Annotated in this window: 92 protein-coding genes and 1 pseudogene (1 of these 93 cut by a window edge); 46 read left to right on the forward strand and 47 right to left on the reverse strand. The window is 68.6% G+C overall.

Annotated elements, in window-relative coordinates:
• Together BM252_RS14710 and BM252_RS14715 are read right to left on the reverse strand one after the other, a co-directional pair.
• A protein-coding gene (locus tag BM252_RS14710; protein ID WP_093388421.1) for an AAA family ATPase crosses the window boundary here: on the reverse strand, positions 1-1,986 show its 5' portion. The gene continues 93 nt to the left of window position 1, outside the view; the window shows 1,986 of its 2,079 coding nt (coding positions 1-1,986); it begins with the start codon at positions 1,984-1,986; its stop codon lies off the left edge, out of view.
• A 220-nt stretch (positions 1,987-2,206) separates the two neighbouring features.
• Positions 2,207-4,303, reverse strand: a complete 2,097-nt coding sequence (locus BM252_RS14715; RefSeq protein WP_093388422.1) for an AsmA family protein — start codon at positions 4,301-4,303, stop codon at positions 2,207-2,209.
• A 419-nt stretch (positions 4,304-4,722) separates the two neighbouring features.
• Here BM252_RS14715 and BM252_RS14720 point away from each other — a divergent pair, with 419 nt between their 5' ends.
• From BM252_RS14720 to BM252_RS14750, 7 genes are all read left to right on the forward strand, one after another.
• Entirely contained in the window at positions 4,723-5,064 is a 342-nt protein-coding gene (locus BM252_RS14720) for a DUF4398 domain-containing protein (RefSeq protein WP_245774272.1), read from the forward strand.
• Positions 5,065-5,193: 129 nt separating this feature from the next.
• Positions 5,194-6,087 carry an OmpA family protein gene (locus BM252_RS14725; protein ID WP_245774263.1) on the forward strand — a complete coding sequence of 298 codons (894 nt, stop codon included), beginning with the start codon at positions 5,194-5,196 and terminating at the stop codon, positions 6,085-6,087.
• Positions 6,088-6,171: 84 nt separating this feature from the next.
• Complete coding sequence (locus tag BM252_RS14730; protein ID WP_093388424.1) at positions 6,172-6,708, forward strand: ferritin-like domain-containing protein; 537 nt, start codon at positions 6,172-6,174, stop codon at positions 6,706-6,708.
• A gap of 72 nt (positions 6,709-6,780) precedes the next feature.
• The gene (locus tag BM252_RS14735) at positions 6,781-7,083 is read left to right on the forward strand and encodes an ElaB/YgaM/YqjD family protein (protein WP_093388425.1); all 303 of its coding nucleotides are present in this window, start codon (positions 6,781-6,783) and stop codon (positions 7,081-7,083) included.
• Positions 7,084-7,089: 6 nt separating this feature from the next.
• Positions 7,090-7,491, forward strand: coding sequence for a phage holin family protein (locus BM252_RS14740; protein ID WP_425442319.1), 402 nt, complete (start codon positions 7,090-7,092; stop codon positions 7,489-7,491).
• Between the two features lie 15 nt (positions 7,492-7,506).
• Positions 7,507-7,896 (forward strand): hypothetical protein, encoded by a 390-nt coding sequence (locus tag BM252_RS14745; protein WP_093388427.1) that lies wholly within the window; start codon positions 7,507-7,509, stop codon positions 7,894-7,896.
• A 52-nt stretch (positions 7,897-7,948) separates the two neighbouring features.
• Complete coding sequence (locus tag BM252_RS14750; RefSeq protein ID WP_245774264.1) at positions 7,949-9,103, forward strand: patatin-like phospholipase family protein; 1,155 nt, start codon at positions 7,949-7,951, stop codon at positions 9,101-9,103.
• A 9-nt stretch (positions 9,104-9,112) separates the two neighbouring features.
• Here the strand turns inward: BM252_RS14750 and BM252_RS14755 are convergent, their stop codons facing one another.
• Positions 9,113-9,265, reverse strand: coding sequence for a DUF3309 domain-containing protein (locus BM252_RS14755; protein ID WP_093388428.1), 153 nt, complete (start codon positions 9,263-9,265; stop codon positions 9,113-9,115).
• Between the two features lie 57 nt (positions 9,266-9,322).
• Entirely contained in the window at positions 9,323-9,766 is a 444-nt protein-coding gene (locus BM252_RS14760; protein ID WP_093388429.1) for an outer membrane lipoprotein, read from the reverse strand.
• Positions 9,767-10,018: 252 nt separating this feature from the next.
• Here BM252_RS14760 and BM252_RS14765 point away from each other — a divergent pair, with 252 nt between their 5' ends.
• Positions 10,019-10,330 carry a BON domain-containing protein gene (locus tag BM252_RS14765; protein WP_093388430.1) on the forward strand — a complete coding sequence of 104 codons (312 nt, stop codon included), beginning with the start codon at positions 10,019-10,021 and terminating at the stop codon, positions 10,328-10,330.
• Positions 10,331-10,452: 122 nt separating this feature from the next.
• Positions 10,453-11,679: an AI-2E family transporter gene (locus BM252_RS14770; protein WP_093388431.1), complete on the forward strand. Its 1,227-nt coding sequence runs from the start codon at positions 10,453-10,455 to the stop codon at positions 11,677-11,679.
• 30 nt (positions 11,680-11,709) lie between these two features.
• Here the strand turns inward: BM252_RS14770 and BM252_RS14775 are convergent, their stop codons facing one another.
• The 6 genes from BM252_RS14775 to BM252_RS30160 form a co-directional block, all read right to left on the reverse strand.
• Positions 11,710-14,244, reverse strand: coding sequence for a response regulator (locus BM252_RS14775; protein ID WP_174900537.1), 2,535 nt, complete (start codon positions 14,242-14,244; stop codon positions 11,710-11,712).
• Between the two features lie 10 nt (positions 14,245-14,254).
• Positions 14,255-15,334 carry an ABC transporter substrate-binding protein gene (locus tag BM252_RS14780; protein ID WP_093388432.1) on the reverse strand — a complete coding sequence of 360 codons (1,080 nt, stop codon included), beginning with the start codon at positions 15,332-15,334 and terminating at the stop codon, positions 14,255-14,257.
• Positions 15,327-16,970, reverse strand: coding sequence for an ATP-binding response regulator (locus tag BM252_RS14785; protein WP_093388433.1), 1,644 nt, complete (start codon positions 16,968-16,970; stop codon positions 15,327-15,329). Before BM252_RS14785 ends, BM252_RS14780 begins: the two co-directional genes overlap by 8 nt.
• A gap of 155 nt (positions 16,971-17,125) precedes the next feature.
• Positions 17,126-18,049: a YihY/virulence factor BrkB family protein gene (locus BM252_RS14790; protein WP_174900542.1), complete on the reverse strand. Its 924-nt coding sequence runs from the start codon at positions 18,047-18,049 to the stop codon at positions 17,126-17,128.
• A 22-nt stretch (positions 18,050-18,071) separates the two neighbouring features.
• The gene (locus BM252_RS14795; RefSeq protein WP_093388435.1) at positions 18,072-19,109 is read right to left on the reverse strand and encodes an OmpA family protein; all 1,038 of its coding nucleotides are present in this window, start codon (positions 19,107-19,109) and stop codon (positions 18,072-18,074) included.
• The gene (locus BM252_RS30160; protein ID WP_174900538.1) at positions 19,106-19,540 is read right to left on the reverse strand and encodes a hypothetical protein; all 435 of its coding nucleotides are present in this window, start codon (positions 19,538-19,540) and stop codon (positions 19,106-19,108) included. Before BM252_RS30160 ends, BM252_RS14795 begins: the two co-directional genes overlap by 4 nt.
• On the opposite strand from BM252_RS30160, the gene BM252_RS14800 reads away from it, so the two are divergent.
• The 3 genes from BM252_RS14800 to BM252_RS14810 all read left to right on the forward strand — a co-directional run bounded on the left by BM252_RS14800 (position 19,535) and on the right by BM252_RS14810 (position 22,679).
• Positions 19,535-20,173: a winged helix-turn-helix domain-containing protein gene (locus BM252_RS14800; protein WP_313872696.1), complete on the forward strand. Its 639-nt coding sequence runs from the start codon at positions 19,535-19,537 to the stop codon at positions 20,171-20,173. The two genes, BM252_RS30160 and BM252_RS14800, sit on opposite strands and share 6 nt — an antisense overlap.
• Before the next feature lie 199 nt (positions 20,174-20,372).
• On the forward strand, positions 20,373-21,254 hold the full coding sequence (locus BM252_RS14805; RefSeq protein ID WP_093388512.1) for a M90 family metallopeptidase: 882 nt from the start codon (positions 20,373-20,375) through the stop codon (positions 21,252-21,254).
• Positions 21,255-21,383: 129 nt separating this feature from the next.
• The gene (locus tag BM252_RS14810; protein WP_093388436.1) at positions 21,384-22,679 is read left to right on the forward strand and encodes an ATP-binding protein; all 1,296 of its coding nucleotides are present in this window, start codon (positions 21,384-21,386) and stop codon (positions 22,677-22,679) included.
• Positions 22,680-22,756: 77 nt separating this feature from the next.
• Here the strand turns inward: BM252_RS14810 and BM252_RS14815 are convergent, their stop codons facing one another.
• Genes BM252_RS14815 through BM252_RS14840 form a run of 6 tightly spaced genes read right to left on the reverse strand, consistent with a single transcriptional unit; the run spans position 22,757 to position 29,845 of the window.
• Positions 22,757-23,287 carry a response regulator gene (locus BM252_RS14815; protein ID WP_093388437.1) on the reverse strand — a complete coding sequence of 177 codons (531 nt, stop codon included), beginning with the start codon at positions 23,285-23,287 and terminating at the stop codon, positions 22,757-22,759.
• Positions 23,284-24,639 carry a response regulator c-di-GMP phosphodiesterase, NosR family gene (nosR, locus tag BM252_RS14820; protein WP_093388438.1) on the reverse strand — a complete coding sequence of 452 codons (1,356 nt, stop codon included), beginning with the start codon at positions 24,637-24,639 and terminating at the stop codon, positions 23,284-23,286. Before nosR ends, BM252_RS14815 begins: the two co-directional genes overlap by 4 nt.
• Positions 24,636-26,108 (reverse strand): ATP-binding protein, encoded by a 1,473-nt coding sequence (locus tag BM252_RS14825; protein WP_093388439.1) that lies wholly within the window; start codon positions 26,106-26,108, stop codon positions 24,636-24,638. Before BM252_RS14825 ends, nosR begins: the two co-directional genes overlap by 4 nt.
• 13 nt (positions 26,109-26,121) lie before the next feature.
• Positions 26,122-26,967 (reverse strand): HDOD domain-containing protein, encoded by an 846-nt coding sequence (locus tag BM252_RS14830; RefSeq protein WP_093388440.1) that lies wholly within the window; start codon positions 26,965-26,967, stop codon positions 26,122-26,124.
• Positions 26,964-27,305 carry a hypothetical protein gene (locus tag BM252_RS14835; RefSeq protein WP_093388441.1) on the reverse strand — a complete coding sequence of 114 codons (342 nt, stop codon included), beginning with the start codon at positions 27,303-27,305 and terminating at the stop codon, positions 26,964-26,966. The genes BM252_RS14830 and BM252_RS14835 overlap by 4 nt, the downstream gene beginning before the upstream one ends.
• A complete protein-coding gene (locus BM252_RS14840) occupies positions 27,302-29,845 on the reverse strand; it encodes an EAL domain-containing protein (RefSeq protein WP_093388442.1) in 2,544 nt (847 codons plus the stop codon). The genes BM252_RS14835 and BM252_RS14840 overlap by 4 nt, the downstream gene beginning before the upstream one ends.
• Before the next feature lie 229 nt (positions 29,846-30,074).
• On the opposite strand from BM252_RS14840, the gene BM252_RS14845 reads away from it, so the two are divergent.
• Positions 30,075-30,434, forward strand: a complete 360-nt coding sequence (locus tag BM252_RS14845; RefSeq protein WP_093388443.1) for a hypothetical protein — start codon at positions 30,075-30,077, stop codon at positions 30,432-30,434.
• A 38-nt stretch (positions 30,435-30,472) separates the two neighbouring features.
• Here the strand turns inward: BM252_RS14845 and BM252_RS14850 are convergent, their stop codons facing one another.
• Complete coding sequence (locus tag BM252_RS14850; protein ID WP_093388444.1) at positions 30,473-31,330, reverse strand: universal stress protein; 858 nt, start codon at positions 31,328-31,330, stop codon at positions 30,473-30,475.
• Positions 31,331-31,501: 171 nt separating this feature from the next.
• On the opposite strand from BM252_RS14850, the gene phbB reads away from it, so the two are divergent.
• Positions 31,502-32,287, forward strand: a complete 786-nt coding sequence (gene phbB / locus BM252_RS14855) for an acetoacetyl-CoA reductase (RefSeq protein WP_093388445.1) — start codon at positions 31,502-31,504, stop codon at positions 32,285-32,287.
• A 15-nt stretch (positions 32,288-32,302) separates the two neighbouring features.
• On the opposite strand, the gene BM252_RS14860 is transcribed toward phbB, so the two are convergent.
• The 6 genes from BM252_RS14860 to BM252_RS14885 form a co-directional block, all read right to left on the reverse strand.
• Positions 32,303-32,677: a TraR/DksA family transcriptional regulator gene (locus BM252_RS14860; RefSeq protein ID WP_093388446.1), complete on the reverse strand. Its 375-nt coding sequence runs from the start codon at positions 32,675-32,677 to the stop codon at positions 32,303-32,305.
• Between the two features lie 124 nt (positions 32,678-32,801).
• A complete protein-coding gene (locus BM252_RS14865; RefSeq protein WP_093388447.1) occupies positions 32,802-33,290 on the reverse strand; it encodes a hypothetical protein in 489 nt (162 codons plus the stop codon).
• 15 nt (positions 33,291-33,305) lie between these two features.
• Positions 33,306-34,145, reverse strand: coding sequence for a hypothetical protein (locus BM252_RS14870; protein WP_174900539.1), 840 nt, complete (start codon positions 34,143-34,145; stop codon positions 33,306-33,308).
• A 155-nt stretch (positions 34,146-34,300) separates the two neighbouring features.
• Entirely contained in the window at positions 34,301-35,083 is a 783-nt protein-coding gene (otnI, locus tag BM252_RS14875; RefSeq protein ID WP_093388448.1) for a 2-oxo-tetronate isomerase, read from the reverse strand.
• 258 nt (positions 35,084-35,341) lie between these two features.
• Positions 35,342-36,733, reverse strand: a complete 1,392-nt coding sequence (locus BM252_RS14880) for a DEAD/DEAH box helicase (protein WP_093388449.1) — start codon at positions 36,731-36,733, stop codon at positions 35,342-35,344.
• Positions 36,734-36,925: 192 nt separating this feature from the next.
• On the reverse strand, positions 36,926-37,708 hold the full coding sequence (locus tag BM252_RS14885; RefSeq protein ID WP_093388450.1) for an inositol monophosphatase family protein: 783 nt from the start codon (positions 37,706-37,708) through the stop codon (positions 36,926-36,928).
• A 218-nt stretch (positions 37,709-37,926) separates the two neighbouring features.
• On the opposite strand from BM252_RS14885, the gene BM252_RS14890 reads away from it, so the two are divergent.
• Positions 37,927-38,709 (forward strand): RNA methyltransferase, encoded by a 783-nt coding sequence (locus tag BM252_RS14890; RefSeq protein WP_093388451.1) that lies wholly within the window; start codon positions 37,927-37,929, stop codon positions 38,707-38,709.
• A gap of 110 nt (positions 38,710-38,819) precedes the next feature.
• On the opposite strand, the gene BM252_RS14895 is transcribed toward BM252_RS14890, so the two are convergent.
• Positions 38,820-39,518 carry a DUF8198 family protein gene (locus BM252_RS14895; protein ID WP_093388452.1) on the reverse strand — a complete coding sequence of 233 codons (699 nt, stop codon included), beginning with the start codon at positions 39,516-39,518 and terminating at the stop codon, positions 38,820-38,822.
• Between the two features lie 110 nt (positions 39,519-39,628).
• On the opposite strand from BM252_RS14895, the gene BM252_RS14900 reads away from it, so the two are divergent.
• From BM252_RS14900 to BM252_RS14920, 5 genes are all read left to right on the forward strand, one after another.
• On the forward strand, positions 39,629-40,153 hold the full coding sequence (locus BM252_RS14900; RefSeq protein ID WP_093388453.1) for a hypothetical protein: 525 nt from the start codon (positions 39,629-39,631) through the stop codon (positions 40,151-40,153).
• Positions 40,154-40,292: 139 nt separating this feature from the next.
• Positions 40,293-41,987, forward strand: coding sequence for a GMC family oxidoreductase (locus BM252_RS14905; RefSeq protein WP_093388454.1), 1,695 nt, complete (start codon positions 40,293-40,295; stop codon positions 41,985-41,987).
• 37 nt (positions 41,988-42,024) lie between these two features.
• Positions 42,025-43,011 carry an esterase/lipase family protein gene (locus tag BM252_RS14910; protein ID WP_093388455.1) on the forward strand — a complete coding sequence of 329 codons (987 nt, stop codon included), beginning with the start codon at positions 42,025-42,027 and terminating at the stop codon, positions 43,009-43,011.
• 149 nt (positions 43,012-43,160) lie between these two features.
• Entirely contained in the window at positions 43,161-44,642 is a 1,482-nt protein-coding gene (locus BM252_RS14915) for a PAS domain-containing sensor histidine kinase (protein ID WP_093388456.1), read from the forward strand.
• Positions 44,643-44,722: 80 nt separating this feature from the next.
• On the forward strand, positions 44,723-48,346 hold the full coding sequence (locus BM252_RS14920; RefSeq protein WP_093388457.1) for an EAL domain-containing protein: 3,624 nt from the start codon (positions 44,723-44,725) through the stop codon (positions 48,344-48,346).
• A 329-nt stretch (positions 48,347-48,675) separates the two neighbouring features.
• On the opposite strand, the gene BM252_RS14925 is transcribed toward BM252_RS14920, so the two are convergent.
• Entirely contained in the window at positions 48,676-50,664 is a 1,989-nt protein-coding gene (locus tag BM252_RS14925; protein ID WP_093388458.1) for an SDR family oxidoreductase, read from the reverse strand.
• Positions 50,665-50,861: 197 nt separating this feature from the next.
• Here BM252_RS14925 and BM252_RS14930 point away from each other — a divergent pair, with 197 nt between their 5' ends.
• From BM252_RS14930 to BM252_RS14955, 6 genes are all read left to right on the forward strand, one after another.
• Complete coding sequence (locus BM252_RS14930) at positions 50,862-51,683, forward strand: phasin family protein (protein WP_093388459.1); 822 nt, start codon at positions 50,862-50,864, stop codon at positions 51,681-51,683.
• A 143-nt stretch (positions 51,684-51,826) separates the two neighbouring features.
• Positions 51,827-53,098, forward strand: a complete 1,272-nt coding sequence (locus BM252_RS14935; protein ID WP_093388460.1) for a patatin-like phospholipase family protein — start codon at positions 51,827-51,829, stop codon at positions 53,096-53,098.
• A gap of 70 nt (positions 53,099-53,168) precedes the next feature.
• The gene (locus BM252_RS14940; RefSeq protein ID WP_093388461.1) at positions 53,169-53,834 is read left to right on the forward strand and encodes a TetR/AcrR family transcriptional regulator; all 666 of its coding nucleotides are present in this window, start codon (positions 53,169-53,171) and stop codon (positions 53,832-53,834) included.
• Positions 53,835-53,855: 21 nt separating this feature from the next.
• On the forward strand, positions 53,856-54,629 hold the full coding sequence (locus BM252_RS14945) for a tetratricopeptide repeat protein (protein WP_093388462.1): 774 nt from the start codon (positions 53,856-53,858) through the stop codon (positions 54,627-54,629).
• Between the two features lie 4 nt (positions 54,630-54,633).
• Positions 54,634-55,182 carry an LOG family protein gene (locus BM252_RS14950; protein ID WP_245774265.1) on the forward strand — a complete coding sequence of 183 codons (549 nt, stop codon included), beginning with the start codon at positions 54,634-54,636 and terminating at the stop codon, positions 55,180-55,182.
• A 355-nt stretch (positions 55,183-55,537) separates the two neighbouring features.
• Positions 55,538-56,146: a PEP-CTERM sorting domain-containing protein gene (locus tag BM252_RS14955; protein ID WP_245774266.1), complete on the forward strand. Its 609-nt coding sequence runs from the start codon at positions 55,538-55,540 to the stop codon at positions 56,144-56,146.
• 88 nt (positions 56,147-56,234) lie between these two features.
• On the opposite strand, the gene BM252_RS14960 is transcribed toward BM252_RS14955, so the two are convergent.
• Complete coding sequence (locus BM252_RS14960) at positions 56,235-56,750, reverse strand: M48 family metallopeptidase (protein WP_093388464.1); 516 nt, start codon at positions 56,748-56,750, stop codon at positions 56,235-56,237.
• Positions 56,751-56,884: 134 nt separating this feature from the next.
• Here BM252_RS14960 and BM252_RS14965 point away from each other — a divergent pair, with 134 nt between their 5' ends.
• Positions 56,885-57,847 (forward strand): endonuclease, encoded by a 963-nt coding sequence (locus BM252_RS14965; RefSeq protein ID WP_174900540.1) that lies wholly within the window; start codon positions 56,885-56,887, stop codon positions 57,845-57,847.
• A 143-nt stretch (positions 57,848-57,990) separates the two neighbouring features.
• On the opposite strand, the gene BM252_RS14970 is transcribed toward BM252_RS14965, so the two are convergent.
• The 7 genes from BM252_RS14970 to BM252_RS15000 form a co-directional block, all read right to left on the reverse strand.
• Positions 57,991-58,245: a DUF2442 domain-containing protein gene (locus tag BM252_RS14970; protein ID WP_093388465.1), complete on the reverse strand. Its 255-nt coding sequence runs from the start codon at positions 58,243-58,245 to the stop codon at positions 57,991-57,993.
• 4 nt (positions 58,246-58,249) lie between these two features.
• Positions 58,250-58,723: a DUF4160 domain-containing protein gene (locus BM252_RS31990; RefSeq protein ID WP_281249354.1), complete on the reverse strand. Its 474-nt coding sequence runs from the start codon at positions 58,721-58,723 to the stop codon at positions 58,250-58,252.
• A 128-nt stretch (positions 58,724-58,851) separates the two neighbouring features.
• Positions 58,852-59,010, reverse strand: a complete 159-nt coding sequence (cydX, locus tag BM252_RS14980) for a cytochrome bd-I oxidase subunit CydX (RefSeq protein ID WP_093388467.1) — start codon at positions 59,008-59,010, stop codon at positions 58,852-58,854.
• 13 nt (positions 59,011-59,023) lie between these two features.
• Positions 59,024-60,166, reverse strand: a complete 1,143-nt coding sequence (gene cydB, locus BM252_RS14985) for a cytochrome d ubiquinol oxidase subunit II (RefSeq protein WP_093388468.1) — start codon at positions 60,164-60,166, stop codon at positions 59,024-59,026.
• Between the two features lie 9 nt (positions 60,167-60,175).
• A complete protein-coding gene (locus BM252_RS14990) occupies positions 60,176-61,756 on the reverse strand; it encodes a cytochrome ubiquinol oxidase subunit I (protein ID WP_093388514.1) in 1,581 nt (526 codons plus the stop codon).
• Complete coding sequence (cydP, locus tag BM252_RS14995) at positions 61,756-62,013, reverse strand: cytochrome oxidase putative small subunit CydP (RefSeq protein WP_093388469.1); 258 nt, start codon at positions 62,011-62,013, stop codon at positions 61,756-61,758. Before cydP ends, BM252_RS14990 begins: the two co-directional genes overlap by 1 nt.
• Before the next feature lies 1 nt (position 62,014).
• The gene (locus tag BM252_RS15000; protein WP_093388470.1) at positions 62,015-62,653 is read right to left on the reverse strand and encodes a GbsR/MarR family transcriptional regulator; all 639 of its coding nucleotides are present in this window, start codon (positions 62,651-62,653) and stop codon (positions 62,015-62,017) included.
• Between the two features lie 160 nt (positions 62,654-62,813).
• On the opposite strand from BM252_RS15000, the gene modA reads away from it, so the two are divergent.
• The 4 genes from modA to BM252_RS15020 all read left to right on the forward strand — a co-directional run bounded on the left by modA (position 62,814) and on the right by BM252_RS15020 (position 65,899).
• A complete protein-coding gene (modA, locus tag BM252_RS15005; protein ID WP_245774267.1) occupies positions 62,814-63,587 on the forward strand; it encodes a molybdate ABC transporter substrate-binding protein in 774 nt (257 codons plus the stop codon).
• 6 nt (positions 63,588-63,593) lie between these two features.
• Positions 63,594-64,313 (forward strand): molybdate ABC transporter permease subunit, encoded by a 720-nt coding sequence (modB, locus tag BM252_RS15010; protein ID WP_245774268.1) that lies wholly within the window; start codon positions 63,594-63,596, stop codon positions 64,311-64,313.
• 7 nt (positions 64,314-64,320) lie between these two features.
• A complete protein-coding gene (locus BM252_RS15015; protein WP_093388516.1) occupies positions 64,321-65,022 on the forward strand; it encodes an ATP-binding cassette domain-containing protein in 702 nt (233 codons plus the stop codon).
• Positions 65,023-65,131: 109 nt separating this feature from the next.
• A complete protein-coding gene (locus BM252_RS15020) occupies positions 65,132-65,899 on the forward strand; it encodes a TOBE domain-containing protein (RefSeq protein ID WP_245774273.1) in 768 nt (255 codons plus the stop codon).
• An 85-nt stretch (positions 65,900-65,984) separates the two neighbouring features.
• Here the strand turns inward: BM252_RS15020 and BM252_RS15025 are convergent, their stop codons facing one another.
• The gene (locus BM252_RS15025) at positions 65,985-66,584 is read right to left on the reverse strand and encodes an AraC family transcriptional regulator (protein WP_174900528.1); all 600 of its coding nucleotides are present in this window, start codon (positions 66,582-66,584) and stop codon (positions 65,985-65,987) included.
• Between BM252_RS15025 and BM252_RS15030 the strand changes: the two genes are divergently transcribed.
• Positions 66,568-67,014: an inositol monophosphatase family protein gene (locus BM252_RS15030; protein ID WP_245774269.1), complete on the forward strand. Its 447-nt coding sequence runs from the start codon at positions 66,568-66,570 to the stop codon at positions 67,012-67,014. The two genes, BM252_RS15025 and BM252_RS15030, sit on opposite strands and share 17 nt — an antisense overlap.
• A gap of 78 nt (positions 67,015-67,092) precedes the next feature.
• Here the strand turns inward: BM252_RS15030 and BM252_RS15035 are convergent, their stop codons facing one another.
• The 4 genes from BM252_RS15035 to BM252_RS15050 form a co-directional block, all read right to left on the reverse strand.
• On the reverse strand, positions 67,093-67,479 hold the full coding sequence (locus BM252_RS15035; RefSeq protein ID WP_093388474.1) for a KGG domain-containing protein: 387 nt from the start codon (positions 67,477-67,479) through the stop codon (positions 67,093-67,095).
• Positions 67,480-67,587: 108 nt separating this feature from the next.
• Complete coding sequence (locus BM252_RS15040) at positions 67,588-68,151, reverse strand: hemerythrin domain-containing protein (protein ID WP_093388475.1); 564 nt, start codon at positions 68,149-68,151, stop codon at positions 67,588-67,590.
• A 25-nt stretch (positions 68,152-68,176) separates the two neighbouring features.
• Positions 68,177-68,659, reverse strand: coding sequence for a hypothetical protein (locus BM252_RS15045; protein WP_139236509.1), 483 nt, complete (start codon positions 68,657-68,659; stop codon positions 68,177-68,179).
• 234 nt (positions 68,660-68,893) lie between these two features.
• Positions 68,894-69,925 (reverse strand): NADP-dependent oxidoreductase, encoded by a 1,032-nt coding sequence (locus BM252_RS15050; protein WP_093388477.1) that lies wholly within the window; start codon positions 69,923-69,925, stop codon positions 68,894-68,896.
• Between the two features lie 188 nt (positions 69,926-70,113).
• Here BM252_RS15050 and purU point away from each other — a divergent pair, with 188 nt between their 5' ends.
• The 5 genes from purU (at position 70,114) to BM252_RS15075 (ending at position 75,100) form a co-directional block, all read left to right on the forward strand.
• Complete coding sequence (gene purU, locus BM252_RS15055; protein WP_093388478.1) at positions 70,114-70,983, forward strand: formyltetrahydrofolate deformylase; 870 nt, start codon at positions 70,114-70,116, stop codon at positions 70,981-70,983.
• Positions 70,984-71,022: 39 nt separating this feature from the next.
• Complete coding sequence (locus BM252_RS15060; protein WP_093388479.1) at positions 71,023-71,565, forward strand: YaeQ family protein; 543 nt, start codon at positions 71,023-71,025, stop codon at positions 71,563-71,565.
• A 111-nt stretch (positions 71,566-71,676) separates the two neighbouring features.
• Positions 71,677-72,087, forward strand: coding sequence for a DUF2946 domain-containing protein (locus BM252_RS15065; RefSeq protein WP_093388480.1), 411 nt, complete (start codon positions 71,677-71,679; stop codon positions 72,085-72,087).
• A gap of 128 nt (positions 72,088-72,215) precedes the next feature.
• Positions 72,216-72,659 carry a copper chaperone PCu(A)C gene (locus BM252_RS15070; RefSeq protein WP_093388481.1) on the forward strand — a complete coding sequence of 148 codons (444 nt, stop codon included), beginning with the start codon at positions 72,216-72,218 and terminating at the stop codon, positions 72,657-72,659.
• A gap of 155 nt (positions 72,660-72,814) precedes the next feature.
• The gene (locus BM252_RS15075; protein WP_245774270.1) at positions 72,815-75,100 is read left to right on the forward strand and encodes a TonB-dependent receptor; all 2,286 of its coding nucleotides are present in this window, start codon (positions 72,815-72,817) and stop codon (positions 75,098-75,100) included.
• 186 nt (positions 75,101-75,286) lie between these two features.
• On the opposite strand, the gene BM252_RS15080 is transcribed toward BM252_RS15075, so the two are convergent.
• Entirely contained in the window at positions 75,287-76,582 is a 1,296-nt protein-coding gene (locus BM252_RS15080; RefSeq protein ID WP_093388482.1) for a Xaa-Pro dipeptidase, read from the reverse strand.
• Between the two features lie 180 nt (positions 76,583-76,762).
• Between BM252_RS15080 and BM252_RS31670 the strand changes: the two genes are divergently transcribed.
• Positions 76,763-77,797, forward strand: a complete 1,035-nt coding sequence (locus tag BM252_RS31670; protein ID WP_093388483.1) for an Rpn family recombination-promoting nuclease/putative transposase — start codon at positions 76,763-76,765, stop codon at positions 77,795-77,797.
• Between the two features lie 167 nt (positions 77,798-77,964).
• A complete protein-coding gene (locus tag BM252_RS15090) occupies positions 77,965-78,300 on the forward strand; it encodes a hypothetical protein (protein ID WP_093388484.1) in 336 nt (111 codons plus the stop codon).
• A gap of 197 nt (positions 78,301-78,497) precedes the next feature.
• Here BM252_RS15090 and BM252_RS15095 read toward each other — a convergent pair whose 3' ends face one another.
• Positions 78,498-79,286: a head GIN domain-containing protein gene (locus tag BM252_RS15095; protein ID WP_093388485.1), complete on the reverse strand. Its 789-nt coding sequence runs from the start codon at positions 79,284-79,286 to the stop codon at positions 78,498-78,500.
• 308 nt (positions 79,287-79,594) lie between these two features.
• Between BM252_RS15095 and BM252_RS15100 the strand changes: the two genes are divergently transcribed.
• Positions 79,595-80,227 carry a class I SAM-dependent rRNA methyltransferase gene (locus tag BM252_RS15100; RefSeq protein ID WP_093388486.1) on the forward strand — a complete coding sequence of 211 codons (633 nt, stop codon included), beginning with the start codon at positions 79,595-79,597 and terminating at the stop codon, positions 80,225-80,227.
• A gap of 22 nt (positions 80,228-80,249) precedes the next feature.
• Here BM252_RS15100 and BM252_RS15105 read toward each other — a convergent pair whose 3' ends face one another.
• The 4 genes from BM252_RS15105 to BM252_RS15120 all read right to left on the reverse strand — a co-directional run bounded on the left by BM252_RS15105 (position 80,250) and on the right by BM252_RS15120 (position 83,668).
• Positions 80,250-81,539 (reverse strand): c-type cytochrome, encoded by a 1,290-nt coding sequence (locus BM252_RS15105; RefSeq protein ID WP_093388487.1) that lies wholly within the window; start codon positions 81,537-81,539, stop codon positions 80,250-80,252.
• A gap of 18 nt (positions 81,540-81,557) precedes the next feature.
• Positions 81,558-82,274: a c-type cytochrome gene (locus BM252_RS15110; protein ID WP_093388488.1), complete on the reverse strand. Its 717-nt coding sequence runs from the start codon at positions 82,272-82,274 to the stop codon at positions 81,558-81,560.
• A 136-nt stretch (positions 82,275-82,410) separates the two neighbouring features.
• On the reverse strand, positions 82,411-83,145 hold the full coding sequence (locus BM252_RS15115; protein ID WP_342742513.1) for a 3'-5' exonuclease: 735 nt from the start codon (positions 83,143-83,145) through the stop codon (positions 82,411-82,413).
• A gap of 1 nt (position 83,146) precedes the next feature.
• Positions 83,147-83,668 (reverse strand): ProQ/FINO family protein, encoded by a 522-nt coding sequence (locus BM252_RS15120; RefSeq protein ID WP_093388489.1) that lies wholly within the window; start codon positions 83,666-83,668, stop codon positions 83,147-83,149.
• Between the two features lie 548 nt (positions 83,669-84,216).
• Between BM252_RS15120 and rpoD the strand changes: the two genes are divergently transcribed.
• On the forward strand, positions 84,217-86,751 hold the full coding sequence (rpoD, locus tag BM252_RS15125) for an RNA polymerase sigma factor RpoD (RefSeq protein WP_093388490.1): 2,535 nt from the start codon (positions 84,217-84,219) through the stop codon (positions 86,749-86,751).
• Positions 86,752-86,956: 205 nt separating this feature from the next.
• Entirely contained in the window at positions 86,957-87,157 is a 201-nt protein-coding gene (locus BM252_RS15130) for a hypothetical protein (protein WP_093388491.1), read from the forward strand.
• Positions 87,158-87,216: 59 nt separating this feature from the next.
• Here BM252_RS15130 and BM252_RS15135 read toward each other — a convergent pair whose 3' ends face one another.
• Positions 87,217-88,992 (reverse strand): PAS domain-containing sensor histidine kinase, encoded by a 1,776-nt coding sequence (locus tag BM252_RS15135; protein WP_093388492.1) that lies wholly within the window; start codon positions 88,990-88,992, stop codon positions 87,217-87,219.
• Positions 88,993-89,190: 198 nt separating this feature from the next.
• Positions 89,191-92,013, reverse strand: a complete 2,823-nt coding sequence (gene ppc / locus BM252_RS15140; RefSeq protein ID WP_093388493.1) for a phosphoenolpyruvate carboxylase — start codon at positions 92,011-92,013, stop codon at positions 89,191-89,193.
• 165 nt (positions 92,014-92,178) lie between these two features.
• On the opposite strand from ppc, the gene hemC reads away from it, so the two are divergent.
• The 4 genes from hemC to BM252_RS15160 are packed head-to-tail and all read left to right on the forward strand — an operon-like array spanning position 92,179 to position 96,386.
• A complete protein-coding gene (hemC, locus tag BM252_RS15145; protein ID WP_093388494.1) occupies positions 92,179-93,168 on the forward strand; it encodes a hydroxymethylbilane synthase in 990 nt (329 codons plus the stop codon).
• Positions 93,161-93,967 (forward strand): uroporphyrinogen-III synthase, encoded by an 807-nt coding sequence (locus tag BM252_RS15150; protein WP_093388495.1) that lies wholly within the window; start codon positions 93,161-93,163, stop codon positions 93,965-93,967. The genes hemC and BM252_RS15150 overlap by 8 nt, the downstream gene beginning before the upstream one ends.
• On the forward strand, positions 93,964-95,187 hold the full coding sequence (locus BM252_RS15155) for a uroporphyrinogen-III C-methyltransferase (RefSeq protein ID WP_093388496.1): 1,224 nt from the start codon (positions 93,964-93,966) through the stop codon (positions 95,185-95,187). Before BM252_RS15150 ends, BM252_RS15155 begins: the two co-directional genes overlap by 4 nt.
• Positions 95,188-95,189: 2 nt before the next feature.
• The gene (locus BM252_RS15160) at positions 95,190-96,386 is read left to right on the forward strand and encodes a heme biosynthesis protein HemY (RefSeq protein ID WP_093388497.1); all 1,197 of its coding nucleotides are present in this window, start codon (positions 95,190-95,192) and stop codon (positions 96,384-96,386) included.
• 90 nt (positions 96,387-96,476) lie between these two features.
• Here BM252_RS15160 and BM252_RS31050 read toward each other — a convergent pair.
• Positions 96,477-96,768, reverse strand: a pseudogene (locus tag BM252_RS31050) (IS4 family transposase); the annotation flags it as partial.

The raw sequence follows: 96,768 nt of genomic DNA on the forward strand, positions 1-96,768 counted from the left end.
CGGCTTGAATTTGTCCAGCACGGCCTTGGTTTCGCCGTACAGGCGCTCGCTCTGGGCTTCCATGATGCTGCGCGTTTCCTCGTCGACTTCGCGGCCGCCGTCTCGGCCGCCACGCCCAAGCGCACCGAAGTTCAGACGAGTCTTGCGGTACATGCCCATCTCACCGACGGCGTGGTGCAGCAGTTCCGTGACGCGGGTGATGTCGTTGTGCGCCCCATTGGTCGTGCCTTGCTCGCCAAAGAACAGTTCCTCGTTGGCCATGCCGCCCAGCAATACACGAACGTCGTGTTCGATGTCGCCCTTGGTCTTGAGCAGGTTGGCGCCCTGCTTGTGAAAGACGAAGCCCAATGCGTTGGTGCGCGCGTTGGCCTTGAGCGAAATCTTGATGGTCTTGATATCGGCCAGGAGCTGCTCCCAGTCGCCATTGGCCAGCTTGCGTTCGTGCTCGAAGTCCACCAGGAAGTGGCCCCATTCGTGCACGGCAATGATGCGGCGGTCACGCTCGCGTTCCTCGGTGGTATGGGAATTGACGTTGCCCACCAGTACGCGTTCGGCGGCCTGCATCAGGGTCTCGGCACCGATCATCTCGCCCGCCTGCACGGCGGTGATGCCGGCCTGGTTGACGATAGTCTCCAGGTCGGCCGGACTGCGGCCCTCGGTGACTGCCGCCAGGTGGCGCAGGTCCAGATCGGGCAGCACCTTGTCGGCGCGCCGTGCCAGATAGTGGCCGATGATGGCCAGCCGCTCTTCCCGGTTGGGCATGCGAAAGTCAACCTTCATTTGAAAGCGACGCAGCATCGCCTCGTCCATCTGCATGGTTTCGCTGTTGAAGTTGCTGGCCACGATCCAGATGATCTCGGCATCGTCCTTGCTTCGCACGCCATCGAGCACCGACAGAAGCGTGTTCGCCGTGTCATCGTCGAACTTGCGGCGCCCCCCGCGTTTCATGAAAAGATCCTGCGCCTCATCCAGAAAAACAATGCAGCGTCGGCGTCGCTTGGCCATGGCCAAGATGCGGCTGAGCGTATTCGAGCCACCGGCCACGTAGCCCGTTTCTAGATTGGCTGCCGAGTGGAACAGGATGGGAAGCTTCAGTTCCCTGGCCAGGTAGCTGGCCAGCTTGGTCTTGCCGGTCCCCGCCGGCCCGCTGAACATCACGTTGAAGGGCTTGTTGATGCCATACTCGGCATATGCCGCGCGGCGCTGATACTGATCCTTTATCTGCGCCACTTCGGCCTTGATGTCATCCATGCCCACGAGCTCGTCAATTGAGCCGAGCACCTGCGTCGGCTCGACGAACTTGAGCGACTTGAACTGGCCCTTGAACTGGACGTACAGGAAGGCCAGCAGGCCGAAGGTCAGCGCGGCCGACAGCACGCCGCTGACGCCGGCCTTCCAGCCGTCCTTCTCGGACTGCGGGCGAGCGTCGGCAAAGCGCAGGTCCAGGCGCGCCATCAATTCCTGGCCGCTGTCGCTGAGCTCGGCACGCGGAATAAAGGCAAGCTTGCCACTCCACGGCGCGGTGACTGCCTTGTCGGTGAATATCTTGGTCTCCATGTCGCTGGGATAATAGGCAAACTGCTTGCCTTGCGATTCGATCAGGATGATGCGCTCCGAAACGTTCCACATCAGTGGCGTGTAGATCACAGTGACGCGCTCGACCGGATTCGTTGCCAGGAAGCGCAACATCGAGCCTGTGCCGAACACCACAGGCAGCTGGTCGTTGAGCGTCCACACACCCTCGCCCGCCTCTGTGGTGACGCTCATGGTCTTGACCTGCTCGGCCACGGCGGCCTGTTTCTGTATGAGCGTGAACGAATAGATGCCGCTGGCAGGGATCAGGATAACGATGGCCAGCACCGCCAGCTTGACCAACACCGACTGAATCACGAACCAGTCCTGCAGGCGGCTGGCGACCTTCTTGATAGCGAGCCACAGGCCCGTGGCGGCGGGCGCCGTGTCGCCGGAATTCGATACATCCGACATGGCAATCTTTCGTGGCTGACGCTACGCGATGCGCCGGAACCGGAACACCTGATCTACGGTCGCGCTGGGCTGAGGCCTCTTGAGGTGGCAACGGGGGGAAGCGTTTGAAAGACACGTCAGCCAAGAGCATGAGTTTGACACAGGCATCAAGGTTCCGGACAATTTTCTGCTCATAAAACCATCTGGCGTTATGCGCGCTGCCGCACCGAGAGCATTCGAGCTAGCGCTTGCGCTGCGGCGCCGGGCGCTGGCCGGGCGGCGGCGCCACCGCCTTGCCGGCGGCGTCGGACAGCAGGCGGGCGCAGCCGCTCGGCCGGTCCGGTCCGCTGCTCAGCAGCGGCACCACGGCGGCCACCGGCGCCACCACGGCCAGCGCCAGCGCGCCGCCGGCGCGCAGCGCCAACACCCCCTTGTCGATGCTGAAGTCGGGCTGCTTGAAGGTGCCGTGCACGTAGATCGGCGCGCGCAGCGAGAACACGCGCAGGCCCCGGCTGTCCGGCTTGAGTGTCAAATCGAGCCGTTCGCTGGCCAGGTTGACGGTGCCGTTGACGGTGAGCAGGGAGTCCTCGGTGTCGAGCACGAAGCGGCGCGTGCGCATCAGGCCGCGTTCGACGCCGAACTCGCTGACCATGCAGTTGAGTTTGACCTGCTTGTCGCCGACCAGCTTGGCCAGCACCACGTTGCCGATGTTCAGGCCGAGCTCTTCGAGCAGCAGCTTGCTCACCGTGCCCTGGTTGACCACGCCCTTGACCTCGCCGCTGGCGCTGGCCAGCAGGCTCGCCACCGAGTTGCCGGTGGCCGACAGGGCGATGTCGGCGTTGATCTCGCCGACGCTGGCCTGCACGCCGTCGAGCGCCGGCAGCAGCTGCTTGAGCTGGATGTGGCTGGCGCTGGCCTTGAGTTCGGCGCGGATGGCGTCCGGACTGAGCTTGCCGCTGCCGTCGAGCTTGACCTCGGACTTGAACTTGCCGCCGGCCACGTCGAAGTTGAGCGGGCTCAGCGTCAGCACGCCGTCCTTCAGGTGCAGCACGGTGTTCAAGTTGTGGATCGGCAGCTCCTTGGCGCGCACGATGCGCTTGGCCTGGAAGCCGACGTCGGCGTCGAGCGAGGTCCAGCGCTCGGTTTTGAAGGTTTCCACCGGCAGCAGCTTGTCGCCCGGCTGCACCGCCGCCACGCCGCGCGCCTGCTTGCTGGCGTTGGAGTCGGCGCCGATCAGCGGGCCGAGGTCGGCGAACTGCAGCAGCGTCGAGCTGACCGCGCCGCTCAGGCGCGGCCGTGGCAGCCCGGTCGCGAAGACCAGCTTGCCGCCGATGTCGCTGGCGCCGACCTTGCCGGTGAATTTGTCGTAGGTCCAGCTGCTGCCGTCCTTGCCCAGGCTGCCGAGCAGGCGGCCCTCGGTGGCGAAGGCCGGCGTCTCCGGCAGCAGCACGCCGGTCAGCGGGTACAGCCGGGCCATGCTGGGGCCGGACAGCTTGAGGCGCAGGTCGAGCGCGGCCAGCTCGGTGGGCCGGGTCAGCGTGCCGACCACGGCGATGCGGCTGGCGCCGACGCTGATGTCGGCCGCCAGCGGGTAGGGCGTGGTCTGCTCCTGCAGCGAGAGCACGGCGCCGGCCTTGCCGCTGCCGCTCAGCGGCAGGCCGTTCCAGCGCCCGCGCAGGGTCCAGGCGACGCCGTAGGCCGGGTCGCTGATGGTGTCGACGGCGGCGCTGGCGTCGATCTTCTTCAGCGCGTCGACCAGTTGCACGGTGCCCTTGGTGAACACCACGCGGCGCAGGTCGAGGCGCCAGGGCGAGGGTTTGTCGGCCGGCTTGAAGGTCCAGTTGTTGCGGCCGTCGGCGTCGCGCCGCAACACCACGAAGGGGCGCTCGAAGCGCAGCACGGGGATGGCGATGCGTTGTCGCAGCAGCGGCAGCAGTTCGATGGCGAAGGACAGCTGGCCGACGCTGGCCATCTCGCCCGGCGCCAGCGGCACGGCGCGCACATCCTTGCTGCCGTCGGCGCTGGAGCTGAGCGCGTCGGGCGGCAGCGCCGCCGGATTGCCGAGGTGGACGTCGTTGGCCAGCAGGTGCGGCAGCGGCAGGTAGTCGCTCCAGCTGCGCTCCTGCGCCGAACGGCCTTGGCGCTGCCAGGTCAGCGCCAGCGCGCCACGGATCTCGAAGGGCCGGTCGATGGCCTCGCCGACCTTGGCGTTGAGCCAGGGGCGGGCCTGGTTCCAGTCGTAGTTGAGCAGCGCGACGACGGCGACGACGGGCAGGGCGAGCACGCTGGCGGCGACGCCGAGGGCGAGGCGGCTGCGGCGCAGCTGGGGCATGGGCATGGCATGGCCTTTCTTTGTGGAGGGCGGGGCGGCAGGATAGCGCGGGCGCGTCCCGAAGGCCAGCGCTTTTCACGCTGTAGCGGCGGCGCGCCGGCGACGATGTCGACGCCGGCCTTAGGCTCCAGTGTAGCGGCGCCGCGCCGGCGCCGCCGTGCGCTGGCGTACCGAGGGCGCAGCCGGCGGCGGCGACGCTTTCCGCGTCTGTGTGCGGCAGCGAACTGATGGCGGGTTGGCAAGCGCCTATAACGGTATCCATCGTATGCAATCCCGTCGATCAACCGTTCCACTTTGGGAGTACAAGAATGAGCCAGCCCACCATCGCCACCAATACCGCCACCACCACCACCGCCACCACCATCACCGCCACCACCATCACCCGCGCCCGTCCGGGCGCCAAGCTGTTGTGCGCCATCGCCGCCATGCTGGCGCTGGGCGCCTGCGCCAGCCAGAAGACGCCGGCCACGGCCGATGTCGCCGTGTCGCGCGCGGCGGTCGAGAACGCCACCAGCGCCGGCGCCGCCGAGCTGGCGCCGGCCGAGATGCAGTCGGCCCGCGACAAACTGATGCGCGCCAACCAGGCGCTCGCCGCCAAGGACTACGGCGTGGCGCGCGACCTGGCCAACCAGGCCTCGGTCGACGCCAAGCTGGCGCAGAGCAAGGCCAACTCGGCCAAGGCCAGCAACGCCGCCGACGAGCTGCAACAGAGCATCCGCGTGCTGCGCGAGGAGCTCGACCGCAACAGCAAGGTGCAGCAGCAATAAGGCCGTCGTGGCGCGGCCAGCGCCGCCGGCGGACATAAGCGGGGCTGATGCCGGCCCCAACCGAATAAGTTGCGCTTATGCGCCGACCCCGCAGCGGGCGGCGCGGCGCCAGCAACCAAGGAAACCATCATGAAAAAAGCCCACATCGTCCCCACCCTGATCGCCATGTCGGTCTTCGTCGCCGCCTGCAGCAGCGCGCCGACCACCACCAGCCTGCTGGACCAGACCCGCGGCGACTATATGGCGGTGCAAAGCAATCCGAACGTGGCGCGCCTGGCGCCGACCGAGTTCAAACAGGCCAGCGACGCGCTGGAGCAGGCCAACGCCGCCGCCGCCCGCAAGGACAGCCCGGAGGCGATCGACAAGCTAGCCTATCTGGCCAAGCAGAAGATCGCCACGGCGCGCGAGGTGGCCAAGCAGAAGGGCGCCGAGGCCGAGGTGGCCGACGCCGCCCGCCAGCGCGACCAGATCCGCCTCGACCAGCGCACCCAGGAGGCCGAGCAGGCGCGCCTGAGCGCCGAGCGGGCGCGCCAGCAGGCCGCCGCCGCCACCAGCCAGACGGCCGGCGCCGAGGCCGCCGCGCGCGACGCCCAGGCGCGCGCCGCCGCGCTGCAGGCCCAACTGGCCGACTTGCAGGCCAAGCAGACCGAACGCGGCCTGGTGGTGACCTTCGGCGACGTGCTGTTCAACGTCGACCAGGCCCAGCTCAGCGCCGAGGGCATGCGCACCGCGCGCAAGCTGGCCGACGTGCTGACGCAAAACCCCGACGGCAAGCTGCTGGTCGAGGGCTTCACCGACAGCACCGGCGGCGCCGCCCACAATCTGGAGCTGTCGCAGCGCCGCGCCGAATCGGTGCGCAACGCGCTGGCCGGCATGGGCGTGGGCGCCGAGCGCATCGCCACGCGTGGCTACGGCGAGGCCTATCCGGTGGCCGGCAACGACAGCGCCGGCAACCGCCAACTGAACCGCCGCGTCGAGATCGTGCTGTCGCAGAACGGCCAGCCGATCGCCACCCGCCGCTAATCGCGGCGCCGTCCATCTAGCACCGGCGGCCGCAGCGGCCGCCACTGCGTTTCACCCACCGTCGCACACACTGGAGAATCCATCATGGCTGAAGCATCCACTTCCACCCGGCCGGGCCTCGACACCGAGGCGATCCGCGCCGCCGCCCGCAACCTGCAGGACGGTCCCGTCACCGCCGGCTACCAGGGCGACCGCGGCGCCGTCATCGAGATGCTCAACGGCGCGCTGGCCACCGAGCTGGTCTGCGTGTTGCGCTACAAGCGGCACTATTTCACCGTCAGCGGGCGCGAGAACGGCGCCGTCAAGGCCGAGTTCCTGCAGCACGCCACGCAGGAGCAGGACCACGCCGACATGCTGGCCGAGCGTATCATCCAGTTGAACGGTAAACCGGATTTCAATCCGGCAACGTTGCCGGCACGTAGCCATGCCGAGTATGATGAGTCCGACGACGTACAATCGATGGTGCGGGCCAACCTGATCGCCGAGCGCGTGGCCATCGAATCCTACCGTCAGATGATCGAGCGGATCGGCGACACGGACCCGACGACCAAGCACTTGTTGATCCAGATCATGGCGGTCGAAGAGGAACACGCCGACGATATGCGCGACTTGCTTGAATAGCCGGACGTTTTGCAGTAGTGCCGCAGTACCGAGTACGGTTTTCACTTTCCCACTAAAAACAGGAGCTACATCATGCTGGAAAACAATATCTCTACCGTGAACAACGACGTGAAAACCCTGGTGAAGGACGCGCAGGCGCTGTTTACCGCCGCCACCGCGCTGACCGGCGAAAAGGCCGAGGAACTGCGCGGCCGCGGCATGCGCGCGCTCGACACGGCGCTGGCCAAGGCGCACGAGGCGCAGCAGAACGCGCTGGTGGCGTCGAAGGAAATGGCCAAGCAGGCCGACGTGTACGTCAAGGAAAACCCGTGGCGCTCGATCGCCGCCGCCGCCGGCATCGGCCTGCTGGTCGGCGTGATCCTGGGCCGCAAGTAATCCATCGTGGCGCACGCCGACGATATGGACAAGTCCGCCGCGCCCCATCCGGCCGGGCTGATCGCCTCGCTCGGCGCCATGACGCGCAACAGCCTCGGGCTGTTGCTGTCGCGGCTGGAGCTGGCCGCCCTCGAATTGTCCGAGGTGCGCAACAACCTGCTGCGGCTGGTGGTGGTGGCCGCGCTGGCGCTGATGGCCTGCTGGTTCTGCATCGCCTACGGCAGCGCCACCGTGGTCTACCTGGCCTGGGAGGCGATGGGATGGAAGATCCTGCTGGTGATGACGGCGCTGTTCGCCCTCGCCACGCTGGGCCTGGCGCTGTACGCGCGCTCGATCGTGCGCCAGGGCAAGTTGTCGCTGCCGGCGACGATGGCCGAGATCAAGGCCGACCGCGACATGTTGTTGTAACCGGGGAGTGACACCATGAGCAAAGAAGCCCAACAGGCGGCCCTGGCGGCCGCCAAGGCGCGTTTGATCGGCGAGGGCGAGCTGTACCGCATCGGCGTGGTGCACGCCAAGGCGCGCGTCGCCATGGCGCTGCGGCCGGAGGCGCTGCTGCACGGCGCCGTCGAGCATGCCGTCGGCCTGGCGCAGGCGCGTTTCGGCGCGCTGCTGCAGCCGGGCGGACCGGGCGGTGTGAACCTGAAGATGTTGATGCCGTACGCGCTGACGCTCGGTTCCTTCATCGTCCGCAAGCGCCTGTTCAAGCCGGCGCTGGGCGTCGGCCTGGCCGTCGCCGCCGGCGCGGCCTGGCTGCTGCGGCGCCAGCGCGCGCCCGAGCAGGCGGCCGACGACAACGACGTCGCCGACTAGACGACGCCCCCAACGCCGCCACCGCGCGGCGTTTTTTTCAGCAGGAGCCAATTTGTCCGAGAAGATCCACCCCCTCAATCCCGCCGGGCTGCGCGTGGTGCTGGTGCTGCAGGGCGGCGGCGCGCTGGGCGCCTACCAGGCCGGCGTCTACCACGCGCTGCACGAGCACGACCTGGTGCCCGACTGGATCGTCGGCACCTCGATCGGCGCCATCAACGCCGCCATCCTGGCCGGCAACCCGAAGCAGTCGCGGCTGCTCAAGCTGAAGGCGTTCTGGCAGCGCATCGCCCACGACGACCCGGTCGACATGGCCCGCATCCCCGACCAGCAGCGCCGCGCCAACATTTGGCTGCAGAGCTGGGACACCATCGTGCGCGGCGTGCCGGGCTTCTTCAAGCCGCGCCTGCTCAGCCTGTTCGGCATGGGCATGGCGGTGGCGCCCGAGCAGGCCAGCTTCTACGACACCAGCGAGCTGGGCGAAACGATCGAGGAGCTGGTCGACTTCGACTACCTGAACGCGCCGGGCGGCATGCGGCTGACCGTCAACGCCTTGCGCGTCAAGTGCGGCACGCTGAAGTGCTTCGACAGCAAGGAGGGCGCGCTGGGGGCCGACCACATCCGCGCCAGCGGCGCGCTGCCGCCGGGCTTTCCGGCGGTGCGCATAGACGGCGAGCTGTTCTGGGACGGCGGCCTGTATTCGAACACCCCGCTCGAGACGGTGCTGGACGACCCGTCGCACGTCGACACGCTGTGCTTCATGGTCGACCTGTGGAGCGCCGAGGGCGACGAGCCGACCACCCTCGACGAGGTGCAGACGCGGGCCAAGGACGTCACCTTCGCCTCGCGCTCGAAGCGCCACATCGAGGACTACGTGGCGACCCATAACATGCGCCACCGGCTGCGCCAGCTGTACGCCGCCTTGCCGGACTCGGCCAAGAGCGCGCAGAGCGCGCGCGAACTCGCCGAGCTGGGCAGCGGCACCACGTTGCACATCGTGCGCCTGCCCTACGCCGGGCGCGACTGGCACATGGCGGCCAAGGACATCAACTTCTCGCGCGGCTCGATCGAGTGGCGCTGGGACCAGGGCTACCAGGACGCGATGCGCGCCATCAAGGCGGCCGGCTGGCTGTCCTTCGTCACCGAGGACACGCCGCTGGTGGTGCACGAGCTGCCGCCGCACCAGGTGGCGGCGCCGGCGCCGGCCTGAGCCGGGCGGTTACAGCCTGCCGGTCAACAGCATGATCAGCAGGATCACGACGATCACGCCGGTGATGCCGCTCGGGCCGTAGCCCCAGCCGCGGCTGTGCGGCCAGGTCGGCAGGGCGCCGATCAGCGCCAGGACCAGAATGATCAAAATCAGTGTGCCCATCTTGTTCTCCTTGTTGGGATGGCGCGGCGCGCGCGGTGGCGGCGCTCGACAGCCGGATTAGTAGCGGTAGACGCGGCCGTCGACCAGGCGCACGCGGTTGCCCACGCGCAGGTCGTAGACGCTGTCCTGGGTGACGATGCGGTAGTCGCCGTTGTCCATGCGCACGCTGATCTGGTAGGCGTCGCGCGCCTGGGCGCGGTTGCCCTCGACCTGGTTGCCGACCACGGCGCCGCCGACGGCGCCGGCCACGGTGGCGGCGGTGCGGCCGCCGCCCGAGCCGATCTGGTTGCCCAGCAGGGCGCCGACCAGGCCGCCGGCGACGGCGCCGGCGCCGCTATTGGCCGGCTTGCTGGCGACCACCTGGATCGAGTCGATGGTGCCGTAGCCCATGTTCTGCTCCTGCGAGGAGTAGGAGCTCTGTTGCGGCGCGGTGCTGGCGCAGCCGCCGAGCAGGGCGGCGCCGGCCAGCAGCGCGGCGGCGATGGGGGTGGTGGTGTTCATAGGATGTCCTCCTGAAAAGTGTCAGGCCAGAGTAGACCGGCGGCCGGCACGGGTCTGTGCGCTGGCGAACGTTGCCGCCGCCGCCCGGGCCATTTGCGCGGCGAGGAAAAAACCGCACTGTGTTCGATACCGAACAGAGGGGCGGGGGCGAAGGGCGTAAAACATCTCCATCGGCTCAGCAACACGCCGGGTGTTGAAACGCTCGCCATGAGCACTTTTGGTCCCACCGCAATTCCCCCAAGGAGAATCACCATGAAATTCGCCCATAAAATCGCTACCGCCCTGTTCACCGTCTCGCTGCTGGCCACCGCCGGCTGCGCCTCGACCTCCACCAAGGAAGGCACCGGCGAATACGTCGACGACTCGGTCATCACGACCAAGGTCAAGGCCAGCATCTTCAACGAGCCGACGCTGAAATCGACCGAGATCAACGTCGAAACCTTCAAGGGCACCGTGCAGCTGAGCGGCTTCGTCGCCCAGCCGGCCGACATCGCCAAGGCCGGCGAAATCGCCCGTGGCGTCAAGGGCGTGATGGCGGTGAAGAACGACATCCGCGTCAAGTAAGCGTGGAGCGGGCCGGCGCCGCGCGCGCCGGCCAGCGTCGCACCGGCCGCCAGGGCAGGGGCCGTCAACGGCCGCCGCCCTAGCGGCCTTTGCTTTATCCCGAACATTTTTTGTGAGCGCGCATGAGCCAGCAGCCACCCGCCGTCCCTACCGTCGATGCCGCCGATAGCGCCGCGCCCGCCGCCGCGATGCTTGTCGCACCCGCCGCCGTGCCCGCCGATGGCGCCGCCGCCGCGCCGGGCAGCAGCGCGCGCCTGCCGCTGCACGTGCACGCGCGCGGCCTGGCGCTGGGCGTGATCGCCTGCGTCGCGCTGTTGTACGCGCTGCAGTGGGCGCGGCCCTTCCTGGTGCCGCTGCTGCTGGGCATCCTGATCTCCTACACGCTCAATCCGGTGCTGTGCTGGCTGGCGGCGCGCCGCGTCGCCCGCCCGCTCGGCGCCACGCTGCTGACCCTGGCCATCCTGGGCGGCGGCGTGCTGGTGGTCGAGCGCGTGCACGGCGAGTTCCAAGCCATCGTCGAGGCGGTGCCGGAGACCAGCCACAAGCTGGCCCGCCTGCTGTCCGAGCGGGTCGGCCAGGGCGCCAGCACCATGCGCCAGTTGCAGGCCGCCGCCACCGAGCTGCAGCAGGCCACCGCCGGCGGCCAGGCGCGCCGCGCCGCGCGCCAGGCGCAAGCGCCGGCGCCGGCCGCCGGCGCGCCGTTCCGCCTGGGCGACTGGATCTGGGCCGGCTCGATGGGCCTGGCCGGCATCGTCGGCCAGGCCACCATGGTGGTGTTCCTGGTCTACTTCCTGCTGCTGTCGGGCGACACCTTCAAGCGCAAACTGGTCAAGCTGACCGGACCGTCGCTGACGCAGAAGAGGATCACCGTGCACATCCTGGAGGACATCAACCTGTCGGTGCAGCGCTATATGTTCATGCTGTTGGTCAGCAACGCGCTGCTGGCGCTGCTGATGTGGGGCGCGCTGCGCCTGCTCGGCCTGGAGAACGCCGGCGCCTGGGCCATCCTGTCGGGCCTGCTGCACGTGATGCCGTATGTCGGCCCGCTGCTGACCACCTGCGCGGTGGCGCTGGCGGCGCTGCTGCAGTTCGAGTCGCTGCGCATGGCGCTGCTGGCGGGCGGCGCCTCGCTGGCCGTGGCGACCCTGGTCGGCACGCTGGTGACGACCTGGATGACCGGGCGGGCGGCGCGCATGAACCCGGCGGCGGTGTTCGTCAGCCTGCTGTTCTGGGGCTGGTTGTGGGGCGCCTGGGGCCTGCTGCTGGGCGTGCCGCTGACCGCCATCCTGAAGGTGGTGGCCGAGCGCGTGCAGGGCATGGAGGTGCTCGCCGAGCTGCTCGGCGAGTAGCCGGCCCGGCGCGCCGCGGCGGCGGCCGGCTCAGGCCACCGTGGCGGCGCTGCGCAGCACCTTGCACAGGCCCTCGCGCAGCTCGCGCAGCTTGGGCGGCTTGCTCAGCACGCAGTCGACGTACATCGGGTTGTCGCCGTCGCTGACCAGGCGCTGGCCCCAGCCGGTCAGCAGGATCACCGGGGTGTGCGGGGCGCGCTGCTTGATCGCGCTGGCCACCTTGCGGCCGTCGATGTAGGGCATGCCGAGGTCGGTGATGACCACCGAGTAGCCGGCGCCGGCGTCGATGGCGCGGTTGAAGTGGTCGATGCCGGCCTGGCCGCCGTCGGCGGCGACCACCTCGTGGCCGTCGATCTCGAGGATGTCGCGCAGCGACTTGAGCACCATCGGGTCGTCGTCGACCACCAGGATGCGCAGGTTGGCCGGGATCTGGTAGTTGCTGGGCGCGGCGGCGCCGTCGGCGCCGGCGCCCTGGGCGAGGAAGTTCAGGCGCAAGGTGGTGCCCTTGTGCAGCGCGGTGTCGATCTCGATGCTGGCGCCGTGGCGCTCGGTCATGCCGTAGACCATCGCCAGGCCCAGGCCGGTGCCGCGCTCGCCCTTGGTGGTGAAGAACGGTTCGAGGCAGCGCCGGCGCGTCGCCTCGCTCATGCCGACGCCGCTGTCGGCCACCTCGATGGCGACATGCGGCAGGGAGGCGGTGCCGGCCGGCGCCGGCGCCAGGCGGGTGCGCAGGGTCAGCGTGCCGCCGTCGGGCATGGCGTCGACGCCGTTGAAGATCAGGTTGGTGAGGGCCTCGCGGATCTCGCCCTCGATGCCCATCACCGGCGGCAGCTCGGCGGCCAGCTCGAGCGCCAGGGTGATGACGATGCCGCGCTGCAGCGGCATGTCGCTCCAGCGCGCCCGCGTCAGGTCGACCACCTGGCGCACCAGCTGGTTGGCGTCGACCGGCAGCAGGCTCAGCTGCGGCTCGCGCTGGCGGTAGAACTCGCGCATGCGCGCCACGGTGGCGGCGACGTCGTCGATGGCGCGCTTGATGATGCCCAGGCAGTCGCGCGTGCGCCGGCTCAGTTCCGGCTCGGTCTCGAGCAGCGACTCGGTGTACAGGGCGACCGGCGAGATGGCGTTGTTGATGTCGTGGGCGATGCCGCTGGCCATCTGGCCGAGGGCGCGCAGGCGCTCCTGCTGCATCACCGACTGCTGGGTCTGGCGGATGTCGTCGTAGGCGCGCTGCAGCGCGCCGTACAGCTGGGCCTGGTTGGCGGCCAGGCCGACGTGCTCGCTGAGCTGGCGCAGGAACTCGCACTCGCCGCTGGAGAAGCTGGCGGCGGCGTGGCGCGCCGCCACCAGCACGCCGAACACCGTGCTCTCGGCCAGCAGCGGCGCCATCACCAGGGCGCGCAGGTTGCCGCGCGCCAGGCGCCGCGGGAAGGGGAAGGGCGCGTCGGCGATGTCGGCCTCGTAGACCAGGTGGCCGCGGACGCACTGCGACAGGCCGTTCTCGTCGATCGCCACCTGGCTGTGCTCGGTCATCGAGAACTCCTGCGCCAGCGCCTCACTGCGCAGGCCGACGCTGGTCACCACCAGCAGGTTCTGCGCCTGGTCGTACAGGCAGATGCAGCAGAAGTCGACCGGCAGCTGGTCCTCCAGGCTGCGGATGACCACCTGGAAGATGCTGCGCAGGTCGAGCCGCTCGCCCACCGAGCGGGTGATCTGGTGCAGCAGGTTGAGCCGGCCGACCTGGGCGTGCACCTTCTGCTCGGCCTGCTGGCGCACCGCCACCTCGGCGTGCAGGGCGTCGTTGCTGCGGCCCAGCTCGTCGCGCGAGACGGTGGTCTGGCGCAGCCGCGCCGTCATCGAGTCGAAGGCGCGCGCCAGCTCGCCGATCTCGTCGCGGCTGGCGAGGCCGACCACGAAGTCGAGGTTGCCGGCGCCGACGATGCGGGTGCCCTCGCGCAGCCGGGCCAGCGGGCGGATCACGCTGCGCAGGGTGATCAGCGCGGTCAGGCCGACGAACAGCAGCACCACCGCGCCGGCCCCCAGCAGGGCGGCGTTGGCGCGCTGCTGGGCCTGGGCGACGCCCTCGCGGCTGCGCTCGGACAGGCGCAGCGCGGCGGTGATCATGGCCTGGGTCTTGTTGGTGATCTGGCCGGCCAGGCGCGACTCGAGCTCCTCGAGCACCTCGGCCTTGCTCTTGTCGCGGCGCAGCTCGTCGTGGTTGTGCGAGAGCAGCTCGAACAGGTGGGCCACGCCCTGGTGGCTGGCGCGCAGGCCGGTGATGACGCGCTCGTCGTCGGTGCCGGCGAACTCGGTGGGCGCGGCCAGCAGGGCGCCCAGCGAGTCGCTGCGCAACTGCCACTGGGCGGCGGTGCGCTCCTCGTGGCGCAGCACGTACTCGAGCAGCAGGTAGCGCAGCGCGGTGACGCCGCTGAGCACCTCGCCGGCGTCCTCGTTGCGCGCCAGCTCGCGGCGCATCTGCAGCGTGCTCGAGGCCAGCACGGCCAGGATCAGCGCGACCACGACCACCGACGACAGGCCGGCCAGGGTGAGGCGGGTGGAGATCTTCACGGTGCCCTTCTCAATGGATGACGGTGACGGCGGCCGGCGCGACCGCGCGCAGGCCGTCCAGGTACAGGTAGTTCAGGTAGTTGGGCATGTCGCTGCGCGGCGTCAGCTGGTTTTTCATGGCCCAGCGCGCCTCGTCCTCGAGCGCCAGCAACAGGCCCTGGTCGAGCGCGACGGCGAAGTGGTAGCCGGGCCAGCCGGCCTTGAGTTGGTCGGCGTCGTGGCGCGCCACCGACACCAGCAGGGCCTGGGCGGCCGCCGGCTGCTCGGCGCAGAAGCGGGCGCCGTCGATCAGCGCGCGCAGCAGGCGCTGCATGCTGGCCGGGTGGGCGGCGATGTAGTCGCGCAGGCCGGCCACCATGTACAGGCTCTCGTAGATGTCGGCGCTGTTGAAGGCGACGCCGTTGCCGCCCTGTTCGGCCAGCATGGCGCCGAGCATCGGCTCCCAGCCGGCGGCGGCGTCGATCTCGCCGCGCGCCAGCGCCGGGCCGAGCTCCTCGGGCTTGTAGTTGCGCATCTTGACCTCGTCGGGCGCCAGGCCCTGGCGGTTGATCAGCGCGTTCAGGGCGAAGTGGCCGGAGGTGTCGAGGGTGACGCCGATGCGCTTGCCCTTCAGGCTGGCCGGGTCGCGCACGCCGCGGTCGCGGCGGCCGACCACGCCGTGGTCGCGCTCGGTGCGGAAGATGCTGGCGATGACCGCCACCGGCACGTCGTTCAGGCCGGCGAACATGACCGGGATGTCGGCCACGGTGGCGACGTTGGCCTGGCCCTGCAGCACCGCCTCCATCGCCGCCTTGCCGCTCGAGCGCGACAGCACCGTGGCGACGATGCCCTGCTGGCGGAAATAGCCCCTGGCCTGGGCCGCCAGCACCGGGCAGGTGCCGGCGTAGGCGGTGTTGGTGGCGATGGCCAGCGGCTCGAGCGGGGCCGGCGGCGGCGCCTGGCGCGCCACCCAGGCCGAGCGCGCGGCCACCGCCGCCAGCGCCGTCAGCAGCACCAGCAGCAGCAGGCCGGCGGCCAGCGCCGGGTTGAGCGCGCCGCCTTGGCGCGCCGCCGTGCGCCAAGGCGGCGCGGCGCCGTGGCGCTTACTCATTGCAGCTGGCGCCGACCCGCAGCGCGCTGTCGATCGCCTCGCCGAAGGCGTGCAGGTCGAGCGGCTTGCTGATGTAGCGGAAGAAGCCGGCCACCAGGCCGGGCAGCACGTCGCCCGGCCGCGCGCTGGCGGTGATGGCGATCACCGGGATGTGGGCGGTGCGCGGGTCCTCGTGCAGCAGGCGGCGGGTGGCGGCGCCGTCCAGGCCGGGCAGGTTCAGGCCCAGCATGATCAGCTGCGGCTGGTGGCGGCGCGCCAGCTCGAGGGCGCGCTGGCCGTCGCCGGCGACCAGCAGCTCGAGGTCGTCGCGGCGGCGCAGCAGCAGCTCGCGCACCACCTGCAGGTTGGCCGCGTTGTCCTCGACGTAGAGCAGCTTCTTGCGGCCGTGCCCGGCCGCCCCGGCCGCGCCGGACGGCGCCGGCAGGATGGCGTAGCCGGGCTCGGCGCCGCGCGCCTCGGCCGGGGCGCAGCGCCCCAGCTCGATCCAGAAGGTGCTGCCGACGCCCTGCGTGCTGGCGAAGCCGATCGCCCCCTGCATCGCCTCGACCAGGCGCTTGCTCAGCACCAGGCCGATGCCGGTGCCCTCGGCGCCGGTGGTCTCCTGGCCCAGCCGGTTGAAGGGCTGGAAGATGGCGGCCATCTGCCGGCTGTCGAGGCCGGCGCCGTTGTCGGCCACCGAGATGCGGATGCGGCCCTTTTCCGCCTGGGCGCAGCTGACCTCGACCGTGCCGCCCTCGCGGTTGTACTTGACGGCGTTCGACAGCAGGTTGATGAGGATCTGCTTGAGGCGGGTGCGGTCGGCCAGCACGTGCTGGTTGCCGGCCGGCCCGAAGCGCAGCGCGATGGCGCCCTTGGCCGCCTGCGGCTCGAGCATCACCTGGCACTCCTGCAACACCTCGGCCAGCGGCACCGGCTCGAGCGACAGGCTCATCATGCCGGCCTCGACCTTGGCCAGGTCGAGGATCTCGTTGATCAGGGTCAGCAGGTGGCGGCCGGACTGCAGGATGTGGTTGGAGAACACCTTCTTCTCCTGCGGCGAGGAGGGCAGCTTGTCCGAGGTGAGGATCTGGGCGAAGCCGATGATGGCGTTGAGCGGGGTGCGCAGCTCGTGGCTCATGTTCGACAGGAAGGTCGACTTCTCCTGGCTGGCGCGCTCGGCCTGGCGGCGCGCCTGTTCGAGGTCCTGGTTGACGGCGTGCAACTCGGCGGCGTGCTCGCGCAGGCGCTGCTCGAGGCGGGCGTTGGCCATGCGCAGGGCGCGCGTGTCGAGCGCGCGCGCCAGGATCGGCAGGATGGTGGAGACCTTGAAGGGCTTGATGATGTAGTCGAGCGCGCCGACCTTCATGGCGCGCACCGCCGAGGCGATGGTGCCCTCGCCGGTCATGATGATGCAGGCCAGGTCGGGGTCGCACAGGCGCGCCGCCTGCACCAGGGCGATGCCGTCCATGCCCGGCATCATCAGGTCGGCCAGCAGCAGGTCGTAGCCGCCGGCCTGCAGCGAGGCCAGGGCGGCGTCGCCGGAGGCGTAGCCGCAGGTGTCGTAATCGTGGTTGCGCAAGGTGTCGCACAGCGCTTGCATGTGCGCCGCCTCGTCGTCGACGATCAGGATGCGGGGGCGCGCTCCTGTTGTAGTCATGCATTCTCCTCGAGGACTGGCTTTCAGGCAGCTTGCAAAGGCAATATTAATCCTATTCGGCAAGCATATGTACACACTTTGTCACCGTTTGCGCCAAGTCATGACGCGCGGGAACAATTTGTGCTGGCCCTGCGGAAACAGGACTTGCCCAACGCCTAGAGTTTTCCCGGCGGCGCCCGTGGCGGCCCCGGCGGACGGGGCCGCAGACTACCCATTTGCAAGGCGTACTGGCGGGCGAACTCGGCGCCGAGGAAGAAGATCTGCGCCGAATAGTAGACCCACATCAACAGCGCGGCCAGCGAGCCGGCCGCGCCGAAGCTGTCGCCGACGCCGCTGTTGCCGATGTAGGCGCCGATCGCGTTTTTGCCCAGCGTGAACAGCAGCGCCGTGCCGAAGGCGCCCACCAGCACGTCGCGCCAGGACAGGCGGGCGCGCGGCAGCCATTTGAAGATGGCGGCGAACAGGGCGGTGATGACGGCGAAGCCGAGCAGGCCGTTGAGCAGGGCCAGCAGCGGGGCGGCGTCGCGCCAGATGCCGTTGGCGTAGTGTTCGAGCAGCGTCAACAGGGCGCTGACCACCAGCGACACCATCAGCAGGAAGGCCAGCACCAGCACCATGCCGAAGGACAGCAGGCGGGTGCGCAGCAATTCCCACAGGCCGCCGTGCTTGGGCGGGGCGACTTGCCAGATCAGGTCCAGGCTTTCCTTGAGTTCGGCGAACACGCTGGTGGCGCCGAGCAGCAGCAGGGCGCCGGCCAGCAGCGCGGCCAGGCGGCCCTGCTCGCGGTCGTGGGCGCCGGCCAGCACCAGTTGCACCGCCTGGGCGCCCTGGTTGCCGAGCAGGCCGCGCAGTTGCAGGAACAACTCGCCGCGCGCCGCCTGCTCGCCGTAGAAGAAGCCGGCCACGCCGAGCACCAGCAGCAGCATCGGCGCCAGCGAGAACAGGGTGTAGAAGGCCAGCGCGGCGCCCTTGCTGGCGGCGTGGTGGGCCAGCCAGTCGCGCAGCGTGGCGCGCGCCACCGTCAGCAGCGTGGCGGGCGGCGGCGCCGTGGCCGGCGGCGGGGCGGGGTGTGCTTCCATCATGGCGGCCGCGCCGGCGCCGTTACGGCACGCGGCGTTCGATGGTGATCTGCTCGACCTCGACGCGGCGGTTCGGCTCCAGGCAGGCGATCAGCTCGACGCGCTTCTTGTTGCTACAGCTCGCCACGGGGTTCTGCGTGCCCTTGCCGACGGCGTTCAGGCGCGGCGCCGCGACCCCCTTGCCGACCAGGTAGGCCTTGACGGCGTCGGCGCGCTGCTGCGACAGCTTCTGGTTGTGCTTGGCCGCGCCGAGGCGGTCGGTGTAGCCGCTGATGGTGACCCGGTCGACACCGGCGTTGGCGTTGAGCAGGCTGGCGATCTCGTCGAGCTTGTCCTGGCGCGGCGCCAGGGCGGCGCTGTCGAAGCCGAACAGCTCGGTGGCCGACAGGGTCACCTTCTCGAAGCGGGCCGGCGCGGGCGGCGGCGGCAACGGTGCCGGCGGCGGCGCCGGCGGCGTCTCGACGCGCGGCGGCGCGGCCGGCGGCGGTGGCGGCGCCGGCTTGTCGAAGGCGTAGTTCAGGCCGACCGTCAGGTAGTAGTTGTTGCTTTTGCTGTTGGGGAAGTCCCGGCCACGGAGGAAGCCGTGCACCGTGCGCAGGTCGGCCTGCAGCGACCACTGCTCGCTCAGCGAGGACTGGACGCCGACGCCGGCGCTCAGGTAGGGCGAGGTGCGGCTGCGTTCGCCGATGCCGTTCAACTGCGCCTTGTCGCGCTCGGCGCCGACGCCGAGCAGGACGAAGGGACGCAAGGTCTTGCGCGAGAACAGGTAGAGGGCGTCGACGCCCAGCGTGTTCTGCCGGTAGCGCTCGCCGTTCGCGCGCGAGCGGGCGTAGGTGGTGCCCATCTGCAGGTCCCAGGCGTCGGCCACCGGCTTGCCGAACTTCAGGCCGAGGCCGTAGCCGCGCTGGTCGACGCCGAAGTCGGCGTCCGGCTTCATCGCGTTCAGGCTCGGTTGGACATACCAGGAGGGGTTGATGTCGGCGTCGGCGGCGTGGGCGGCGCCGGCGCAAAGGACGGCGGCGGCGAGGGCCAGGCGGTGGAAGGGGGGGGCGAGTTTCACAAATAGGCTCCGGTGGTGGATGGTGGCGCGGCTGGCCGGGCGGCAAGCGGACGCTTGTCCCTGCGTTGCAGCCGAGAATAGGCAGCTTGCCGCGGCGGGTCGGTGCGCTGCCGCACGTAGCTTTGCGGCGTGTCAAATCCGCCACGGATGGCCGGCTTATTTCGCCGCCGCGTCGGCGCGGCGGGAACCCCGGCGCCGCGGCGGCATCCAAAGTACAGGGAGGCGGCGCCCGGCGCCGTCAGTTTCCCCGGGCAACCGAAGGCAGTATTCCCTGCGGATCGATGTGTTGATTGCGTTTTATGTTCGTTGACGCACAGACCGGTGTGGCCGGAAATGGCAATCTTGTGGCAGATGTAGAGAACGTCGCTGGCGCCATCGCCCCGCCCCAGTCCGTTATCCCGGCAATTGTTATAAGGAGTGTTCAAATGCATGCAATCAGACAAACTCGTCCGGCCGTCGACGCCGGCACGGCGGCGCGGCCAGAGCATCGCGATGGCGCCTCCCGCCAGCATGGCAAGCTGGCGCTGGTCGAGCGTCCGGCGCTGCAGCCGCTGCAACGCGCGCCGCTGTCGATGGCGCCGATCGAGCGGGTGCGCTCGACCTCGGCGACGCTGCGGCGCATCGAGAACATGCAGAAGTTGATCGGCGAGCTGTCGATGCACGAGATGTTGGCCGACGAGATCGCCTGGTTCCTGAAGTTTTCGCCGTCCGGCGCGCGCAAGTACATCCGCGACCTGCGCGAGGCCGGCGTGATCGAGCTGGCCCGCTACATCGAGGGCACCGCCACCTATCTGGGCAAGGCGGTCTACCAGCTGACGCCGGACCCGGACCGGGTGCGCGCCTTCCTGGCCGCCATCGTCCAGCCCAAGCGCGAGGGCGCGCCGCCGCGCAAGGAGCGCCCCGGCCTGCGCGAGCAGCACATGGCCGGCAGCGGCCGCCACTTCCACATCCTGGCCGACGACACCCACTATGCGATCCGCGTCAACCGCGCGCCGGTGATGCGCGACCCGCTGGTGGCGGCCCTGTTCGGCATGGCGCCGTCGCAACAGAAGGAGCAGTCCTAGCCGCCGGGCCGCCAACCGGGCCGCCAACCGGACCGCAAACCGGACCGCACACAGCGCCGGCCGCGCCAGGCGCCGCCGGCCGATTTGCGTCGGCGGGCAATCGGTGCTTGAATTGTCGGCAAGTTCCCCCACTTGCGGTGGACTGGCCGGGCGCGTGCGCGCCGTCGGCCCCACCCACGCCACCGGACGGACCCGCCGCATGCCAGAGCAACTCATCTTGATCGCCTTGTCGGCGCTGGCCGTCCTCCTGCCCGTGCTCTGGCCGCGCTGGCGCCTGCGCCGCGTGTTGGCGCGGCCGCTGCCGCCGGCCGCGCTGGAGATCCTGCGCCGCAACGTGCCGGTGGTCGGCCGCATGGCGCCCGAGCTGCAGGCCCAGCTGCACCGGCTGGTCGTCCAATTCCTCCATCAAAAGAAGTTCATCGGCTGCGCCGGCCTCGAGCTCAGCGACGAGATGGCCGTCACCATCGCCGCCCAGGCCTGCCTGCTGCTGCTCAACCGGCCCAGCAAGGTGTATCCGGCCCTGCACACCATCCTGTTGTATCCGGGCGAGTTCGTCGCCAAGCGCGACCAGGTCGGCCCGGGCGGCGTGGTCACGCCGGGCCGCAGCAGCATGCTCGGCGAGTCCTGGGACGACGGCCGCGTGGTGCTGGCCTGGGACGCCGTGCGGCGCGGCACGGCCGACTGGAGCGACGGCCAGAACGTGGTGCTGCACGAGTTCGCCCACCAGCTCGACAGCGAGTCCGGCCGCGCCAACGGCGCGCCCTACCTGGGCAGTCCGGACAGCTACCGCAACTGGTCCGAGGTGTTGCAGCGCGACTACCAGCACCTGCGCTTCCACGCCATGCACCGCCAGCGCACGGTGATCGACCACTACGGCGCCACCAACCCGGCCGAGTTCTTCGCCGTCGCCACCGAGACCTTCTTCGAAAAACCCTGGCAGATGGCCGAGCACCACGCCGAGCTGTTCGCCGAGTTCGCCCAGTACTACCGGGTCGACCCGCGCCAATGGCAGGCCGCGCCGCCGCCGGAGCAGGCGGACACTGCGCCGGCGGCGCCACACAGCCACGCGGCGGGGTGGTGAATTGTATGTTGGCGCGGCGGAATTGAGGCATAATCGGAGCTAGTCGCGTTGCCTGCATGCATGTTCGCCGCACCCACCGCGCCCCGGCTCCAGGTTGGAGCGGTAGCGTAGCGAAGCGAGAACAGCGCCATGCAATTCGAGGAATTCGAGTTTTTTTCATCGCCGTCGCCGGCCGCCGCCAGCGTGCCGGCCGAGGCCGCCTCGCCGCTGGTGCGGCTGCAATACCTGGTCGACAACACCCCGGCCATCATCTACAGCACGGTGCCCAGCGGCGACTTCAAGATGACCTTCGTCAGCAACAACGCGCTGCACCTGCTCGGCTACCGGCCGGAGGACATGGTGGCCGACCCCAACTTCTGGTTCGACCACATCCACCCGGACGACGCGCCGGCCATCTTCTCCAGCCTGGCGCTGGTGTTTACCGAGGGCCAGCGCGCCTACGAGTACCGCTTCCGCACCGCCGACGGCTCCTACCTGTGGATGCACGACAGCCTGCGCCTGGTGCGCGACGAGCAGGGCGCGCCGCTCGAGGTGATCGGCGCGCTGACCGACATCACCAGCCGCAAGAAGATGGAGGAGGCGCTGCAGGCCAAGGGCGAGGAGCAGCAACTGCTGATCGGCAAGCTCAGCGAGGCGCACGACCAGCTGCTGCAGTCGGAGAAGATGGCCTCGATCGGCCAGCTGGCGGCCGGCATCGCCCACGAGATCAACAACCCGGTGGGCTTCGTCAACTCCAACATGGGCTCGCTGCAAAACTATGTCGGCACCCTGTTCGGCGTGCTGGCGCAGTACGAGCAGGCCGCCGCCGCCCATCCGGCGCTGGCGCCGCAGCTGGCGGCGCTGCGCCAGCGCGCCGACCTGGACTTCCTCAAGGAGGACGTGACCGACCTGGTGCGCGAGTCGATGGACGGGCTCAAGCGGGTCAAGGACATCGTCCAGGCGCTGAAGGACTTTTCCCACGTCGGCGAGACCGAGTGGCAGATCGCCGACCTGCACCAGGGCCTGGACAGCACGCTGAACATCGTCAGCAACGAGCTCAAGTACAAGGCCAGCATCGAGAAGCACTACGGCGTGCTGCCGCCGATCAAGTGCCTGGCCTCGCAGCTGAACCAGGTGTTCATGAACCTCTTGGTCAACGCCGGCCACGCCATCAAGGAGCGCGGCACGATCAGCATCAGCACCGGCGCCGCCGACGGCTGGGTTTGGGTGGAGGTGGCCGACACCGGCGGCGGCATCGCGCCCGAGCACCTGAACCGCATCTTCGAGCCCTTCTTCACCACCAAGCCGGTGGGCAGCGGCACCGGGCTGGGCCTGTCGCTGTCCTACGGCATCGTCAACAAGCACGGCGGCAAGATCGAGGTGGTCTCCGAGCTGGGCAAGGGCACCCGCTTCACCGTGCGCCTGCCGCAGACGCCGCCCGGTTGAGAAAACCCGCAGGCAAAAAACCTAGGGTCAGACCCGAGGGTCTGACCCTTGTTTCCGGCGCCGGCGGGCGCCCGCCGTCACAGGATGATCGAGCCGTCCGGCGCCCGGCGCACGTGCAGGATGCCGGGCTCCTCGGCCTCCAGGCGGCGCGCCTCGGCCTCCTGCGGGCTCAGGCCGGCGGCCGCCTCGGCCTCGCGGCGCTGCCGCTCGGCCCGTTCGGCCAGCAGCTCGAGGCGGCGCGCCATGGCCTGGCGCAGCGCCTGCTCCAGCTCGGCCGCCTGCCAGGGCTTGGGGATGAAGCGCAGCACCTCGGCCTCGTTGATCGCGCTCATCGCCGTGCTGAACTCGGTCGAGCCGCTCAGCATCAGGCGCACCGTGTCCGGCGCCACGTCCTTGAGCGCCTGCAGCAGCGCGCCGCCGCTCAGCTGCGGCATCATGAAATCGGACAGCACGATGTCGTACTCGCCGACGCAGACCCGCTCGAGCGCCGTGAAGGGGTTGTCGCAGAGCTCGATCTGCAGGGTGGCCTCGTCGAAGTCGAGGCGCAGGCTGCGCCGCAGCGCCGCCAGGATGGCCGGCTCGTCGTCGACCAGCAGGATGCGCATCATGCCGGCCCCTTCGGGTTGCGCACCCAGATCGCCAGCCGGCCCTCGCTCTTCGACTCGAAGTCCTGCACCTGCTGGATCATGCGGGCGTCGAGCACGTGCTCGCCGGTGAGCAGCATCAGGCCGTCGCGGCTGATCAGGTCGCGCGCCAGCACCATGCCCGGCACCAGCTCGCCGGACAGCACCTCGACCCCGCCCGGGCCCTCGTCGGCGCCGCCGTCGACGATCTGGCGGAAGGCCGCCACCACGTGCGGGTCGTAGCGCTTGCCGCTGGCGTCGAGGATCAGCGACTTGGCCTCCTCCGGGCGCAGGTGGCGCTGCACCATGGCGCCCTGCTGCAGGTTGTAGTAGTCGGTGGCCAGCGCCAGCACGCGGGCGCCGATCGGGATGGCCAGGCCGGCCAGGCCGTCGGGGAAGCCGTTGCCGTCGAAGCGCTCGAGCTGGGCGCGCAGGATGGTGGCGCTGGCGCGCAGGTCCTGCAGCGGCATCAGCAACTGCTCGGCGCGCACCGGGTGCTTGCGGTACAGGCCCAGCTTGTCGCCGGCCAGCAGCGTCAGCGGCGTCGCCAGCATCTCGTCGGAGAAGCCGATCTTGCCCATGTCGTGCAGCAGGGCGGCGACGAAGATCTCCTGCACCTCGCGCGCCTCGAGGCCGAGCTTGACGGCGATCTTGCGCGCCAGGTCGGCCACCAGCCGGGTGTGGCCGGACAGGTTGGTGTTGCGCAGCTCGATCAGGTTGGAGAAGATCTTGATGGTGGTGATGAAGTTGCTCTTGAGTTTTTCGTTGGCCGCCACGGCCGCCTCGTGCAGGGTGCGCAGCTGGCGCGTGCGCGCCTCGACCTTGGCCTCGAGGCCGGCGTTGAGCGCCTTCAGCTCGGCGTTCTGGCGCGCCGTCAGCGCCTCCAGGCGCCGCTTGTCCTGCTCGAGCGCGCGCCGTTCCAGCGCGTGGCGCACCACCAGCAGGATGTCGTTGTCGTCCCAGGGCTTGGTGATGTAGCGGTAGATCTCGCCGCAGTTGATGGCGTCGAGGATGGACTGGATGTCGGAGTAGCCGGTCAGCAGCAGGCGCACGGTGTCGGGCCAGTGGGCGCGCACCTCGGCCAGGAAGCGGGCGCCGTCCATCTCCGGCATGCGCATGTCGGAGATCACCAGGTCGACCGGCTGCTGGCGCAGCAGCTCGAGGCCGGCGGCGCCGCCCTCGGCGGTGAGCACGCGGTAGCCCTTGGCGCGGAACAGCCGGCGCAGCGCCGACAGGATGTTGGGCTCGTCGTCGACGCACAGCAGGGTCGGCGGCGGCGCCGCGTCCGGGCTGTCCGGCGCGCCGGCGGCCGCAAGCGAAGGGGCGGTCTCGCTCATGCGCCGGCCTCCTGCTCGGGCACGCTGTGGCGCACCGGCAGCACGACGCGGAAGCGGGTGCCACGGCCGAGCTCGGTGTCGACCTCGATGCGGCCGGCGTGCTTTTGCACGATGCCGTAGGCCAGCGACAGGCCAAGGCCGGTGCCCTTGCCGACCGCCTTGGTGGTGAAGAAGGGGTCGAAGATGCGCTTCAGCGCCTCCGGCGCGATGCCGCTGCCGTTGTCCTCGACCTCGAGCCAGACCTGCTCGGCGTCGAGCACGCCGGTGCGCACGGCGATGCGGCCGCGCTCGGGGCCGGCGATGGCGTGGGCGGCGTTGACCACCAGGTTCATCACCACCTGGTTGATCTGCAGCGGCAGGCATTCGATGTCGGGGATGTCGCCGTATTGCTTGACCACCTCGGCCTTGTACTTGACCTCGTTGGCGACGATGTTGAGGGTCGAGTCGATGCCCTGGTGCAGGTCGGCCCAGGCCCACTCCTGGTTGGCGTCGACCCGCGAGAAGTCCTTCAGGTCCTGCACGATGTGGCGCACCCGCACGATGCCCTCCTTGGACTCGCTCATCAGGGCCGGGATGTCCTCGCGCAGGAAGCCCAGGTCGATGTCCTCGCGCATGGCGCGCAGGCGCGCCGCCATGTCCGGGTCGGCCACGCTGGCCTCGGCCTGCTGGTAGACGTCGAGCATGTCGAACAACTGCGCCAGGTAGGTCTGCAGGGTGCCGAAGTTGGAGAAGATGTAGCCGATCGGGTTGTTGATCTCGTGCGCCACGCCGGCCGCCAGTTGGCCGATCGAGGCCAGCTTCTCGGACTGCACCAGCTGCTGCTGGGCCATCGACAGCTGGTCGTTGAGCTCGGTGAGCTCGATGTTGCGGCGGCGCAGTTCGGCGTCGGCCAGCTGGCGCGCCCGGATGTCGTCCTCGAGCCGCTCGTTGACCTCGGCCAGCTGGGCGGTGCGCTTCTCGACGACGTGCTCGAGGTTGTCGTGGGCGCGGCGCAGGGCGTTCTCGGCGACGCGCCGCTCGGTCACGTCGAGCAGGGTCTCGATGGCGCCGACCAGGCGGCCGCCATGGTCGCGCAGCGGGGCGGCGGTGAAGTGCAGCCAGTGGCCGCTCTTGCCGATGTTGGGGAAGAAGTCCTCGGCCTCGAAGGCGTCGGGGATCAGGCTCGAGTTGTCGTACTTGCCCTCGTAGTAGCGGTCGAACTCGACCTGCTCGCCGGAGATGACCAGGTCGGCCAGCAGCGGCCGCGCCTTCGGATAGAAGGCCTGCCAGTGGTTGCTGGTGCCGACCATGGCGCCCTTGCTCCAGCCGAGCAGCTGCTCGCAGGCGCGGTTCCAGTGGGTGATGACGTGCTTGGTGTCGATGGCGAAGGTGGCCACCGGGTGGCCGTCGAAGAACTCGGACAGGGCGATGGCGCCGGACTGGCGCTCGCTGTCGTCGTCCGGCGGGGCGGGCTTGAACTGGGCGGTCATGGTGGTGGTTTTCTCAATTGACCAGGATCTGGCACATGTCGTGGAATTGTTGCTCGGCCTCGGCGAACAGCGCGTTGGCCGCCGCCTGGTCGAGCGCCAGCGCGGCCCAGGCCGGCGCCGCCAGCGGCGGCACCTGGTCGTCCTCCTGGCCGGCCAGGTCGAGGGCGTGGGCCAGCACGTTGGCCAGGTAGACGGTCAGCGCCAGCGAGGCGCTGGCGTCGGCGCCGTCGTGGTGGGCGGCGACGGCCTGTTGTATCTTCTGCGGGAACTTCCAGCGCGCCGCCAGCGCGCTGCCGACCATGGCGTGGTCGAAGCCGAACACGGCCAGCTCGGCGGCGCCGGCCGAGCAGTCGTGCCGGCGCCGCCAGTCCTCGACCGCCTGGTAGTCGGCCGGGAAGCGGGTCGCCAGCACCAGCGTGCCCAGGTCGTGCAGCAGGCCGGCGGTGAAGGCCGTCTCCGGGTTCTGGCCGAGGCGGGGCGCCAACAGGCGGGCGCAGACGGCGGTGCCGACCGAGTGGCGCCAGAAGCCGGGGAAGTCGAAGCGCATGCCCGGCCCGGGGGCGAAGCTGGCCGTCACCGAGCAGGCGGTGACGAGGGTGCGGATGCTGTGGAAGCCGAGCACCGCGATGGCCTGGCCGATGCTGGTGACCTTGGCCGACATGCCGTAGAACGAGGAGTTGGCCAGGCGCAGCGTCTTGGCGGTGAGCGACTGGTCGAGGGTGATCTTGGCGGCCAGGGCGTGGGTGTCGATGTCGTCCTGCTCCATGCTCGAGAGCAGCTCGACGACCACCGCCGGCAGCGAGGGCAGGTGCTGGATCTGTTTGACCACGCTGTCGAGGTCGAGCAGGAAGTCGCTCATGGCGCCTCCCCCAGGCGGTAGGCGGTGAGCAGGCGCAGCAGCTCGGCGCCGCCGTCGGCCCCGGCCCCGGCCTCGGCGCCGCCGCCGTGGTGGCGGAACAGCCGGGCCAGGCGCTCGACGTCGTGCTGGCGCTGGCGCGCCAGCGCGGCCGGGTCGGGCGCCGCCGCCGCCTCGAGCACGCAGCAGTGTTCGACGCCGCGGCGGCGCAGCGAGGCCAGCGTCGCCTCGCTCAGCGTGGCGCCGGACGGCAGCAGCACGGCGCCGTGGCCGTCGAGCAGGGCCTCGGCCAGCACCATGCCGGCGGCGGCGGCGTCGAGCTCGACGCGGCGCCCGCTCACGGCGCCACCCCGCAGCGGCTCAGGGTGATCAGGCTGCCGCGCGAGGCCGAGCTTTCGCCCATCGGGTAGACGACGACGGCGTAGCACTGGCCGTCGATCTCGGCGCGGTGGCTGTGGCCGGCGCCGTCGGGCGCCGCGCCGCCGGCCGGGAACAGCTGCGGCAGCACGCAGCTGGCCTCGTTGCCGAGCAGCGCGCCGCCGCCGTGGAACAGGGCGCCGGCGGCGCCGTTGATGAAGGCGATCATGCCGTCGTCGTCCATGCCGATGACCGGCAGCGGCAGGTGCTGCAACAGCTCGCGGGCGATGCTCAGGCTGATCTCGTCGCGGTGGATCTGCTGCTGCTTCTGCTTGAGCAGCTCCTCCATGCGGCGGTTGGTCGAGGCCAGCTCGTGGTTGGCGGTGCGCACCTCGAGGTTGAGGCGCTCGTTGTCGTCGGCGATCTCCTTCATGCGGAAGGCCTCGGCGATGTGGCCGCGCAGCAGCTCGTCCTCCCACGGCTTGGTGAGGAACTTGTAGATCGCCCCCTCGTTGACGGCGTCGGTGACCGACTGCAGCTCGGTGTAGCCCGACAGCATGATGCGGATCGTCTCCGGGTACAGCAGCTTGGCCTTGCGCAGGAAGTCGGCGCCGATCATGCCGGGCATGCGCTGGTCGGAGACGATCACGTCGACGGCGTGCTGGGCCAGCAGGTCGAGCCCCTCCTGGCCGCTGTTGGCGGTGTAGATCTGGTAGTCGTCGCGGCGCAGCAGGCGCTTGAGCGCGGCGACGATGTTCTGCTCGTCGTCGACCAGCAGCAGGCTGCGCTTTTGCTTTTGGATGCGCAGCAGGTGCGGCGGCAGGCGGCGCGGCTCGGCCAGCAGGGCGTCGAGCTGCTCGCGCGGCAGCGGCGCGGCGAACAGGTAGCCCTGGATCTGGTCGCACATGTTGCGGCGCAGGAAGTCGCACTGCGCCTCCGTCTCGACCCCCTCGGCGACCACCTTGATGCCCAGGTTGTGCGCCATCGAGATGATGGTCTTCGACAGGGCGGCGTCGCCGGCGTCGGTGGCGACGTCGCGGATGAAGGAGCGGTCGATCTTCAGGGCGTCGAAGGGGAAGCGCTTGAGGTTGCTCAGCGACGAGCTGCCGGTGCCGAAGTCGTCCAGCGTCAGGCCGACGCCGAGGGCGCGCAGCCGCTCCAGGCAGGCGCTGCCGGCGGCGGCGTCGCGCAGCAGCGCCGCCTCGGTGATCTCCAGGGTCAGCGCGCCGGCGCCCAGGCCGTGCCCGGCCAGCGCGGCGGCGACGGCGTCGACCAGGCCGCGGTCGTGGAACTGGCGCGGCGAGATGTTGATGGCCACCGGGATGGCGCGCTGGCCGGCGTCGCGCCAGGCGCGCAGGTCGCGGCAGGCGCGCCGCAGCACCCACTGGCCGATCGCCTCGGTCAGGCCGGCCGCCTCGGCGACGGGGATGAAGCGGTCGGCCGCCAGCAGGCCCTGCTGCGGGTGCTGCCAGCGCACCAGCGCCTCCAGGCTGCACAGGTCGCCGGTCTGCAGGTCGGCCAGCGGCTGGTACAGCAGTTGCAGCTCGTCGCCGGCGACGGCCAGGCGCAGCGCCGCCTCCATGCCGATGCGTTCGAGCGTGCGCTGGTTCATTTCGGCCGAGAAGAACAGGCACTGGCCGCCGCCCTCGGCGCGGGCGCGCGACAGCGCCAGGTCGGCGTAGCGGGTCAGCGTGGCGCCGTCGGCGCCGTCCTGCGGGTAGAGCGCGACGCCGATGCTGGCGCTGGCGTGCAGCTGCTGCTGCTCGAAGGCGAGCGGCGGCGCCAGCGCGGCGAAGATGGCCTGGCAGCGCGGCGCCACGTCGGCGCCGCCGGCCAGCCGGCCGAGGATGGCCAGGAAGGCGTTGTCGCCCAGCCGGGCGACGGTGTCGTGCTCGCCCATGCACAGCTGCAGGCGGGCGGCGACGGCCGCCAGCAGGGCGTCGCCGGCGGCGCGGCCGAGGCTCTCGTTGACCAGCGCGTAGTTGTCGACGCCAATGCACAGCAGGGCCATGGCGCCGCCGTGCGCGGCCGTCTGCGCCATCGCCCGCTCCAGGCGTTGCTGGAACAGGGCGCGGTTGGGCAGGCCGGTCAGCTCGTCGTGGCTGGCCTGGAAGGCCAGCCGCTGCTCCTTCTCCTTGAGCGCGGTGACGTCGCTGAGGAAGCCGAGGTAGTGGCTGGTGCGGCCGTCCGCGCCGGGCACCGGCGAGACCAGCAGCTCGTTCCAGCACGGTGTGCCGTCCCTGCGCTGGTGGCGCAGCACCACGTTGGCGGCCTGGCCTTGCGGCAGCGCGGCGCGCAGGGCGGCGTCGCCGGCGGCCAGGCAGTCGGCGTAGTGGCGTCCCAGCAGGGCCGCCTGGTCGAGCTCGAGCAATTGGCAGGCGCGTTCGTTGGCGCGCGCGATGCGGCCGTCCAGGTCGAGGCAGAGCAGGCCGACCGGGGCCTGGTCGAACGACAACTGCAGGCGCGCTGCGGCGGCCAGGTCGATGCCGGCGGGCGGGGTGGCTTGCGTAGCGTCGAGGTCCATCAGGCTTTCCTATCACAATGAAAGCTGGCCGTGGCGCCGTCCCGGGCGGGCGGCGCATTGATTATACGGCCAAGCCCGCGCCCGCCGTCAACGCCGGGGGAACTATTTTCATGCGCGCCCTGTTGCGCGCCGGCGCAACAATTTGACGCAGCCGTGATTCTTTTCGGTACGATAGTTGCTACAATAAAAAATCGTCGGCAGGCTCGCGAGCGTGGAGAGGGAGGCGGCAATGACACAGGCATGGGTAGTGCTCACCCGGGCGGACGGCCGCGAGGTGGCGTCGCCGACCGAGGCCCAGCTGGCCACGGCGCTGGCCGAGGTCTACGACGGCGCGGCGCCGGCCAACGACGACGGCGCGGCCAGCACGGTGCTGCGCTTCGGCTACGACGACGGCCTGATGTACGAGGTCGAGGTGGCCGGCGGCGGCGCGGTCCGCTTCGGCGAATGGTCCGACCGCGACTGCGAGATCGCCCTGGCCGCGCCGCGCCGCATGCTGGCGCTGGGCCGCGACGAGGCGCTGCAGCTGTGGAAGTGGCTGGCGCTGCGCCAGGTGGCGAAGATCCGCAGCCAGCCCTGGCTGCCGGACTAGCGCCGGCCCCTCGGCCGGCGCGCCTCGGTGGGCGTTCCTCAGTGGGCGATCAGCAGCGGCAGCGTGGCTTGTTCGAGCAGCGTGCGGGTGACGCCGCCGAGCAGGATCTCGCGCAGCCGCGAATGGCCGTAGCCGCCCATCACCAGCAGGTCGCTGTGGCGCTCGGCCGCCAGCGCCAGCAGGGCCGCGCCGACCGGGTCGGGATGGCGCAGCAGGCCGGGCGCCGGCGCCGGCCGCGCCAGCAGCTCGACGGCCACGCCGTGGCGGCGCAGATGGGCGACGACGGCGGCGTCGGCCGCCGCGTCGCCGGCGCCGGGCTCGGCCGGCGCGAACACCGCCAGGTCGACCTGCGCGGCGCGGCGCAGCAGCGGCAGCGCCGCCGTCAGCGCCCGCGCCGCCTCGCGGCCGCCGTCCCAGGCCACCAGCACGCGCTCGAGCGGGACGCGCGAGGCGCCGCTGTCCGGCACCACCAGCAGCGGCCGGCCGCCGTGCAGCAGCACGTGGCCGGCCAAGTCGCCCAGCAGGGCGCCGCCGCGGCCGGGCTGGCGCTGGCCGATCACCACCAGGTCGGCGTGGCGGGCCTGCAGGCTCAGGCCGGTGCCGGCGTCGTCGTCGACGACGTGCTGCTCGTGCGAGCGCAGGCCCAGCGCGTCGAGCTGGGCGGCGAAGCCGGCCAGCGCGCGGCCGGCCCGTTCGCGCAGCAGGCTCAGGTGCAGGGCCAGGTGCGGGTCCTGCTCGTCGATGTGGCCGTCGCGGTAGGCCAGGCGGGCGATGCCGGTCAGCGCCACGCCGATCAGGTGGCCCTGGTCGGCCAGCGCCAGCGCCGCCGCCAGGCGCACCCGCTCGGCCAGCCGGGGCGATTCGTCCAGATGGACCAGGATGGTTTTGTACGACATGGCGTAACCTCGCTGCCGTCCCTGCGGTGGCCGGCTGTTCCATTATAGGCCGGCGCCGGCGGTCAGTGCGCGCGCATGGCGGCGGACGCCGCGTTTGATCTGGCGCAAGGTCCGCTTCGATCTGGCTCATACACTTGTGGTGGTTATATTGACAACGACAAGGAACCCGGAATGAACCAGAACAACAACAACGGACAGAAAAACGACCGGCCGGCCGCCAAGCGGGTGGCGCTGGTCACCGGCGGCATGGGCGGGCTGGGCACGGCGCTGTGCCGCCGCCTGCACCGCGACGGCTTCAGCGTCGCCGCCACCTATTCGCCCGGCAACGAGCGCTTCCAGCACTGGATCGAGGCGGAGAAGGACGAGGGCTTCCGCTTCCGCGGCTACCAGGTCGACGTCGGCGACTACGCCGACTGCGAGGCGATGGTGGCGCGGCTGCGCGCCGAGCTGGGCGGCGTCGACGTGCTGGTCAACAACGCCGGCATCACGCGCGACCAGAGCCTGCGCAAGATGACGCGGGAGGACTGGGACGAGGTCATGCGCGTCGACCTCGACAGCGTCTTCAACATGAGCAAGCAGGTGCTCGACGGCATGCTCGAGCGGCGCTGGGGGCGCATCATCAACATCTCCTCGGTCAACGGGCAGAAGGGCGCCTTCGGCCAGGCCAACTACGCGGCGGCCAAGGCCGGCATGCACGGCTTCACCAAGGCGCTGGCGCTGGAGGTGGCGCGCCACGGCGTCACCGTCAACACCGTCGCGCCCGGCTATCTGCGCACGGCGATGGTGGCCCAGGTGCCGGCCGAGGTGATGCGCGACAAGATCCTGCCGCAGATCCCGCTCGGCCGCCTGGGCGAGCCCTACGAGGTGGCGGCGCTGGTGGCCTACCTGGCGTCGGAGCAGTCGGCCTTCGTCACCGGCGCCGAGATCGCCATCAACGGCGGCCAGCACATGCGCTGAGGCTGCGGGCGGCCCCTAGCGCGGCGGCCGCTCGGCGCGCGTCTGGCAGACGATGCACAGGCGCGCCTCGGGCCGCGCCTGTAGCCGCGAGTAGCCGATCGGCCCGTCGCACTGTTCGCACAGGCCGTACGCGCCGTCCTCCAGCTTGGCCAGGGCGTGGCGCACCAGCTTCAACTGGCGCGCCGTGTGCTCGACGGTGCCCTGCGCCAGCTCGCTCAAGGTGCGGTTGCTGGCGTTGTCGGCCGGCGAGGCCTCGGGCTCGCGCAGCGGTGCGCCGAGCGCGCCGGCCTGCACGTCGAGCTCGCCGGCAAGCTGGACGAACAGGGCGGCGCGGGCTTGCTCGAGCCGTTCCCTCAGGCTTGCGATGTGTTCTGGGTCCAGTCCGTGCATGGGCGGCTCGCTGGTGCGCTGGTGGTGGTCTGGCTGACCGGTCCAGTGTTTGACCGGAGAACAGCGCCGATTGTTCGGCCGCCGGGCACGACGCGCGTCAAGCCGCGACCTCGGGCCGCGCGCCTCAGGTCCGGGCCGGCGGCGCGGCCGGTCCGGCCGGGCCGGCTTGGTCGGCCCGGCCCAGCGCGGCGAGGTGGCGGCGGATTTTCTCCAGCGGCGCCGGGATGTGTTCGGGCTTGCCGCCGACGACGGCGCCGGCCAGTTCGACCAGCTCGGCGGCCAGGTCGACCAGGTCGCGCACGTGCTCGAGGTGGGCGATCTGTTCGCCGGCGCGGGCCGTCAGGGCCAGCAACTGTTGCTGGGCGCCGCCCAGGCCGACGGCGGCCAGCCGGGCGCTGTCGAGGTAGAGGCCGTTGGCGCGCTGGCGCAGCGCCACCTCGTCCTCGAACAGGGCCTGGGCCTGCGGCTGGCTCAGTGGCGGCGCGCCGCCGGCCTGCGGCTGGCGCAGGCCGCGCAGCAGGCGCGCGTGCAGGGCGTTGGCGGCGGCCGACAATTGGTCGGCCAGCGCCTCCAGGTCGGCGCCGCTGGCCGGCGCTGCGGTGGGAAGGGTCATGGCGGGGCTCCTGGCTCAGGGGTGGCTGGGGGCGGCGGTCGGCGCGCCGCCGAGCGCGGCCTTGGCGCCGGTCGTGCTCTTGACGTCGTCGCGCGGCGGCCATAGTTGCAGCGCGGCCTGGTGGGCCTGGCTGAGCGCCGCCAGGTTGCTTTCGGCCAAGGTGAAGCGCCGCCCGATCAGCCGGTATTCGGCCACCTTGGCCTGCTGGTGTGCCTTGGCCAGCGCCGCCAACAGGTGCTCGCGCGGATTGTCGACGAAGGGGATCTCGCTTTCCAGCGTGCCGAGCACGATGCGCTGCTCGTTGTCGTGGGTCTTGTCGTAGTAGCGCAGCAGGGCGGCCATGGCGTCGAGCAGCTGGCGCAGCTCGTCGCGGCCGTCGTTGAGCATCTGTTCGACGGCGCGGTCCTGGTAGCGCGCCGTCAGCGCGCGCGTGAGCAGCCGGGTCAGGCCGGCGTAGGCGTTGACGTGGCGGTCGTCGAGGCCGCTGTCGGGCCAGGCCTTGATGGCCCCGCTCATCGCCTTGACCTGGTCCTCCAGGTCGAAGCGCTCGTCGCCGGCCAGCTTGCCCAGCGCGCGCAGATACAGCGCGACGCCGTTTTCGATGGCGATGAAGTCGGGGTAGGCGGCCTGGCGGGCGGCGTCGAGCTGGCGCTCGCGGGCGTCGGCGGCCGGCGTCAGGTAGGGTTGTTGGCGCGGGTAGGTGTCGCGGAAGCGTTGGCTCAGCTCGTTGAAGGCGCCCAGCTTGGACGATTCGGCGCTGAGCGCGCGCACCGCCTGCAGGCGCGGGCTGTTGCCGGCGCAGCCTGCCAGGGCGGCCAGCAGGAGGAGGAACGCGGCGATATTGGGCGATTTCATAAGTCCTTCCACGGCGGGTCGGTGTCAGACTCATTGTTGCGCGTTGGTGCGGCGGCGGCTTGCGAAACCGCAATCGCGGCAAGGACGGGGCCGCCTTGGTGCCGCCGGGCGGGGCGCGGCGTGGCGCCGCCGCCACGCCGCGCCCGGTTTGCGGCTCAGGCCGCCGTCAGCGCCTGGCGCCAGCCGAGGCCGGCGACGGTGCCTTCCTTGGGATGGTACTCGCAGCCGATCCAGCCGTCGTAGCCGAGCTCGTCGATGAGGGCGAACAGGTGGCGGTAGTTGATCTCGCCCGTGCCCGGCTCGTGGCGGCCCGGCGTGTCGGCCAGCTGCATGTGGCGGATCAGCGGCAGGCGGGCGCGGATGGTGTTGCTCAGCTCGCCCTCCATGCGCTGCATGTGGTAGATGTCGTACTGCAAAAACAGGTTGTCGCGCCCGCAGTCGGCCAGGATCTCGCAGGCCTGCGCGCTGTGGTTGAGGAAGTAGCCGGGCATGTCGTAGTGGTTGATCGGCTCGATCAGCACGGCGATGTTGTGCGGGCGGAACTGGTCGGCGGCCCAGGCCAGGTTTTCCACCAGCGTGGCGCGGGCCCGCTCCGGCGCCAGCCCGGCCGGGGTGATGCCGGCCATGCAGTGCACCTGGGGCACGCCCAGCTCGGTGGCGTACTCCAGGCCGAGTTGCACGCTGTCCTTGAACTCGTCGGCGCGGCGCGGGTCGCAGGCCATGCCGCGGTCGCCGCCGGCCCAGTCGCCCGGCGGCAGGTTGTGCAGCACCAGCTGCAAGCGGTGGCGGCGCAGCCGCTCGCCGATCTGCTCGGCCTCGTAGGCGTAGGGGAAGAGGAACTCGACGCCGGCGAAGCCGGCCTCGTGGGCCAGGGCGAAGCGGTCGAGGAAGGGCGCCTCGGTGAACAGCATCGACAGGTTGGCGGCGAATTTGGGCATGGGAACTCCTGGCAGGGGGCTGGGATGCGCGGACGCGGCGCACGGCCAAGTCGCTATCCTAATCCAAAACCGGCGCCGGCCTGCAAGAACCGGGGCTGCCGACTCCTTGAGGGTCAGACCCTGAGGGTCTGACCCTGGCGCGCGCCGTTGGTTTCGCCGGCGTCTTGGCACGCCGTGATGAAGCGAAAAAAAAGCCACCGCGGCCCCGGAGGGCGGCAGTGGCTGGTTACTACCTACTGATTTGTTGCTGGCTGCTGCTTAGCGGCCGCGACCGCCGGAGCGGTGGGGCGCCGCCGAGCGCGGCGCGCCGCTGCGGCCGCCGCCGCCGCCGCCGGCCGCAGGGCCGCCGTTGCCGCTGGCGCCGCGTGGCTTGGCGCCGCCGCCGGCCGCCTTGACGCGCACCACCGCGCCGCCGCCGCCGCCGCCGCCGCTACGGCCGCCGTTGCGATGGCCGCCGGTGCCGCTGCGCAGTTGCACCGGTTGGGCGCGCGCGGTCGGGTCCGGTTCGAAACCGGGAATCACGGCGCGCGGCAGGGTTTGCTTGATCAGCTTCTCGATGTCCTTCAGCATGTCGTGCTCGTCGACGCAGACCAGCGACACGGCTTCGCCGGTGGCGCCGGCGCGGCCGGTGCGGCCGATGCGGTGGACGTAGTCCTCGGGAATGTTGGGCAGGTCGTAGTTGACCACGTGCGGCAGTTGGTCGATGTCGATGCCGCGCGCGGCGATGTCGGTGGCGACCAGCACCTGCAGCTTGTTGTCCTTGAACTCGGACAGCGCCTTGGTGCGCGCCGACTGGCTCTTGTTGCCGTGGATCGCCATGGCGCCGATGCCGTCGGCGTTCAACTGCTCGACCAGTTTGTTGGCGCCGTGCTTGGTGCGGGTGAACACCAGCACCTGGCTCCAGTTGTTGGTCTTGATCAGGTAGGACAGCATCGGGTGCTTCTTGTCGCGGTCGACCGGGTGGATCTTCTGCGCGATCACTTCGACGGTCGAGTTGCGGCGCGCCACTTCGATCATCGCCGGCTTGTTCAGCAGGCCGTCGGCCAGGGCCTTGATCTCTTCCGAGAAGGTGGCCGAGAACAGCAGGTTCTGGCGCTTCTTCGGCAGCACGGCGAGCACCTTCTTGATGTCGCGGATGAAGCCCATGTCGAGCATGCGGTCGGCTTCGTCGAGGATCAGGATTTCCACTTTCGACAGGTCGACGGTGCGCTGTTCCATGTGGTCGAGCAGGCGGCCGGGGGTGGCCACCAGGATGTCGACGCCGTGTTTGAGCTGCTTGATCTGCGGGTTGATGCCGACGCCGCCGAAGATCACGGTCGAGTTCAGCTTGGTGTACTTGCCGTAGATGCGCACGCTTTCCTCGACCTGCGCGGCGAGTTCACGCGTCGGGGTCAGGATCAGCGCGCGGATCGGGCGTTGCGAGGTGTTGCCGGTCATCGCCGCGCCGCTGGCGTCGGTCGACAGGCGGTGCAGGATCGGCAGCGTGAAGCCGGCGGTCTTGCCGGTGCCGGTTTGCGCGCCGGCCAGCAGGTCGCCGCCGTTCAGCACGGCCGGAATGGCTTGCATCTGGATCGGGGTCGGCGTGGTGTAGCCGGCTTCAGTGACGGCACGCACGATGGCGTCGGACAAACCGAGTGTGGAAAAGGACATGTTAGCTTTATGTAAAGATCGGCCTGTCGCCACGGATGGCGCCAGTCGCAGGCAATCGGATTGGGGGAGACAGCGGCTAAGGACTGGTCAGGGGGCCGCAGGCCGGAGTATAACAGCATACGCCGGCGCTTGTTTCAATACGGAAACGAAAAGAGGGCCGCGACCCTCCTTTTTTGTAACAAAGTACGCGGCTTAGGCGAATTCGCCCAGCAGGCCGACCATCTGGCCGAAGATCTTCGGGCTGGCGGCGATGATGTCGCCCTTGTAAAGGTAGTCGGACTCGCCGCTGAACTCGCCGACGATGCCGCCCGATTCCGTCACCATCAGGGCGCCGGCGGCGATGTCCCAGGGCTTCAGGCCCTTCTCGTAGAAGCCGTCGAGGCGGCCGGCGGCGACGTAGGCCAGGTCCAGCGCGGCGCTGCCGGGGCGGCGCACGCCGTGGCAGCGTTCGGCCATGATGCCGTACATCTTCAGGTATTCGGCCAGCGCGCGCGGGCTGCCGGCCACGTAGCCGGTCGACAGCAGGGCGTTGGCGATGCGGTCGAGCTTGGTGACGCGGATGCGCTTGTCGTTCAGGTAGGCGCCGGCGCCCTTGGTGGCGGTGAACAGGTCGTTGCGCACCGGATCGTAGATGACGGCCTGGGTGATCACGCCGCGCTGTGCCAGGGCGATCGAGATCGAGTACTGCGGGAAGCCGTGCATGAAGTTGGTGGTGCCGTCGAGCGGGTCGATGATCCAGGTGAATTCGGTCTCGTCGTTGGCGTTCTTGGAAGCGCCCGACTCCTCGGCCAGGAAGGCGTGGTCGGGGTAGGCTTTGGACAGCACCTCGATGATCGCCTGTTCGGCGGCCTGGTCGACGTCGGTGACGAAATCGTTGTGTTGTTTCTCGGTCACAGTGACGCGGTCGAGATCGAAGGACGCGCGGTTGATGACGGCGGCGGCGCGGCGGGCGGCTTTGATCGCCGTGTTGAGCATTGGGTGCATGTAAGCTTCCGGTAAAAGAACGCTATCGCCCACCGGGGCGACAACCGTCCCGGCGGGGCAATAGAGTACAAGAATGAATTAAAGAGCGGTGCGGCGCCGAAAGGTTAAAATCCCGTCTGGCAGCGCCGCCGGGTGACAAATCCACCCCGGCTGGCCTGCTGACATCCCCGAATTTTCCGTATCGATACCGCGCAATAGCGCTATTTTAAATGAACCTGCCCGAAATCAACACGTCTCTTTTCACTCGGCTGCGATTTATTCTGGTCCAGACCAGCCGCGCGGGCAATATCGGCGCCGTCGCCCGCGCCATGAAAACCATGGGTTTCAGCGAGCTGGTGCTGGTCACGCCCCGCTTCGACGACGCCCTGGCCGACGCCGAGGCGGTCGCCTTCGCCAGCGGCGCGCAGGACATTTTGGCCAAGGCCCGCGTCGTCGGCAGCATGGCCGAGGCGCTCGAGGGGGTCAACTTCGCCGCCGCCGTGTCGGCCCGGCTGCGCGAGTTCTCGCCGCCGGTGCTGGCGCCGCGCCAGCTGGCCGAGCAGCTGGCCGGCCAGCCCGAGTTGACCGCGGCCTTGATTTTCGGCAACGAACGCTTCGGCCTGCCCAACGAGGTGGTCGAGCAGTGCAACGTGCTCATCAACATCCCGGCCAACCCCGACTACTCCTCGCTGAACCTGGCCCAGGCGGCCCAGGTGCTGGCCTACGAGTGCCGCATGGCGGCGCTGGAGGGCCGCCAGAGCGCCTCCGAGGTCGGCTTCCACGGCCACGCCGCCAGCCACGAGCAGATCGAGGGCATGTACCAGCACCTCGAGCAGTCGCTGGTGGAGATCGGTTTTTTGGACGCCGCCAACCCGCGCAAGCTGATGCCGCGCCTGAAGCGCCTGTTCGCCCGCGCCCAGCTCGAGACCGAGGAGGTCAACATCCTGCGCGGCATCGCCCGCCAGATGGTGGCGCCGCGCCCGGACGGCAACGGCGGCGCGGACAAGGGCTGAGGACGGCGCCGCCCCCGGGGCGACAATACCCGCCGGCGCGCACATAGGGTCAGACCCTAGGGTCTGACCCTGGCTCCTTGTCCGTGGCGGGGCGTCGTTGGCGGCGACGCTCAGTCCGGCGCGAACGGATCGGCCGCGCCGGCGTAGATGTTGTGCATGACGCGGCGCTCACGGCCGACGATGGTGTCGACGAAGCGGCCGGCCTGCCGCATCTTCTTGAAGGCGCCAAAGCCGCGTTCCAGGAAGCGCTGCAGCTCGCCCAGCCCGGCCAGCCGCGCCGGCCCGCGCATCACCCCCAGGGTGGCGCTGAGGAAGGGCACTTTGACCAGCGCGCACAGCGATTCGCCCAGCGCCTGCACCAGCGCCAGCTGGCGCTCGCGCTCGGCCGGCGCCGCCGTGGCGCGGTAGGCGGCCAGGTAGCCGGCCTGGTCGAAGCGCTCGCCCAGCGCCCGCGCCATCGCCATGTCGAGCCGCTCGGACAGGGCGTCGAGCACGATCGCCTCGGTGATCGCCTGCAGCGCGGCTAGCGGCAGCATGCGCTGCAGGGTGGGGATGATGCGTTCGAGGTCGGCGTCGCGCCGGCCCAGGTCGTTGGCGCCGTACAGCTCATCGAGGAAAAACAGCGCGGCGTCGCCGCTGTCGGGCGCCGCCAGCAGGTCGGCGTGGCTGGCCGCCAGCCGGGCCGACTGGAATCGCTTGAGCGCCGTGCGCGCCGCCAGCAGGGCCGGATCGCGCATGGCGCTCTGGCGCTCCGCCTTGACGGTGCGCAGTTGCTCCTCCAGGGTCTGCACCAACTGTTCTTTTCTCATTCCTGCGTTGTACCAGAAGTGAGTAGATCTGGCCCTCTATTTTTGCCGCCGGGGCGGCTGGGTCTTTGTCGTACACTGCTTGGATAAGAAAACCACAACAGGATGGAGACATGCAGACGAAGCGCAGACGATTTTTGAAGCTGGGGCTGATCGGCGCCATCGGCCTGGCCGCCGGGGGCGCCGTCTACCGCGCCGTGCGCGGGCCGGCGCCGCTGGCCCCCTTCGCCCTCGACGGCGACGCCAGCCTGGTGCTGGGCGCGCTGATCCCGGCGCTGTTGGCCGGCATGCTGCCGAGCGAACCGGCGGCGCGCGGCGCCGCCGTGGCCCACACCGCCGAGCGGGTCAAGGGCGCCGTCCGGGGCCTGCCGCTGGCCACGCAGAAGGAGGTGCAGGACCTGTTCGGCCTGCTGGCGCTGGCGCCGGCGCGGCGCTTCCTGGCCGGCGTGTCCGGCGACTGGGCCAGCGCCACGCCGGCCCAGGTCGACGAGTTCCTGCAAAGCTGGCGCCACCACCGCCTGGCCACGCTGCAAACGGCCTACCACGCGCTGCACGACCTGGTGCTCGGCGCCTGGTATTCCGATCCGGCCAGCTGGCCGGCGATCGGCTATCCCGGCCCGATCAAGGAACTGGCCTGAGCCGACCCCAGCGCGGGCCCCGGCCCGCACCCGCAGCCCAATTGGCGCGCCAGGAAACTGGCCCAGCCCCTAGAATAGAACCGCCGCGCAGCGCCGTCCCGTCCGCGCCGTGCCGCGCGCCACCTTTTCGGAAGCCGCAATGACCGACACCATCATCCCCATCAATACCGCCACCACCAACGCCACCGCCACCGGCGCCGCCACCGCGCCGGTGCGCACGGTGATCCCCGATCCGATCCAGGCCGGCCTGGCCGCAGGCTGGCTGGTCACCGACGGCGCCCAGCTCGGCGAGGACCGCAGCCTCGAGGCCGACGTGGTGGTCATCGGCAGCGGCGCCGGCGGCGGTGTCACCGCCGAGATCCTCGCCCTGGCCGGGCTGAAGGTGCTGATCATCGAGGAGGGCGCCCTGAAGTCGTCGAAGGACTTCAAAATGCGCGAGGCCGAGGCCTACCCGGCGCTGTACCAGGAATCGGCCGCGCGCAAGACGCGCGACAAAGGCATCAACATCCTGCAGGGCCGCACCGTGGGCGGCACCACCACCGTCAACTGGACCTCCAGCTTCCGCACGCCGCCGGCCACGCTGGCCCATTGGCAGCAGCATTTCGGCCTGAAGGACTACAGCGAGGAGGCGCTGGCGCCCTGGTTCTCGCTGATGGAGCAGCGCCTGCACGTCAGCCCCTGGGCGGCGGCGCCGAACGAGAACAACGACCTGCTGCGGCGCGGCGCGGCCAAGCTGGGCCTGTCGACGGCGGTCATTCCGCGCAACGTCAACGGTTGCTGGAACCTGGGCTATTGCGGCATGGGCTGTCCGACCAACGCCAAGCAGTCGATGCTGGTGACCACCATCCCGTCGGCGCTGTCGCACGGCGCCAGCCTGCTGACGCGGGTGCGCGCCGAGCGCTTCGTGCTGCGCGCTGGCCGCGTCGAGCAACTCGACTGCGTCGCCCTCGACGCCGCCGGCCTGGCCGAGACCGGGCGCCGCGTCAGCGTGCGCGCCAAGCACTTCGTGCTGGCCGGCGGCGCCATCAATTCGCCGGCCCTGCTGTTGCGCTCAGCCGCGCCCGACCCGCACGGCCTGCTCGGCAAGCGCACCTTCCTGCACCCGACCATCATCTCGGCCGGCCTGTTCGAGCAGCGCGTCGACGGCTACGCCGGCGCGCCGCAGTCGATCTATTCCGACCACTTCCTGCACAGCGGCCCGGTCGACGGTCCGATCGGCTACAAGCTGGAGGCGCCGCCGCTGCACCCGCTGCTGCTGTCGACGACGATGGCCGGCTTCGGCGCCGCGCACGCCGCCATGATGGCGCAGTTCCCCCACATCCACGCCCTGCTGGCGCTGCTGCGCGACGGCTTCCACCGCGACGCGCCGGGCGGCAGCGTGGCCCTCGACGGCCGAGGCGCGCCGGTGCTCGACTACCCGATCAGCGACTATGTCTGGGATGGCGTGCGCCGCTCGATGTTGTCGATGGCCGAGATCCAGTTCGCCGCCGGCGCCAAGACGGTGACGCCGGTGCACGAGTCGGCCGGCCAGTACGCCAGCTGGGCGGCGGCCAGCAAGGGCATCAACGCGCTGCCGTTCAAGACGCTGGCGACGCGGGTGGTGTCGGCCCACGTGATGGGCGGCTGCACCATGTCGGACGACGAGCGGCTCGGCGTGGTCGGCGCCGACGGCCGCTACCACGGCGTGGCCAACCTGTCGGTGCACGACGGCTCGCTGTTCCCCACCTCGATCGGCGCCAACCCGCAGTTGTCGATCTACGGCATCACCGCGCGCCTGGCCAGCCGGCTGGCCGAGCAGATGACGGGGCGGCCGGCGCCGCGCCCGCAGGCCTGAGCGTGGCCGCCGCGCCCGGCGCCGCGCGGGCGGCGCCGTGATCCGCCGCCTGTTGGCCTGGCTGCTGGCGGTGCAGGCGTTGGCCGCGCTGGCGCTGGCCTGGGGCCTGTGGCGCGGCGCCGGCTGGCAGCCGGCGGCGGCGCTGGCGGCCGGAGTGGGCGCCGTGCTGGCAGTGCGGCTGGCCATCAACCTGAACAACTTCCGCCTGAGCCGGCGCTGGCGCAGCGCCGTGCCGGCCGAGTTCCAGCTCGGCCCGGCCGCCGCCCTGCGCCTGTGCTGGCGCGAGTTCGCCGCCAGCCTGCGCAGCTCGTCCTGGGACATGCTGCTGCCGTCGCCGATGTGGCTGGCGCCGGCGCCACCGGCCGTGCCGGCCACAGCCGCGCCGGCCGCGCCGCCGGTGCTGCTGTTGCACGGCTACGCCTGCAACGGCGGCTACTGGCGCCGGCTGGGCCGCCAGCTGCGCCGCGCCGGCATCAGCCACTACGCGCTGGACCTGGCGCCGCCCGGCGCCGCCATCGACCAGTTCGTGCCCCAGGTGCGCGCCGCCGTCGCCATGCTGTGCGCGCGCACCGGCGCGCCGCAGGTGGTGCTGCTCGGCCACAGCATGGGCGGCCTGGTGGCGCGCAGCTACCTGCGCGCCGACGGCCCGGCCCGGGTGGCGCGCCTGATCACCCTCGGCAGTCCGCACCACGGCACCGCGCTGGCCCGCCTCGGCCCCGGCGCCAACGCCGCGCAGATGCGCCACGGCGGCGCCTGGCTGGCGGCGCTGGCGCGGGCCGAGGCCGCAGAGGCCGCCGGCGCCGCCGGCGCCGGCGTCACCGTCGTCTCGCTCTTCTCGCACCACGACAACATCGTCGCGCCGCAGGATTCGGCCCGCCTGGCCGGCGCCCGCAACCTGGCCTTCGGCGCCGTCGGCCACGTCGCGCTGGGCTCGGACGCTAGCGTGATGCAATGCGTGCTGGCCGAAATCGCCGCCTGCGCACCGCCGCGCGGGGCGATGGACAGCGCCGGCCGGCTTCGGTAGACTGTTTTCCAGCGGCACGGCCCCCGGCTGTTGTTTTGCGGTCGCCGGAAGCGGCTGTTGGTGAGTTTTTGTGAGAATATCGGGCGTGTGTTGCTGTATGGTTATTCGTGCGCCGTTCACGTCCGCGGCACCCCCAGACAAGGTCCACGATGGCAATCGATTTCGGCAGCCTGATCCTGAACGAGACCCCCGACGCCGTCATCCTGACGACGCCGGCCGGCGAGGTGGTGTGCTGGAGTCCGGGCGCCGCCGCCGTGTTCGGCTATGCCGAGGGCGAGGCCGTCGGCCGCCCGCTCGACGAGCTGATCATGCTGCCCGGCCAGGCCGACGAGGCGGGCGCCGCGCACGACCGCGCGCTCGACAACGGCGGCTACAACTACGAGTCGATGCGGCGCGCCAAGAGCGGCGCCCTGGTGTATGTCGACGGCTCGGCCAAGGCCATCCGCGGCACCGACGGCGCCGTCGAGTACATCCTGTGGAGCAAGAAGGACGTCACCCAGCTCAAGGTGCTGCGCGACGCCAAGCTGCTCGAGGCGCGCTACGGCGGCCTGCTCGAGTCGACCCCGGACGCCATCGTCATGGCCAACGCCAGCGGCCGCGTGGTGCTGGCCAACGGCCAGGCCGAGGCGCTGTTCGGCTACCCGCACGGCGCCATGCGCGGCATGCTGCTCGAGCAACTGATGCCGGCGCGCTTCCGCGGCGGCCACGTCGGCCACCGCAGCGGCTACTTCGCCCAGGCGCGGCCGCGGCCGATGGGCTCGGGGCGCGACCTGTACGGCCTGCGCCAGGACGGCCGCGAGTTCCCCGTCGAGATCAGCCTGAGCCCGATCGAGACGGAGCAGGGCACGCTGATCATGAGCGCGATCCGCGACATCAGCGAGCGCAAGCTGATCGAGAGCACGCTGCACGAGAACAACCTGGCGCTGGCGCGCGCCAACCGTGCCAAGGACCAGTTCCTGGCCAGCATGTCGCACGAGCTGCGCACCCCGCTCAACGCCATCATCGGCTTCACCGGCACCCTGCTGATGCGCCTGCCCGGCCCGCTCAACGAGCCGCAGGACAAGCAGCTGCGCACCATCCAGGCCAGTGCGCGCCACCTGCTGTCGTTGATCAACGACCTGCTCGACCTGACCCGCATCGAGTCGGGCAAGGTCGAGCTGCACTTCGAGCCGCTGCAGTGCCGCGCCCTGGTCGAGGAGCTGCTGCAGAGCTTCCAGCCGTTGGCGCGCGACAAGGGCCTGCGCCTCGAGTTCCGCGCCACGCCGAACGACATCGGCCTGCTGAGCGACCGCCGCGCGCTGCAGCAGATCCTCATCAACCTGGTCAACAACGCCGTCAAGTTCACCGAGCAGGGCGAGGTGTCGGTGCGCCTCAGCGTGGCCCGTTTCGACGAGCGCGAATGCGTCACCTTCAGCGTCAGCGACACCGGCGTGGGCATCGCCGCCGAGCACCGCGACAAGCTGTTCCAGGCCTTCACCCAGCTCGACGCCGGCAGCACCCGGCAATACGAGGGCACCGGCCTGGGCCTGCACCTGAGCCAAAAGCTGGCCGGCCTGCTGCGCGGCCAGATCCTGTTCGACAGCCGGGCCGGCGAGGGCAGCACCTTCACGCTGGCGCTGCCCCTTGACTAGCCCGACCCATCGGGACGGCCGCCGCCGCGAGGGCGGCACGGCGCCCCCGTGTAACAACATGATCAACCTGGAGCGCTAACGTGTCAGCCCGCATCCTCATCATCGAAGACAATCCGACCAACATGGAGCTGATGGTCTATCTGTTGCGCGCCTTCGGCTACACCCCGCTGCAGGCCCACGACGGCGAGGAGGGCGTGGCGGTGGCCGGCCGCGAGTTGCCCGACCTGATCATCTGCGACGTCCACCTGCCCAAGCTGGACGGCTACGGCGTGGTCGCCGCGCTCAAGGCCGACGCCGCGCTGGCCCACATCCCGGCGCTGGCGGTGACCGCGCTGGCCATGGTGGGCGACCGCGAGCGCCTGCTGGCGGCCGGCTTCGACGGCTACATCGGCAAGCCGATCGAGCCGGACTCCTTCGTCACCCAGATCGAGGCCTTCCTGCCCGGCACCCTGGCGGCGCCGCCCAAGGCCGACGTGGCCACCATCCTGATCGTCGACGACCACGTGCTCAACCGCGAATTCCTCATGACCCTGCTCGGCTACGGCGGCCACCGCCTGCTCGAGGCGGCCAACGGCGCCGAGGGCCTGAAGATGGTCCACGCCGAGCGGCCCGACCTGGTCATCTCCGACATCCTGATGCCCAACATGGACGGCTACGAGTTCGTCACCCGCATGCACAGCGACCCGGCCACGGCCGAGGTGCCGATCATCTTCTACACCGCCACCTACCGCGAGCGCGAGGCGATGGCGGTGGCGCAGGCCTGCGGTGTGCGCTGGGTGCTGCCCAAGCCGTCCGACCCCGACGTCATCCTGCGCACCGTGCACGAGGCGCTCGGCCTGGCCGCCGAGCCCGAGCTGCTGCCCGGCTTCGCGCCCGAGCCGCCGGCCGCCGGCCGCTTCCACGGCATCGACAACAAGGTCGCCGAATACCTTGGGGAGCTGGAGTCGAGCAGCCAGCTGATCACCCAGCTGGCCAACCACCAGGACGGCGCGGCGGCCCAGCCGGAGAATTTGTCGCTGATGACCGAGCGGCTGTCGCGCTCGCTCTCCAGCCTGCAGGCGGTCAGCCTGCGCCTGACCGCGCTCATCGAGCTGGGCATCGAGCTCGGCGCCGAGCGCGACCCGCTGGCGCTGATCGAGATCGGCTGCCGCGTGGCGCAGAACATCTGCGTCTCCAAGTACGCCTGCATCGGCGTGCTCGAGCTGGGCGCGGCCGAGCTCAGCTACTTCGCCTCCTGCGGCATCGGCCAGCAGGCCCGGCAGATCGCCGCCACGCCGCGCGCCGGCATCCTCGGCAAGCTGCTCGAGCACCGCCAGCCCTGCCGCATCAACGACCTGGGCGGCGACCCGCAGGAGATCGGCCTGCCGCCCGGCCACCCGCCGGTGCACTCCTTCCTCGGCGTGCCGATCGCCTCGCGCGAGCGCACCCACGGCTGGCTCTACCTGGTCGACAAGCTCGGCGCCGACGAGTTCTCCGAGGTCGACGAGCGGGTCGCCGCCACCGTCGCCGCGCAGATCTCGGTGGCCTACGAGAACCTGCTGCTGTACGAGGAGATCAAGCGCCACCACGCCCAGCTGACCTTGGACATGAACGCCCGCATCCGCCTCGACGAGGACCTGCGCCGCTTCCGCCTGGCGATGGACGCCACCGCCGACGCCATCTTCCTGGTCGACCGCGCCGGCATGTGCTTCGTCGACGTCAACGTCACCGCCTGCCGCATGCTCGGCTACGAGCGCGAGGACTTCCTCAAGGTCGGCCCCAACAAGGCGGTCGACGGCGACCTGAACCGGCTCGACGACCTGTACGACAAGCTGCTCTCGGGCGACCAGAGCGGCGCCATGGCCGAGCTGCTGCTGCAGCGCAAGGACGGCAGCCCGCTGTCGGTCGAGGTGCAGCGCCGCACGCTGCGCTCGGGGCAGAGCTGGATCCTGGTGGCGGTGGCGCGCGACATCACCGAGCGCAAGGAGGCCGAGCAGCGCCTGCTCAAGCTGGCCCACTTCGACACCCTGACCGGCCTGCCCAACCGCAGCCAGTTCTACGACTCGCTGAGCCACTCGCTGGGCCAGGCGGCCGAGCACAAGTGGGCGCTGGCCGTGCTGTTCCTCGACGTCGACCGCTTCAAGAACGTCAACGACACGCTCGGCCACACCATCGGCGACGAGCTGCTGCGCCAGTTCTCCAGCCGCCTGGTCGACTGCCTGCGGGTGCGCGACACCATCGGCCGCTTCGGCGGCGACGAGTTCGCCGCCATCCTGATGCTGCCCGAGGGGGCGCAGAACGCCATCGCCGTGGTCGACAAGATCCGCGACGCCATGCGCAAGCCCTTCGACCTGAAGGGCCACGAGGTGACGGTGACGGCCAGCATCGGCATCTCGGTGTTCCCCGACGACGGCCTCGACCCGGACACCCTGATCCAGTATGCCGACACGGCCATGTACCGCGCCAAGGAGGCCGGCCGCGACGCCTTCCGCTTCTTCACCGCCGAGATGAACGCCCAGTCGCTGGCCCGGCTCGACCTGGAGAACGCGCTGCGCCGCGCCATCGACCACAACGAGTTCGTGCTGTTCTTCCAGCCCAAGGTGCACATCGGCAGCGGCCGCATCAGCGGCGCCGAGGCGCTGATCCGCTGGAAGCGGCCCGGCCACGGCATGGTCTCGCCGGCCCTGTTCATCCCCATCCTCGAGGAGACCGGCCTGATCGTGCGGGTCGGCACCTGGGTGCTGCACGAGGCCTGCCGCAAGATCAGCCAGTGGGGCAGGTCGGGCACCGGCGCGGTGCACCTGTCGGTCAACGTCTCGGGCATCCAGTTCTTCGTCGGCGGCCTGGAGGAGGAGGTGATGCGCGCCATCACCGAGCACGCCATCGCCCCCGAGCTGCTCGAGCTCGAGCTCACCGAGAGCTCGCTGATGTCGAACGCCGAGGAGACCATCACGGTGCTGCAGAACCTGAAGGCGCTGGGCATCCAGATCTCGATCGACGACTTCGGCACCGGCTACTCCAGCCTGGCCTACCTGAAGCGCTTCCCGATCGACAAGCTGAAGATCGACATCGCCTTCGTGCGCGAGGTCACCAGCAACCCGGACGACGCCGCCATCGTGCTGGCCATCATCAACATGGCGCACAGCATGAAGCTCGAGGTGATCGCCGAGGGCGTCGAGAAGGAGGCCCAGCTGGCCTACCTGCGCCGCCACGGCTGCGACGAGATGCAGGGCTACTACTTCAGCCGCCCGCTGCCCGAGGAGGAGTTCGAGGCGATGCTGCGCGAGGGCCGCTCCCTGCAGGCGCCGGTCGACGAGGCGGCGCCCGACCAGCAGACCCTGCTCATCGTCGACGACGACGCCTTCATGCTCGACGTGCTGACCGACTTCCTGGCCCAGGACGGCTACCGCATCCTCACCGCGCAGACCGCCGCCGAGGGCTTCGACGTGCTGGCGCGCCACCGCGTCCAGGTGATCCTGTGCGACCAGTGCATGCCCTTGATGAGCGGCACCGAGTTCATGGAGCGGGTCAAGAACCTGGCGCCGGACACCTTCCGCATCATGCTGTCGGCCTACGCCGACCTGACGCCGATCATGGCCGCCATCAACCACGGCGCCATCGACCGCTTCTACACCAAGCCGTGGAAGGGCGCCGTGCTGCGCGAGAACATCCGCGAGGGCTTCCGCCTGCACGCCCAGGTGCACGGGCCGCGCCTGGTGTCGTGAAGCGGCGCGCCCTTGACTTGAGGTAGGGCGGGCCGTAGTCGAGGCCGAACAGCAGAACCCGGTCGACACACTTGGCCAGCACCACTGTGCCGATGAACTCCGTCTCGGGGAAATCGTCGAAGGCCTTTTTGGTCGCGCCCGAGAATTTCAGGAACAAGGCGTCGCCGTCCGGCCCGCGCGTCTCGCTGAGCAGTTCAACGCGCTGTCCGGCGGCCAACTGGCAGGCCAGCACCGGTTTGAGCGGCGCTGCCCGCGCGGGCACGAGTGCGCACAGCAGCGCGATGCTTGCGATGGTTTTCAATTGCCCATGTCCGGCATCCCTTTATCGCTTAGAAATGCACGCCGCGCAGCAGTTGCTGCATGGCGATCTGCTCCGAGCTCATCGGCGGCGCCTTCTTGCCGTCGCCGCCCTGCGCCGCGTCCGAGTCGGGGAACATGCGGAACGAGGTGTTGAGCACGATCTGCGCCACCCGTGGCAGCAGCGCGTGCAGCACCTGGCCGAACACGCCGACCCGGGTGGCGATGCGCACCGGCTTGTGGACGATGGCCTCGGCGATCATCTCGGCCGCCTCCTCCGGCGACAGGGTCGGCACGTTCTGGTAGAGCTTGGTCGGCGCGATCATCGGCGTGCGCACCAGCGGCATGTTGATGGTGGTGAACTTGACGCCGACGTCGGCCAGCTCCGACGCGGCGCAGCGCGTCCACGCCTCCAGCGCCGCCTTCGAGGCGACGTAGGCGGAGAAGCGCGGCGCGTTGGTCAGCACGCCGATCGAGGAGATGTTGACGACGTGGCCGCGTTCTTGCGCGATCATCTGCGGCAGCAGGCCCATGGTCAGGCGCAGGCAGCCGAAGTAGTTCAGCTGCATGGTGCGCTCGAAGTCGTGGAAGCGGTCGTAGCTGGCCTCGATGGCGCGGCGGATCGAGCGGCCGGCGTTGTTGATCAGCACGTCGACGCCGCCGTGCTCGGCGATCAGCAGGGCGACGAAGCGGTCGCAGTCGGCCATGTCGGCGACGTCGGCCTGGTAGGTGATCAGGCTGTGGCCGCGCGCCTCGACCTCGGCCTTGGCGGCGGCCAGCTTGTCGCCGTCGCGGCCGCAGATGATGGTGACGGCGCCGGCCTCGGCCAGCTTGTGCGCCGCCGCCAGGCCGATGCCCGACGAGCCGCCCGTCACCAGCACCACCTTGCCGGCCACCTGGCCGCGCAAGGTGGTGTCGATGAACAGCGCCGGGTCGAGGTGGCGCTCCCAGTAGTCCCACACCGGCGTGGCGTACTGGTCCAGGCGCGGGCAGACGATGCCGCTGCCCTTCAGGGCGATGGCGGTGTCGCGGTTGTCGAAGCGGGTCGGGTAGTTGATGAAGTTCATCAGGTCGTTCGGCAGGCCCAGGTCCTTCATGATGGCGTCGCGCAGCCGGCGCACCGGCGACAGCGCGAACACGCCCTGGCGGATCGACTTGGGGATGAAGCCGAACAGGGCGGCGTTGATGCGGATGCTCATGGTCGGCGCGTGGGCGGCGCGGCAGAAGGTGTTGAGCACCTCGCCGACGCGCATCGGCTCGGGGTCGGTCAGGTGGAAGGCGCGGCCGTCGAGCTTGGGCAGGTGGGAGATGTGCTCCATCGCGTCGACCACATAGTCGACCGGCACGATGTTGATGCGGCCGCCCTCGATGCCGACGGTCGGCATCCACGGCGGCAGCAGTTGGCGGATGCGCTGGATCAGCTTGAAGAAGTAGTAGGGGCCGTCGATCTTGTCGGCCGCGCCGGTCTTGGAGTCGCCCACCACCATGCCGGGCCGGTAGACGCGCCAGGCGCCCTTGGTCTCGTTGCGCACGATCTTCTCGGACTCGTGCTTGGTGGCGAAATAGGGGTGGTTCAGGCCCTCGGCCTCGTCGAACATGTCCTCGCGGAAGATGCCCTCGAACATGCCGGCGGCGGCGATCGAGCTGACGTGGTGCAGGATGCCGGCCTGGATCGCGTTGGCGAACTCGACGGCGTTGCGGGTGCCGTCGACGTTGACGGCGATCTGCTCGTCGGCCTCGGCCAGCATGTCGTAGATGGCGGCGAGGTGGTAGAAGTGGTCGATGTTCTTGCTCAGCGCCTTGATATCCTCCTTGGCCACCCCCAGCTTGGGGCTGCGTAGGTCGCCGAAAACGGGGATGGCGCGGGTCTTGCCGACGTCCCAAAACTCGAGCAGGGCGGGTATTTTGTCGCGGCTGGTTTCACGCAGGAGGAAATGCACTACACTGCCTTTGCGGGCCAACAATTTCTTGACCAAACGTTTGCCGATGAAGCCAGTCGCACCGGTAACAAAGTACTGCATCCTGATTCTCCTTTTTTGTGTTTTTGGTAATTCGCTGCTGAATCATTACAGGCCCGCCGGAGATTGGCAAGCCCTCCGTTTTGCCGACGCCGCGATTAGAACGGCCGTTCTACCGCATTAGAATCCCATCTCTAGTTTTGCTGTCTAGAATGAAATTATGTAAATCCGATTCAATTTGAAAATATACGGGAGCACACATGGTAAAGAAACTGAAAACCCTGGCAAAAGACAATGACAAACAGTTGGCTAGTGCCGTCCGCAACTCGGCGCAGCAAATCTGGCAGGCCGGCCTGGGCGCTTTCGCCAAGGCGCAGGAAGAGGGCGGCCGCGTGTTCTCGAAACTGGTCAAGGAAGGCACCGATTTGCAGAAGCGCACCCGCAACATCGCCGAAGAAAAAGTCGCCGACGTGCGCGACACCGTCAGCGGCTTGGCCGATGATGTCGGCAGCAAGGCGGCCGGTTCGTGGGACAAGCTGGAGCAGGTCTTCGAGGACCGCGTCGCGCGCGCCCTGGGCTCGATCGGCGTGCCGACCCAAAAGGATATCCAGACGCTGACCAAGCGCGTCGAGCAACTGAGCAAGGTGGTCGCCGAGCTGTCCGGCAAAAAGCTGCCGGCAGTCAAGGAAGTGGCGGTAAAAGCCGCGCCGAAGGCCAAGGCCGCGCCGAAAGCCGCCGCCAAGGCCGCGCCTAAGGTCACCAGCAAAGCTGCCCCCAAGGCCGCCGCCAAACCGGCCGCCAAGGCCAAGGCCGCAGCAAAGCCGGCCGCCAAGGCCGCAGCGAAACCTGCCGCCAAAGCAGCCGCCAAGCCAGCCGCCAAGGCCGCAGCCAAGCCAGCCGCAAAAGCCGCCGCTAAACCTGCCACCAAAGCTGCCGCCAAGCCAGTAGCCAAGGTCGCCGCCAAACCGGCGATCAGCTTTCCAACCGCCGCCTCGGTGACGGCCGCTGCCGCCGCCAAGAAGCCGGCCGCCCAGAAGGCTTCCGCAAACGACAGCGACAACGCTGTGACGCCAGTGGTGTAATCGCCGCCGCGCCGATTCCCCTTGGTCTTCTCCCCCGGCCGGTGCACGGGCCGGGTCCAAGGGGAACCGGACAACATGTAGTCGTTTTGGTTCGACCGGGCTTGTGCTGTGCGCAGGCCTTTTTTTGATCGGTAAAGCTGCGGATGTCTAAGCAATTGAAACAGTCGCCGGCGCGGCCCGCGCCGGCCCGCGCCAAGCAGGCCGGCATCAAGCCGGCCAGTGGCCGGCCGGCCGGCGCCAAAGCCGCGCGCGTCGGGCTGGCGCTGGCCGGCGGCGGGCCGCTGGCCGCCGTCTACGAAATCGGCGCGCTGGCCGCGCTGGAAGAGGCGGTCGACGGCCTGGACCTGACCGAGGCCGAGATCTATGTCGGCGTCAGCGCCGGCGGCATCATCGCCGCCGGGTTGGCCAACGGCGTCACGCCGCGCCAGATGTGTCGCCTGTTCATCGAAAGCGATGTCGACGCCGTCGACGGCGCCGTGTTGTTCAAGCCGGAGACGCTGCTGCGCCCGGCATGCGACGAGTTCGAGAAGCGCGCCGCCGCGTTGCCCGGCCTGCTGGCCGGCTCGCTGGTCCACTATTGGGGCCGCAACGGCAGCCTGGCCGCCTCGTTCGAGCGCATGAAGGAGGTGTTGCCGGCCGGCTTTTTCACCGGCGACGCCATCGGCGAGTTCCTGCGCGCCAGTTTCGCCCAGGCCGGCCGCAGCGACGACTTCCGCCGCCTGCGCCACAAGCTGGTGATCGTCGCCACCGACCTCGATACCGGCAAGCCGGTGCGCTTCGGCACGCCCGGCCGCGACCACGTGCCCATCTCGCGGGCGGTGCAGGCCAGCGCCGCCGTGCCCGGCCTGTTCCCGCCGGTGGAGATCGATGGCGAGCACTTCGTCGACGGCGCGCTGCGCAAGACCATGCACGCCTCGATCGCGCTGGAGCACGGCGTCGACCTGCTGCTGTGCGTCAACCCCATCGTGCCCTACAACGCCGGCATCCGGGCCGGCGCGCGCAAGCTGGCCAGCGGCGGCCTGGTCGACGTGCTGGCGCAGACCTTGCGGGCGATCCTGCATTCGCGCCTGGAGACCGGCATGGCCGGCTACCGGGTCAGCCATCCCGAGGTCGACATCCTGCTGTTCCAGCCGGACGAGGACGACGCCGAGATGTTCTTCTCCAACATCTTCAGCTACAACAACCGCCGCCGCATGGGCGAGCTGGCCTACCAGAACACCCGGCTGACGCTGTGGCAGCAACGCGCCACGCTGGGGCCCCAGCTGGCCCGCCACGGCCTGCGGCTGAACCTGGCGGTGCTGCGCGACACCAGCTTGAGCCTGGTCAGCCAGACGCCGGCGCGCAAGGCGCTGGCGCGGCTGGAGGCCACGCTCGACGACCTTGAACGTTATTTAAAAGTTGCCCATGGCATTTAAGCGCCCATCTGTTTCTAAGATCGCGGTATCGGTGTTATGCTTGCAGGAGAATAAAGAGAGATCTCCTGCTATGCTACAAAAAGCTCCCCGCCGCACCCGCGAACGCATTCTGGAATTATCCCTGCGCTTGTTTAACGAATTCGGCGAGCCGAATATCACCACCACGGTGATCGCCGAAGAGATGAATATCTCGCCGGGCAACCTGTATTACCACTTCCGCAATAAAGACGACATCGTCAATTCGATCTTCATCCAGTTCGAGGCGGAGATCGAGCGCATCCTGACGGTGCCCGACGGGCGCCGCTCGAACATCGAGGACGTGTGGTTGTACCTGCACCTGATGTTCGAGCTGATCTGGCGCTACCGCTTCTTCTACCGCGACCTGAACGACCTGCTGTCGCGCAACCGCAAGCTGGAGCTGCACTTCAAGCAGATCCTGGCGCACAAGATCAAGGTCGCCAAGCAGTTGTGCGAGGACTTGCGCAGCGAGAAGTCGCTCGACGCCTCCGACGCGGCGATCGACGCCATGGCCACCAACATGGTGGTGGTGGCGACCTACTGGCTGTCCTACGAATACGTGCGCAACCCGCGCAAATACACCGAGCAGCAGTCGATGGCCGACGCCTTGGCGCGCGGCTGCTACCAGGTGCTGTCGCAGATCGGTCCGTATCTGCGCGGCGAAACCCATACCTTGTTCCAAAAACTGTCCGAAGAATATTTGAAAAAGCTGAAGTAAAACCCTTTACGGAGACCAAACATGGCATGGAGTAAATTTCCGCATCCCGACCCGGCCTATGTGTACACCCCGGCCAGTTTGAAGAAGGCCTGGGCCAGGTTGCACGTCGGCGATGCGGAACCCTTCCCGAGCGACCCGGCGCTGGTGCAGGTCTGGATCGCCTTCCATGCCGGCGACTTCGAGCAGGCCGCCAAGCTCGGCCTGGACATCGGCGTGGCAGGCTACTCGGTGGCGCACAAAGCCACCTGCATCTATGCCACCTATTTGGAAAAGAGCGAGAAGAAGCGCATCGCCACCTACGAGGAGGTGGCCGAGCGCTGCGAGCGCCAGCAGACCGAGCAGCCCGGCAACGCCGCCGGCTTCTACTGGCACGCCTACGCGCTGGGCCGCTACGCCCAGGGCATCTCGGTGGTCAAGGCGCTGGCGCAGGGCGTCGGCGCCAAGGTCAAGCACAGCCTGGACAGCACGCTGAAGCTGGCGCCCAAGCACGCCGACGCGCACATCGCGCTGGGCGCCTACCACAGCGAGATCATCGACAAGGTCGGCGCCATGATCGGCGGCCTGACCTACGGCGTCAAGAAGGAGGAGGGCTTCAAGCACTTCAAGAAGGCGCTGGAATTGAACCCGGACTCGGCCATCGCGCGCATCGAATACGCCAACGCGCTGGTGATGTTGGACGGAAAAAAGAAAATGGCCGAGGCGGTGGCCCTGTACGAACAGGCGGCCGCCTGCGAACCGCGCGATGCCATGGAACGGCTCGACGTCGAAGCGGCCAAAGAAGAACTTGAGGACTAGAAACGTGACGAAATCGATTTGTGTATATTGCGGCGCCAACGCCGGCGCCAACCCCGTCTACGCCGAGGCGGCGCGCGCGCTGGGCCGCGCCCTGGTGGCGGAGAACATCGCCCTGGTCTACGGCGGCGGCAACGTCGGCCTGATGGGCATCATCGCCGACGAGGTGCTGCGCCTGGGTGGCGAGGTCAGCGGCGTGATCCCCACCGCGCTGGTCGAGCGCGAGGTGGGGCACACCGGCCTGACGCGCCAGTTCATCGTCAAGGACATGCACGAGCGCAAGGCCATGATGGCCCAGCTGGCCGACGGCTTCATCGCCATGCCGGGCGGCATGGGCACGCTGGAGGAACTGTTCGAAATGCTGACCTGGTCGCAACTGGGCATTCACGCCAAGCCGATCGGCCTGCTCAACGTCGACGGCTTCTACGACAGCCTGGTCGGCTTCATCGACCACGCCAAGGATCAAGGCTTCATCCGTCCGGCGCACGCCGCGTTGATGATGGTGGAGACGGCGGCCGAGCCGCTGTTGCAACGGATGCGGGCGCAGCAGGCCTGACGCCGACACCCGGCGCGGGCTAACCTGGCCCCAAACCCAACAGCCGCCCGGCCCAGGCCCGGCGGCTTTTTTGCGTTCGCGGTGTCGATGCTCGCGCGGCGCCGGCCGATCCGGCCTCCTTGCGTCGCATTGCAACAACGTTGCTCAAAATAAATCAAATTGCATTTCAGGCATTTTCCCGTGGGAATTCTTGGATAGTGATTATGCATGCTTTACTGGTAATTATATTTGGCAACTTGAGGTATCAAAAATTCATTGTTTGTGTTCCAATAGCATCACTCGGACATACTTCAGTCTAGGCCCGCGAGGTGTTTGGAGCAGGCGACAAGACTTGACCACATTCATTGGAGCTCATTTGAAAACTTCTACCCTCGTTTCCGCCCTGGCCTTCGCCGCCATGTCCCTTGCCGGCAGCGCCCATGCCACCGTGATCGATTTCACCGACTTGGCCAACAACCGCCTCGTCGTGCCGCTGACCGTACCGAGCTATCTGGAAGACGGCTTCAAGGTGACTGCGCATGGCTTGTTCGCCAGCCTGGTCGCCACCTCGAACCTGAATTTGTTGCAGTACGCCGGTTCGACCGCCGTGGCGGGCACCTTCGGTTCGGTTATCGAGCTGCAGCGCGCCGACGGCGGCGCCTTCAACTTCAATTCCATCGACCTGATCAAGCTCTCCAAGCTTAACGTCGGCGGCAATTCGGTCACCTTCACCGGCACCTTCGCTTCCGGCGGCACGATCAGCCAAGACGCCACGTTCGGCAAGAATTTCAGCTTCACCAACAACGCGTTCAGCGGCTTCACCAACCTGAAGTCGGTCACTTGGCAGGAAGACCGCAACTTGGCACGCGACTTCCAGTTCGACAACATCAACGTCAGCGCCGTGCCGGAACCAGGCAGCTACGCCATGCTGGCCGCCGGGCTGGGCCTGTTGGCCTTCGTCAGCCGTCGTAAAAAAGCCGCCTGAGGGCTGCGCGCCCGCGCAGCGTTGGTGCGCAACTAAAAAAACCGCTCATCGAGCGGTTTTTTTTCGGGCAGTCGGCGGGGCGGGTGGGTCAGCCCGGCAACCATAAACGCTGTCCGGCATGGTCCAGCTGGGTCAGGTAGAGCCGCAAGTCGAATTCGTATTGGTGATAATTCGGCTCCATATATTGGCAAAGCTTATAAAAGGGCTTGTCGTGCTGCTTTTCCTTCACGTGCGCCAGCTCGTGCACGGCGATCATGCGCAGGAACTCCAGCGGCACTTCCTTGAACATGGTGGCGACGCGGATCTCGTGCTTGGCCTTCAGCTTGCCGCCCTGCACCCGCGAGATCGAGGTGTGCAGCCCCAGCGCGTGGTTGATCACGTGGATCTTGCTGTCGTACTCGACCTTGTTGATCGGCTCGGCGTTGCGCAGGAACTCGGTCTTCAAGTCCTGCACGTACTGGTACAGCGCCTTGTCGGTGCGCAAGTCGTGCGCCTTGGGGTAGCGCTTGAGCAGCACCTCGCCCAATTTGTTTTGCGCGAGCAGTTGCGACACTTGTTGCTGGGTTTGTTCGGAGTAGGCACTCAGGTACTTCAGGGCGGACATGGCGGGGTGGGGCGGAGCGAATCGAGGCGAGAATGTACCATACTTGGCGGAAACGCCGTATGATCGGGCTGGTCCGTTTCGGATTCGCTTCGGATTTGCTTCTTTTCCACACTCGTTTTCAGCCTCAGCTTGTTATGCGCACCCATGTCAGCTCGGTCGGCCTGTTGATCCACGGCGATCCGGCCCTTTCCTTCAGTTATCCCGAGCACATCGAGCGCGCCAGCCTGGACGCCTTGCCCAGCCAGCCCGGCGTCTACCTGTTCCGCGACGAGGCCGGGGTCGCCATCTACGTCGGCAAGAGCGTCAATGTGCGCAGCCGGGTGCTCAGCCATTTGCGCACGCCGGACGAGAGCCAGATGCTGCAACGCACCCGCCGGGTCGACTTCGAGCGCTGCGGCGGCGAGCTCGGCGCGCTGTTGCGCGAGTCGCAGCTGATCAAGCAGTTGCAGCCGGTGTTCAACCAGAAGCTGCGCCGCCTGCGCGAGATGTGCTCGTGGCGGCTGGACGGCGGCGCGCCGCAGCTGGTGTTCGCGCGTGACTGCGATTTCGCCGCCACCGAGGGCTTGCACGGCCTGTACGGCAGCCGGGCCAGCGCGCAGCAGGCGCTGCGCGAGCTGGCCGACGCCCACGGCCTGTGCGCCGGCGTGCTGGGCCTGGAGCCGCTGGCGCGCGGCCGGCCCTGTTTCGCGCGGCAACTGGGGCGCTGTGGCGGCGCCTGTGTCGGCGAGGCAGTGGCAGAGCACGCGGCGCGCGTTGGCGCCGCCTTGCTGCCGTGGCGTGTGGCGCCGTGGCCGTATGCGGGGCCGGTCGGCATCGTCGAGGAGTCGGACGGGCTGCGCCAGGTGCAGCTGGTGGACCGCTGGTGCTATCTCGGTCCACAGGCGGCGGGCCGCAAGCGGGCGCCGCCGCGCGCCGTGGCGCAGTTCGATATCGATGTGTATCAGATTCTTGCCAAGCCGTTGTTGCGGGGCGACTTGACGCTGGTGCTGCTCAACGAGCCGCTTGGCAACGCCTCAGGCGGGCAGGTCGACGCGGCTGGAGGCGCGTCCGCGCCGACCGCGTTTGCACCGGTGCGGCGCACCCGCTCGTTTCGCTGAGCGCTTGCTGGCTTGAGTCCCTTCCAAGTCGGTCAAGCGCCGGGTTTGCATGACTTACTTGCGCCACGGTTTGGCTACTGGCTTAGCCGTCTGCCTGTTGGTGAGCCGTTCTCGCAGATAGGAATGAACGTCGCGTCATCGCCTTAGTTGAGCAGCCATTCGCCGCTGCGTTTGATTTCCGCATACATTGCATCCGGCGCCAAATCCAACTCGCCTGGCCAGGTCACTACGCCGTCTACGACATGCACTTTCTGGAATTCTGGAGGATTGGCTAAGTGCGTGAATACGCCGCGAAAGAAACTCGGCGAGAACTTCACCGCACCTTGCAGCCCATCTTGGAATCGCACGACCAGCGCGAAATCGCCAGCAACCTTAACGTCAATAACATCCCATTCCATGGTTTCACTCCAAAGGGGCAATTGGTTTTGGACTCTGCATGTCTTGGCATAGCTGCCAATCTGCGAGCAATTCGGTCTGATGTAACTCGGCCCAGTCGAGAACTAGACCCAACGCGCGGCGCGGCAACTTGCCCTCGATCAGTGCCAGCTCTCGGATGTCGATAATTGCCTTGTGCTCTGCGTACTTTACGTGGAAGTGTGGCGGTGCATGGTCTTTGAAAAACATCTGAATGATGAGACCATAAAGTTGGCATAATTTTCCTTGACCATTCGTAGATCTGATAGATACGAGACAACCTGTCCGCACTTCAACTGATTTACGTCGTGCCGGCCGGCTCGAAGAATTGTCAAATTTATAAAGAAAAGTCCTGATCAGGACGGCTACCGACCGTTGCTTGCCATTATAGTCAACGTACCAGTCAAAACCATTGGACCTTTTTCCCTTTTCATTCGATGCTATAGGCTTTCCCCGCTTCATCTGTCGGGTCCAACCCCATAGACGCAAGTGTACTTTACGGCACGCATATGCGGCTGTTTTGGTTCGGGTCGAATAGACAGCACGGCGCCGCCTGCTGTCCTCCTTCCGCTCGCTCGCGCCGCTATTGCTCAGCGTCCGCGCCCGCGCTTGCGCGCGTTCTCGAAGCTGGCGCGGGTTTGCTCCTCGTCGCGCTGGCCGAAGGCGTAGTTGGCCTCCAGCCACATTACGTTGATGATGGCCAGGGACAGCGCCAGGCCGATCCCCAATATCCAGGCGAAATACCACATGGTTGCTCCTTCTCTAGTAGGCGGTGTGTTCGTTGTCGCGGATGTGCTCAAGCGTGACCTTGCCGCGCACCACGCGGTAGACCCAGCTGGTGTAGATGACGATGATCGGCAGCATGACGACGACCACCCAGAACATCACGCCCAGGCTCTTGTGGCTGGCCACGGCGTCCCAGGCGGTCAGGCTGCTGCCCGGCGCCAGCGACGACGGCATGATGAAGGGGAACATCGCCGCGCCGGCCGTCAGGACGATGGACGCCACGCTCAGGCCGCTGGCCAGGAAGGCGCTCACGGTGTGGCGGCGCGCGCTCAGCAGCATCACCAGCGCGGCGCCGGCGATGGCGGCGACCGGGAAGGCCTGCGTCAGCGGGTAGCGGGTGTAGTTGTCCAGCCAGGCGCCGCGCGCCTGCAGCACCGTCTTGGCGACCGGCATGAAGGAGCTGTTGACGTCGGGCATGGTGTCGATGCGATAGCCGTCGATGCCGGTGGCGATCCACACGCCGGCGGCGGAGAACAGCAGCATCGTCAGCGCCGCCGCCCAGATCGCCAGGCTGCGGGCGCGGCGGGCGATGTCGCCCTCGGTCTTTTGATGCAGGAAGGTGGCGCCGTGCATCGCCAGCATGGCCACGCTGAGCACGCCGGCCAGCAGGCCGAAGGGGTTGAGCAGGCCGAGGAAGTCGCCGCTGTAGCTCATGCGCATGGTGTCGTCGTAGGCGAAGGGCACGCCCTGCAGCAGGTTGCCGAAGGCCACGCCGAAGATTAGCGGCGGCACGAATCCGCCGGTGAACAGGCCCCAGTCCCAGGCGTTGCGCCAGCGCGGGTCGGCGATCTTGCTGCGGTAGTCGAAGCCGACCGGGCGGAAGAACAGCGCGAACAGGCACAGCATCAGGGCGATGTAGAAGCCGGAGAAGGCCGCCGCGTAGACCAGCGGCCAGGCGGCGAACAGGCAGCCGCCGGCGGCGATGAACCAGGTCTGGTTGCCCTCCCAGGTCGGGCCGATGGTGTTGATGATGACGCGCCGCTCGGCGTCGTTCTTGCCGAGGAAGGGCAGCGACATGCCGACGCCGAAGTCGAAGCCGTCGGTCAGGGCGAAGCCGATCAGCAGCACGCCGACGAAGCACCACCAGATCACTTTATACGTTGCGTAGTCGAATAACATGTTCTCTCCTTAGTGCGCGGCGGGCTGTGCCGCCAACGCCGCTTGTTCCCAGTGGTACTTGCCGGTGTGCAAGCTGCTTGGCCCCTGGCGGGCGAACTTGAGCATCAGCGTCATCTCGATCACCAGCAGCAAGGTGTAGAAGCCGATGAAGCCGGCCAGGCTGAAGTAGAGGTTGCCGACCGACTGGGTCGAGGCCGACAGGTGGGTCGGCAGGATGCCGGCGATGGTCCAGGGCTGGCGGCCGTACTCGGCCACCACCCAACCGAGCTCGGCGGCGACCCAGGGCAGGGGGATGGCGCAGACGGCCAGGCGCAGCAGCCAGCGTTGCGAGGCCAGGCGCTTGCGCACCAGGAAGTAGAACGAGGCGCTGAAGATGAACAGGAACAGGATGCCCAGGCCGACCATGAGGCGGAAGGACCAGAACAGCGGCGCCACCTTGGGGATGGTGTCGTTGACGGCCAGCTTGATCTGCGCTTCGGTGGCGTCGATCACCTGGGGCGTGTACTTCTTCAGCAGCAGGCCGTAGCCGAGGTCGTCCTTGAGCGCGCTGAAGGCGGCGCGCGCCTCGGGCGATTTGTCGCCGGCCTTCAGGCGGCTCAGCGCGGCGTAGGCCTTCATGCCGTTGCGGATGCGCACTTCGTGGTTGCGCTTGAGTTCCTTGATGCCGGTCACCTGCTGGTCGGCCGAGCGGGTGGCGATCAGGCCAAGCACGTAGGGGATCTTGACGGCGTAGTCGGTGCGCTCGGCGGCGTCGTTGGGCAGGCCGATCAGGGTGATGCCGGCCGGCGCCGGCTCGGTCTCCCATTCGGCCTCGATGGCGGCCAGCTTGACCTTGTTGACCTCGCCGGCGGTGTAGCCGGACTCGTCGCCCAGCACGATCACCGACAGGGTCGAGGCCAGGCCGAAGCCGGCGGCGATGGCGAAGGAGCGCAGGGCGAAGGGGATGTCGCGCGCCTTCAGCAGGTAGAAGGCGGAGATGCCGAGCACGAACATCGACGCCGTCACATAGCCGGCCGCGACGGTGTGGACGAACTTGACCTGGGCCACCGGATTGAGGAAGACCTCGCCGAGGCTGACCAGCTCCATGCGCATGGTCTCGAAGTTGAACTCGGCGCCGACCGGGTGGTTCATCCAGCCGTTGGCGATCAAGATCCACAGCGCCGACAGGCTGGAGCCGAGGGCGACCAGGAAGGTCACGCCCAGGTGCTGCACCTTGGACAGCTTGCTCCAGCCAAAGAAGAACAGGCCGACGAAGGTCGATTCGAGGAAGAAGGCCATCATGCCCTCGATCGCCAGCGGGGTGCCGAAGATGTCGCCGACGTAGTGCGAGTAGTAGGCCCAGTTGGTGCCGAACTGGAATTCCAGCGTGATGCCGGTGGTCACGCCCATGGCGAAGTTGATGCCGAACAGCTTGCCCCAGAACTTGGTCATGTCGCGGTAGATCTCCTTGCCGGTCATCACGTAGACCGACTCCATGATGACCAGGATCCAGGACAGCCCCAGGGTGAGGGGAACAAACAAGAAGTGATACATCGCGGTGGCAGCGAACTGCAGGCGCGACAAACTGACGACGTCGTCGAGAGGACTCATCATAGACCTTTGCGAGAGAGCGGGTGGTGGGTATTGGTTGTGGCCGCCGGCGCTGCCGGCTGCTGCTGCTGCTGCTGCTGCTGCTGCTGCTGCGCGGCGAAGAAGTGCTGCTGCACCTGGGCCGCCGGCACGCGCATGTGTTTCGCTTGCGGGGTGGAGAAGAAGGCCTTCCACAGGCCGAACAAGATCAGGGCCTTGAGCAGCAGCGCCAGCGTGATGGCCAGCGCCAGGGAGGAGCCATGCAGGCGGCGCGGCATCTTAGTTGTCCCGGCCGCCGTCGCGGCTGTTGCCGCGCGCGTCCTCGGCCAGTTCGTCCGGCGCGTCGGCGTTGGCGCCGCCGCGACCGAAGCCGAGCTTGCCGCGCACGGTGTCGCCGACGTCGAGCAGTTTTTTCACGGTCGATCCCATCTTCATCAGGCCGGCCAGGGTTTCCGGCGACAGGCGCTGGACGTCGTCGAACCAGGAGCTGGACAGTTCGATCAGGTCGTACATCTCGCGCATGCGTTGCTGGGCGATGCGGTCCTCCTCGGTGGCGGGCGTATCCAGCAGGGCGTCGCGCAGCATCGACAGGGTCGGCTCGACCTCGCGCCGGCGGCGTTCCTCCAACAGGGCCTTGAAGATTTCCCAGATGTCCTTGGGCGGTTCGAAGTATTCGCGGCGGTCGCCCGGCTGGTGCAGTAGTTTGACCAGGCGCCACGATTGCAGCTCCTTCAGGCCCATCGACACGTTGGAACGGGAGAAGCCGAGGAAGTCGGCGATCTCGTCGGCGTTGAGCGGCCGGCCCAGCACGTAGAGCAGGGCGTACATTTGCCCGACGGTGCGGTTGATGCCCCAGCGGCTGCCCATTTCGCCGAAGTGGAGGATGAATTTGGTCGCCAGCGGGCTGAGGTTCTGCATATGATTCCTTCTTTTTCAATTTTCAGTAATTCCTGAAATTATAGGACATCTAGGAATTCGGCGTATGGGAGCTACTCATTTCGATGTATGACAGAAAGATCATACGCGCTATATAATCACTTATATCGCGCTACCCACTCACCGATAAAGGATGTTCACGATGTCTTGTTCGCCGTCTGCCACCCCGTTCCGTCGCCGCCTGATGCTGGCGCTGCTGTTGTCCGCCGGCGCCGTCTCGGCCCAGGCCGCCGACATCACCGTCTCGGCCGCCGCCAGCCTGAGCAACGCCTTCAAGGAAATCGCCCAGGCCTACGAGAAGGAGCACGCCGGCGACAAGGTGCTGCTCAACTTCGCCGCCTCGGACGCGCTGGTGCAGCAGATCGGCAAGGGCGCACCGGTCGACGTGTTCGCCTCGGCCGACCAGCAGGCGATGGACAAGGCCGAGGGCATGAAGCTGCTGCAGCCGGGCACGCGCAAGAACTTCGTCAGCAACAGCGTGGTGCTGATCGCGCCACTGTCGAGCACGCTGGGGCTGAAGAGCCTGGCCGATCTGCAGCAGGCCGGCGTCACCCGCGTCACCCTGGGCAACCCGGCCAGCGTGCCGATCGGCCGCTACGCCAAGCACGCGCTGGAGCAGGCCAAGCTGTGGGCCGCCGTCGAACCGAAGGCCATCTATGGCACGTCCGTGCGGCAGAGCCTGGACTACGTGGCGCGCGGCGAGGTCGACGCCGGCTTCGTCTACGCCACCGACGTGGCGGTGCAGAAGGACAAGGTCAAGCTGGTGGTGACGGTGCCGACCGAAACGCCGGTCACCTATCCCATCGCCGCCATCGCCAGCGGTCCGCAGCAGGCCGGCGGCCGCCAGTTCATCGCCTTCGTGCTGGCGCCGGCCGGCCAGGCCATCCTCGGCAAGTACGGCTTCGGCCGTCCGTAGGCAACCATGGCGGAGATGCTGGCCACCTGGCGCGAGGTATTGCTGAACGGCCCGGCGTGGACCGCGCTGGGCCTGTCGTTGAAGGTGGCCTGCTGGGCCACGGCGCTCGACCTGCTGTTCGGCATCGGCTTCGGCTATCTGTTGGCGCGCTGCCGTTTCGCCGGCCGCGAGCTGCTCGACGCCATGTTGACCCTGCCGATGGTGATGCCGCCGACCGTGCTGGGCTACTATCTGCTGGTGTTGATCGGCCGCGAGGGCTGGCTCGGCGCCTGGCTGCAAACCAATTTCGGCATCAACCTGATCTTCACCTGGCAGGCGGCGGTGATCGCCGCCGCCGTGGTGGCGTTTCCGCTGGTGCTCAAGTCGGCCCGCTCGGCCTTCGAGACGGTCGACCCTCAGCTGGAGCAGGCCGCCCGCGTGCTGGGCCTGCCGGCGGCGGCGGTGTTCCTGCGCGTGACCCTGCCGCTGGCCTGGCGCGGCGTGCTGGCCGGCACCCTGCTGGCCTTCGCCCGCTCGATGGGCGAGTTCGGCGCCACGCTGATGGTGGCCGGCAGCATTCCCGGCAAGACGCAGACCCTGTCGATCGCCGTCTACGAGGCGGTGCAGGCGGGGCAGGACGACAGCGCCAACCTGCTGGTCGTCATCACCTCGCTGACCTGCATCGTGGTGCTGATATTGGCCAACAAACTCACGCCGAACCGCAACAAAGGAGGCAGCCATGGCTAAGCCGGATCTGCAAATCAAGCTGGACATCCGCAAGACGCTGCGCTCGGGCCAGCGCGAATTCCATTTGCAAGCCAGCTTCGCTTCGGCCAGCCAGCGCATCGTCATCTACGGCGCCTCGGGCGCCGGCAAGAGCCAGCTGCTGAAGGCCGTGGCCGGGTTGATGACGCCGGACGCCGGCCGCATCGAGCTGGGCGGCGTGGCGCTGTTCGACCACTCCGCCGGGCTGGACCTGGCGCCGCAGCGGCGCCAGGTCGGCTATCTGTTCCAGGACTACGCGCTGTTTCCCCATTTGAACGTGCGGCAGAACATCGCCTTCGGCTTGCAGCGCGGCTGGTTCAATCCGCTCAGCCGGGTCGACCACGAGGCGCTGCGCTACTGGCTGGCGGCCTTCGAGCTGGACGCGGTGGCGCAGCAGTTGCCGGACCAGTTGTCGGGCGGGCAGCGGCAGCGGGTGGCGCTGGCGCGCGCGCTGATCGCCAGCCCGCGCGCGCTGCTGCTCGACGAACCGTTCGCCGCGCTCGACCCGGCCTTGCGCGCGCGCATGCGCGGCGAGCTGGACGCGCTGCAACGCCGCCTGGCCATTCCGATGATCATGATCACCCACGATCCGGACGACGCGCTGGCCTTCGGCGAGCATGTGCTGCGCATGGACGATGGTAGGATCACGGATGTCGACGATGTGGAGAGAATTGCGCAATATGAAGCCTAGTATCGAACAACAGCCCGAACAACCGGCCGAACAACAGGCTGAGCAATCGCCCTCAGCGCCGCAAGAGCACAAGCCGGCAGCCCAGCTGGCGCTGCAGGGCAATGTGTGGATGACCATCGGCGGCGAGAAGTTCGGCGGCCAGGACCGCGTCGCCCTGCTGGCGGCAATCGCCGAGCACGGCTCGATCACGGCCGCGGCCAAGGCCATCAAGATGAGTTACAAGGCGGCCTGGGACGCCATCGAGGCGATGAACAACCTGGCCGGCGAGACCTTGGTCGAGCGGCTGGCCGGCGGCAAGGGCGGCGGCGGCACGCGGCTGACCCGGCGCGGCGCCCAGTTGGTGGAGAACTTCCGCCTGATCGAACAGGAACACCGCCAGTTCGTCGCCCACTTGAGCCAGCAGTCGCACGCGCTGGCCGATGATTTCTTGTTGATCCAGAAGATGAAAATGAAAACCAGCGCACGCAACCAGTTCAGCGGCATTGTCACCGGCCTCAAGCGTGGCGTGGTCAACGACGAGGTCACCCTGGAGATCATGGGCGGCCAGCACATCGTCGCCACCATCACCTGCGACAGCACCGACAGCCTGGGGCTGGCGGTGGGCGCCTCGGCCTTCGCGCTGGTCAAGGCCTCGGCCATCATCGTCGTCAGCGACGCCGGCGCGGCGCGCTTTTCGGCGCGCAACCAGTTGGCCGGCAGCATCACCCGGCTGCAGGTGGGCGCGGTGAACTCCGAGGTCAGCATCGAGCTGCCGGGCGGCGGCACCATCGCCGCCATCGTCACGCGCGACAGCGGCGACACGCTGGGCCTGGCCGTCGGCGGCGCCGTCAGCGCCATCTTCAAGGCCTCCAGCGTCATCATCGGCCGCGCCGGCTGAGCGGCTGCCAAACCAAAGGCAAAGAGCCAGGGTCAGACCCTCAGGGTCTGACCCGAATTTTTCGCCGGTGGGTTGTCCAGCCGCCTTAGTTAGCGTCGCGCTGCCGGGCGCTGGCGAACTGCGCCGGCGTGGTGCCCAGGATGCGGCGGAACAAGGCGATAAAGCTGCTGACGCTGTCGTAACCCAGCGCCAGCGCCATCGCCACCGTCGTCACCGACTGCCCGGCGGCCAGCCATTCCACACCCTTTTGCAGGCGCGCGATCTGGCGCCATTCCACCAGCGACATGCCGGTCTCGGCGCGGAAGTGGCGCGAGATGCTGCGCCGCGACAGGCCCAAGCGCAGCGCCCAGCCGTCCAGGTCGGTGTCGTCGGCCGGGTCGTCGGCGATGACGGCCGCCATCGTCTGCAGGCGCGGTTGGCGCGGCATGGTCAGATGCAAAGGGTCCGGCTCGGCGTTGCCGATCTCGTCGAGGAACACCGTCATCAGGCGCAGCGCGGCGGCGTCGTTCGGCACACCCTGCGGCCATTCGCTCATGCGCTCGAGCAGGGCGCGCGCCAGCGCCGAGATGCGCAGCACCTTCGGCTGTGTCGGCAGCGCCGCGCACAGCGCCGAGTGCATATGAATGGTGTAGCCGGCCAGGCCGTGCTTGAGTTGGTGGCCGTGCACGTTGGCGGCGTGCGGCATGTTCGGCGGCACCCAGCCGAGCCTGCCCGGGGCCAACGATGACGACGGCGACTGCGAGGACGGCGGCAAGGGCGGTGGTGGGGACGACAACGACGGCGGCGAGGGCGAGGGCGCGTCGGCCCGTCGGCAGTCGCGCGGCGAATACTGGATCTGCGACGCCATCGACGGCGCTGTGATGTTCGTCCGCGCCATTCCCAATTGGGCGATGTCGCTGACGCTGGTGCGCGACGGCGAGGCGGTCTTCGCCGCCGTCTACGACGCGCTGCACGACGAAACCTTCCACGCCCTTGCCGGCGGCGGCGCCTTCCGCAACGGCAAGGCGATGCGCGTCAACGACAAGGGCAGCCACTACCACGGCGGGAGCTGGCGGCGGCGTGAACACGGCGCCGTGCGGGAGCATCGGAGGCAGAGGGCAGCAAGTAGCAGGTAGCTGGCAGCGGCCAGCGGCCAGCGGCCAGCTACCGGCCCTTAGCTACTGGCCGTCAGCCGCTGGCCGGCGGCGGCGGCATCAGCGGTCCCCTTCGGGCTTGCCTCCTTGCCGCGTGCTGCCCTTGGTTTGCTGCTCGGAGCTGCCGCTGCGCGTGGCCGACTTGGCCTCGCCGCGCGCCGCCGATTGCCGGCTTTCGCCGCCCTTGCGGCCGATTTCGGCCATGTGTTCGCGGTCGCGGCTGACCGCCTCGCCGCCTTTCTGGCCGGCGCGGCGCGCCTCCTCCGAGTCGAACTCGTGCGCCGTGCCTTTTTGGTGCGCCGCCTGGCCGCCCTTGCTGGCGATCTCGCGCTGGGTTTCCTCGTCCATGGCGGCGAAGCCGCGTTTGGCCGTGCCCTTCTGGCTGCTCTGGTTGTCCGACTTTTGAGTGCTGCCCTTGCCTTGCTCGCTGCCTTGGTTACTAGCCATGTCCGTCTCCTGATGTCGATGGGAAAATTGCCTGGAGTGGAGCAGCGCATCCTTCCCGCTGCTCTGTATGGTTAGAGGGCCGGGCCGGGTCTAAGTTCCGGCGCGCGCTCAGGAACGCGACGGCTTGTCGCCGCCGGCCTGGCCGCTGCGGCCGCTGCGGCGGCCACCGCTGCCGGGCGCGGGCCGGGGGCCGCTGTCGCCCTCCAGTTCCTGCTTGAGGTCGGCCATCTCGCCGTGCAGTGTGTCCAGGTCGAGGCCGGCCTGCCGCGCCTTGGGAAACAGATTGCTTTCCTCGTCGCTGAGGTGCTGCTCGAGCTGCTCGCGCAGCACGGTGACGGTGGCGTCGACCTGTTCGTCGTCCGGCTCCAGCGCTTCGATCTGGTGGATCAGGTCGCTGACCGAGGCGTGCGCCGCCTCGGCCTCGTCCATCAGCTCGTCGTCGCCGATGGCGGCGCGCAGGGCCGGGTAGAAGATCTCCTGCTCGAGCTTGCTGTGCACGGTGATCTGCTCGCACAATTGCTCGACCAGCTCGGCTTTCAGGTCGGCCTCGTCGCGTTGCGCGCGGATCTGGTCGAACTCGCGGAACAGCTGCCTGACCTTTTGGTGGTCGGCCAACAGCATGGCGATGGCGTCGCTGGCCGAATACGGGGTGGGGGGATGTTGCTGGCTCATGGTGGCGCTCCTGTTGGTGAGTGGATCAATGGCTCAGCGCGGGGCGGCCCTGGCCGTTGGCGCCGTGCAGTCCCATGCGGTCGAGCGTCTGGCGCTGCCGCTCGGCGGCCTTGGCGCCTTCCTCGTTGGCCTTGCGCACCATGTCGTCGGCCAGCGCGTTGGCGGTGCGGCTGACGTTGGGCAGGTGGGTTTCGGCCGACTGGGCCAGGCTGTGGTTGGCGCGCGCCAGCGCGTCGGCCAGGCCTTGCTGGTAGTTGCGCAGAGCATTGCCGCCGACATCGCCGCCGACATCGCCGCGCGCGCTGGCCAGCTGCTCGGCCGGCTTGGCGGTGGCCAGCATGCGCTGGCTGGCCTCGCCCAGCTCGGCCATGGCCTCCTTGGTCAGGCGCATGTTCACCTCGCTGATGGCCTGCAGCGACTCCAGCGCGCGGCGCGCCAGGTCGGTGTGGAAGTTGATCACAACGTCGCAGTGGGCCTTGACGGCCGGTGAGAGTGCTTGCGCAAACATGGTTCTACCTCGCTGTTGTGTTCCTGGATGAAAAACCCCGGGGCCGGCCCGGGCATCGGGCTGCGGTGGCAGCAAAGGATAGACGTTGACGGCGCCGGCAAGTTCCGCACGGGGCGAAATTGGGCGGTGGGGCAGGGCGGGAGGAGGGAGGGTCGTGATACCCGGAGGGTATCACGACGGAGGGCGCGGCGACCGGCGCGGGAGGCGGGCGCGGGGTGGGCGCGGGGCGGGCGTTTAGGCGCGCGCCACCTGCAACACCAGCTTGCCGAAGTTCTTGCCTTCGAACAGCATGTTGAGCGCCGCCGGGAAGTTCTCGATGCCCTGCACGATGTCCTCCTTGCTCTTGATCGCGCCCGACTGCAGCCATTTGCCCAGCGCGGCCACGCCGAGGTGGTAGCGGTCGGCGTAGTCGAACACCACGATGCCCTCCATGCGCGCGCGGTTGACCAGCAGCGACAGGTAGTTGGCCGGCCCCTTGACCGGCGTGGTGTTGTTGTACTGCGAGATGGCGCCGCAAATGACGATGCGGGCGCGCAGGTTGATGCGGGTCAGCACGGTGTCGAGGATCTCGCCGCCGACGTTGTCGAAGTACACGTCGACGCCCTGTGGACAATACTCCTTCAGGCCGTCGCGCACCGAGCCCTGCTTGTAGTCGATGCAGGCGTCGAAGCCCAGCTCCTTGACGACGAAGTCGCACTTCTCCTTGCCGCCGGCGATGCCGACGACGCGGCAGCCGAGCTGCTTGGCGACTTGGCCGACGGTCTGGCCGACGGCGCCGGCGGCGCCCGACACCACCACCGTTTCACCGGCCTTCGGCTGGCCGGACTCGAGCAGGCCGAAGTAGGCGGTCATGCCGGGCATGCCGAGCGTGTTCATATAGGTGGTCAGCGGCGCCAGCGCCGGGTCGACCTTGATGAAGGAGGCGCTCTTGTCGTCGGCCGCGCCGACCCAGTACTGCTGCACGCCGGTGCCGCCGGAGAGGTGGTCGCCGACGGCGAACTTGGCGCTGCGCGATTCCACCACCACGCCGATGCCGCCGGCCCGCATCACCTCGCCGATGGCCACCGGGCGGATGTAGGACTTGGCGTCGTTCATCCAGCCGCGCATGGCCGGGTCGAGCGACAGGTAGAGCACCTTGACCAGGATCTCGCCGTCGGCCAGGGCGCGCACCGGCTCCACCACTTGCTGCCAGTCGCTGTCCTTGACCATGCCCACGGGACGGGCGGCCAGACGGAACTGCAGGTTCTCCAAGACTTGCGTTGTCATTTTTTCTTCCTCTCAATGGGCTGTGGGGCCTACTATACCGGATATTCGCACGACTGTGCTATTTTGTCTCGCCACCTAGTATTGTGGTCATTTCGTCAGCGTTTTGTGGTGGTTTTGCGACCACAGCGCCGCGCCGTGCGACAATACCGCCCTTGTTATTGTTCACCCACCGTTCACCAAGCCCAGCCATGACCCATCCCGAATACATTTTGACCCTCTCATGCCTTGACCAGCGCGGAATCGTTCATCGCGTATCGGGCTTCCTCGCCGAGCACGGCTGCAACATCATCGACTCGGCCCAGTTCGGCGACGCCGAGTCGCGCCTGTTCTTCATGCGCGTCCACTTCTCGCTGGAGGACGGCGGCATCTCCGACCTGCTGCTGCGCGCCGACTTCGCCGAGCTGGCCGCCACCATGCAGCTCGACTGGGAGCTGCGCGACGCCCGCTACAAGCCGCGCGTGATGCTGATGGTGTCGAAGATCGGCCATTGCCTGAACGACCTGCTGTTCCGCTACAAGAGCGGCCTGCTGCCGGTGGAGATCCCGGCCATCGTCTCGAACCACATGGACTTCTACCAGCTGGCCGCCAGCTACAACATCCCCTTCCACCACCTGCCGCTGGCGGCCGGCGCGCCGGCCGAGGCCAAGGCGGCGCAGGAGGCCAAGGTGATCGAGCTGATGGGCACCCACCAGGTCGACCTGGTGGTGCTGGCGCGCTACATGCAGATCCTCTCGCCGCAGCTGTGCACCGCGCTGAAGGGCAAGGCGATCAACATCCACCACTCCTTCCTGCCCAGCTTCAAGGGCGCCAAGCCCTACGCCCAGGCGCACCACCGCGGCGTCAAGCTGATCGGCGCCACCGCCCACTTCGTCACCGGCGACCTGGACGAGGGCCCGATCATCGAGCAGGACGTCGAGCGGGTCGACCATTCGATGGACGCCGAGACTCTGTCGGCGATCGGCCGCGACGTCGAGTGCGTGGTGCTGGCGCGCGCCGTCAAGTGGTTCGTCGAACACCGCATTTTGCAGAACGGCGACAAGACCGTCGTCTTCAAATAATTTATTTCATTTACACTCATTCGTCAGGCAGATTCACAGATGGCAATCAAAGCAACGATTTACAAAGCCGATTTACAGATCGCGGACATGGACCGCAACTTCTACGAGACGCAGTCGCTGACGCTGGCGCGCCACCCGTCCGAGACCGACGAGCGGATGATGGTGCGCCTGCTGGCCTTCGCCATCCACGCCAACGAGGCGCTGAGCTTCACCAAGGGCTTGTTCGACGTCGAGGAGCCGGACCTGTGGCAGAAGGACCTGACCGGCGCCATCCAGCTGTGGATCGAGGTCGGCCAGCCCGACGAGAAGGTGATCCTGAAGGCCTGCGGCCGTTCCGAGCACGTCATCGTCTACAGCTACAGCGCCACCAGCCACATCTGGTGGAAGGCGCTGGCCAACAAGGTCGAGCGCTGCAAGAACCTGACCGTGGTCAACCTGCCGTCGGACGCCACCGAGCAGCTGGCCAAGATGGCCCAGCGCAGCATGCAGCTGCAATGCACCATCCAGGACGGCCAGATCTGGCTGACCGACGGCAGCGACACCGTCGAGGTGGCGCGCGAGATCATCAAGGACGTGCGCTAAGCCGGGGACGCCGCCCCGGGTCTGCCGAATTCTTGACCTGGGTTATGCAAATGGCGGCGCGGCGCGCTGCCGGCCCGCCGCGGCGCGCGGGCTTTCCGTTATAATTCTCCCATGGCAAGGAAACCGACAATTCGACGATGGCAGATCTGGCTCGCATGTTTCGCGATCCTGCTCAACGCGCTCGCGCCGTCGGTGTCGCACGCCATCGCCTTCGTCAGCGGCCAGCCGTCGAGCTGGGAAATCTGCCGCAGCGACGGCACCCGCCTGACGCTGGCGCCCGTGGCGACGACGCTGGCGCAGCCGCTGGCCGCCGGCCAGGCGCCGCAAAAGCAGCGCGTCATCAAACTGGACGATTGCGGCTACTGCGTCAGCCACGCCGGCAGCTTCGGCCTGCCGCCCGCCGCCGCCGTCGGCGCCGGCTTGTTTGACCTGCCCCGCCTTCAACCGCTGCTGTTCTACCGTTCGCCGTCACCGTTGACGGCATGGTCGGCCGCCCGCCCGCGCGGCCCGCCCGCAGTCTGATATTTCCCCTCCGTTCGACCATTGTTTTCAGGCGCCAGGCGCCTGGACCTTGCCGCCCTTGGCGGCTATCGCGGGCGCCGCCAGCCATGTTGGCGACCGGCGCCGCACCATCAAATATCGGAAATATCATGAACAAGCAATTCTTCGCTCTGCTGCTGTCGATGGCGGTTTCTTCCTGCGCACTGGCCCAGGTCAGCGTCAGCCAGCCTTGGGTCCGCGCCAGCGTGCCGGCCGCCAAGGCCACCGGCGCCTTCATGCTGCTCAAGTCGACGCGCGATGCGCGTCTGATCGAGGTGCGCACCAGCGTGGCCGACGCCGAAATCCATGAGATGGTGATGGACGGCCAGATGATGAAGATGCATCAGATCGCCGGCCTCGACCTGCCGGCCGGGCAGGAAGTCAAGCTCGCCTCCGGCGGCTACCACATCATGCTGATGAACCTGAAGCGCCAGATGAAGGAAGGCGAGACGGTGCCGATGACCCTGGTGGTCCAGTACAAGGACAAGAAGACCGAGTCGATCGCCGTTGACGTGCCGATCAAGGCCTTGACCCACAGCGCCGCCGCCCACTAAGGCGCCGCCCCCCGTCAGCGTTCGTCGAACGGTCGCCCCCCGCGCAGGCGGGAGGGTGGCGGTTCGCGCGCGCCTTCACCAGATACGCATCACGGGCCGCCGCCTTGGCCGGCGTGGCCGGCGCGCGCCCGTGGCCAGCATTGAGAGAAACGATCATGTCCACCCCCTTCCATTACAAACCGCTGGCGTTGATGCTGGCGCTGATCGGCGCCGCCGGCCAGGCCGCCGCCGACCACGCGCCGCAGACCATGGCCGTGGTGCTGGTCAACGGCGGCCGTCCCAGCTCGCTGCCGACGCAGATCCCGACCACCATCGAGGGCATCAGCGGCGCGCAGATCGAGGACCGCATCAACGCCACCGACGCCGAGGACGCGCTGAAGTACCTGCCCAGCCTGAACGTGCGCAAACGCTACATCGGCGACTACGACCACGCCGTGCTGGCCAGCCGCGCCTCCGGCACCGGCAACAGCGCCCGCTCGCTGGTGTACGCCGACGGCATCCTGCTGTCCAACCTGCTCGGCAACGGCGCCACCTACACGCCGCGCTGGGGCCTGGTGACGCCGGAGGAGATCGAGCGCGTCGACGTGTTGTACGGTCCGTTCTCGGCCGCCTATCCGGGCAACGCGGTGGGCGCCGTGGTCGACTACCAGACGCGCATGCCGAGCAAGCTGGAGGCGCACTTCAAGCTGTCCGGCTTCGGCCAGCAGTACAAGCAGTACGGCACCGACGACAGCTTCCGCGGCAAACAGGGCAGCGCCGCCATCGGCGACCGCGCCGGCGCCTGGTCGTGGTGGTTGGACCTGTCCCGCGTCGACAACAACGGCCAGCCGATCGCCTTCGCCAACAAGCTGCTCAGCAAGGGCAAGGCCGACGGCGCCGGCGTGCCGGTGACGGGCGCGCTGGCCGGCCGCAATCCGCAGGCGCAGGACTGGTGGATACTCGGCGCGAGCAACCAGATCCACACGGTGCAGGACCACGCCAAGGTCAAGCTGGCCTACGACGTGTCGCCGACGCTGCGCGCCAGCTACACGCTGGGCTGGTGGAAGAACGACGTGACGCGCAGCGCCAGCTCCTACCTGCGCGACGGCGCCGGCAACGTCGTCTACAAGGGCGTGGTCAACATCGGCGGCAACAGCTTCGCGCTGCTGCCGTCGGACTTCGCGCCCAGCGTCGGCGCGCTGGAGCACCTGATGCACGGCCTGTCGCTGAAGAGCCACGGCAAGGGCGTGTTCGACTGGGAGCTGGCCTACAGCCGCTACGACTACGGCAGCGACCTGGTGCGCACGCCGACCGACGCGGTGCCCAACCCCGGCACCAACGGCAACGGCAACGGCACCGACCTGGGCGGCAGCGGCTGGAACACGCTGGCGCTGAAGGGCATCTGGCGGCCGGACGGCATGGCCGGCGCCCACATCGTCGACTTCGGCCTGCAGCGCGACAGCGCGCAACTGCGCAACCACGTCTTCAGCAGCGGCGACTGGCTGCACGCCACGGACGGCAAGCTGGTCTCCAACTTCAACGGCGACACCCGGCTGGAGAGCCTGTACGCGCAGGACGCCTGGCGCATCGACTCGCAATGGAAGGCGACGCTGGGCGCGCGGCTGGAGCGCTGGCAGGCCTTCGGCGGCCAGATCGCCAACGCCAAGGGGGTGAGCGTGCCGTTCGGCGAGCGCAGCGAAAGCAGCTGGTCGCCCAAGGCGGCGCTGGCCTTCCGCGCCAACGAGGACTGGACCTTGAAGGCCTCGACCGGCCGCGCGGTGCGCAATCCGACGGCGGCCGAGCTGTTCCAAGGCTCGCTCGACGCCAGCAACAAGATCGTCAACAGCGATCCGAACCTGCGCGCCGAGCGCTCGTGGACCAGCGAGTTGAGCGCCGAGCGGATGCTGGCCAAGTCCAGCCTGCGCGTCACCCTGTTCCACGAGGACACCCGCGACGCGCTGTACTCGCAGCCGCTGCAGCGCGACCCGACGGTGAGCACGGTGCAGAACGTCGGCCGCGTCCGCACCAGCGGGCTGGAACTGTCGCACCAGGCCGACGACGTGCTGCTGCGCGGCCTGTCGATCAACGACAGCCTGACCTACGCCGACTCGAAGATCGTCAGCAACGACGCGCTGCCGGCCAGCGTCGGCAAGCGGCAGCCGCGCGTGCCGGCCTGGCGCGCCACCTTCCTCGCCTCCTACCACGTCGGCGAGAAGTGGACCACCAGCCTGGGCGCGCGCTACAGCGGCAAGCAGTACGGCACCCTGGACAACAGCGATCCGAACGGCTCGACCTACACCGGCGTGTCGCGCTACTTCGTCACCGACCTGCGGGTGCGCTACCGGGTCGACCGGCATTGGAGCGCCTCGGTCGGCATCGACAACCTCAACAACGCCAAGTACTGGGCCTACCATCCCTACACGCAGCGCACCGTGCTGGCCGAGTTGAAGTACGACCTGTGACGGTCCCGTCAGGCTGGCCGTAAACGAAGAATGCCCGGATCGCTCCGGGCATTTTTGTCTGCCCCCAAACCCGGGACGCGGAAGTCGGGGTCTGACCCCATGCGGGGTCAGACCCCTGTTCTTGCGGGGTAAGGCCGGCGCTCCGCGCAATCTGCGAGGCTGCCTTTCTTGGGGAGTCCAGCGGTGTTACTTCGCCACCACGCCGCCCTTCATCACCCAGCGCACGTTCTCCAACTGGCGCACGTCCTTCAGCGGATCGCCGTCGACGGCGATCAGGTCGGCCAGCTTGCCGGCCTCGATGCTGCCGACCTTGTCGGCCCAGCCCATCAACTGGCTGGCGTTGACGGTGGCGCTGCGGATCGCCTGCAGCGGCGTCATGCCCAGCTTGACGTAGACGGCGAACTCGCGGCCGTTCAGGCCGTGCGGGTAGACCGCCGAATCGGTGCCGAAGGCCACCGCCACGCCCTGCTGGATGGCGCGGCCGATGTTCACCCGCGCCATCGGCAGCACCGTCTTGGCCTTCTCCAGCAGCGGCTTGGGCAGGCGGATCGCCTCGGCGTTCTCGATCAGCCAGTCGCCCAGGTAGAGCGTGGGCACCAGCCAGGTCTTGTGCTCCTTCATCAGCTTGATGCCCTCGTCGTCGATGTAGGAGCCGTGCTCGATCGAGTCGACGCCGGCCAGCACGGCGAGGCGGATGCCGTCGCCGCCGTGGGCGTGGGCGGCCACCTTGCGGCCCAGGCGGTGCGCCTCGGCGACGATGGCGCGCATCTCCTCGATGGTGTACTGCGAGGCGCGCGGGTCGTCGCCGAAGGACAGCACGCCGCCGGTGGCGCAGATCTTGATGACGTCGGCGCCGTACTTGATCACCTGGCGGGTGCGCTTGAGCACCTCATCGACGCCGTCGGCGACGCCCTCGGCGCTGATCTTGTACTCGGGCGCGTGCATGGTGTCGTCGCAGTGGCCGCCGCTGATGCCCAGCGCCGGACCGGAGGCGGCGATGCGCGGGCCGGGCAGGTCGCCGGCGTTGATGGCGTCGCGCAGGGCGACGTCGGCATAGCCCTCGGCGCCGACGTTGCGCACCGAGGTGAAGCCCGCCTCCAGCGTGCGGCGGGCGTTGCGCGCGCCGGTCAGCGCGGCGCGCGGCACCGAGATGGCCACCGCCGCGTAGCCGGTGTCCTCCGGGTTGCCGGTCAGGTGGGTGTGCATGTCGATCAGGCCGGGCAGCAGGGTCTTGTCGCCCAGGTCGATGACGGTGGCGCCGGCCGGGATGGCCAGCTTGCTGCCGGCGGCGGTGATGCGCTCGCCGTCGATCAGCACCACCGCCTGGTCCAGCGTGGCGCCGCTGCGCACGTCGAGCATGTGGGCCGCCTTGACGGCGGTGATGCGGGGCGCCGGCGCGCCGGCCGCGTGGGCGGCGGCGCAGGCCAGCAACAAGGCGGGCAGCGCGAGCGCGCGGCGGATGGGCGAGGTGGCTACGGTCAAGTGGATCTCCCGGGTGTTTTTTTGGATTGTTGGAGCGGAAAGTATATCGAGCTTTCCGGAAGGGAAGTGCGCCGTTCCGGGCGCGCTTTGCCTGATTTTCTTCGGCGCCTTTGCGCCGCGCCAAGCTCGGCGCGCGCGCCAGGCGAGCTCGACCTGGAGCGCCGCCGTTACAATTTTGCCATGAAGGTCCAAGCCGACGCCAGCTACAAGCAATTGTTCGCCCACCCCGAGCTGGTGCGCGATCTGTTGCGCGGCTTCGTGCCCTACGCCTGGGTCGACCAGCTCGAGGTGAGCGCCTTCGAGCGCGTCAACGGCAGCTATGTCGGCGACGGCGGGCAGCAGCGCCACAGCGACATGGTTTGGCGCATCCGCGTCGGCGCGGACTGGATCTATCTTTACATCCTGCTGGAATTTCAGAGCCACACCGACCCGTGGATGGCGCTGCGCATGCAGGTGTATGTGGGGCTGCTATATCAGGACTTGCTCAAGCAGCGGCAGTTGACGCGGCACGGCAAGCTGCCGCCGGTGCTGCCCATCGTGCTATACCACGGCCAGCGGCGCTGGAACGCCAGCACCGATCTGGCCGAGTTGATGTTGGCGGCGCCGCAGGGCCTGGAGCCGTTGCAGCCGCAGCAGCGCTATTTGCTGGTCGACCGCGCGCGGCTGGAGCTGGAGCTGCCCGGCACGCGCCGCAATCTGGTCAATTTATTGTTTCGCCTGGAGCACTCGCGCAGCGCGCAGGACATCCTGGCGATTCTGGGCAGCCTGGTCAGCTGGCTCGACGACCAGCAGTCGGCGACCTTGCGCAACAGCCTGAAGCGCTGGATTCACGCGCGTTTGCGGCGTCGAATCAAGACGATTACACTGCCAGTAAGGGCGGATTTCACGGAGGTTAAAATGATCTACGAGCGCGTCTACGAGACCTTTGAACAGATGCTGGAATACGAGGCGATTCAAAAGGGTTTTAAGCAAGGCAAGTTGGAGGGCCGGGAAGAGGGGCGAGAAGAGGGCCGGGAAGAGGGGCGAGAAGAGGGCCGGGAAGAGGGGCATCTATTGGCGCTCCGCTCGGTTCTGCTGGAGCGTTTGGGGCAACTCAGGTGCACGAGGCCGGATGTGCTCAACCAGATCGCCAACGCCGATGCCAGGCAGGTACAGAACTGGATTTATGCTTTGCTGGACGGTGACGAACCCGAGCGGATCTTCCGGCTGCGTTGATGGTGGCTGGCGGTGGCGGATGCGGCCGACTTGGCCGGGGTGTTCGGTAGCGAACGGAACAGATTGTCGTTGCGGCGCATGATGCTGCTAGAGAACGCGCATCCATGGTGGCAATGACGCTGCATGATATGCCGTTACATTCCCGTACTACAAGAAAAAGGCCCATCATGAAAATCATCCTGCTCCCACTCGTCCTCGTCGCCACCATCGCTTTGAGCGCCTGCCAGCGCGAAGCGCCACCGACCGTCGTACCGGTCGCCGTTCCAGTCGCGGTTCCCGGCCCTGCCGGCGCGACCGGTGCCACCGGCGCCACCGGCGATACGGGTGCCCCAGCTGCTGCCGGTGAGGCCGGCGCTACCGGTGCCACCGGCGCTACTGGCGCCACTGGCGCCACCGGCAACGAGGGCGCCAGCGGCGCCCCCGGCACCGACGGCGCCAAAGGCGACAAGGGCGCCACCGGCAAGACCGGCGGCGACACCGTCATCGTCGTGCCGCAGAAGTAAGCTGCGCAGAACGAAGTTGCGCAGAACTAAGCTGCGCAGAACTAAGCCGAATTCAGGCTAGACCGCCGGCTCAGTCCGCCGGCAAGGCAGGGCGTGCGACCATCCTCGCGATGGCTGCGCGCCTTGTTGCGTTTGGCGGTGTCCAACGCCGCCTCATCCGCCCGCCGCCGTCCGTGGCGCGGTGGTGCCGCCGTGGCTTACTGCGGCGCGCCGCCCAGGCGCTTGACCGAGCCGGAACCCTGCACGCTCTTGCTCACCTGTGGATCGCCGTAGTAGCCGATGGTGCCCGAGCCGGCCACGCTCAGGCTGAGCGACTTCTGCGCGTAGACGGTGGCCTGGCCGGAGCCGCCGATGCTGACCACGGCGTCGCGCGCGGCCAGTTGGCCGACCTGTACGCTGCCCGAGCCGCCGATCGACACCTGCAGGCGCTCGGTGTTGCCGCCCGCCTTCATGGTGCCGCTGCCGCCGATCGAGATGGTCACCGCCTCGCTGCTGAGCTTGCCGACATTGATCGAGCCGGACCCGCCCACGTCGAACTGCAGCTTTTCGCCCTGCAGCCGCTCGGCGTTGACGGTGCCGGAGCCGGCCATCGAGACCCGCTCCAGGCTGCGCGCCTGCACCACCAGTTTCAGGTTGCGGGTGTCGAGGCGCTGGTCCTTCTTCAGCGGCCGGATGCGCAGGGTGCCGTTCTCGACCACGGTTTCGATCAGTGGCAGCACGTTGTCGTCGGCCTCGACGGTGACGCTCTCGCTGTTGCCCAGGCGGATCTCGACATTGCCGCCGGTGCTCAGGCCCAGCGCGCTGAAGTGGCCCAGCTCGCGCGTCTGCGCGACCACCTTGCCGCTGCCCTTGACCGTTTCGCCGCGCAGCCAGTCGAGCGGCGAGGCCTGGGCCGTGCCCAGCGTCAGCGGGGCGGCGGCGGCCAGCACGCTGGCGGCGAGCAGCAGGTGGCGCAGGTGGTGGCGCGGGGATGGCGTAGCTTGCATGGTGTTCTCCTGTGGATGGATAGGCGTTGGTGGTGCCGACTCGGCGATGTTGACAGTGGACGCATGGTAGGCTGCCGGCCGGCCGGCGCAAACGCCGCTGCGACGGATTGCAGCCGGCGCGGTGCAGAATGCCGGCAGCGCCGACGGGCCGCGCCCGCGCCGGCCCGGCGGCGGGCGGAAGTCGGCCGGCGGACGGCGGCAAGATGGCCGGGCGGCGCCGGCGGATGAGGTATCATGCCGGTATTGCGCCGTCCTGCGGCGCAGCTTCTCAATGACCGGCCCGCGCCGGTCGATCTCACTGGAATCACATGCTTATCATCACCATCAAACAGGGCAAGGAAAAGAGCTTGCTGGCCGGCGACATCCTGATCTACGCCTCCGCCATCGACAAGGTCGACGGCAAACCGCAGGAGAAAATGAAGCCGGGCTCGAACGCCATCGTGCAAAACTCCGCGCACCAGTTCATCGCCCGCGCCGCCTACAACTCGAAGTCGCAGATCCGCGCCCGCGTCTGGACCTTCAAGGAGGACGAGCCGATCGACCACGCCATGATGAAGCGGCGCGTCAAGGCGGCCGTGCAAAAACGTCTGGCCAACGTGAAGAAGGCGGCGCCGACGCAGATCGTGGCGCTGATCCGGGGCGACGAGGACGGCCTGTCCGGCCTGCTGGTGGACAGCTACGGCGGCGTCGACGGTTATTTGATCTGCCAGTTCCAGTCCGGCGGCGTCGACGCCTGGAAGGTGCCGATCGTCCAGGCCCTGCTGGCCGAGACCGGCTGCCCCAACGTCTACGAGCGTTGCGACGAGCTGATGCGCAAAGGCGAGGGCCTGCCGCTGTTCTCCGGCGCGCTGGCCGGCGAGGAGCCGCCCGAGTCCGTCAACGTGAGCGACGGCGGCAAGCGCTTCAGCATGGACCTGCGCACCGGCTTCAAGTACCGCTAAAACTGGCCGGCCGCGCCGCCGCTCAATCGAGCGGAATGGTGCGGTAACGGTTCACATCCTGCCCGCTGACCGGCGGCGCGTTATTCCCCCACGCACTACGCAGATACGACACCACGGCCGCCACCTCGCCGTCGTCGAGCACATGGCCGAACGGCGGCATGCCGTAGGGTCGTGGGTTGCCGGCCGTGCCGGGCGCGAAACCGCCGTTGAGCACGATGCGGATGGGGTTGACCGCCTCCTCGGTGGTCAGCGCGCGGTTGCCGGCCAGCGGCGGGTAGGCCGGCGGCAGGCCGGCGCCAGTGGCGCCGTGGCAATCGACACAATGGGTCTCGTACAACTTGGCGCCGGCCGCCAGGAAGGCCTGCGCGCGCGGCGACTTGTCGCGCTCGTAGTCGGACGGCTCTGGTGTGGCCGGCAATGACTTCAGGTAGACCGCCATGGCGCCGATGTCGGCGTCGTCCAGATGCTGCAGGCTGGCCCGCACCACCTCGGCCATCGGGCCGAACACGGTGGCGCGCGGCGACACGCCGGTCTTCAACAGGGCGGCGATGTGCTCGGGCGGCCAGTCGCCCAGGCCGGCCTCGGCATCCGAGGTGAGCGACGGCGCGTACCAGCCGAGGACGGGGATCAGGCCGCCGGACAGGGTGTCGGCGCTGGCGCCCAGGCTATTGCGCGCGCTATGGCAGGCGCTGCAGTGGCCCAGGCCCTCGACCAGGTAGGCGCCGCGGTTCCAGCTCAGCGACTGGCCCGTTTGCGGCCGGTAGACGGCCGGCTTGAAGTACAAGGCGCGCCAGGCCGCCAGCATGATCTGCTGGTTGTAGGGGAAGCGCAGGCTGTGCGCTGGGTTGTTCTGTTTCACCGGCGTGAGCGATTGGAAATAGCTGAACAGGGCGTCGGCGTCGTCGCGCGTGACCTTGGTGTAGTTGGTGTAGGGGAAGGCCGGATACAGCAGGCGGCCGTCCTTCGACTTGCCGTTGTGCAGGGCGTTCCAAAAGTCGTTGGCGCTCCAGGCGCCGATGCCGCTGTCGCGGTCGGGCGTGATGTTGGGCGAGACCACGCTGCCGAACGGCGTCTGCAGCGCGCGGCCGCCGGCGTAGGCGGCGCCGCCGCGCGTGGTGTGGCAGGCCATGCAGTCGCCGGCCTTGGCCAGGTAGGCGCCACGGGCGATGCGTTGCTGCAGCGGCAGGGCGGCGGCGGCCGGCGAGGGCGGCGGGCCGGCGTCGTCGCGCGGCCACAGCAGCGCGGTGGCCAGGGCCAGCAGAGCCAGCAGGGCAAGGCCGCTGCCGGCCAGGACGAGGGGGAGTTTTTTCATGGGCGGGGCGTCCTCGGTCTACTGGGCGGGCACGCTGCCGCATTGCAGCGGCAGGGGCAGGGCGATGCTGGTGGCGGGCCGGGCGGCCGGATCGGCGACCTGGCTGGACAGCCAGCCGGAGACGGCGGCGATGTCGCCGTCGGACAGGCGGCCGGCGATGTCGGCCATGCAGTCGGGCGCCTGGGCGTGGCGCGTCTTGTTGCGCCAGGCGCCGAACTGGGCGTTGATGTAGTCGGCCGGCAGGCCGACCAGGCCGGGCACGGCCGGCGCCAGGCCGGTCAGCTGCTCGCCGTGGCAGGCGACGCAGGCCGGCACTTTTTTTGCCGGGTCGCCGCGCAACACCAGCGCGCGGCCGCGCTCGAGCAGAGGCGCGCCCAGGGCGCTGGCGGTCGGCGGCGGGTAGGGCGGATGCTGGGCGGAGAAGTACTCGGCGATCTCCTTCAGATAGGCGTCGGGCAGGTGTTCGACCATGTAGTTCATCATCGGATAGTGGCGCCGGCCCTGGCGGAAGTTGACCAGTTGGTTGTATAGGTAGCCGGCCGGCTTGCCGGCGATGCGCGGGAAGAAGGCGTCGCGGCTCTCCTTGACGGCGTGGCAGGCGGTGCAGGCGGCCACGCGCTGCGCCAGCGTGTCGGCCAGGGTGGCCGGCGCGGCGGCGGCCGGCAGGCTGGCGCCGGCCAGGGCCAGCGTCGCGGCGGCCAGCAGCGCGCGGGGCGCAAGCGGAAAAAGGGTCATAGGCGATACCGTTCAATGAAAGGATGTGCCCGGCAAACAGGGCGTCGTCACAAGGATATACCGGGGCGCCGTTTAAGGACAGGCTCAGACGTGTCGGGGAAAGCGGATCAGTTGCCGCGCGCTGGCGGCGACAGCCTTAGGCGGGCTCGGTCTTGTCGGCGCTTGCCGGCGTGGTGTCGCCGCTGGCTGGCGCGGGCGCGCGCGGTGGGCGCGGCTGGCGCGGCGGCCGTGGCGGCTTGGCCGGCCGTTGCGGCGGCAACTGGCCGCCGGCGGCGATCCAGTGGCGGAACACGCGCAGCGCCACCTGGGCGTCGTCGGCGGCGTAGAGGATCTGCTTGTCGCTCAGGCGCGCGCTGGCCCAATTGGTGGTGGAGATCTTCTTGGATTTCTGCAGTTTCTGGCCGAAGAACTTGGCCACCGCGCTTTTCGCGCCGAGGTCGTTGCGCTGGCCGCCGCGCAGCGCCACCGACAGGTCGACCACGCCGGCGGCGCGGATGCCCAGCTTGGCGTGCAGGCGTTTGACGTCGTCGGACAGGCCGAAGCCGACCTTGATGGTCAGCTCCGACTCGAGGATGGCGCGCAGTTCGGCCAGCGGCGGGTTGGCGCCGATCTGGAACAGGTAGGCCACGCTGTCGGTGGCCAGCTGGATCAGGTGCGGCCCGGTCGAGCTTTCGCCCTTGGCGAAGGTCGGCTTGGACTCGGTGTCGAAACCGACCGCGTCGACCGCCAACAGGGCGGCGCGGGCGGCCTCGGCCTCGGCCGGCGTGCGCACCAGGCGCACGTCGGCCAAGGCGATGCCGTGGTAGGGCGGCAGTTCGGGCGGCACTTCCGCCGGCGGGGCCGGCGTCTCGGGTGTCAAGTCCGCGCTCAACTTAGCCCTTGCGCGAGAACTTCGCGGTCAGCTGGTTGAGCTTGTCGGCGCGCACGCGGCTGGCTTCTTCCTCGGCGGCGGCGTCGCGCTCGGCCTTCTTGCGCTCGGCTTCCTTCTTGAAGCGCTCCTGCAGCACCTGGGTGGCGTGGCTGCGGTGGGTGTCGGTCACTTCCGCGCCGGCGGTGCCGTCGAGGTCGTGGCGCAGCTTGGCCTTCTCCATCACCTTCAGATAGCGCAGCGAGCCGGTGTGGATGCCCAGCGCGGTGCGCATGGTCTTGCGGTCCAGGTCGGGCAGGCGCGCCAGGATCTGCTTGTCGATACCGATGGACAGGGGCAGGAAATCGCGGAAGGCGGGAAATTGTTGCTGCAACTGCTTCAACAGCGTGCGCGGCGTCAACGCCGGCGTGCTCGCCGGCGCGGCTGCTGGCGTGCTCGCTGGCGCGGTCGCCGCAGGGGTAATCGGGGTGCTGCCTGGCTCGTCTGCCTGAGGCTGGGGGGTAAGGCTAGTGTTCATCGACTTCATTGGTTACACAAAGAGGCGCCAGCATATCATGCGGACTAGCCGAATGCAGTGCATTTTGGGCTAGCATGTCTTTTCAGCCACATCTTTCTTCCAGAGGGGCAGGTGCGTTTACCCGGCAGACCTTGTATAATGACTGACGCACCACATGTAGGGCGGTGCGGTTTCAGTCAGGTACAAGAAGTTTAGCGGGGGCGCTACGCCCTTGTTATATGGTTTTTTGATGTCGGATATAAGATTTATCAATTATCCTGATGTCTCGCTATACGGCATAATTTGCCCTCTTCTCTATTCTTCACTGAAAAATAGATATAAGCCCGTTTCGCTTACGGGCTTTTTTTATTCCGCTAGGTACAACGTCACAATTTACAACACTCCTGACCCCTGTGCGGCCGTTCGCGGCATCCGCCGGGTCGTGGCGTTTTTGTAAATTCGTGGCGCAGCCGTCCGCAAGGGCAGGCAAACACGCTCCATCGAGTCCGGTACGCAGGCTTAGGTGGAATTATTCACTTCGCGCCGCGAACCGCTGGCCTCGCATTTGAGAGAAATTCATGACAAAAACGCCGAAAACTTTAACGCTGTCCGTCAAGGCCGCCCGTACCAGCGCCGCGCCGTTGGTGGTTCCCAAGACGACTTTATCTTATGTGATCGATAATGCGCAAGAGGCAGCTGGAAAAGCAACGGTGGTCGTCAAGAAGAAAACCCGCCTGGCCGCCGCCGTCGCCGACGCCGCGCCGGCCGAGGCCGCCGTCAGCGTGCCGGCCGCCGCGCTCGACGCCGCCGTCGACGGCGCCGATGGCGCCGCCCCGGCCAAGACGCCGACCGTGAAGATCGCCCGCAAGGCCGGCGCCGCCTCGGCCGCCGTCTCGCTGGCCGCGCCGGCCGGCCCCAAGGTGGTGGCGCCGAAATCGAAGCTGGTCAAGGCCAAGTCCGAGCCGGCGCCGGTGGTCATCGTCACCGCCGGCCCGGTGGTCAGCCAGGTCACCGACGCGGCCACGTTGGCCTCGATCGACACCTCGGGCTACCTGCTGCCTAGCGTCAAGGTGCCCGGCCGCCGCGGCCGCAAGCCGAGCGAGTTCACGCCGGAAAACGACGAAGTGGCGGCGTTGAACGCCGTCGAGCGCGCCGAGTTGAAGGCCGTCTCGAAGGCGCGCGAGCGCAAGGCCAAGGGCGGCGCGGCCGACCTGCTGGGCGCCGACGCCAAGACCTCGGCCGAGGACCTGGAGCGCCGCCGCCAACAGATCAAGAACCTGATCAACATGGGCAAGGAACGCGGCTTCCTGACCTACGCCGAGATCAACGACCAACTGCCGGAAAACATCGTCGACCCGGAGGCGATCGAAGGCATCATCGCCACCTTCAACGACATGGGCATCGCCATCTACGAGCGCGCGCCGGAAGCCGACTCGCTGCTGCTGACCGACAGCGTGGCCACCGTGACCAGCGACGACGAGGTCGAGGCGGCCGCCGCCACCGCGCTGTCGACGGTCGACTCCGACTTCGGCCGCACCACCGACCCGGTGCGCATGTACATGCGTGAAATGGGCGCCGTGGCGCTGCTGACGCGCGAGGGCGAGATCGAGATCGCCAAGCGCATCGAAGGCGGCTTGAAGGACATGATCCAGGCCATCTCGGCCTGCCCGACGACGATCGCCGAGATCGTCGCGCTGGCCCGCAAGATCGAGGCCGACGAGTTGAAGGTCGACGAGGTGGTCGACGGCTTCGTCGACCTCAACGAGTCCAGCAGCGGCAGCAGCGCGCCGGCGGCGGCGCCCGCCGCCGCAACCGGCGAGGACGACGAGGAAGAGGAAGAGGAAGTCGAAGAAGAGGACGGCGACGCCAACGGCGGCGCGGCCGGCTTCTCGACCGAGCAACTGGTGCAGCTGAAAAAGGCCGCGCTGGAGAAGTTCAACGTCATCTCGACGCAGTACGACAAGATGCGCAAGGCCACCGGCGGCTACGGCTCGAAGGGCTACATCGCCGCGCAGGAAGCCATTTCGGCCGAGCTGCTGGGCATCCGCTTCACCGCCAAGGTGGTCGAGAAGCTGTGCGACACGCTGCGCGGCCAGATGGAGGAGGTGCGCCACATCGAGCGCGCCGTGCTCGAGCTGTGCGTCAACAAGTGCGGCATGCCGCGCGCCCACTTCATCAAGGTGTTCCCGGGCAACGAGTGCGACCTCGACTGGGTCGACCTGGAAGTCGACTGCGCCTATCCGTACAGCGCCATCCTGGGCCGCAACGTGCCGGCCGTGAAGGAGCTGCAAAAGAAGATGATCGACCTGCAGGCCCGCGTCGCGCTGCCGCTGGCCGACCTGCGCAAGATTAACAAGCAGATGGCGGCCGGCGAGAAGCGCGCCCGCCAGGCCAAGCGCGAAATGACCGTGGCCAACCTGCGCCTGGTGATCTCGATCGCCAAGAAGTACATCAACCGCGGCCTGCAGTTCCTCGACCTGATCCAGGAGGGCAACATCGGCCTGCTGAAGGCGGTCGACAAGTTCGAATACCGTCGCGGCTACAAGTTCTCCACCTACGCCACCTGGTGGATCCGCCAGGCCATCACCCGCTCGATCGCCGACATGGCGCGCACCATCCGCGTGCCGGTGCACATGATCGAGACGATCAACAAGATGAACCGCATCTCGCGCCAGATCATGCAGGAAACCGGCAGCGAGCCGGACCTGGCGACCCTGGCGGTCAAGATGGAAATGCCGGAGAACAAGGTGCGCGAGATCATGAAGATCGCCAAGGAGCCGATTTCGATGGAAACGCCGATGGGCGAGGACGGCGATTCGCAGCTGGGCGACTTCATCGAGGACAACACCACGCTGGCGCCGCTCGACGCCGCGCTGCACGCCTCGATGCGTAACGTCATCAAGGAGGTGCTCGACTCGCTGACGCCGCGCGAGGCCAAGGTGCTGCGCATGCGCTATGGCGTCGAGATGTCGAACGACCACACGCTGGAAGAAGTGGGCAAACAGTTCGACGTGACGCGCGAACGCATCCGCCAGATCGAGGCGAAGGCGATGAGCAAGCTGCGCCAGCCGTCCCGTTCGGACAAGCTGAAGAGCTTCCTGACCACGCATTAAGCCTGCACAAGGCGCGCCGCGGTTGCGGGCGGAAAAGAGAAGGGAGGCGCGAGCCTCCCTTTTTTTCGCCCCGGAAAACTTGCGCCGGCCCCGGCCGAGAAAGCGAGGGCAGCGCGGCGATGACCTTGTTGTTCCTCATATTGAAGCGCGGGTGGCGGGCGCATCATGGAATCGTCGCACCAGAAGTCCAGCCAGTGAGGCGATCATGAAGCCCAGCCAGTCCCATCAGCAAACCGATACGCAACAGTGCGCGCCGTCGTCCGACCATCCCAGCAGCCTCGCAGCAAGGCCGGCGCGTCCGGAGCGGCGCCGCGCCGAGCCGGCGCCGCCGGCGCCCGAGCGCGTCCGCGAGCAACTGGGCTGGTGGCTGATTCCCGCCAACAAGCGCGGCAGCGGCCTGGGCTGAACGCCGGCGCCGCCTCCCGCCGGCCGCGCGCCGCCGCCGCTACGGGCAGGGCGGCGGTGCTAGCCCGCCGCCATCGCCTCGACCGGCCGGGCCTGTTGCTCCAGTCCCGGCAGCAGGATCGACATCGAACTGCCGCTGCCGGCGCGGCAGGCGACCACCAGTTCGCCGCCGAAGGCGCTGACCCGCTCGCGGATGGCGCGCAGGCCGAAGGCGGCCGTCTGCGAGCGTTCGCCCTGTTGCTCGCTGGCGCCGTCGTCGGTGATGACGATGGTCATGCGCTGCGGCTGCAGATTCAAGGACACATGCACCGCGCTGGCGCCGGCGAACAGGCTGATGTTGCTCAGCGCCGTCTGCACGATGCGGAAGATGCCCGAGGTCTGGCGCTGGTCGAGCAGGCAGTTGGCGCTGTCGTCGATCAGTTGCAGCGAGCAGCGCAGGCCGCTGCGCTGCTCCAGCCGGCGCAGCTGCCAGTCGACCGCCGCGCACAGGCCCAGCTCGAGCACGCTGGGGTGCAGCTCGTCGATGATGGCGCGCACCGACAGGATCGAGGCGTCCAGCGTGGCCAGCACGCGGCCGGCCTCGCGGTGCAGGTGGCCGTGGCTGGCGCCGGTGCGGGCGTGCAGCATCGACACGTCGAGCTTGAGGGCCAGCAGGTTCTGCCCCAGCTCGTCGTGGATGTCGAGGGCGATGCGGCGCCGCTCGTCCTCCTTGACGTTCTCCTGGTGGTCGGACAGCGCGCGCAACTGTTGCAGCGTGCGTTGCAGGGCCTCCTCGGCGCGCTTGCGCTCGGTGACGTCGACGCACATGGCGACCAGCAGCAGCGGCTGGCCGGCGGCGTCGTACAGCGGCTTCTTGTAGGCCTGCACGTTGCGGTCTTCCTGCCGGGTGTTGTCCCACATTAGTTCCTCGCGCATCAGCAGCGTGCGGTTGGCGAAGGCGGCGCGGTCGTCGGCCAGGAAGCCGGCCATCTGCTCGGCCGGGAAGTGGTCGTCGCCGCGCAGGCCGGACAACTCGGCGAAGGGGACGCCCCACATCTTCTCGCAGGCCTCGTTCATCAGCACGATGCGCGACTCGGCGTCCTTGATGAACAGCGCCACCGGCATCATCGAGATGATCTCCTGCAATTGCGCGTCGCTGCGCGCCTGCGCCTGCTGGACCGCCTTGCGCACTTCGATTTCGCCGCGCAGCTGGTCGTTGGCCTGTTGCAGCTCGTCGGTGCGGGCGTCGATGCGCCGCTCCAGCGTGGCGTTGGCTTCGCTCAGGGCCTGGCGCCCGGCCAGGCTTTGCCGGCGTATGCGCAGCAGGATGACGCTGCTCAGCGCGGCCAGCCCCAGCATCAGCGCGATCATGCCCTGGCGCACCCGGGCGTGCTCGTCGCGGTCCTGTTTGCGGATGCGGTCGCGCTGGGCCCGCTCGGCGCTGATCATACCGATCACCTGCAGGCCGATGCCGGCCAGGCCGTGTTCGCCGTCGGGCGCGCCGGCGTTCATCGCGGCCACCTGCTGACGCAGGCGGGCCAGCAGCGGCGGCATGGTGTCGCTGCCCTCGGCCAGCGGCGCGCCCCGCTCAAGCTGGTGTTGCAGGGTCAGCACGGCGGCGGCGCGGCTGGCGTCGGCGGCGGCGTCCGGCTGGCGCTCGCTGAGCATTTCGGTGCGGTACAACTGGGCTTGCAGCTGCTCCAGCCACAACACCCGGTTGCGGGCCTGTTGGAGCCGGCCGTCGGCCTCGGCGGTCAGGCCGCTCTGGTGCCACACGGCGCCGACCATGGCCGCCATCAACGCCAGCACGGCGGCGATGCCGGCCAGGCTCCAAGTTTCAATCGACCATTTTTTCATTGACGGCTCCTCCAGCGGACGTTGTCGCAAAAAAGGCCGGCCGATCCGGCGGGACAGGCGACGGCGGGCGCGGGCTGCCTTATTGTATTATTTCTTTTATCTATTTGTCTTTCTTTTTGTGTAACATTTTTAAAAAGAAAAAGGGCGGGGCGGCATGTCTGCCGTCCCGCCCTTTGGCCTTGCTGCGCGACTAGCCGCTTAGCCGGTGTTGCGCAGGCCGGCGGCGACGCCGTTGATCGACAGGTGGATGCCGCGGTGGACCCGCTCGTCGACCTTGCCCGGCTGGTTGGACAGGGCGCGGTGGCGCTTGATCAGCTCGACCTGCAAGTGGTTCAGCGGGTCGAGGTAGGCGAAGCGGTTCTGGATCGAACGGGCCAGCAGCGGGTTGCCGGCCAGGCGCTCGCCGGCGCCGGTGATGCTTTGCAGGATCTCCAGCGTGTTGGCGTGCTCCTCGGTGATGCGCTTGAAGATGCGCTCGCGCAGCTCCTGGTCGGCCACCAGCTCGGCGTAGCGCGAGGCGATCGCCAGGTCGGTCTTGGCCAGCACCATGTCCATGTTCGACAGCAGCGTGGCGAAGAAGGGCCAGCGCAGGTGCATGGCGCGCAGCTGCTCAAGGCGCTCCTCGCGCGGGCCGGCGGCGACCCAGGCGCCGATGGCGCTGCCGAAGCCGTACCAACCCGGCAGCAGCAGGCGGCACTGGCCCCAGGAGAAGCCCCAGGGGATGGCGCGCAGGTCCTCGATGCGCTTGGTCGACTTGCGCGAGGCCGGGCGCGAACCGAGGTTCAGCTCGGCGATCTCGGCGATCGGCGTGGCGGCGAAGAAGTAGTCGGTGAAGCCGGGCGTCTCGTAGACCAGGTTGCGGTAGGCCTTGTAGGCGCGGTCTGAGATGTCGGCCATGACGGCCTCGAAGCCGGCCAGCTCGGCCTGGTGGGCGGCGTCGGCCGACTGCGGCATCAGGCTCGCCTCCAGAGTGGCGGCGACCAGCAGCTCCAGGTTGCGCCGGCCGATGTCGGCGTTGGAGAACTTGGAGGCGATGATCTCGCCCTGCTCGGTCAGGCGGATCTGGCCGTTGACGGTGCCCTGCGGCTGGGCCAGGATGGCCTCGTAGCTCGGGCCGCCGCCGCGGCCGACGGTGCCGCCGCGGCCGTGGAACAGGCGCAGCTTGACGCCGGCGCTTTCGAACACCGTCACCAGGTGGGTCTCGGCCTTGTACAGTTCCCAGTTCGAGGTGAGGAAGCCGCCGTCCTTGTTGGAGTCGGAGTAGCCCAGCATGACTTCCTGGATCTGGCCCTGCTTGGCGATCAATTGCTTGACCAGCGGCAGCGCCATCACCTGCTCCATGATGCCGGCGGCGCGTTGCAGGTCGGGGATGGTCTCGAACAGCGGGATCACCATCAGGTCGAGCTCGGCTTCGGCCTCGGCCGTGGCCAGGCGCAGCAGGCCCATTTCTTTTTGCAGCAGCAGCACCTCCAGCAGGTCGGACACGGTCTCCGTGTGCGAGATGATGTAGTTGCGGATGGCGCGCGCGCCGTAGCGGGCGCGGATCTCGCGCGCCGCGCGCAGGATGGTCAGCTCGGAGTCGGTCTCCTCCGAGTAGGCGATGTAGGGCGAGTAGAGCAGGCGCGGCTGCGACAGTTCGGCCAGCAGCAGGGCCACCTTGGCGTCCTCGTCCAGGCTGGCGTAGTCGGCCTGGGCGCCGCCCTTGGCGAACAGCTCGGCCAGCACGCGCTCGTGGATGTCCGAGCTTTGCCGCATGTCCAGCGAGGCCAGGTGGAAGCCGAAGATGTCGGCCGCCCGTTTCAGCGTCGACAGGCGCGGCTTGACCAGCATGCCGCCGTGGTTGTTCTCGAGCGAGTCGATCAGCACCTGCAGGTCGGCGGCGAAGCCGGCCGCGTCGGCGTAGGGCTCGGCGTGGCCGACCTCCTTGCGCAGGATGTTGGTGGCGCCCAGCGCGCGGGCGGTGCTGGCCAGGCGGGCGTAGATGCCGATCAGGGCGCGCCGGTAGGGCTCGTCGCTGCGGTGCGCCGAGGTGTCGGGCGAGGCGTCGGCCAGCGCCTGCAGGGCCGGGCTGCAGGCCACCATCAGGGTCGAGATCGACAGTTCGGCGCCCAGCGCGTGGGCCTCGTCGAGGTAGAAGTCGAGAATGGTGGTGGCGTGGCGCTCGAGCGCGTGGCGCATGGTGCCGGCGTTGACGTTGGGGTTGCCGTCGCGGTCGCCGCCGATCCAGCTGCCCATTTGCACGTAGGGCGCCTCGATCTGCCGTTCGCCCGCTTCCGGATAATGGGCGGCGATGTCGCCCTCGATGTCGTCGTACAGGCCGGGCAGCTCGCGCAGGAAGGTGATGCGGTAGTAGGACAGCGCGTTCTCGATCTCGTCGGCCACGGTCAGCTTGGAGTAGCGCAGCATGCGCGTCTGCCACAGCGTGGCGACGCGGGCGCGCAGCAGGTGCATATTGGCGGCGCGCTCCTTCGGCGTGAGCGGCAGGTCGCGCTCGGCCAGCAGGCGGGCGATGTCGTGCTCGGCGTCGAGGATGCTCTTGCGCTGCACCTCGGTCGGGTGGGCCGTCAGCACGGGGGCGATCAGGGCGTCCTGGAAGAAGGTGCTGACGGTTTCCTGGCTGACGCCGGCGTCCTTCAGCTTGCACAGGGCGAAGTTGACGCTGCCCTGCTGCGGCTTGGAGCCGGCCAGCAGGTGGGCGCGGCGGCGGCGGATGTGGTGTTGGTCCTCGGCGATGTTGGCCAGGTGCGAGAAGTAGGAGAAGGCGCGCACCACGGAAATGGTTTGTTCGCGCGTCAGGATCTTCAACATGCCGTCGAGTTCCTTGGCGGCGCCGGCGTCGGCCTCGCGGCGGAAGCGCACGGCGGTCTGGCGGATCGTTTCGACCACGGCGAAGACCTCTTCGCCTTCTTGCTCGCGCAGCACGTCGCCGAGCAGGCGGCCGAGCAGGCGGATGTCTTCTTTGAGCGGCGCGTCTTTGTCCACGCCCGGTTGTTCGTCTATTGCACTAGATTGTTTTGCCATGTGATCTGCCGCGAAAAATGGTGAATGTCGGTGCAAAAGGCTTTTGGCCCGGTTCTGCAAGAGGGGCGCATGATAAAATTTGTGATCTTAAACATGCGCGAATTAACTGGCCGCCGCCGGTTAGCGTCAGCTACAGCGAAAGAACTGGTTTTGAAAACATCCGAAATGGCCCAAGCTACCCCATCCAGATTAGTCATCGCCTCGCGGGAAAGCCGGCTCGCCATGTGGCAGGCCGAGCATGTCCGCGCGCGCTTGACATTATTATATCCGCAGTGCAGCGTCGAGATTCTGGGAATGACGACGCGGGGCGATCAAATCCTCGACCGCACCCTGTCCAAGGTCGGCGGCAAGGGCCTGTTCGTCAAGGAACTGGAGGTGGCGATGGCCGAAGGGCGCGCCGACCTGGCCGTGCATTCGCTCAAGGACGTGCCGATGGAGCTGCCCGAGGGCTACGCCCTGGCCGCCGTGCTCGAGCGCGAGGACCCGCGCGACGCCTTCGTCTCCAACGACTACGCCTCGCTGGCCGAGCTGCCGCCGGGCGCGGTGGTGGGCACCAGCAGCCTGCGGCGCCAGTCGCTGATCGCGGCGCGCTACCCGCAGCTGGTGATCAAGCCACTGCGCGGCAACCTCGACACGCGGCTGGGCAAGCTGGACCGGGGCGACTACGCCGCCATCATCCTGGCCGCCGCCGGCCTCAAGCGCCTCGGCCTGCCCGAGCGCATCCGCGCCCTGCTGGCGCCGGAGGACAGCCTGCCGGCCGCCGGCCAGGGCGCGATGGCGATCGAGATCGCCGAGCGCGCCGACGGCGTCGACCTGCGCGCGCTGCTGGCGCCGCTGAACCACCTGGCCACCGCCCAGGCCGTCACGGCCGAACGCAAGGTGTCGAAGGTGTTCGGCGGCAGCTGCCAGGTGCCGCTGGCCGCCTTCGCCACCGTCGCCGACGGCCAGATGCACCTGCGCGCCATGGTCGCCACGCCGGACGGCAGCCGCATGGCCAGCGCCGAGGTGCGCGGCGCCGCCGACACCGCCGAGCAGCTGGGCGAGGCCGTGGCCAAGTTGCTGGCCGAGCAGGACGCCGTCAGCATCCTGTCGGTCTGTCTTGCCGAGGTTGTGGCAGACCCGCAGGCCGCGACCGACGCCGCGCCGGATGCCTGACACCGTCGTCATCACCCGGCCGCTGGCGCAGGCCCGGCCGCTGGCCGAGCGGGTGCGCGCGCTCGGCCGTCCGGTCGAGCTGCTGCCGCTGCTGGAGATCGCCGCGCTGGAGAATAGCGGCGCGCTGCGCGCCGCGCTGGCCGGCCTGGCCGACTACGCCATGGTGGCCTTCGTCTCGCCCAACGCCATCGACGCCGCCTTCGCCCACATCACGCAATGGCCGGCCGGCGTCAAGCTGGCCGTGCTGGGCGAGGGCAGCCGCACGGCGCTGGCGGCGCACGGCGTCACGCCGGCCGAGGTCGACATCGTCAGCCCGGCCGACGCCAGCAAGAGCGACTCCGAACACCTGCTGCAAACGCTCGACCTGGCGGCCCTGCGCGGCCGCCGCGTGCTGATCGTGCGCGGCGACAGCGGCCGCGAGCTGATGGCCGACGGCCTGCGCGCGGCCGGCGCCGTGGTCGACGTGGTGCCGGCCTACCGCCGCTCGGTGCCGCCGCTGACGGCGCCGCTGCGCGCCACGCTGCGCCGCTTGTTGGCGCAGGCCAACGACTGGGTCATCACCAGTTCGGAGGCGCTGCGCGGCCTGCTGGCCCTGCTGCAAGAGATGGACGAGACGGACGACGGCGCAGAAAAAACTGACGCATTGCAACAGAAGTATGTTGTAATGATGCAACAACAGCATTTGATCGTCCCCCACGCCCGGATTGCCGAAACGGCAAATAATCTCGGCTTTACCAGACTGACGCTGACAGGTTCAGGCGACGAACGCCTGCTGGCCGCGTTACAATCACACCCATGAACGAATTGCCTACATTACCTGACACCGAGAAGTCCGCCGGCAGCGCCGGCGAGACGCCGTCCGCGCCGTCACCGGCGCCGTCCGCCCAAGCCGCACCAGCGGCCACGCCCGCGCCGGCCGCGCCCGCCGCGCCGTCCGCCGCCGCGCCCGCCGCGCCCGCCACCCCGGCGGCGCCCGGCCTGGCCGGCACGCTGCAGCAGCCGCTGGTGATCGCCGTGATCACCCTGGGCATCCTGCTGGCCGGCCAGACCTGGTCGTCGCACAACCAGGTGCGCAACCTGCGCGAGGAGATGGCGCGCCGCCTGCAAAAGGGCGACGCCGTCAACGCCGAAACCGGCACCCTGACGCGCGCCGTGCAGGAAGCCAACAAGGAACTGCAAGGCAAGGTCGGCCTGCTGGAGAACAAGGCGGTCGAGGCGCAGAGCCAGCAACTGGCCCTGGAGCAGCTATACCAGGACCTGTCGAAGAACCGCGACGAGTGGGCCCTGACCGAGATCGAGCAAGTGCTGTCGACCGCCAGCCAGCAGCTGCAACTGGCCGGCAACGTGCCGGGCGCGCTGATCGCGCTGCAAAACGCCGACCGCAGCCTGTCGCGCTCGGACAAGCCGCAGTTCATCACGATCCGCCGCGCCATCGCCAAGGACACCGAAAAACTCAAGGCCCTGCCGAGCGTCGACTCGGTCGGCGTGGCGCTGCGCATCGACAGCGTGATCGCCCAGGTCGACTCGCTGCCGATGCTGGCCGACGAGAAGCCGACGCTGCCGGCGCCGGCCGAGAAGAAGGCCAAGCCGAAACAGATGAAGGGCGGCAAGCTGGTCGAGCCGGAGCCGACCAGCCCATGGCTGCTCAAGCTGCAGGACGTCTGGACCAGCTGGAGCAGCGAGATGTGGACCGACGTGCGGCAACTGGTGCGGGTGCGCAGCGTGGAAACGCCGGACGCGCTGATGTTGTCGCCGAGCCAGGCCTACTTCCTGCGCGAGAACCTCAAACTGCGCCTGCTCAACGCCCGCATGGCGCTGCTGTCGCGCAACGAGACGGCCTTCCGCAGCGACCTGATCGCCGCCCAGGAGGCGCTGGTCAAGTACTTCGACGTGCGCGCCAAGCAGACCCAGACCGTGCAGGCGCTGTTGCGCCAGGTGCAGGCGAGCAATCTGGCGATCGAAATGCCGACGCTGGCCGACAGCCTTAACGCGGTGCGTAACTACAAGGCGAAACCTTAACCATGCGCTTATTCCTCTGGTTACTCGCCCTGATGGCCGCCGCCATCGGCATCGCCGTGACGGCGCGTTTTAATCCGGGCAACGTGGTGCTGTTCTACCCGCCGCACCGGATCGACCTGTCGTTGAACTTCTTCGTCGTGCTGCAGGTGGCCCTGTTCGTCCTGCTGTACGTGCTGATCCGCGCCTTCCGCGCCACCGTCAAAATGCCCGGCCGCGTCGCCGCCTACCGCCTGCGCAAGCGCGAGCGCGACGGCAACAAAGGCCTGCGCGAAGCGCTCAAGGCGCTGTTCGAGGGCCGCTTCGGCCACGCCGAAAAAGCCGCCCTGCGCGCCGCCGAACTGCCGGAAAACGCCGGCGTGGCCGCGCTGATCGGCGCCCGCGCCGCCCACCGCATGCGCCAGACGGCGCGCCGCGACAACTGGTTGGCGCGCCTGAGCGACGACCCGGTGCTGAAAACGGCGCGCCTGATGACCATGACCGAACTGCTGGTCGACGACCACCAGCCGGAATTGGCGCTGGAGGCGGTGCGCGAGCTCAACGCCAGCGGCACCCGCCACATCCACGCCCTGCAATGGTCGCTCAAGGCCCAGCAGCAGGCCAAGAACTGGCCGGAAGTGCTGCGCCTGGTGCGCTCGCTCGACAAGCACCGCGCGCTGCACCCGGCGCTGTCGTCGCGCCTGCGCGAGCTGGCCTACGACGATTTGCTGTCCGACAGCACGCACGACGCCGAATCGGTGCGCCGCGTCTGGGCCACCGTGCCGACGGTCGACCGCGTCAAGCCCTTCGTGGCCTGCCGCGCCGCCACCGCCTTCAACGCCCGCGGCCTGCACGACGAGGCCCGCCTGGTGGCCGAGGAGGCCCTGGCGGCCGACTGGGACGAGCGGGTGGTGCGCACCTACCGCGAAGCGGCGGCGCCGGCCGGCACGCCGGCCCTGCTGACGCAGATCGAGCACTGCGAGGGCTGGCTGCGGGCGCGGCCGACCGACGCCGAGCTGGCGTTGACGCTGGGTTCGCTGTGCCTGAAGCAGAAGCTGTGGGGCAAGGCCCAGCGCTATCTGGAGCAGGCCCTGTCCGACGCCGCCGACCCGCGCATGGTGCGCGAGTCCCACCTCAAGCTGGCGCAGTTGCACGACGCCCTGCAGCAGCCGGAAGAGGCGGCCAACCACTACCGACAGTGCGCCCTGGCCACCATCCTGTAATGCCCGAACCCGTCCCCGCGACGGGTTTTTTGTGCCTGTTCTCCAGGCGCCCACCCCGCTAGACCGGGGTCTGACCCTAATGCCGTTGACTTAAGCTTTTGACTTCTTGTATGGGTAGCGCTGTGCCTTTGATTTGACGACCCGGTCAAAATGACGGCCGGGTCGTTTGACAGTCAGTTCTGTGACTAGCCTTTGCCGCATTCTTTGTAGTAGGGAAGGCAGCTTGCCATAGGCGCGAGTCGCGGCGGCCCATGTTAGTTCGTATTGAATGATGTGAAATGCACGGACGAAGCTGATGTCGGTGGGGTTGCATTGAGCGTCGGCGGCGACGTTGGCCATTTCAAGGCGCACCAGGTTGTAGGCGATGCACGCGCCCCAGATC

It is taken from the genome of Rugamonas rubra (genome assembly GCF_900114705.1).
Lineage (GTDB): Bacteria > Pseudomonadota > Gammaproteobacteria > Burkholderiales > Burkholderiaceae_D > Rugamonas > Rugamonas rubra.

What these genes read in the sequence shown, in the direction of transcription:
- BM252_RS14715 (WP_093388422.1), bottom strand. Translation starts at nt 4,303, where the DNA reads ATGCCCATGCCCCAGCTGCGCCGCAGCCGCCTCGCCCTCGGCGTCGCC.
- BM252_RS14720 (WP_245774272.1), top strand. Translation starts at nt 4,723, where the DNA reads ATGCTGGCGCTGGGCGCCTGCGCCAGCCAGAAGACGCCGGCCACGGCC.
- BM252_RS14725 (WP_245774263.1), top strand. Translation starts at nt 5,194, where the DNA reads ATGAAAAAAGCCCACATCGTCCCCACCCTGATCGCCATGTCGGTCTTC.
- BM252_RS14730 (WP_093388424.1), top strand. Translation starts at nt 6,172, where the DNA reads ATGGCTGAAGCATCCACTTCCACCCGGCCGGGCCTCGACACCGAGGCG.
- BM252_RS14735 (WP_093388425.1), top strand. Translation starts at nt 6,781, where the DNA reads ATGCTGGAAAACAATATCTCTACCGTGAACAACGACGTGAAAACCCTG.
- BM252_RS14745 (WP_093388427.1), top strand. Translation starts at nt 7,507, where the DNA reads ATGAGCAAAGAAGCCCAACAGGCGGCCCTGGCGGCCGCCAAGGCGCGT.
- BM252_RS14755 (WP_093388428.1), bottom strand. Translation starts at nt 9,265, where the DNA reads ATGGGCACACTGATTTTGATCATTCTGGTCCTGGCGCTGATCGGCGCC.
- BM252_RS14760 (WP_093388429.1), bottom strand. Translation starts at nt 9,766, where the DNA reads ATGAACACCACCACCCCCATCGCCGCCGCGCTGCTGGCCGGCGCCGCC.
- BM252_RS14765 (WP_093388430.1), top strand. Translation starts at nt 10,019, where the DNA reads ATGAAATTCGCCCATAAAATCGCTACCGCCCTGTTCACCGTCTCGCTG.
- BM252_RS14770 (WP_093388431.1), top strand. Translation starts at nt 10,453, where the DNA reads ATGAGCCAGCAGCCACCCGCCGTCCCTACCGTCGATGCCGCCGATAGC.
- BM252_RS14780 (WP_093388432.1), bottom strand. Translation starts at nt 15,334, where the DNA reads ATGAGTAAGCGCCACGGCGCCGCGCCGCCTTGGCGCACGGCGGCGCGC.
- BM252_RS14785 (WP_093388433.1), bottom strand. Translation starts at nt 16,970, where the DNA reads ATGACTACAACAGGAGCGCGCCCCCGCATCCTGATCGTCGACGACGAG.
- BM252_RS14790 (WP_174900542.1), bottom strand. Translation starts at nt 18,049, where the DNA reads ATGGAAGCACACCCCGCCCCGCCGCCGGCCACGGCGCCGCCGCCCGCC.
- BM252_RS14800 (WP_313872696.1), top strand. Translation starts at nt 19,535, where the DNA reads ATGCATGCAATCAGACAAACTCGTCCGGCCGTCGACGCCGGCACGGCG.
- BM252_RS30160 (WP_174900538.1), bottom strand. Translation starts at nt 19,540, where the DNA reads ATGCATTTGAACACTCCTTATAACAATTGCCGGGATAACGGACTGGGG.
- BM252_RS14805 (WP_093388512.1), top strand. Translation starts at nt 20,373, where the DNA reads ATGCCAGAGCAACTCATCTTGATCGCCTTGTCGGCGCTGGCCGTCCTC.
- BM252_RS14810 (WP_093388436.1), top strand. Translation starts at nt 21,384, where the DNA reads ATGCAATTCGAGGAATTCGAGTTTTTTTCATCGCCGTCGCCGGCCGCC.
- BM252_RS14815 (WP_093388437.1), bottom strand. Translation starts at nt 23,287, where the DNA reads ATGATGCGCATCCTGCTGGTCGACGACGAGCCGGCCATCCTGGCGGCG.
- nosR (WP_093388438.1), bottom strand. Translation starts at nt 24,639, where the DNA reads ATGAGCGAGACCGCCCCTTCGCTTGCGGCCGCCGGCGCGCCGGACAGC.
- BM252_RS14825 (WP_093388439.1), bottom strand. Translation starts at nt 26,108, where the DNA reads ATGACCGCCCAGTTCAAGCCCGCCCCGCCGGACGACGACAGCGAGCGC.
- BM252_RS14830 (WP_093388440.1), bottom strand. Translation starts at nt 26,967, where the DNA reads ATGAGCGACTTCCTGCTCGACCTCGACAGCGTGGTCAAACAGATCCAG.
- BM252_RS14840 (WP_093388442.1), bottom strand. Translation starts at nt 29,845, where the DNA reads ATGGACCTCGACGCTACGCAAGCCACCCCGCCCGCCGGCATCGACCTG.
- BM252_RS14845 (WP_093388443.1), top strand. Translation starts at nt 30,075, where the DNA reads ATGACACAGGCATGGGTAGTGCTCACCCGGGCGGACGGCCGCGAGGTG.
- BM252_RS14850 (WP_093388444.1), bottom strand. Translation starts at nt 31,330, where the DNA reads ATGTCGTACAAAACCATCCTGGTCCATCTGGACGAATCGCCCCGGCTG.
- phbB (WP_093388445.1), top strand. Translation starts at nt 31,502, where the DNA reads ATGAACCAGAACAACAACAACGGACAGAAAAACGACCGGCCGGCCGCC.
- BM252_RS14860 (WP_093388446.1), bottom strand. Translation starts at nt 32,677, where the DNA reads ATGCACGGACTGGACCCAGAACACATCGCAAGCCTGAGGGAACGGCTC.
- BM252_RS14865 (WP_093388447.1), bottom strand. Translation starts at nt 33,290, where the DNA reads ATGACCCTTCCCACCGCAGCGCCGGCCAGCGGCGCCGACCTGGAGGCG.
- BM252_RS14870 (WP_174900539.1), bottom strand. Translation starts at nt 34,145, where the DNA reads ATGAAATCGCCCAATATCGCCGCGTTCCTCCTCCTGCTGGCCGCCCTG.
- otnI (WP_093388448.1), bottom strand. Translation starts at nt 35,083, where the DNA reads ATGCCCAAATTCGCCGCCAACCTGTCGATGCTGTTCACCGAGGCGCCC.
- BM252_RS14880 (WP_093388449.1), bottom strand. Translation starts at nt 36,733, where the DNA reads ATGTCCTTTTCCACACTCGGTTTGTCCGACGCCATCGTGCGTGCCGTC.
- BM252_RS14885 (WP_093388450.1), bottom strand. Translation starts at nt 37,708, where the DNA reads ATGCTCAACACGGCGATCAAAGCCGCCCGCCGCGCCGCCGCCGTCATC.
- BM252_RS14890 (WP_093388451.1), top strand. Translation starts at nt 37,927, where the DNA reads ATGAACCTGCCCGAAATCAACACGTCTCTTTTCACTCGGCTGCGATTT.
- BM252_RS14895 (WP_093388452.1), bottom strand. Translation starts at nt 39,518, where the DNA reads ATGAGAAAAGAACAGTTGGTGCAGACCCTGGAGGAGCAACTGCGCACC.
- BM252_RS14900 (WP_093388453.1), top strand. Translation starts at nt 39,629, where the DNA reads ATGCAGACGAAGCGCAGACGATTTTTGAAGCTGGGGCTGATCGGCGCC.
- BM252_RS14905 (WP_093388454.1), top strand. Translation starts at nt 40,293, where the DNA reads ATGACCGACACCATCATCCCCATCAATACCGCCACCACCAACGCCACC.
- BM252_RS14915 (WP_093388456.1), top strand. Translation starts at nt 43,161, where the DNA reads ATGGCAATCGATTTCGGCAGCCTGATCCTGAACGAGACCCCCGACGCC.
- BM252_RS14925 (WP_093388458.1), bottom strand. Translation starts at nt 50,664, where the DNA reads ATGCAGTACTTTGTTACCGGTGCGACTGGCTTCATCGGCAAACGTTTG.
- BM252_RS14930 (WP_093388459.1), top strand. Translation starts at nt 50,862, where the DNA reads ATGGTAAAGAAACTGAAAACCCTGGCAAAAGACAATGACAAACAGTTG.
- BM252_RS14935 (WP_093388460.1), top strand. Translation starts at nt 51,827, where the DNA reads ATGTCTAAGCAATTGAAACAGTCGCCGGCGCGGCCCGCGCCGGCCCGC.
- BM252_RS14940 (WP_093388461.1), top strand. Translation starts at nt 53,169, where the DNA reads ATGCTACAAAAAGCTCCCCGCCGCACCCGCGAACGCATTCTGGAATTA.
- BM252_RS14945 (WP_093388462.1), top strand. Translation starts at nt 53,856, where the DNA reads ATGGCATGGAGTAAATTTCCGCATCCCGACCCGGCCTATGTGTACACC.
- BM252_RS14960 (WP_093388464.1), bottom strand. Translation starts at nt 56,750, where the DNA reads ATGTCCGCCCTGAAGTACCTGAGTGCCTACTCCGAACAAACCCAGCAA.
- BM252_RS14965 (WP_174900540.1), top strand. Translation starts at nt 56,885, where the DNA reads ATGCGCACCCATGTCAGCTCGGTCGGCCTGTTGATCCACGGCGATCCG.
- BM252_RS14970 (WP_093388465.1), bottom strand. Translation starts at nt 58,245, where the DNA reads ATGGAATGGGATGTTATTGACGTTAAGGTTGCTGGCGATTTCGCGCTG.
- BM252_RS31990 (WP_281249354.1), bottom strand. Translation starts at nt 58,723, where the DNA reads ATGAAGCGGGGAAAGCCTATAGCATCGAATGAAAAGGGAAAAAGGTCC.
- cydX (WP_093388467.1), bottom strand. Translation starts at nt 59,010, where the DNA reads ATGTGGTATTTCGCCTGGATATTGGGGATCGGCCTGGCGCTGTCCCTG.
- cydB (WP_093388468.1), bottom strand. Translation starts at nt 60,166, where the DNA reads ATGTTATTCGACTACGCAACGTATAAAGTGATCTGGTGGTGCTTCGTC.
- BM252_RS14990 (WP_093388514.1), bottom strand. Translation starts at nt 61,756, where the DNA reads ATGAGTCCTCTCGACGACGTCGTCAGTTTGTCGCGCCTGCAGTTCGCT.
- cydP (WP_093388469.1), bottom strand. Translation starts at nt 62,013, where the DNA reads ATGCCGCGCCGCCTGCATGGCTCCTCCCTGGCGCTGGCCATCACGCTG.
- BM252_RS15000 (WP_093388470.1), bottom strand. Translation starts at nt 62,653, where the DNA reads ATGCAGAACCTCAGCCCGCTGGCGACCAAATTCATCCTCCACTTCGGC.
- modA (WP_245774267.1), top strand. Translation starts at nt 62,814, where the DNA reads ATGTCTTGTTCGCCGTCTGCCACCCCGTTCCGTCGCCGCCTGATGCTG.
- modB (WP_245774268.1), top strand. Translation starts at nt 63,594, where the DNA reads ATGGCGGAGATGCTGGCCACCTGGCGCGAGGTATTGCTGAACGGCCCG.
- BM252_RS15020 (WP_245774273.1), top strand. Translation starts at nt 65,132, where the DNA reads ATGACCATCGGCGGCGAGAAGTTCGGCGGCCAGGACCGCGTCGCCCTG.
- BM252_RS15025 (WP_174900528.1), bottom strand. Translation starts at nt 66,584, where the DNA reads ATGCCGCACGCCGCCAACGTGCACGGCCACCAACTCAAGCACGGCCTG.
- BM252_RS15035 (WP_093388474.1), bottom strand. Translation starts at nt 67,479, where the DNA reads ATGGCTAGTAACCAAGGCAGCGAGCAAGGCAAGGGCAGCACTCAAAAG.
- BM252_RS15040 (WP_093388475.1), bottom strand. Translation starts at nt 68,151, where the DNA reads ATGAGCCAGCAACATCCCCCCACCCCGTATTCGGCCAGCGACGCCATC.
- BM252_RS15045 (WP_139236509.1), bottom strand. Translation starts at nt 68,659, where the DNA reads ATGTTTGCGCAAGCACTCTCACCGGCCGTCAAGGCCCACTGCGACGTT.
- BM252_RS15050 (WP_093388477.1), bottom strand. Translation starts at nt 69,925, where the DNA reads ATGACAACGCAAGTCTTGGAGAACCTGCAGTTCCGTCTGGCCGCCCGT.
- purU (WP_093388478.1), top strand. Translation starts at nt 70,114, where the DNA reads ATGACCCATCCCGAATACATTTTGACCCTCTCATGCCTTGACCAGCGC.
- BM252_RS15060 (WP_093388479.1), top strand. Translation starts at nt 71,023, where the DNA reads ATGGCAATCAAAGCAACGATTTACAAAGCCGATTTACAGATCGCGGAC.
- BM252_RS15065 (WP_093388480.1), top strand. Translation starts at nt 71,677, where the DNA reads ATGGCAAGGAAACCGACAATTCGACGATGGCAGATCTGGCTCGCATGT.
- BM252_RS15070 (WP_093388481.1), top strand. Translation starts at nt 72,216, where the DNA reads ATGAACAAGCAATTCTTCGCTCTGCTGCTGTCGATGGCGGTTTCTTCC.
- BM252_RS15075 (WP_245774270.1), top strand. Translation starts at nt 72,815, where the DNA reads ATGTCCACCCCCTTCCATTACAAACCGCTGGCGTTGATGCTGGCGCTG.
- BM252_RS31670 (WP_093388483.1), top strand. Translation starts at nt 76,763, where the DNA reads ATGAAGGTCCAAGCCGACGCCAGCTACAAGCAATTGTTCGCCCACCCC.
- BM252_RS15090 (WP_093388484.1), top strand. Translation starts at nt 77,965, where the DNA reads ATGAAAATCATCCTGCTCCCACTCGTCCTCGTCGCCACCATCGCTTTG.
- BM252_RS15095 (WP_093388485.1), bottom strand. Translation starts at nt 79,286, where the DNA reads ATGCAAGCTACGCCATCCCCGCGCCACCACCTGCGCCACCTGCTGCTC.
- BM252_RS15100 (WP_093388486.1), top strand. Translation starts at nt 79,595, where the DNA reads ATGCTTATCATCACCATCAAACAGGGCAAGGAAAAGAGCTTGCTGGCC.
- BM252_RS15105 (WP_093388487.1), bottom strand. Translation starts at nt 81,539, where the DNA reads ATGAAAAAACTCCCCCTCGTCCTGGCCGGCAGCGGCCTTGCCCTGCTG.
- BM252_RS15110 (WP_093388488.1), bottom strand. Translation starts at nt 82,274, where the DNA reads ATGACCCTTTTTCCGCTTGCGCCCCGCGCGCTGCTGGCCGCCGCGACG.
- BM252_RS15120 (WP_093388489.1), bottom strand. Translation starts at nt 83,668, where the DNA reads ATGAAGTCGATGAACACTAGCCTTACCCCCCAGCCTCAGGCAGACGAG.
- rpoD (WP_093388490.1), top strand. Translation starts at nt 84,217, where the DNA reads ATGACAAAAACGCCGAAAACTTTAACGCTGTCCGTCAAGGCCGCCCGT.
- BM252_RS15130 (WP_093388491.1), top strand. Translation starts at nt 86,957, where the DNA reads ATGAAGCCCAGCCAGTCCCATCAGCAAACCGATACGCAACAGTGCGCG.
- BM252_RS15135 (WP_093388492.1), bottom strand. Translation starts at nt 88,992, where the DNA reads ATGAAAAAATGGTCGATTGAAACTTGGAGCCTGGCCGGCATCGCCGCC.
- ppc (WP_093388493.1), bottom strand. Translation starts at nt 92,013, where the DNA reads ATGGCAAAACAATCTAGTGCAATAGACGAACAACCGGGCGTGGACAAA.
- hemC (WP_093388494.1), top strand. Translation starts at nt 92,179, where the DNA reads ATGGCCCAAGCTACCCCATCCAGATTAGTCATCGCCTCGCGGGAAAGC.
- BM252_RS15150 (WP_093388495.1), top strand. Translation starts at nt 93,161, where the DNA reads ATGCCTGACACCGTCGTCATCACCCGGCCGCTGGCGCAGGCCCGGCCG.
- BM252_RS15155 (WP_093388496.1), top strand. Translation starts at nt 93,964, where the DNA reads ATGAACGAATTGCCTACATTACCTGACACCGAGAAGTCCGCCGGCAGC.
- BM252_RS15160 (WP_093388497.1), top strand. Translation starts at nt 95,190, where the DNA reads ATGCGCTTATTCCTCTGGTTACTCGCCCTGATGGCCGCCGCCATCGGC.